This window comes from Curtobacterium sp. PhB172 (genome assembly GCF_003752545.1).
Lineage (GTDB): Bacteria > Actinomycetota > Actinomycetes > Actinomycetales > Microbacteriaceae > Curtobacterium.
This window is the reverse complement of sequence record NZ_RKIF01000001.1, coordinates 1-112420: the sequence shown is the minus strand read 5'-3', so window position 1 is coordinate 112420 and position 112420 is coordinate 1. Positions and strand designations below refer to the sequence as shown.

General features: G+C 71.4%; 115 protein-coding genes (1 of these 115 cut by a window edge). 69 read left to right on the top strand and 46 right to left on the bottom strand.

What is annotated here, in order from left to right:
* Positions 1-39, top strand: the final stretch of a protein-coding gene (locus EDF42_RS00560) for an ATP-binding cassette domain-containing protein (RefSeq protein ID WP_260234916.1). The gene continues 594 nt to the left of window position 1, outside the view; only the last 39 of its 633 coding nucleotides appear in the window; the start codon falls outside the window, past its left edge; its stop codon occupies positions 37-39.
* Positions 40-54: 15 nt separating this feature from the next.
* Here EDF42_RS00560 and EDF42_RS00555 read toward each other — a convergent pair whose 3' ends face one another.
* From EDF42_RS00555 to EDF42_RS00540, 4 genes are all read right to left on the bottom strand, one after another.
* Positions 55-1296, bottom strand: coding sequence for an MFS transporter (locus tag EDF42_RS00555; RefSeq protein ID WP_123671167.1), 1242 nt, complete (start codon positions 1294-1296; stop codon positions 55-57).
* 49 nt (positions 1297-1345) lie between these two features.
* Positions 1346-2374: a Gfo/Idh/MocA family protein gene (locus tag EDF42_RS00550; RefSeq protein ID WP_260234915.1), complete on the bottom strand. Its 1029-nt coding sequence runs from the start codon at positions 2372-2374 to the stop codon at positions 1346-1348.
* A complete protein-coding gene (locus tag EDF42_RS00545) occupies positions 2371-3390 on the bottom strand; it encodes a Gfo/Idh/MocA family protein (protein ID WP_123671166.1) in 1020 nt (339 codons plus the stop codon). The genes EDF42_RS00550 and EDF42_RS00545 overlap by 4 nt, the downstream gene beginning before the upstream one ends.
* An 81-nt stretch (positions 3391-3471) precedes the next feature.
* Positions 3472-4494 (bottom strand): LacI family DNA-binding transcriptional regulator, encoded by a 1023-nt coding sequence (locus EDF42_RS00540; RefSeq protein WP_123339168.1) that lies wholly within the window; start codon positions 4492-4494, stop codon positions 3472-3474.
* Between the two features lie 216 nt (positions 4495-4710).
* On the opposite strand from EDF42_RS00540, the gene EDF42_RS00535 reads away from it, so the two are divergent.
* From EDF42_RS00535 to EDF42_RS18590, 7 genes are all read left to right on the top strand, one after another.
* The gene (locus EDF42_RS00535; protein ID WP_123671165.1) at positions 4711-6744 is read left to right on the top strand and encodes a beta-galactosidase; all 2034 of its coding nucleotides are present in this window, start codon (positions 4711-4713) and stop codon (positions 6742-6744) included.
* On the top strand, positions 6741-7652 hold the full coding sequence (locus tag EDF42_RS00530) for a carbohydrate ABC transporter permease (protein ID WP_123294575.1): 912 nt from the start codon (positions 6741-6743) through the stop codon (positions 7650-7652). The genes EDF42_RS00535 and EDF42_RS00530 overlap by 4 nt, the downstream gene beginning before the upstream one ends.
* A complete protein-coding gene (locus EDF42_RS00525) occupies positions 7649-8599 on the top strand; it encodes a carbohydrate ABC transporter permease (RefSeq protein ID WP_243648935.1) in 951 nt (316 codons plus the stop codon). Before EDF42_RS00530 ends, EDF42_RS00525 begins: the two co-directional genes overlap by 4 nt.
* 64 nt (positions 8600-8663) lie before the next feature.
* Entirely contained in the window at positions 8664-10001 is a 1338-nt protein-coding gene (locus EDF42_RS00520) for an ABC transporter substrate-binding protein (RefSeq protein WP_123671164.1), read from the top strand.
* A 135-nt stretch (positions 10002-10136) separates the two neighbouring features.
* Positions 10137-11264 carry an XRE family transcriptional regulator gene (locus tag EDF42_RS00515; protein WP_123671163.1) on the top strand — a complete coding sequence of 376 codons (1128 nt, stop codon included), beginning with the start codon at positions 10137-10139 and terminating at the stop codon, positions 11262-11264.
* Positions 11265-11266: 2 nt separating this feature from the next.
* Positions 11267-11614, top strand: coding sequence for a hypothetical protein (locus EDF42_RS00510; protein ID WP_123671162.1), 348 nt, complete (start codon positions 11267-11269; stop codon positions 11612-11614).
* Complete coding sequence (locus tag EDF42_RS18590) at positions 11611-11805, top strand: hypothetical protein (protein WP_148067579.1); 195 nt, start codon at positions 11611-11613, stop codon at positions 11803-11805. Before EDF42_RS00510 ends, EDF42_RS18590 begins: the two co-directional genes overlap by 4 nt.
* Before the next feature lie 11 nt (positions 11806-11816).
* Here EDF42_RS18590 and EDF42_RS00505 read toward each other — a convergent pair whose 3' ends face one another.
* Genes EDF42_RS00505 through EDF42_RS00495 form a run of 3 tightly spaced genes read right to left on the bottom strand, consistent with a single transcriptional unit; the run spans position 11817 to position 15287 of the window.
* The gene (locus EDF42_RS00505; protein ID WP_123671161.1) at positions 11817-12557 is read right to left on the bottom strand and encodes a copper homeostasis protein CutC; all 741 of its coding nucleotides are present in this window, start codon (positions 12555-12557) and stop codon (positions 11817-11819) included.
* On the bottom strand, positions 12554-14110 hold the full coding sequence (locus EDF42_RS00500) for a M81 family metallopeptidase (protein WP_260234910.1): 1557 nt from the start codon (positions 14108-14110) through the stop codon (positions 12554-12556). Before EDF42_RS00500 ends, EDF42_RS00505 begins: the two co-directional genes overlap by 4 nt.
* The gene (locus EDF42_RS00495) at positions 14103-15287 is read right to left on the bottom strand and encodes an ROK family protein (protein ID WP_111085915.1); all 1185 of its coding nucleotides are present in this window, start codon (positions 15285-15287) and stop codon (positions 14103-14105) included. Before EDF42_RS00495 ends, EDF42_RS00500 begins: the two co-directional genes overlap by 8 nt.
* Positions 15288-15503: 216 nt before the next feature.
* Between EDF42_RS00495 and EDF42_RS00490 the strand changes: the two genes are divergently transcribed.
* The 9 genes from EDF42_RS00490 (at position 15504) to EDF42_RS00450 (ending at position 24372) form a co-directional block, all read left to right on the top strand.
* Positions 15504-17300 (top strand): peptide ABC transporter substrate-binding protein, encoded by a 1797-nt coding sequence (locus tag EDF42_RS00490; RefSeq protein ID WP_123671160.1) that lies wholly within the window; start codon positions 15504-15506, stop codon positions 17298-17300.
* A 93-nt stretch (positions 17301-17393) separates the two neighbouring features.
* Positions 17394-18353: an ABC transporter permease gene (locus EDF42_RS00485; RefSeq protein WP_123671159.1), complete on the top strand. Its 960-nt coding sequence runs from the start codon at positions 17394-17396 to the stop codon at positions 18351-18353.
* On the top strand, positions 18350-19243 hold the full coding sequence (locus tag EDF42_RS00480; protein WP_123671158.1) for an ABC transporter permease: 894 nt from the start codon (positions 18350-18352) through the stop codon (positions 19241-19243). The genes EDF42_RS00485 and EDF42_RS00480 overlap by 4 nt, the downstream gene beginning before the upstream one ends.
* Positions 19243-20985: an ABC transporter ATP-binding protein gene (locus EDF42_RS00475; protein ID WP_123671157.1), complete on the top strand. Its 1743-nt coding sequence runs from the start codon at positions 19243-19245 to the stop codon at positions 20983-20985. The genes EDF42_RS00480 and EDF42_RS00475 overlap by 1 nt, the downstream gene beginning before the upstream one ends.
* Entirely contained in the window at positions 20982-21905 is a 924-nt protein-coding gene (locus EDF42_RS00470) for an ROK family protein (protein ID WP_221180988.1), read from the top strand. Before EDF42_RS00475 ends, EDF42_RS00470 begins: the two co-directional genes overlap by 4 nt.
* A 167-nt stretch (positions 21906-22072) precedes the next feature.
* On the top strand, positions 22073-22294 hold the full coding sequence (locus tag EDF42_RS18765) for a helix-turn-helix domain-containing protein (RefSeq protein ID WP_185002910.1): 222 nt from the start codon (positions 22073-22075) through the stop codon (positions 22292-22294).
* Entirely contained in the window at positions 22287-23549 is a 1263-nt protein-coding gene (locus EDF42_RS00460) for a type II toxin-antitoxin system HipA family toxin (protein WP_185002908.1), read from the top strand. The genes EDF42_RS18765 and EDF42_RS00460 overlap by 8 nt, the downstream gene beginning before the upstream one ends.
* 98 nt (positions 23550-23647) lie before the next feature.
* Entirely contained in the window at positions 23648-24157 is a 510-nt protein-coding gene (locus EDF42_RS00455) for a carboxypeptidase-like regulatory domain-containing protein (RefSeq protein WP_185040691.1), read from the top strand.
* A 38-nt stretch (positions 24158-24195) separates the two neighbouring features.
* Positions 24196-24372 carry a hypothetical protein gene (locus EDF42_RS00450; protein ID WP_185002906.1) on the top strand — a complete coding sequence of 59 codons (177 nt, stop codon included), beginning with the start codon at positions 24196-24198 and terminating at the stop codon, positions 24370-24372.
* A 16-nt stretch (positions 24373-24388) separates the two neighbouring features.
* On the opposite strand, the gene EDF42_RS00445 is transcribed toward EDF42_RS00450, so the two are convergent.
* Positions 24389-24871 carry a hypothetical protein gene (locus tag EDF42_RS00445; protein ID WP_123671153.1) on the bottom strand — a complete coding sequence of 161 codons (483 nt, stop codon included), beginning with the start codon at positions 24869-24871 and terminating at the stop codon, positions 24389-24391.
* Between the two features lie 147 nt (positions 24872-25018).
* Here EDF42_RS00445 and EDF42_RS00440 point away from each other — a divergent pair, with 147 nt between their 5' ends.
* The 3 genes from EDF42_RS00440 (at position 25019) to EDF42_RS00430 (ending at position 27088) form a co-directional block, all read left to right on the top strand.
* On the top strand, positions 25019-25750 hold the full coding sequence (locus EDF42_RS00440; RefSeq protein WP_123671152.1) for a trypsin-like serine protease: 732 nt from the start codon (positions 25019-25021) through the stop codon (positions 25748-25750).
* A 121-nt stretch (positions 25751-25871) separates the two neighbouring features.
* Complete coding sequence (locus EDF42_RS00435; RefSeq protein WP_123671151.1) at positions 25872-26759, top strand: SDR family oxidoreductase; 888 nt, start codon at positions 25872-25874, stop codon at positions 26757-26759.
* Between the two features lie 29 nt (positions 26760-26788).
* Positions 26789-27088, top strand: a complete 300-nt coding sequence (locus EDF42_RS00430) for a Dabb family protein (protein WP_185002904.1) — start codon at positions 26789-26791, stop codon at positions 27086-27088.
* Between the two features lie 10 nt (positions 27089-27098).
* On the opposite strand, the gene EDF42_RS00425 is transcribed toward EDF42_RS00430, so the two are convergent.
* A complete protein-coding gene (locus EDF42_RS00425; RefSeq protein WP_123671150.1) occupies positions 27099-27941 on the bottom strand; it encodes a helix-turn-helix transcriptional regulator in 843 nt (280 codons plus the stop codon).
* A gap of 101 nt (positions 27942-28042) precedes the next feature.
* Between EDF42_RS00425 and EDF42_RS00420 the strand changes: the two genes are divergently transcribed.
* Positions 28043-28726, top strand: a complete 684-nt coding sequence (locus tag EDF42_RS00420) for an SDR family NAD(P)-dependent oxidoreductase (RefSeq protein ID WP_123339147.1) — start codon at positions 28043-28045, stop codon at positions 28724-28726.
* A 66-nt stretch (positions 28727-28792) separates the two neighbouring features.
* Here the strand turns inward: EDF42_RS00420 and poxB are convergent, their stop codons facing one another.
* Positions 28793-30517, bottom strand: coding sequence for a ubiquinone-dependent pyruvate dehydrogenase (poxB, locus tag EDF42_RS00415; RefSeq protein WP_123671149.1), 1725 nt, complete (start codon positions 30515-30517; stop codon positions 28793-28795).
* A gap of 89 nt (positions 30518-30606) precedes the next feature.
* Between poxB and EDF42_RS00410 the strand changes: the two genes are divergently transcribed.
* Positions 30607-31305 (top strand): phosphatase PAP2 family protein, encoded by a 699-nt coding sequence (locus EDF42_RS00410; protein ID WP_123671148.1) that lies wholly within the window; start codon positions 30607-30609, stop codon positions 31303-31305.
* Positions 31306-31426: 121 nt separating this feature from the next.
* Here EDF42_RS00410 and EDF42_RS00405 read toward each other — a convergent pair whose 3' ends face one another.
* Positions 31427-32668: a multidrug effflux MFS transporter gene (locus EDF42_RS00405; protein WP_123671147.1), complete on the bottom strand. Its 1242-nt coding sequence runs from the start codon at positions 32666-32668 to the stop codon at positions 31427-31429.
* Between the two features lie 46 nt (positions 32669-32714).
* Here EDF42_RS00405 and EDF42_RS00400 point away from each other — a divergent pair, with 46 nt between their 5' ends.
* Complete coding sequence (locus EDF42_RS00400; protein ID WP_260234900.1) at positions 32715-33155, top strand: MarR family winged helix-turn-helix transcriptional regulator; 441 nt, start codon at positions 32715-32717, stop codon at positions 33153-33155.
* Here EDF42_RS00400 and soxR read toward each other — a convergent pair.
* The 3 genes from soxR to EDF42_RS00385 all read right to left on the bottom strand — a co-directional run bounded on the left by soxR (position 33152) and on the right by EDF42_RS00385 (position 35299).
* On the bottom strand, positions 33152-33634 hold the full coding sequence (soxR, locus tag EDF42_RS00395) for a redox-sensitive transcriptional activator SoxR (RefSeq protein WP_111085894.1): 483 nt from the start codon (positions 33632-33634) through the stop codon (positions 33152-33154). The two genes, EDF42_RS00400 and soxR, sit on opposite strands and share 4 nt — an antisense overlap.
* 79 nt (positions 33635-33713) lie before the next feature.
* The gene (locus EDF42_RS00390) at positions 33714-34760 is read right to left on the bottom strand and encodes a YdcF family protein (protein WP_123339143.1); all 1047 of its coding nucleotides are present in this window, start codon (positions 34758-34760) and stop codon (positions 33714-33716) included.
* Between the two features lie 50 nt (positions 34761-34810).
* Positions 34811-35299: an iron chaperone gene (locus EDF42_RS00385; RefSeq protein WP_260234898.1), complete on the bottom strand. Its 489-nt coding sequence runs from the start codon at positions 35297-35299 to the stop codon at positions 34811-34813.
* 55 nt (positions 35300-35354) lie between these two features.
* On the opposite strand from EDF42_RS00385, the gene mgrA reads away from it, so the two are divergent.
* On the top strand, positions 35355-36398 hold the full coding sequence (mgrA, locus tag EDF42_RS00380; protein ID WP_123294639.1) for an L-glyceraldehyde 3-phosphate reductase: 1044 nt from the start codon (positions 35355-35357) through the stop codon (positions 36396-36398).
* Between the two features lie 8 nt (positions 36399-36406).
* Here the strand turns inward: mgrA and EDF42_RS00375 are convergent, their stop codons facing one another.
* The gene (locus tag EDF42_RS00375; RefSeq protein ID WP_123671145.1) at positions 36407-37453 is read right to left on the bottom strand and encodes an aldo/keto reductase; all 1047 of its coding nucleotides are present in this window, start codon (positions 37451-37453) and stop codon (positions 36407-36409) included.
* A gap of 207 nt (positions 37454-37660) precedes the next feature.
* On the opposite strand from EDF42_RS00375, the gene EDF42_RS00370 reads away from it, so the two are divergent.
* On the top strand, positions 37661-38926 hold the full coding sequence (locus tag EDF42_RS00370; protein ID WP_123339139.1) for an MFS transporter: 1266 nt from the start codon (positions 37661-37663) through the stop codon (positions 38924-38926).
* 3 nt (positions 38927-38929) lie between these two features.
* Here EDF42_RS00370 and EDF42_RS00365 read toward each other — a convergent pair whose 3' ends face one another.
* The 7 genes from EDF42_RS00365 to EDF42_RS00335 form a co-directional block, all read right to left on the bottom strand.
* Positions 38930-39277, bottom strand: coding sequence for a monovalent cation/H(+) antiporter subunit G (locus EDF42_RS00365; protein WP_243648940.1), 348 nt, complete (start codon positions 39275-39277; stop codon positions 38930-38932).
* Positions 39278-39282: 5 nt separating this feature from the next.
* Positions 39283-39627 (bottom strand): sodium:proton antiporter, encoded by a 345-nt coding sequence (locus tag EDF42_RS00360; RefSeq protein WP_123671144.1) that lies wholly within the window; start codon positions 39625-39627, stop codon positions 39283-39285.
* The gene (locus EDF42_RS00355) at positions 39624-40208 is read right to left on the bottom strand and encodes a Na+/H+ antiporter subunit E (RefSeq protein WP_123294606.1); all 585 of its coding nucleotides are present in this window, start codon (positions 40206-40208) and stop codon (positions 39624-39626) included. The genes EDF42_RS00360 and EDF42_RS00355 overlap by 4 nt, the downstream gene beginning before the upstream one ends.
* Positions 40205-41896 carry a Na+/H+ antiporter subunit D gene (locus EDF42_RS00350; protein ID WP_123671143.1) on the bottom strand — a complete coding sequence of 564 codons (1692 nt, stop codon included), beginning with the start codon at positions 41894-41896 and terminating at the stop codon, positions 40205-40207. The genes EDF42_RS00355 and EDF42_RS00350 overlap by 4 nt, the downstream gene beginning before the upstream one ends.
* Positions 41893-42345: a Na(+)/H(+) antiporter subunit C gene (locus tag EDF42_RS00345; protein WP_111085885.1), complete on the bottom strand. Its 453-nt coding sequence runs from the start codon at positions 42343-42345 to the stop codon at positions 41893-41895. The genes EDF42_RS00350 and EDF42_RS00345 overlap by 4 nt, the downstream gene beginning before the upstream one ends.
* Complete coding sequence (locus tag EDF42_RS00340; protein ID WP_123671142.1) at positions 42342-45254, bottom strand: Na+/H+ antiporter subunit A; 2913 nt, start codon at positions 45252-45254, stop codon at positions 42342-42344. The genes EDF42_RS00345 and EDF42_RS00340 overlap by 4 nt, the downstream gene beginning before the upstream one ends.
* Before the next feature lie 109 nt (positions 45255-45363).
* A complete protein-coding gene (locus EDF42_RS00335) occupies positions 45364-46308 on the bottom strand; it encodes a zinc-binding alcohol dehydrogenase family protein (protein WP_123671176.1) in 945 nt (314 codons plus the stop codon).
* An 81-nt stretch (positions 46309-46389) separates the two neighbouring features.
* Here EDF42_RS00335 and EDF42_RS00330 point away from each other — a divergent pair, with 81 nt between their 5' ends.
* Complete coding sequence (locus tag EDF42_RS00330; protein ID WP_123339512.1) at positions 46390-46797, top strand: MarR family winged helix-turn-helix transcriptional regulator; 408 nt, start codon at positions 46390-46392, stop codon at positions 46795-46797.
* 4 nt (positions 46798-46801) lie between these two features.
* On the opposite strand, the gene EDF42_RS00325 is transcribed toward EDF42_RS00330, so the two are convergent.
* Entirely contained in the window at positions 46802-47551 is a 750-nt protein-coding gene (locus tag EDF42_RS00325; protein ID WP_123671141.1) for an SDR family NAD(P)-dependent oxidoreductase, read from the bottom strand.
* Positions 47552-47609: 58 nt separating this feature from the next.
* Between EDF42_RS00325 and EDF42_RS00320 the strand changes: the two genes are divergently transcribed.
* The 6 genes from EDF42_RS00320 (at position 47610) to EDF42_RS19320 (ending at position 52745) form a co-directional block, all read left to right on the top strand.
* Complete coding sequence (locus tag EDF42_RS00320; RefSeq protein ID WP_123671140.1) at positions 47610-48332, top strand: SDR family oxidoreductase; 723 nt, start codon at positions 47610-47612, stop codon at positions 48330-48332.
* Positions 48329-48988 carry a FadR/GntR family transcriptional regulator gene (locus EDF42_RS00315; RefSeq protein WP_123339132.1) on the top strand — a complete coding sequence of 220 codons (660 nt, stop codon included), beginning with the start codon at positions 48329-48331 and terminating at the stop codon, positions 48986-48988. Before EDF42_RS00320 ends, EDF42_RS00315 begins: the two co-directional genes overlap by 4 nt.
* A gap of 66 nt (positions 48989-49054) precedes the next feature.
* Complete coding sequence (locus EDF42_RS00310) at positions 49055-49675, top strand: DedA family protein (protein WP_185002901.1); 621 nt, start codon at positions 49055-49057, stop codon at positions 49673-49675.
* Positions 49676-49715: 40 nt separating this feature from the next.
* Positions 49716-50591 (top strand): SMP-30/gluconolactonase/LRE family protein, encoded by an 876-nt coding sequence (locus EDF42_RS00305; RefSeq protein ID WP_395864874.1) that lies wholly within the window; start codon positions 49716-49718, stop codon positions 50589-50591.
* Between the two features lie 7 nt (positions 50592-50598).
* Entirely contained in the window at positions 50599-51750 is a 1152-nt protein-coding gene (rlmC, locus tag EDF42_RS00300; protein ID WP_123671138.1) for a 23S rRNA (uracil(747)-C(5))-methyltransferase RlmC, read from the top strand.
* A gap of 302 nt (positions 51751-52052) precedes the next feature.
* On the top strand, positions 52053-52745 hold the full coding sequence (locus EDF42_RS19320) for a transglycosylase family protein (protein WP_123339128.1): 693 nt from the start codon (positions 52053-52055) through the stop codon (positions 52743-52745).
* A gap of 84 nt (positions 52746-52829) precedes the next feature.
* Here the strand turns inward: EDF42_RS19320 and EDF42_RS00290 are convergent, their stop codons facing one another.
* Together EDF42_RS00290 and EDF42_RS00285 are read right to left on the bottom strand one after the other, a co-directional pair.
* Positions 52830-53870, bottom strand: coding sequence for an LCP family protein (locus EDF42_RS00290; protein ID WP_123339127.1), 1041 nt, complete (start codon positions 53868-53870; stop codon positions 52830-52832).
* Between the two features lie 78 nt (positions 53871-53948).
* On the bottom strand, positions 53949-54362 hold the full coding sequence (locus EDF42_RS00285; RefSeq protein WP_123339126.1) for a MarR family winged helix-turn-helix transcriptional regulator: 414 nt from the start codon (positions 54360-54362) through the stop codon (positions 53949-53951).
* Positions 54363-54450: 88 nt separating this feature from the next.
* Between EDF42_RS00285 and EDF42_RS00280 the strand changes: the two genes are divergently transcribed.
* Complete coding sequence (locus tag EDF42_RS00280) at positions 54451-56574, top strand: efflux RND transporter permease subunit (RefSeq protein ID WP_123339125.1); 2124 nt, start codon at positions 54451-54453, stop codon at positions 56572-56574.
* Between the two features lie 12 nt (positions 56575-56586).
* Positions 56587-57237 carry a GntR family transcriptional regulator gene (locus tag EDF42_RS00275; RefSeq protein WP_123339124.1) on the top strand — a complete coding sequence of 217 codons (651 nt, stop codon included), beginning with the start codon at positions 56587-56589 and terminating at the stop codon, positions 57235-57237.
* 126 nt (positions 57238-57363) lie between these two features.
* On the opposite strand, the gene EDF42_RS00270 is transcribed toward EDF42_RS00275, so the two are convergent.
* A complete protein-coding gene (locus EDF42_RS00270) occupies positions 57364-58140 on the bottom strand; it encodes an IclR family transcriptional regulator (protein WP_123294849.1) in 777 nt (258 codons plus the stop codon).
* A gap of 29 nt (positions 58141-58169) precedes the next feature.
* Positions 58170-60416 (bottom strand): FAD-dependent oxidoreductase, encoded by a 2247-nt coding sequence (locus tag EDF42_RS00265; protein WP_123671137.1) that lies wholly within the window; start codon positions 60414-60416, stop codon positions 58170-58172.
* Between the two features lie 108 nt (positions 60417-60524).
* Here EDF42_RS00265 and EDF42_RS00260 point away from each other — a divergent pair, with 108 nt between their 5' ends.
* From EDF42_RS00260 to EDF42_RS00250, 3 genes are all read left to right on the top strand, one after another.
* The gene (locus EDF42_RS00260) at positions 60525-61877 is read left to right on the top strand and encodes an MFS transporter (RefSeq protein WP_123671136.1); all 1353 of its coding nucleotides are present in this window, start codon (positions 60525-60527) and stop codon (positions 61875-61877) included.
* Between the two features lie 89 nt (positions 61878-61966).
* The gene (locus tag EDF42_RS00255) at positions 61967-63460 is read left to right on the top strand and encodes an LCP family protein (protein ID WP_123671135.1); all 1494 of its coding nucleotides are present in this window, start codon (positions 61967-61969) and stop codon (positions 63458-63460) included.
* 35 nt (positions 63461-63495) lie between these two features.
* Positions 63496-64278 (top strand): endonuclease/exonuclease/phosphatase family protein, encoded by a 783-nt coding sequence (locus EDF42_RS00250; protein ID WP_123671134.1) that lies wholly within the window; start codon positions 63496-63498, stop codon positions 64276-64278.
* A 1-nt stretch (position 64279) separates the two neighbouring features.
* On the opposite strand, the gene EDF42_RS00245 is transcribed toward EDF42_RS00250, so the two are convergent.
* Positions 64280-64996 carry a hypothetical protein gene (locus EDF42_RS00245; RefSeq protein ID WP_123671133.1) on the bottom strand — a complete coding sequence of 239 codons (717 nt, stop codon included), beginning with the start codon at positions 64994-64996 and terminating at the stop codon, positions 64280-64282.
* Between the two features lie 198 nt (positions 64997-65194).
* Here EDF42_RS00245 and EDF42_RS00240 point away from each other — a divergent pair, with 198 nt between their 5' ends.
* A complete protein-coding gene (locus EDF42_RS00240; protein ID WP_123671132.1) occupies positions 65195-66121 on the top strand; it encodes an SDR family oxidoreductase in 927 nt (308 codons plus the stop codon).
* 115 nt (positions 66122-66236) lie between these two features.
* Here EDF42_RS00240 and EDF42_RS00235 read toward each other — a convergent pair whose 3' ends face one another.
* Positions 66237-66554: a hypothetical protein gene (locus EDF42_RS00235; RefSeq protein ID WP_148067575.1), complete on the bottom strand. Its 318-nt coding sequence runs from the start codon at positions 66552-66554 to the stop codon at positions 66237-66239.
* 178 nt (positions 66555-66732) lie between these two features.
* On the opposite strand from EDF42_RS00235, the gene EDF42_RS00230 reads away from it, so the two are divergent.
* Entirely contained in the window at positions 66733-67416 is a 684-nt protein-coding gene (locus EDF42_RS00230; RefSeq protein ID WP_123671130.1) for a TetR/AcrR family transcriptional regulator, read from the top strand.
* A gap of 37 nt (positions 67417-67453) precedes the next feature.
* Here EDF42_RS00230 and EDF42_RS00225 read toward each other — a convergent pair whose 3' ends face one another.
* Positions 67454-68983, bottom strand: a complete 1530-nt coding sequence (locus tag EDF42_RS00225) for a threonine/serine exporter ThrE family protein (RefSeq protein WP_123671129.1) — start codon at positions 68981-68983, stop codon at positions 67454-67456.
* A gap of 113 nt (positions 68984-69096) precedes the next feature.
* Entirely contained in the window at positions 69097-69537 is a 441-nt protein-coding gene (locus EDF42_RS00220; protein ID WP_123339114.1) for an OsmC family protein, read from the bottom strand.
* A gap of 298 nt (positions 69538-69835) precedes the next feature.
* Here EDF42_RS00220 and EDF42_RS00215 point away from each other — a divergent pair, with 298 nt between their 5' ends.
* The gene (locus EDF42_RS00215) at positions 69836-70879 is read left to right on the top strand and encodes an NAD(P)-dependent alcohol dehydrogenase (RefSeq protein WP_123671128.1); all 1044 of its coding nucleotides are present in this window, start codon (positions 69836-69838) and stop codon (positions 70877-70879) included.
* 116 nt (positions 70880-70995) lie between these two features.
* Here EDF42_RS00215 and EDF42_RS00210 read toward each other — a convergent pair whose 3' ends face one another.
* Positions 70996-72909, bottom strand: coding sequence for a gamma-glutamyltransferase family protein (locus EDF42_RS00210; RefSeq protein WP_123671127.1), 1914 nt, complete (start codon positions 72907-72909; stop codon positions 70996-70998).
* Positions 72910-72938: 29 nt separating this feature from the next.
* The gene (locus EDF42_RS00205) at positions 72939-73757 is read right to left on the bottom strand and encodes a TSUP family transporter (RefSeq protein WP_123671175.1); all 819 of its coding nucleotides are present in this window, start codon (positions 73755-73757) and stop codon (positions 72939-72941) included.
* A 77-nt stretch (positions 73758-73834) separates the two neighbouring features.
* On the opposite strand from EDF42_RS00205, the gene EDF42_RS00200 reads away from it, so the two are divergent.
* From EDF42_RS00200 to EDF42_RS00180, 5 genes are all read left to right on the top strand, one after another.
* Positions 73835-74590, top strand: a complete 756-nt coding sequence (locus tag EDF42_RS00200; protein WP_123671126.1) for a helix-turn-helix domain-containing protein — start codon at positions 73835-73837, stop codon at positions 74588-74590.
* Between the two features lie 341 nt (positions 74591-74931).
* Positions 74932-76113 carry a peptidoglycan DD-metalloendopeptidase family protein gene (locus tag EDF42_RS00195; RefSeq protein WP_123671125.1) on the top strand — a complete coding sequence of 394 codons (1182 nt, stop codon included), beginning with the start codon at positions 74932-74934 and terminating at the stop codon, positions 76111-76113.
* A 397-nt stretch (positions 76114-76510) separates the two neighbouring features.
* Positions 76511-77110: a DNA alkylation repair protein gene (locus EDF42_RS00190; protein WP_221180987.1), complete on the top strand. Its 600-nt coding sequence runs from the start codon at positions 76511-76513 to the stop codon at positions 77108-77110.
* Positions 77111-77179: 69 nt separating this feature from the next.
* Positions 77180-78712, top strand: coding sequence for an MFS transporter (locus EDF42_RS00185; protein WP_221180986.1), 1533 nt, complete (start codon positions 77180-77182; stop codon positions 78710-78712).
* Between the two features lie 8 nt (positions 78713-78720).
* Positions 78721-79278: a TetR/AcrR family transcriptional regulator gene (locus EDF42_RS00180; RefSeq protein ID WP_123671123.1), complete on the top strand. Its 558-nt coding sequence runs from the start codon at positions 78721-78723 to the stop codon at positions 79276-79278.
* Here EDF42_RS00180 and EDF42_RS00175 read toward each other — a convergent pair.
* Positions 79275-80099, bottom strand: a complete 825-nt coding sequence (locus EDF42_RS00175; RefSeq protein WP_221180985.1) for a polysaccharide deacetylase family protein — start codon at positions 80097-80099, stop codon at positions 79275-79277. The two genes, EDF42_RS00180 and EDF42_RS00175, sit on opposite strands and share 4 nt — an antisense overlap.
* Positions 80100-80203: 104 nt before the next feature.
* Here EDF42_RS00175 and EDF42_RS00170 point away from each other — a divergent pair, with 104 nt between their 5' ends.
* From EDF42_RS00170 to EDF42_RS00150, 5 genes are all read left to right on the top strand, one after another.
* Positions 80204-81091, top strand: a complete 888-nt coding sequence (locus EDF42_RS00170) for an aminoglycoside phosphotransferase family protein (protein ID WP_123671122.1) — start codon at positions 80204-80206, stop codon at positions 81089-81091.
* Positions 81092-81215: 124 nt separating this feature from the next.
* Positions 81216-82409: a zinc-dependent alcohol dehydrogenase gene (locus tag EDF42_RS00165; protein WP_123339102.1), complete on the top strand. Its 1194-nt coding sequence runs from the start codon at positions 81216-81218 to the stop codon at positions 82407-82409.
* Positions 82409-83464 carry an NAD-dependent epimerase/dehydratase family protein gene (locus EDF42_RS00160; protein ID WP_123671121.1) on the top strand — a complete coding sequence of 352 codons (1056 nt, stop codon included), beginning with the start codon at positions 82409-82411 and terminating at the stop codon, positions 83462-83464. Before EDF42_RS00165 ends, EDF42_RS00160 begins: the two co-directional genes overlap by 1 nt.
* A gap of 157 nt (positions 83465-83621) precedes the next feature.
* Positions 83622-84050: a DUF6314 family protein gene (locus EDF42_RS00155; protein WP_123339100.1), complete on the top strand. Its 429-nt coding sequence runs from the start codon at positions 83622-83624 to the stop codon at positions 84048-84050.
* Positions 84051-84054: 4 nt separating this feature from the next.
* Positions 84055-84720, top strand: a complete 666-nt coding sequence (locus EDF42_RS00150) for a pentapeptide repeat-containing protein (RefSeq protein WP_123339099.1) — start codon at positions 84055-84057, stop codon at positions 84718-84720.
* Positions 84721-84757: 37 nt separating this feature from the next.
* Here EDF42_RS00150 and EDF42_RS00145 read toward each other — a convergent pair whose 3' ends face one another.
* Entirely contained in the window at positions 84758-85738 is a 981-nt protein-coding gene (locus tag EDF42_RS00145) for an NAD(P)/FAD-dependent oxidoreductase (RefSeq protein ID WP_123671120.1), read from the bottom strand.
* Positions 85739-85805: 67 nt separating this feature from the next.
* Between EDF42_RS00145 and EDF42_RS00140 the strand changes: the two genes are divergently transcribed.
* Entirely contained in the window at positions 85806-86414 is a 609-nt protein-coding gene (locus EDF42_RS00140) for a helix-turn-helix domain-containing protein (protein WP_123671119.1), read from the top strand.
* Between the two features lie 9 nt (positions 86415-86423).
* Here the strand turns inward: EDF42_RS00140 and EDF42_RS00135 are convergent, their stop codons facing one another.
* Together EDF42_RS00135 and EDF42_RS00130 are read right to left on the bottom strand one after the other, a co-directional pair.
* Entirely contained in the window at positions 86424-87080 is a 657-nt protein-coding gene (locus tag EDF42_RS00135) for a hypothetical protein (protein ID WP_123671118.1), read from the bottom strand.
* Between the two features lie 95 nt (positions 87081-87175).
* Positions 87176-87931 carry a glycosyltransferase family 2 protein gene (locus EDF42_RS00130; protein WP_123671117.1) on the bottom strand — a complete coding sequence of 252 codons (756 nt, stop codon included), beginning with the start codon at positions 87929-87931 and terminating at the stop codon, positions 87176-87178.
* Between the two features lie 52 nt (positions 87932-87983).
* On the opposite strand from EDF42_RS00130, the gene EDF42_RS00125 reads away from it, so the two are divergent.
* Genes EDF42_RS00125 through EDF42_RS00100 form a run of 6 tightly spaced genes read left to right on the top strand, consistent with a single transcriptional unit; the run spans position 87984 to position 92738 of the window.
* Positions 87984-88409, top strand: a complete 426-nt coding sequence (locus tag EDF42_RS00125) for a MarR family winged helix-turn-helix transcriptional regulator (protein ID WP_123671116.1) — start codon at positions 87984-87986, stop codon at positions 88407-88409.
* A 57-nt stretch (positions 88410-88466) separates the two neighbouring features.
* Entirely contained in the window at positions 88467-89108 is a 642-nt protein-coding gene (locus EDF42_RS00120; protein WP_123671115.1) for an MBL fold metallo-hydrolase, read from the top strand.
* Positions 89109-89163: 55 nt separating this feature from the next.
* Positions 89164-89853: an HAD family hydrolase gene (locus EDF42_RS00115; protein ID WP_123671114.1), complete on the top strand. Its 690-nt coding sequence runs from the start codon at positions 89164-89166 to the stop codon at positions 89851-89853.
* Between the two features lie 40 nt (positions 89854-89893).
* The gene (locus EDF42_RS00110) at positions 89894-90376 is read left to right on the top strand and encodes a GNAT family N-acetyltransferase (protein ID WP_260234886.1); all 483 of its coding nucleotides are present in this window, start codon (positions 89894-89896) and stop codon (positions 90374-90376) included.
* A 50-nt stretch (positions 90377-90426) separates the two neighbouring features.
* The gene (locus tag EDF42_RS00105; RefSeq protein ID WP_260234884.1) at positions 90427-91047 is read left to right on the top strand and encodes a TetR/AcrR family transcriptional regulator; all 621 of its coding nucleotides are present in this window, start codon (positions 90427-90429) and stop codon (positions 91045-91047) included.
* Positions 91044-92738, top strand: a complete 1695-nt coding sequence (locus EDF42_RS00100) for an MDR family MFS transporter (protein ID WP_123671112.1) — start codon at positions 91044-91046, stop codon at positions 92736-92738. The genes EDF42_RS00105 and EDF42_RS00100 overlap by 4 nt, the downstream gene beginning before the upstream one ends.
* 321 nt (positions 92739-93059) lie before the next feature.
* On the opposite strand, the gene EDF42_RS00095 is transcribed toward EDF42_RS00100, so the two are convergent.
* Complete coding sequence (locus EDF42_RS00095; RefSeq protein ID WP_260234882.1) at positions 93060-94058, bottom strand: LacI family DNA-binding transcriptional regulator; 999 nt, start codon at positions 94056-94058, stop codon at positions 93060-93062.
* 163 nt (positions 94059-94221) lie between these two features.
* Here EDF42_RS00095 and EDF42_RS00090 point away from each other — a divergent pair, with 163 nt between their 5' ends.
* From EDF42_RS00090 to EDF42_RS00065, 6 genes are read left to right on the top strand one after another with little or no spacing between them, the layout of a single operon-like run.
* Positions 94222-95250: a nucleoside hydrolase gene (locus EDF42_RS00090; RefSeq protein ID WP_123339089.1), complete on the top strand. Its 1029-nt coding sequence runs from the start codon at positions 94222-94224 to the stop codon at positions 95248-95250.
* Positions 95251-95255: 5 nt separating this feature from the next.
* On the top strand, positions 95256-96686 hold the full coding sequence (locus EDF42_RS00085; protein WP_123671111.1) for an MFS transporter: 1431 nt from the start codon (positions 95256-95258) through the stop codon (positions 96684-96686).
* On the top strand, positions 96683-97564 hold the full coding sequence (locus tag EDF42_RS00080) for a ribokinase (RefSeq protein WP_123671110.1): 882 nt from the start codon (positions 96683-96685) through the stop codon (positions 97562-97564). Before EDF42_RS00085 ends, EDF42_RS00080 begins: the two co-directional genes overlap by 4 nt.
* A 28-nt stretch (positions 97565-97592) precedes the next feature.
* The gene (locus EDF42_RS00075) at positions 97593-98537 is read left to right on the top strand and encodes a Ppx/GppA phosphatase family protein (protein ID WP_123671109.1); all 945 of its coding nucleotides are present in this window, start codon (positions 97593-97595) and stop codon (positions 98535-98537) included.
* A 19-nt stretch (positions 98538-98556) separates the two neighbouring features.
* Complete coding sequence (locus EDF42_RS00070) at positions 98557-99267, top strand: DUF998 domain-containing protein (protein ID WP_123671108.1); 711 nt, start codon at positions 98557-98559, stop codon at positions 99265-99267.
* Complete coding sequence (locus tag EDF42_RS00065; RefSeq protein ID WP_123671107.1) at positions 99264-99875, top strand: TetR/AcrR family transcriptional regulator; 612 nt, start codon at positions 99264-99266, stop codon at positions 99873-99875. The genes EDF42_RS00070 and EDF42_RS00065 overlap by 4 nt, the downstream gene beginning before the upstream one ends.
* On the opposite strand, the gene EDF42_RS00060 is transcribed toward EDF42_RS00065, so the two are convergent.
* Together EDF42_RS00060 and EDF42_RS00055 are read right to left on the bottom strand one after the other, a co-directional pair.
* A complete protein-coding gene (locus EDF42_RS00060) occupies positions 99872-100483 on the bottom strand; it encodes an antibiotic biosynthesis monooxygenase (protein WP_123671106.1) in 612 nt (203 codons plus the stop codon). The genes EDF42_RS00065 and EDF42_RS00060 overlap by 4 nt on opposite strands.
* Positions 100484-100529: 46 nt before the next feature.
* A complete protein-coding gene (locus EDF42_RS00055; RefSeq protein WP_123671105.1) occupies positions 100530-101537 on the bottom strand; it encodes a Ku protein in 1008 nt (335 codons plus the stop codon).
* Between the two features lie 106 nt (positions 101538-101643).
* Here EDF42_RS00055 and EDF42_RS00050 point away from each other — a divergent pair, with 106 nt between their 5' ends.
* From EDF42_RS00050 to EDF42_RS00030, 6 genes are all read left to right on the top strand, one after another.
* Positions 101644-102534: an SDR family oxidoreductase gene (locus EDF42_RS00050; RefSeq protein ID WP_123339083.1), complete on the top strand. Its 891-nt coding sequence runs from the start codon at positions 101644-101646 to the stop codon at positions 102532-102534.
* Complete coding sequence (locus EDF42_RS00045) at positions 102531-105047, top strand: ATP-dependent DNA ligase (RefSeq protein ID WP_123671104.1); 2517 nt, start codon at positions 102531-102533, stop codon at positions 105045-105047. The genes EDF42_RS00050 and EDF42_RS00045 overlap by 4 nt, the downstream gene beginning before the upstream one ends.
* 178 nt (positions 105048-105225) lie before the next feature.
* The gene (locus EDF42_RS18760; protein ID WP_185002898.1) at positions 105226-105381 is read left to right on the top strand and encodes a hypothetical protein; all 156 of its coding nucleotides are present in this window, start codon (positions 105226-105228) and stop codon (positions 105379-105381) included.
* A 147-nt stretch (positions 105382-105528) separates the two neighbouring features.
* On the top strand, positions 105529-106143 hold the full coding sequence (locus EDF42_RS00040) for an RNA polymerase sigma factor (RefSeq protein ID WP_235035797.1): 615 nt from the start codon (positions 105529-105531) through the stop codon (positions 106141-106143).
* Complete coding sequence (locus tag EDF42_RS00035; protein ID WP_148067573.1) at positions 106140-106709, top strand: hypothetical protein; 570 nt, start codon at positions 106140-106142, stop codon at positions 106707-106709. Before EDF42_RS00040 ends, EDF42_RS00035 begins: the two co-directional genes overlap by 4 nt.
* Complete coding sequence (locus EDF42_RS00030; protein ID WP_123671102.1) at positions 106706-107035, top strand: hypothetical protein; 330 nt, start codon at positions 106706-106708, stop codon at positions 107033-107035. The genes EDF42_RS00035 and EDF42_RS00030 overlap by 4 nt, the downstream gene beginning before the upstream one ends.
* Positions 107036-107038: 3 nt before the next feature.
* Here the strand turns inward: EDF42_RS00030 and EDF42_RS00025 are convergent, their stop codons facing one another.
* The 6 genes from EDF42_RS00025 to EDF42_RS00005 form a co-directional block, all read right to left on the bottom strand.
* A complete protein-coding gene (locus EDF42_RS00025; RefSeq protein WP_123339079.1) occupies positions 107039-107218 on the bottom strand; it encodes a hypothetical protein in 180 nt (59 codons plus the stop codon).
* 11 nt (positions 107219-107229) lie between these two features.
* Entirely contained in the window at positions 107230-108222 is a 993-nt protein-coding gene (locus EDF42_RS00020; RefSeq protein ID WP_123671101.1) for a sugar phosphate isomerase/epimerase, read from the bottom strand.
* A 159-nt stretch (positions 108223-108381) separates the two neighbouring features.
* A complete protein-coding gene (locus tag EDF42_RS00015; protein ID WP_123671100.1) occupies positions 108382-109065 on the bottom strand; it encodes a fumarylacetoacetate hydrolase family protein in 684 nt (227 codons plus the stop codon).
* A 33-nt stretch (positions 109066-109098) separates the two neighbouring features.
* On the bottom strand, positions 109099-109314 hold the full coding sequence (locus EDF42_RS00010; protein ID WP_123339076.1) for a hypothetical protein: 216 nt from the start codon (positions 109312-109314) through the stop codon (positions 109099-109101).
* Positions 109295-109645: a hypothetical protein gene (locus EDF42_RS18585; protein WP_148067571.1), complete on the bottom strand. Its 351-nt coding sequence runs from the start codon at positions 109643-109645 to the stop codon at positions 109295-109297. The genes EDF42_RS00010 and EDF42_RS18585 overlap by 20 nt, the downstream gene beginning before the upstream one ends.
* A gap of 93 nt (positions 109646-109738) precedes the next feature.
* Positions 109739-112135: a phosphoketolase gene (locus EDF42_RS00005; RefSeq protein WP_123671099.1), complete on the bottom strand. Its 2397-nt coding sequence runs from the start codon at positions 112133-112135 to the stop codon at positions 109739-109741.
* Positions 112136-112420: the final 285 nt, after the last annotated feature.

The window sequence follows — 112420 nt, the reverse complement described above, 5'->3', positions numbered from 1 at the left end:
ACCGCAGCCGACGCCGTGGTCACGCTCCCCGCGCCCTGACGGCGCGGGTGGCGGTCAGGGGCAGGCGACGGCGACGGAACCCGTCGAGGTCGGCACCGGCACCGGTGCCGGAGCCTCGTCGGCGACCGGCGCTGCGCTCGAGCGGCGCAGCCCGAGGGAGACGAGCACGATCGCACCCACGACGGCGACCCCTCCCGACAACCAGAAGTCCGCAGCGAGACCGAACGACGACACCGCTGCGCCGCCGAGCACCGACCCCGCGGCGATCGCGAGCTGGATGGTCGTGACGAACAGCGCGAGCCCGGTCTCGGACCCGGCGGGCGAGGCCGTGGACATCCACGTCTGCATGCCGAGCGGCAACGCGCCCCAGACCAGCCCCCACACCACGAGCAGCACGAACACCCCGACGACGGAGTGCGCGAGCAGGGGGAGCAGGACCACTGCGACCGCGAGGGCGACCTTGGACACGCTGATGGTCCCGAGCACGCTCCGTCCCAGGGTGAAGCCGGCGGCGAAGTTCCCGACGATCCCCGCGACGCCGAACACCAGGAGCGCGAGCGTGACGGTGTCCGGTCCGACCCCGACCAGGTCCTGCAGGTACGGCGCGATGTACGTGTACGCGGCGAACTGTGCGGCGAACAGGAACGCCGCGGCGATCAGACCGACACGGGCGCGGGGGACGCGGAGCAGCGAGCCGAGCGTCGCGAACCGGACCTGCTGCTGCGCGGGGATGCGCGGCAGCATCGCGAGCTGCAGGACGAGCGCGACCAGACCGAGCACACCGCCGATGACGAACGCGAGCCGCCAGGTGGCGAGCGACGAGACGAGGGCGCCGAGCGGCAGGCTCACGACCGTCGCGACCGAGACGCCGGCGGTGATGAGCGAGGTCGCCCGGATCGTGGCGGCCGGCCGGACCAGTCGACCGGCGATGCCGGCGCCGATCGCCCAGAACCCGCCGATGCCGACGCCCAGGAGCATCCGGGCCACGAGCAGCACACCGAACGAGGGCGCGATCGCCGCGAGCCCGTCCGCCACCACGAGCAGCACGGTCAGCGAGACGAGCACGACACGGCGGTCCACCCGCGAGGTCAGGACCGTGACGACCGGCGCCGCGACGGCACCGACCAGCCCGGTGGCGACGACCATGAGTCCGGCCGTGCCGATCCCGACGTCGAGGTCGGCGGCGATGGCGGGCAGGAGTCCGATCGGCAGGAACTCGGAGAGCACGAGGACGAAGGATCCGAGTGCGACGGACGTGACACCGAGCCACCCGCGGCGCTCTGCTGACGAGGTCATGGGTTCGTCAAGCAGCGCCGGTCGCGGGCCATTCCCGCGTGTCGTGTCGCTACTCGCTGGCTACCGACACGGTGCGGCCCGACGCCACCGACTCCTGCGCGGCGAGCACGATCGACAGGGTCCGCAGCCCGACGTGCACGTCCGGCTGCGGCTGCACGCCCGATCGGACGGCGTCGACGAACGTCCGGAGCATCGCCGCGTCGGGGTCGGCGCCGTAACGGGACTCGATCGGCAGTCCGGTCTCCGCGACGATCCCGCGTGCAGCCGCCCCGAAGAAGTCGAGCGACACCGTGCCGCCCGTCCCGGCGACGTCGAGCGTCAGCCCACCCCACACCGCCGAGGTGTCCGGCTTGCTCCACGAGCAGTCGATCGCCGCGACGACGCCGTTCGCGTACGTGATCGTGACGAGTCCGGCGGTCTCCGCCTGCGCCCGGGCCGCGTGCAGCGTGCGGTTCGCCACCGCGGTCACGGTGACGGGCGCCGACCCCATCAGGCCCTCGAGCAGGTCCGCGATGTGCACGACGTGGTCGACGATCGCGCCGCCGCCGGACAGCTCCGGCTCGGTGAACCACGACCGGGTCAGGGGGAGCATGCCGTTGTTCGCGCCGCGGACCGAGAACAGCTGCCCGAGCGCTCCGGAGTCGTGCGCCGCGCGGAGCTTGTCGAACGCCGAGGTGAACCGCACCGGGAACGCCACCATGAGCATGACGCCCGCGGCCTCGACGGCGTCGCGGATCGCGAGGCCGTCCTCCCACGTGGTGGCGAGCGGCTTCTCGCACAGGACGTGCGCTTCGGCGGCGGCCGCGGCCTCGACGAGTTCGCGGTGCCGGGCGTTCTCGCTCGTGACGACGACGGCGTCCGGGCCCCAGGCGAGCAGCTCGTCGTAGGTGTCCGCGTAGTCGACCCCGAGCTCGTCGGCCAGGTCGCGGCCACGCAGCTCGATGACCGTCTCGCCCGTGCTGACGCCGCCCGGGTCGGCACCGCGGACCTCGACCCCGGGCATCGCGGCGAGGGCGGTGAGGTAGCCGATCGCATGGGTGTGGGCGAACGACATCACGGCGATCTTCAGGGCGGTCACGCGCGAGCCCCCGTCGTCAGGGACACCGGCTGCCCGGTGTCCATCGACTCGAGCGCCGCGTTCGCGATCCGGACCGCCTCGGCGCCGTCCGCCGCCGTCACCCGTGGAGCGGCACCGCCGGTGAACGCCCCGAGGAACTCGGCGAGCTCGAGTCCGTACGGGTCGTCGGCGGGGTCGACCTCGGGCAGGAAGCCGTCCGCGGCGTCGGGCACCGCGAGGTCGGCGACGTAGTCCTGTTCGTCGAGCGACCGGTGCGCCAGGCTGCCGCGCGTGCCCGTCACCGAGTACTCGGTCGAGAACGCGAGGTGCTGCGGTCCCCAGATCCCGGCGACGTGGCTGATCGCCCCGGACTCGTGCGTGAGCAGGACGTGTGCTGCCTCCACCGGCTCGGCCTCGGTGCCGGCACGGACGCCGACCGCCGACACCGTGGTGACGGGTCCGGCGACCCACCGTGCGATGTCGAGGTCGTGGATCATCTGGTCCATCACGATGCCGCCGGACAGTGCCCGGTCGGCGAACCACGCGGTGCGGATCGGGAAGGCCCCGGAGCGCACGAACCGCAGGACAGCCAGGTCGCCCAGGAGGCCCGTGGTGACGGCGTCGTGCAGGCGCACGTACGCGGGGAAGAAGCGCACCACGTGGGCCGGGAAGAGCTGCCGGCCGGCGTCCTGCGCACGGGCCACCAGGTCCGCAGCGTCGGCGTCGGTCCGGGCGAGGGGCTTCTCCGACACGACGTCCTTGCCGGCGGCGAGTGCGGCCCGCACGACCTCGGCGTGGGCGAAGGTCGGCGTCACCACGTCCACGACGTCGACTTCCGCGAACAGGTCGTCGAGCGAGTCGACGACGGTGATCGACGACCCCGCGGCGGCTGCTGCCGGGGCGAACGCGGCCGCGAGCTCTTGCGCACCGTCCTGCGCGTACACGACGACCGGGCCGAGCCGGAGCAGGCCGGGCATGTGCGCGTGGGCGATGCCGCCGGCGCCGACGAGGCCGATCCGGGGAGGGGTCGGGGGCATCGGGGCTCCTTCGCGGGGTGGACCGGTCGACGGTGACGGGGACCGGTCCATGCTACCGAGACGGCGGTCGGAGGGTGGTGCTCAGGCGGAGCCGCGCCAGACCACCTCGGTCGGCAGGATGAGTCCGTGCGGGCCCTCGTCGGCGCCGGCGATCTGCGCGAGTACCTGCTGCGCCGCGCTCTCGCCGAGGGTGTGCGCGGGTTGCCGGACCGTCGACAGCGGCGGATCGCAACGCAGTGCCCAGGCGCTGTCGTCGAAGCCGACCACGCCGACGTCACCGGGGACCGACCGGCCGCTGCGCTGCAGGACGTCCATCGCGCCGGCAGCCACGGCGTCCGAGGCGGCGAACACCCCGTCGAGGTCGGGGGCCCGGTCAAGGAGCTCACGCATGCCCTCGGTACCTGCGGTGTAGCTGAACAGCGGGTTCCGGGCCACCAGCTCGGGGTCGAAGCGGTCGCCGAGGGCTGCGGTGAAGCCGGCCAGTCGGTCCTGCCCCGAGTCGCGGTCGAGCCCGGACGCGAGCATGCCGATCCGCTTCCGGCCGGTGGCGACCAGGCGCCGGGTGATCTGCTCGGCGGCCGCGCGGTTGTCGATGCCGATGTACGAGATGTTCGCGGCGTCGGACGGGTGGCCGACGAAGCACGCCGGCATGCCGATCTCCTCGATCGCCCGGGTGATCGGGTCGCCGTCGCGGGCGGACAGCACGATGGCACCGTCGACGAACCCGCCGCGCAGGTACTCGACGACGCGCTCGTTGTCGCGGGCCGAGTCGACCATGATCGTGACGAGCTGCTGGTCGGCCTGCGACAACACCGTGTTGGTGCCGATCAGGATGTTGCCGATGTTCGGGTCGTCGAGTACCTGGACCGACGGCTCGTGCACGATCAGGGCGATCGCTCCGGAGCGTCGGGTGACCAGGCTCCGGGCCGCCGCGCTGCGCACGTAGCCGACGCGCCGGACGGCTGCCTGCACGGCTTCGCGGGCCTCGGGCGACACGTACGGTTCGTCGTTCAAGACCCGTGAGACGGTGCCCCGGGAGAGTCCTGATTCGTCGGCGACGTCCTGGATCGTGGCGCGCTGGCGTGCGGTTCGGACCTCGGACATGCGGCAACCATATCCGTCCCGCGACGGGCTCCAGCACGCGTCTTGTTGACAGCGGTCCGCTTCTGGTGTTCACTCTGGGAGCGCTCCCAGAACGATCCGAACCCGTTCGATCCGGCTGGACTGGGAGCGCTCCCAGAACCTGAGTGACCTTCGCCGTCGAAGGGGTCGTCAACGACCGGAGCGGCAGCGGTCGCCCCGATCAGCGAGGACCCTGACGTGACCACGACCACCCTGCCGACGCCCGCCACCGGGGCGCTCGGGCTCGGCTCGACCGGGCTCGCCTTCGGGTGCGACTACAACCCCGAGCAGTGGGACCCTGCGGTCTGGGTCGAGGACGTCCGGCTGATGCGCGAGGCCGGGGTGAACCTGGTCGCGATCAACGTCTTCGGCTGGTCGCACGTCGAGCCGCGTCAGGGCGAGTACGACTTCACCGCGCTCGACACCGTCATCGAGCTGCTGCACGGCGCGGGCATCGGCGTCGACCTCGGCACCGGCACCGCCTCGACCCCGCCGTGGCTCACCACGCTGCACCCCGAGGTGCTGCCCGTCGTGGCGGACGGCACCACGCGCTGGCCCGGCGGGCGGCAGGCGTTCTGCCCGAGCTCCCCGGTGTACCGCGAGCACGCACTGGCTCTGGTCCGCGCCACGGCGGAGCGCTACGGCGACCACCCCGCGGTCAAGCTCTGGCACGTGTCGAACGAGCTCGGCTGCCACAACGCGCACTGCTTCTGCGACGTCTCGGCCGAGGCGTTCCGTGGCTGGCTCCGTGCCCGCTACGGCACCGTCGACGAACTGAACGCCGCGTGGGGCACCTCGTTCTGGAGCCAGCGTTACTCAGCGTGGGAGCAGGTGCTGCCGCCCCGCGCGACGCTGTCGTTCACGAACCCCGCGCAGACCATCGACTTCGACCGGTTCTCGTCCGACGAACTCCTCGGCCACCACCGTGCCGAGGCCGCCGTGCTGCGCGAACTGAGCGACAAGCCCGTCACCACGAACTTCATGGTCGCCGCGCACATCACCGCGCTCGACTACTGGTCGTGGACGGCCGACATGGACGTCATCGCGAACGACCACTACCTCGACCACCGCCTGCCCCGCCCGCACGCAGAGCTCGCCTTCACCGCGGACACCACCCGCGGACTCGCCGGCGGAGCCCCGTGGCTGCTGATGGAGCACTCGACCGGCGCCGTGAACTGGCAGCCGCACAACGTCGCGAAGGCACCGGGCCAGATGCTGCAGGACACCGTCGCGCACATCGCCCGGGGCGCGGACGGCGTCTGCTTCTTCCAGTGGCGCGCGTCGGTGCAGGGCTCCGAGAAGTTCCACTCCGCCCTGCTGCCGCACGCCGGCATCGACTCGCGCACCTGGCGCGAGGTCGTCGCCCTCGGGTCGCTCGTCGAGCGGCTCGGCGAACTGCGCGGATCCCGGGTCGTCGCCGAGGTCGCGCTCGTCTTCAGCTGGGAGAACCAGTGGGCCGCCGACCTGGAGGCCCACCCCACCACTGCGCTCCGGTACCTGGAGCAGGTGCACGCGTTCCACGCCGCGCTCCGGGACCTCGGGGTCACGGTCGACGTCGTCGCGCCGGGCGCCCCACTCGACGGCTACGCCGCGGTCGTCGTCCCCGAGCTGTACCTGGTGCGCGACGAGCACGCCGCCGTGATCGCCGACCACGTCGCCGCCGGTGGCCACGCGGTCGTCACCTTCTTCAGCGGGATCGTCGACGAGCGCGACCGGGTCCGCACCGGCGGGTACCCCGGCGCCTTCCGCGACCTGCTCGGCATCCGCGTCGACGAGTTCCTGCCGCTCGCCGCGGACCAGGCGATCGCGTTGTCCGATGGCACCACCGGCACCGTGTGGTCGGAGCCCGTCGCGCTGCGCGGCGCCACGAGCGTCGTCGAGTACGCCGAGGGGCCGCTCGCCGGCTCCGCCGCGGTCACCCGCAACGACCACGGCGCTGGATCCGCCTGGTACACGTCCACCGTGCTCGAGGCCGACGCGCTGCGCGACCTGCTCCGCCGCGTGCTCGCCGAGGCCGGCGTCTCCCCGGATCCCGCGACCGCACCGGGTGTCGAGGTCGTCCGGCGCCGCGACGACCAGCACGAGTGGGTGTTCCTGCTCAACCACTCCGACCAGCCCGCCTCGCACACCGTCACGGGCCACGAGCTCGTCACCGACCGACCCGTCGACGGCGTCACCGTCCTCGACGCCGGCAGCACCCAGATCATCCGCACCGACAGGAACCGATCATGACCACCACCACCCAGCGGCCCCGCGCCGTCCGTCGTCGGGGCGGGGGCTCCCGCTACCGCCTGGCGATCGCGATCTTCGTGGTCCCGTTCGCCCTGCTGTTCACCGCGTTCTACCTCGTCCCGATCCTGTACGCCGTGTGGCAGTCGCTGCAGAAGATCGAGCGCCAGGGCACGTTCGGCGCCCCGACACAGGTGTTCGGCGGGCTGAGCCAGTACGCGCTCGTGTTCCAGAACAGCGCGTTCTGGGACTCGGTGCTCCGCGTGCTGCTGTTCGGTGTCGTGCAGGTCCCCGTGATGCTCGGGCTCGCGCTCCTATTCGCGCTGCTGCTCGACTCCCCGCTGCTGCGTGGCAAGCGGTTCTTCCGCCTGGCCTTCTTCGCGCCGTACGCGGTCCCCGGTGTCATCGCGGCGATCATGTGGGGCTACCTCTACGCCCCGGACCTGTCGCCGTTCTCCGCCGTCACCTCGAAGGTCGACTTCCTGGGGTCCGGCACCGTGCTCTGGGCCGTCGCGAACGTCGTGACCTGGGTCTTCGTCGGCTACAACATGCTCATCATCTACTCGTCGCTGTTGGCGATCCCGGCCGAGATCTACGAGGCCGCCAAGCTCGACGGCGCCTCGCAGCTCCGGATCGCGCTGTCGATCAAGATCCCCCTGGTCGTGCCGGCGATCGTCCTGACCGCGGTGTTCTCGGTGATCGGGACGCTGCAGCTGCTGACCGAACCGACCGTCTTCCGGCAGTTCACCTCGACGATCTCGTCGACGTTCACGCCCAACATGCTCGTCTACTCGACCTCGTCGGTGCCGAACTTCAACCTGGCGGCCGCGTTCTCGGTCGTCCTCGCCCTCGCCACGTTCATCCTGTCGATCGGGTTCCTCCGACTGACCCAGCGGAAGGCCGCCCAGTGACCGTCCACGCACCGACCCCGGGCGACACCGTGCGCGACGCGGGCCGACCGCTCGAGCCGAACCGGGCCTCCCGTCCGCACCAGCACGGTGCGCGCGGGCCGCGGGAGAGCGTCATCTCGCGCAGCGCCGCGATGATCGTGATGGGTGTCTTCACCCTGTACTTCCTGCTGCCGATCTTCTGGCTGTTGGTCTCGTCGACCAAGACGGCCGCGAACTTCAACACCACGTTCTCGCTGTGGTTCAGCGCGACCTCGGTGCAGGACTTCTTCGCGAACCTCGCCGAGCTGTTCACGCGGCAGGACGGCATCTACCTGCGCTGGCTGCTCAACAGCATCGCCTACGCCGGTGTCGCCGGGCTGCTCGGCACCGTGCTGTCGGCGATGTGCGGGTACGCCCTGGCCAAGTACCGGTTCCGTGGACGCGAGGCACTGTTCAACACGTTCCTCGGCGGCGTCCTCGTGCCGGCCACGGCGCTCGCCCTGCCGCTGTTCCTCATCTTCAGCCAGGTCGACCTGACCGACACGTTCTGGTCGGTGTTCCTGCCGAGCATCGTCAGCCCGTTCGGCGTCTACCTGTCGCGGTTGTTCGCGGCGTCGAGCGTGCCCGACGAGATCATCGAGGCCGCGCGCATCGACGGCTCCGGCGAGGTCCGCACGTTCTTCACCGTCGCCGTCCGGCTCATGTCGCCGGCGCTCGTGACGATCTTCCTGTTCCAGTTCGTCGCCGTCTGGAACAACTTCTTCCTGCCGCTCGTGATGCTCCGCGACTCGTCGCTGTTCCCCGTCACGCTCGGCCTCTACACGTGGAACTCGAGCGTGAACCAGTACCCCGACCTGCGCACCCTCGTGCTCATCGGGTCGTTCGTCTCGATCATCCCGCTGCTCATCGCGTTCCTGAGCCTGCAGCGCTTCTGGCGCTCCGGCCTCGGGTCTGGCGGTCTGAAGTAGCCACCCGACCAGCACTCCCTCCGCACACCAGCCCTCCCCACACCACATCCCGAACGGAAACAGCATGAAGACAACGAAGTTCCTCAGCGTCGCCGCCCTGGCGGTCGCCGCGACCGTCGCCCTCGCCGGCTGCAGCGCCGGCGGCAGCGGCGGCGGCGGTTCCTCCGACACCGCAGCCGCGAGCTGCAAGCCCTCGAGCGGCAAGGTCACGCTCGACTTCACGACCTGGGTGCCGAACATGGACAAGGTCGTCGCCATCTGGAACAAGGCGAACCCGGACATCCAGGTGAAGACCTCGATCGTCGCGAACGGCAACAGCGGGACGTACCAGAACTTCTTCAACCAGCTCAAGGCGAAGCAGGCGCCCGACATCGGCCAGGTCGAGTACGACACCCTGCCGGCCTTCCGGGTGCAGGGCGGCCTCGAGGACATCGGTGCGTGCTCCGGCATCTCGGCGGCGAAGAAGGACTTCTCCGACGGCCTCTGGAACCAGGTCACCTTCGGCGAGTCGAAGTCCGTCTACGCCGTGCCGCAGGACTCCGGTCCGATGGCGCTGTACTACCGCAAGGACCTGTTCGATAAGGCCGGGCTCGACGCCCCGAAGACGTGGGAGGAGTACGCCGAGGACGCCGTCAAGATCAAGGCGCTCGGCGGCAACATCACGAACTTCGCCAAGGGTGACGTCAACCAGTTCGCCGGGCTCGTGTCACAGGCCGGCGGCCAGTGGTTCGCGAACTCGGGTGACTCGTGGAAGGTCGACCTGACCGACGCGAAGTCGAAGAAGGTCGCCGACTACTGGCAGGACCTGATCGACAAGAAGCTCGTGAACACCCTGCCGAGCTTCACCGACCAGTGGAACGCCGCGTACGACAGCGGCCAGGACTGGACCTGGGTCTCTGCCGTCTGGGGTGCGAACACCATCTCGAGCGGTGCGCCGTCGACCTCCGGAAAGTGGGCCGTCGCGCCGATGCCGCAGTGGAGCGACGGCGAGTCGAAGTCGGCCGCGTGGGGCGGTTCGTCGAACGTCGTCTTCGCGGGCAGCGAGCACCCCGCCGAGGCATCGAAGTTCCTGGTCTGGCTGAACACCTCGACCGAGGCGCTCTCCGCACTGAACAAGGAGGCCAACCTCTACCCGGCGTCCTCCACCGGCGCCGAGCTCCCCGCGCTGACCGAGGGACTCCCGTTCTACGGCAACCAGAAGATCTACGAGGAGTTCGCGACCGCGGCGAAGGACATCCAGCCCTTCACCTGGGGTCCGACGATGACGCAGACCTACTCGGACGTCTCCGACGGTTTCGGCTCGGCGGCGTCCGGTGACGGCACGCTGCTCGAGGCACTCGAGTCCGGGCAGTCCAAGACGGTGGCGGCGCTCAAGGCGCAGTCGATCCCGGTCAAGGGCTGACGTGCTGACGCGCTGACGGCGGACGGGAGGCACGGTGCCAGCTGGCACTGTGCCTCCCGTCCGTTGCTCGGTCACGCTGGCAAGCGCTGCATGTGATGTGTTGCCGTTTGCGATAATCGCAAGTAGGCTAGCAACATGGCCGAATCCCTGGAACAACGTGTCGAAGCCGTCATCACATCGGTCGACCTCGGGCGAGCGGACTTCGCGGCCTCCATCGGCATCGACGCGAGCAAACTCTCGAAGTCGCTCTCGGGTCGGCGACGGTTCTCCTCCCTTGAACTGGCCAGGATCGCCGACGTGGGCCGTCGCAGCGTCGATTGGCTGATCACTGGACGTGAGCCGTTCCGACCGGTGTTCGCCCAGCGTGCCCGGCTCGTTGGTGTCGATGACGAGGTGGGCGCGAGGACGGTCGAACTCCTCGCCGCGGGTGTTCGTGGCCTCGCATCGGTCGACCGCCCGTTGGTCCTGCCTGAGCTCCCGCAGCTCGCCCAACGGTCGAGCTGGTACACGGTCGAGGCGGCTGAGCTCGCGCGTCGCTTCGTCGCGGCGATCGGTCGACCGCTCGGCGGCCTGTCGACGCACGATCTCATCTCGGCCATCGAACGAGTCTTCGGCGTGATGGTCGTCGTCACCGACCTGCCGGAGGGGATCGACGGTCTCTCGTACGAGGATGCGCAATGTCGGGTGATCCTCCTCGCGACCACCGACCGACCCCTGCGTCAGCGATTCACGCTCGCGCACGAACTCGCGCACATCGCCTTCGGTGATGCTCGTCAGGGCATGCTCGAGGAACAGATGGGGACGGCGCGCTCGAACGTCGAGCGGCGCGCGAACAGCTTCGCCGCGGCCTTCCTCGCCCCCGCGGACGAGCTCAGCGCGGCGATCGGCGGGCGCTCGACGGCAGCGGCGTTCCCGGAGCTGGTCGGGCACTTCCAGCTCCCGCCCGAGTCGATGGCATGGCGGCTCTTCAATGGGAAGCACATCGACGAGACCGTCCGAGCAGGTCTGATCGGCCTGCGCGCTCGCTCGATCTACATGCAGCTCGGGAAAGCGGCCGAGTACGTCGACCTGTCGCACGCTGCGGGGGAGCCACGTCCGAGTTGGCTGCTCGTCAACGCTGCCCTCGATGCCTACCGCGACGGTGACACGACGGTGAAGCCCGTCGCGACGATCCTCGGGTGGGCACCGCAGGATGCCGAGGAGTTCTTTGCGCTGGACGACGGATCGACACCGGTCCCAGAAGCCGGCGTGACCGAGAACTGATCGTGGCGCTCCACTGGTTTCCGGACAACTCGCTGATCTGCAACTTCGCTGCCGTCGACGAACTCGACCTCCTGCGTGCCAGCCTCCACGGTGCAGGGAGGGTCGTAGAAGCCGTTGCGTTCGAGATCGAGCGCTCCACATCCCGTGTTCCGAACCTTGCCCGGCTGGACCTCCATGACTGGTTCGGTCCGGCGATCGAATTCCGCGATGCAGTCGATCAGCTGCAGATCGAGGCGGTGCGCACGGGCCGCTTCGGCGGTGGCGACGAGAAGCCCCTGGAACACCTCGGTGAGAGTCAGACGCTCCACCTGTCCGGACCCGCGCGGAGTTCGCGAGAAGCGTCTGGATGAGTGAGGACGGCGGGTCGCTCAGAGTGGCCGGGCGCATGGGCATCGTCACTCGAGACACGCGTGCTGTCCTCGAGGAACTCGTCGCGTTCGGTGAGGTGACGGCGCAGCGGGCTTACACGATCGCCGTCGCGATCGAGCAGGCCGATCGGCCGATCCTCAGGATGCCGACGTCCTCCCGCGACCTGTCGTGATCGGACCAGTGTCAGGTGTCGAGGGCGCGTCGCGCGGCCGCCACGACCTCGGCATCGGTCACGAAGTGCGCGGAACCGTCGTCGGCCCCGCCCATCGGGACCCCGGCGTGCGCGCTGTCCGGCGCGGCACGCTTTGCCGACAGGTGCACGGCGGCGGCACCCGTCGCGACCAACGCCCGGATGTCGGCCGGGGTGACACCGGCACCGGCCATGACCTGCACCGGCCCGGCGGCGTCGACCATCCGGGCGATCGTGGCAGCGCCGGCTCCCGCGGTGGGGGCGCCGCCGGAGGTCAGCACGCGCGTGAAGCCGAGCACCGCGAGCGTGGCTGCTGCCGCGACGGGGTCCACCGCGTGGTCGATCGCCCGGTGCAGGGTGATCTCGGCGGTCGTGCTGACCGAGCGGGCGGCGTCGACGAAGCGGCGCAGGGCGTCCTCGTCGAGGGTCCGGTCCGGGCGCAGCGCACCGACGACGACGCCGGCGGCACCGGAGCGCAGGACCGTCCGGACCTCGCGCACCATGAGCTCGACCTCGTCGGGGGTGTGCACGAACCCGCCGGGGCGGCACCGGACCAGCGCGTGCGCCGGGATCCCGGTCTCGTGGGTCGTCTCGACCAGGGCCTGCGACGGCGTCAGCCCACCGAGTTCGAGCCCGACGCAGAGCTCGACCCGGTCGGCCCCGCCGTCCCGTGCGACGACCGCACCCTGCGGCGAGGTGACCGCGATCTCGAGTGCAACGGGCGAAGGGGTCATGCAGAGGCTCCGAGTGGCTGGTCCGAGGCCGGGATGATCCTGGCGGTCAGGTCCGGGGCCTCGGGGAACACTCGATCGTAGGGGAACATCGGCCGCTCGATCCTGTGGTGCCCGAGGCGCAGCAGGTCCTGGTCGACACCACCGGGGGTGAGCGCGAGCATCCAGTCGGCGGCCATGTCGAACAGCTCCGGCTCGAGGTACCCGATCTTCACGACGACGACGTCGGCCTGCCGTGGTGCCAGGTCGAGGTCGGTGAAGTCGTGCTCGTGGTGGTACGGCTTGCGCAGCTTCGTCAGGATCGCGAAGACGCTGCCGACCTGCAGCACGACCTCGGTCTCGGCGTCGCGGTCGCCGTGCTTGATCGCGTGGACCCGGCCGGTCATGGTGATCGGTCCGGCGTGCACGGCATCGACCGACGCACCCGCGGTCACCGTGACGGTCGCACCCACACCGGCCTCGACCGCGGTCGCCACGGCAGCGGCGCCGGGGACGCTCGCGTAGATCAGGGTGGGGCCGTCGGCGCTCGCGAAGGCCGGGTTCGCGAGCACCTGCGTCAGTCCCCAGGTCATGTCGCCGGAGCCGCCCGCGGTGGGGTTGTCGCCGGAGTCGGACACGAAGTAGGGGTGTGCAGCTCCGGGTGCGAGCGCGGCGGCGAGGCACTCCTCGAACGTGCCGGTCGGTGCGACGAAGACGAAGTCCTCGCGGACGTCCCAGAAGGCACGGGCGAGGCGCTCGGCCCCGGCGGCCACGGCGGCCTCGTCCCACCCGGTGACGACGGTGACGGCCTGGTCGCGGGGCTGGTCCGCCCAGGCGTAGCCGACCCAGATCGCGGCGTCGAGCACGCCGTCGGTCTGCTCGACGAGCGGCACCTGGGCGTACAGCGAGGCAGCGGGTTCCAGGCGGGTCGAGGTCTGCTCCCCGGGCAGCAGGACGGGGATCGGGATCCAGGCCTTCACGGGGCGCTGCGCTCCGGCAGGACGCGTGGTGAGCACGTCGACCAGGTTCCGGACGGCACGTTCCTTGGTCTCCATGGCGTCCTCGTGCGGGGCCATCCGGTAGCAGGTGACGAGGTCGACCTGGTGGGCGAGCTCGCGCGTGACGTTGCCGTGCAGGTCCATCGACGCCGACACGATGACGTCCGGGCCGATCACCGCACGGATCCGGCCGAGCAGGTCCGCCTCGGCGTCGTCGAGGCCCTCGACGACCATCGCGCCGTGGATGTCGTACCAGAGGCCGTCCACGTGCTCGGCGTCGACGATCGCGCGCAGCCGCGTGACGATCTCGGCCGCGAGCTCCTCGTACGACGCCCGGTCCACGATGCCGCCGGGCAGCGCGTGCCCGATGAGCGCCCCGCGGAAGTCCGCCGCGTCCGACATCGCGGACAGGAACGGGTACCGTGCCACGACCTCGTCGCCACGGTCCGGGTGGAACGCCGGCGCGTGGGTGCGGGTGGGGGTGAAGGTCGACGTCTCGATCGCCAGCCCGGCGATGGCGACGACCGGACGACGGGCACCGGCGGGGACGGCGGGGGTGGCGGACACGGTCTCAGACACGGACGCTCCTGTTCCTGGTGGTGGACTGCGGGATGGGGGTGGACAGCTCCTCGAGCGAGGCGGCGAGGCCCCGCTGCAGTGCGAACTGGCCGGCACCGACGAGCCCGGCATCGGCACCGAGCGACACCGGCTCGATGGCCAGGTGCTGCGTCATGAGCGGGTGGCAGCTCTCGTAGAGCTGACTGCGCACGGCCGCGATGAACGGGTCGAGGGTCGAGAGGATGCCGCCCAGGTAGACGGCGTCCGGGTTGAAGAAGTTCACGTTGGCCGCGAGCACCTCGCCGAGGTACCGACCGGCCAAGCGCACGGCACGGGTGGCCTCGGGGTGGGCGTCCGAGGCGAGTCGGACGACGTCGGCGGTCGAGGAGACGTCGACCCCGGCGCCCGACAGGATCCGCACCAGGGCAGCTCCGGACGCGACGGTCTCGAGGCACCCGGTGTTCCCGCACGAGCACGGGGTGTCGCCGGCGGCGTCGATCCGCACGTGGGTGATGTCCCCGGCCGAGCCCGTGGACCCGCGGTACAGGCGGCCGTCGATGACGATGCCCGCGCCGATCGCCGACCCGGCCTTGATCGTGATGGTCTGCCGGCGCCCTGGAGGCTGCACGCTCTGCTCGCCGGCGGCCATGCAGTTCGCGTCGTTGTCGACGATCGCCGGCAGGCCGAAGCGGTCGGACAACCAGGCGGCCACCGGGAACCCGTTCCAGCCCGGCATCCGGCTCGGCAGGTCGACGACACCGGCCTCGACGTCGACGGGTCCGGGCAGGCTGAGCCCGACCCCGCGCAGACCGGCGCGGCCACGGTCGTCGGCGAGCCGCTCGAGCAGGCCGGCCAACCGTTGCAGGCCGGCGGTCGGACCGTCGGAGAGCGCGAACGGGACGTTCGCGACCGACTCGAGCGCGCCTCCCGGCAGCACGATCCCGACCCGCGCGTGCCCACCGCCGACGTCGGCGGCGACCGCGTACTCGTCGACGCCGCCGATGCGGAGCACCTTGCGGGGACGGCCGCCGGTCGAGACGTCGGTGCCCTCTTCCGCGAGCAGCCCGTGCGACAGCAGCTGGGTGACCACGTGCGACACCGTCGACGGAGCGGCGCCGAGCAGTGTGGCGATCTCGGTGCGACTCGCGGCCTGACCCGACGCGACGAGTTCGAGGACGCGAGCAGAGAGGTCCGTCACGACTTTCTCCAATCCGGGGGAAACGACGGCCGAACCGACCGAACACCCGGAGCCTAACCGGCGGAACGGCCCGTTCACCCTTTCGTCCAAACGGCAGAAACGCAGTTTTTACACGAAGATGTTTGTTTTTCCAACGGCTTTGGCCATTGACTGTGTCCGTGCCGCTCGGCACGCGTGCTCCACCTCCCCAGAACTCCCACGCACCAGGAGACACACATGACCAAGCCCCGCCGCTGGGCGCTCCTCACCGGAGCAGCGATCGCCGTGAGCGCCCTGCTCGCCGGATGTTCCGGGGGTGGTTCCGCCACCTCGAACGCGAATCCGGACGAGATCGACTACGCCCTTCCTGCGAACTTCACGCCCAACTGGATCCTGCCGATCGGCACCGCCGCGCACCTCAACACGAACAACGGCTCCATCGCGCAGTCGTTGTACGAGCCGCTCGTCGCGTACGACGGCTCCACCGGCAAGATCGCGTGGAACAAGGACGGGTCCGTCGCCACGGACGCGGAGTTCGCCGACGACGGCAAGAGCGTCGAGATCACCCTCGGTGACCGGCACTGGTCCGACGGCGAGGCGATCACGAGCCGCGACGTCGAGTTCTGGTTCAACCTGATCAAGGCCAACAAGGACCAGTGGGGCTCGTACTCGGAGGGCAAGGCGCCGGACAACTGGACGTCGTTCAAGGCCGTCGACGACACCCACTTCACGATCACGTTCGACAAGGCGTACAACTCGGACTGGATGCTCGCCAACCAGCTGAGCCACATCATCCCGCTGCCGCAGCACGCCTGGGACAAGACGAGCGCGAGCGCGAAGGTCACCGACGCCGACGAGACCACCGCCGGCGCGAAGCAGGTCTGGAAGTACCTGAACACCGCGGCCGGCAAGATCTCGGACTACGCCACCGACGACCTGTGGAAGACCATCTCCGGTCCGTACGGCGTCAAGGCGTTCACCACCGCCGGCAAGGTCACCCTCACCGCGAACACGAAGTACGACGGTGGCGAGAAGCCCTCGATCACGACCGTCAACCTGCTGCCGTTCACGACGGCCGACGCCGAGGTGAACGCGGTCCGCTCCGGCGAGGTCGACTACGGCTACATCAACGCCACGGACATGGACCAGGAGTCCTCGTTCACGGCGAAGGGCTACGAGGTCGAGCCGTGGACCGGCTGGGCCATCACCTACATGCCGTACAACTTCAACAACCCGGACATGGGCGCCGTCTTCAAGCAGCTGTACGCCCGCCAGGCCGTGCAGATGTCGATCGACCAGAAGTCCCTGTCGAAGGTCGTCTTCAACGGCACCGCCACCTCGACCTACGGCCCGATCCCGCAGGCGCAGGAGTCCGACTACGTCTCCGACGTGCAGAAGGACAACCCGTACCCGTTCAGCACGTCGAAGGCCAAGGACCTGCTGACCAGCCACGGCTGGGAGGAGCAGGGCGGCACGATGGTCTGCACCGACCCCGGCACGTCGGCCAGCCAGTGCGGCGAGGGCGTGAAGGACGGCACGAAGTTCACCATGGGCGTGCTGTCGCAGTCCGGCTCGACCGTGACCGACAACATGATGAGCGCGATCCAGTCCTCGCTCGCGAAGACCGGCATCGGCTTCACGATCAAGACCGCGCCGGTGTCGAGCGTGCTCTCGCAGACCCCGACCTGCACGAGCGACGAGGCCAGCTGTGACTGGGACCTGTCGTTCTTCGGCACCGCGGGCAGCTGGTACTTCCCGGCCTACCCGACCGGTGAGTCGCTCTTCTCGACCGGTGGTTCGGCGAACTTCGGCAGCTACTCGAACAAGCAGGTCGACGACCTCATCGACGCGACCACCACCTCGACCGACGCCACCGCCGTGCAGGACTACAGCGCAGCGGTCGCGAAGGACCTGCCGGTGATCTGGCTGCCGAGCCCCGACTACCAGATCTCGGTCGTCAAGAAGGGCCTGTCCGGCTTCGACCAGGACTCGCTCGCCAACTTCCACCCGGCCCAGTGGAAGTGGAACAAGTAAGACCGTGACCACGGACGGGAGGCGCGGTGCGCGTCCGACGCGCACCGCGCCTCCCGTCCCTCGCACGTCTCCAATCCGACCATCGGAAGCCGCATGACCACAGCTCTCTACCTCACCAGGCGCGTCCTGCAGGCGCTCGCGGTGATCCTCATCGTCACGATCGTGGTGTTCTGCCTGCTGCACGCGCTGCCCGGCGGACCCGCCCGCGGTGTCCTCGGCGTCTCCGCGACGCCCGCGCAGATCACCGCCTTCAACCAGGCGCAGGGACTCGACCAGGCGCTGCCGGTGCAGTACCTGCGGTTCCTCGGCCGTCTGCTCAGCGGTGACCTCGGCACCTCGTACACGCTCAACGAACCGGTGTCGCAGCTCATCGCCGAACGCCTGCCGAAGACCCTCGTCCTCACCGGCATCTCCGCCGTCCTCGGCCTCGTCGTCGCGATCCCGGTCGGCATGCTCCAGGCCGCCCGCCGCAACGGCGCGGTCGACTACGCCGCCACCGCGCTGGCCTTCGTCTTCTACTCGACGCCGGCCTTCTTCCTCGGCCTCATCCTGATCATCGTGTTCAGCCAGCAACTGCCGTGGCTGCCGTCGCAGGCGCCGAGCGGCACCACGCTCGCCGAGGTGTTCCAGGACCCGGCCGGGCTCGTCCTGCCGGTCGTCACCGGAGCGCTCGCGATGATCGCCGTGTTCAGTCGCTACATGCGGGCCTCGACCCTCGAGAACCTGCAGGAGGACTACGTCCGCACCGCCCGCGCCGGTGGTGCCTCGACGATGACGATCCTGCGCCGACACGTGTTCCGGAACTCGCTGACGCCCGTCGTCGCGATGCTCGGCTACTACCTGCCCGTGCTGTTCGGCGGCGCCCTCGTCACGGAGCAGCTGTTCAACTACCCCGGCATGGGGCTTCTGTTCTGGAACGCGGCGCAGTCGTCGGACTACCCGACACTGCTCGGCTGCGTCCTCGTCATCTCCATCGCGACCGTCATCGGCACCCTGCTCGCCGACGTCGCCCAGTCCCTCATCGATCCGCGAGTGAAGGCGAGCCGCGCATGAGCGCCGTACAACTGGCACCCGAAGCACCGGGCGCTCCCGTCACCGTCGCGGCCACCGGGTTCCGGCTCGCCGCCCGCCGGTTCCGCGGCAACACGCTCGCTGTGATCGGCCTGGCCGTGATCGTCGTCATCGTCCTGTTCTGCTTCGTCGGGCCGTTCCTGTACCCGACCGACCAGACCCACACCCTGCTCGAGCAGGCCAACCAGGGTCCGAGCGCGGCGCACTGGCTCGGTACCGACGCCGTCGGCCACGACGTGCTCGGCCGGCTGATGTACGGCGGCAAGGTCTCGCTCATGGTCGGCATCGCCGCCGGGGTCCTGGCCACCGTCGTCGGCACCCTGTGGGGTTCCGTCGCGGGCTACGTCGGCGGCTGGGTCGACGCGCTGATGATGCGCGTCGTCGACGCGGGCATCGCGATCCCGGCGCTGTTCATCCTGCTCGTCATCTCGGCCATCACGACCCCCGGTGTCGCCGGGCTCATCCTGATCCTCGGGCTGGTGTCGTGGCTGGTGCCGTCCCGCCTGATCCGCGCCGAGACCCTGACGCTGAAGAACCGCGACTACGTGCTCACCCTGCGTGCGATCGGCGGCTCGCATGCCCGCGCCATCGGCAAGCACCTGCTGCCGAACTCGGTGTCCACGATCGTCGTCGCCGCGACCTTCCAGGTCGCCGACGCGATCCTGCTCGTCGCCTACGTCTCGTACCTCGGGCTCGGCGTGCAGCCGCCCGCGACGGACTGGGGCGGCATGCTCTCGGCGGGGCTCACCGCCGCGTACTCCGGACACTGGTGGCTCATCGTGCCGCCGGGTCTGGCCGTGATCCTGATCGTCTGCGCGTTCAACGCCGTGGGCGACGGACTCCGGGACGCCTTCGACGTGAGGGGCCGCTGATGACCACCGAACCGATCTTGCGGACGACCGACCTCGGCGTCTCGTTCAGCACCGAGTCCGGCACCGTGTCGGCCGTCCGGGGTGTGTCCCTGTCGGTCGCGCCGGGCGAGACGCTCGCCCTGGTCGGCGAGTCCGGCTCCGGCAAGTCCACGGTGGCGCTCGCCGCGATGGGGCTGCTCTCCGGCAACGCGACGGCGACGGGCAGCGCGCTCGTCGCCGGGCACCAGGTGGTGGGCGCTCCCGAACCGTCACTGCGTGCGCTGCGGGGCTCGACGGTGTCGATGGTCTTCCAGGAGCCCGCGACGGCCCTCGACCCGCTCACCCGGGTCGGCGCGCAGATCGCCGAGGTGATCCGGAACCACCGAACGGTCACCGCCGCGCAGGCCGCGGCCGAGGCCGTCGACCTGCTCCGTCGCGTCGGGATCCCGTCGCCGGAGCAGCGGGCCCGGTCGTTCCCGTTCCAGCTGTCGGGTGGGCAACGCCAGCGCGTGGTGATCGCGATGGCGATCGCGAACTCGCCGGAGCTGCTCATCGCGGACGAGCCGACGACCGCCCTCGACGTGACCGTGCAGGCCGAGATCCTCGAACTGCTCCGGAAGCTCGCCGTCGACACCGGCACGGGCGTGCTGCTCGTGACGCACAACATGGGCGTCGTCGCGGACTTCGCAGACCGCGTCGCGGTCATGCTGCAGGGGGAGATCGTCGAGACCGGCAGCGTCGAGGACGTCCTGCTCCGTCCGGAGCACGAGTACACGAAGCGGCTGCTCGCCGCGGTGCCGCGGCTCGAGACGCCGGCGTCGTCATCCGACGCCGCCGAGTCGGCGAGACGCCTCCGGATTCGGGGGCGTGATGCGCAGACGCCGGCGTCTTCCGAGCTGGGGACGTCGGGTGCGGCGGCCGGGAGGCCCGGTGCGGCCCCGGTGGTCGACCTGCGGGACGTCACGGTGACGTTCGGGCGCGGGGCGCGCGCCGTCCACGCGTTGCAGGGGATCGACATCGCCGTGCACGCGGGCGAGACGGTCGGCCTGGTCGGCGAGTCCGGCTCCGGCAAGTCCACCGCGGCCCGGGTGGCGCTCGGACTCATCACGCCGACGTCCGGCACGGTGTCGCTGTTCGGGCAGGACCTGCGCAGCGCCCGTGGCCGTGATCGTCGGGCGCTCCGGTCCGGCATCGGCGTCGTGCTGCAGGACCCGGTGGCCTCGCTCGACGCCCGGATGTCCGTGGCGGAGTGCATCGCCGAACCGCTCGCCGTGCACCGCCGCGGGATGTCGTCGGCGGACCGTCGTCGGCGGATCGACGAGGTGCTCGACGCCGTCCGGTTGCCGCGGTCGCTCGCATCGCGTGCACCCCGCGAGCTCTCCGGCGGCCAGCGCCAGCGGGTCTCGCTCGCCCGTGCCCTGGTGCTCGAGCCGCGGTTGCTCGTCGCCGACGAACCGACCTCGGCGCTCGACGTGAGCGTGCAGGAGACCGTGCTCGAGGTCCTCGGTGAACTGCAGGACGACCTGGGGTTCGCGTGCCTGTTCGTCTCGCACGACCTGGCCGTGGTGCAGCACTTCGCCGAGCGCGTCGTGGTGATGCGCCAGGGCGTCGTCGAGGAGCAGGGCACCACCGGCACGACGTTGCTCCACCCCACCACCGACTACACCCGACGCCTGCTCGCCGCCGTACCCGTGCCGGACCCCGTCCTGCAACGGCAGCGTCGGACGGAGCGTCTCGCCTCGCTCGCGGCGGTGACCGCGTGACCCGGGTGATCGCCGGCGTCGACGTCGGCGGCACGAACACCAAGGTCGTCCTGACGACCCCGGACCTCGAGGTCATCGACCGCGTCGACCTGCCGACGCCCGCCCACGCGGGCGGGGCGGCGATCGTGACGGCCGCCGTCGGGGCGGTGACGGGCCTGCTCGTCCGGCACCGGGCCTCCTTGACGGGTGTCGGGGTGGGCGCGGCCGGCGTGGTCGACGCGGCCACGGGCACCGTCCTGGTGACGGGTAACTCGTTCACCGGCTGGGCAGGTTACGGCGTGACGAGCGCGGTCAACGACGCCCTCGGCGTGCCGGCGACGCTCGACAACGACGTGAACGCGTTCCTGCTCGGCGAGATCGCCACGGGTGCCGTCGCGGGGGAGTCCGACGTGCTCGGGATGACCCTCGGCACCGGGGTCGGCGGGGCGTTCGTGCTCGGTGGGCGGCTGTTCGCGGGGCCGCGCGGGGCCGCCGGTGAGATCGGCCACGTGCCGGGCTTCGGCGACGCGACCTGCACCTGCGGACAGATCGGGCACCTCGAGACCATCGCGGGCGCGCGGGGCATCGCCGACCGGTACGCCGAACGGTCCGGCCGGCGGCTGTCGGCGCGCGACGTCGCGGTCGCCGCGCGTGCCGGTGACACGGACGCCGCTGCCGTCTTCGAGGCCGCGGGCTGGGGACTGGCGCGCGCCGCCCTGCTCACCGCGGGGATCCTCGACGTCACGACGATCGTGATCGGCGGCGGCATCGCGCGGTCGTGGGACCTGCTCGAACCGGCCATCACCGCGGCGATCGCGGCCGAGCCCCCGGTGAGCGGCGCGACGATCCGGCTGGCGCAGTCGACCCTCGGGTCGGACGCCGTGGCGCTCGGTGCCGCGTCGCAGGTGCGGGCGTTGGTGCCGGAGGCCGAGTCGGTCTAGGGCTTCGCGCGAGCGATCTCCGAGTGGAGGCTGTCATCGATCGGTTACATCAGTCAGGTGTAAGCGATCGGTTACAGTGCGACTGTGTAATCGATCGATTACAGTACGACTGTGTAATCGATCGGTTACAGTTGAGCTGCCGCGATCAGTTACTCCGGAGGTGTCCCGTGCGTGTAGACAGTGTCCTGGCGCTGGGCGATGCCGTCCACGAGCGCCGGGTGGAGCTCGGGTGGTCCCAGGGGGAGCTGGCGCAGCGCATGGGTGTGAGTCGCCGGTGGGTGAACGAGTTCGAGAACGGCAAGGGCACCGCGCAGCTCCGACTCGCTCTCGATGCGCTCACCGTGCTCGGCTTGGTCCTCGACGCAGAGGCTGCGGCTGCGGATGAGTGAGCTCCGCGCGTTCCTCGACGGCGAGCCGGTCGGTGCCTTCGAGATGAACGCCACCGGCAACACCACCTTCACGTACGACGAGGCCTACCGTTCCCGCCCGTCCGCCACCCCGCTGTCGCTGTCGATGCGAACCGGACGGCGCACGTGGGCAGCGAAGTCCGCCGGCCCCTTCCTCGCCGGGCTCCTGCCCGACAGCCCGGAACGGCTTCACGAACTCGCTTCCGAGAACCGCGTCTCGGAGAACCCGTTCCGGCTGCTCGAGCGCGTCGGTCGGGACGCCGCCGGCGCGGTCCAGCTCCTTCCACCGGACGTGGCATCGACGGACGCCGCCGTTCGGCGGGGGGATGTGCAGCGGCTCACCGACGACGACTTCTCCACGTTGCTGGATGCGCTCGCGCGCAACCCCGGTTCCTGGGGCGGAACGAAGAACGCCGGGCGATGGTCGCTCGCCGGCGCGCAGAGCAAGGCTGCCCTCTTCCGCTTCGACGACGGCACGTGGGGAGTGCCGCAGGACTCGACCCCGACGACGCACATCCTCAAGCCGGTGATCGCGGCGCTACCTGATCACGACGTGAACGAGTTCGTGTCGATGGAAGCCGCACGGCTGCTCGGGCTGCACGTTGCGGACCACGAGCTCCTGCGCACCTCGGCCGGGACACGGGTCTTCGTCAGCAGACGGTACGACCGTGCCCGCGACGCCAGTGGGCACTGGCGACGGCTCCACCAAGAAGACATGTGCCAGGCGCTGTCGGTCTACCCGGTCCGCAAGTACCAGGAGGAGGGCGGCCCGTCGGTGAAGCAGATCGCTGCGCTCCTCCGGAGTGCCATCACGAAGCCGGCGGAACGAAGCGCAGCGCAACGACAGTTCTTCGACGCGCTGGTGCTGAACGTCGCGATGCTCGGCACTGACGCGCACGCGAAGAACTACTCGTTGCTCCTCGACGGGTCCTCCGTCCGACTGGCGCCCCTCTACGACCTCGGATCGCATGCCGCGTACCCGTCGGCGGACGGGAGCGCGTTGCGCGCTGCGATGTCCATCGGCAACGAGTACCGATTCGACGGGATCGGGAGCGCGCAGTTCCGCGAGCTCGGGAAGGCGCTCGACCTCGCACCGGACGAGACGTCCGAGCGGTACCGTCACATCACGTCGAACGTGGCTGCTGCCTTCGCACAGGCCGCGAGCGCTGTGGACGAGCCGTTCGCACAGGAGCTCGCCGACGCAGTGGCGAAGAACGCTGCGCAGCGCGGCTGGTGATGGCTGCGGGCCCCGTCCGTGCGCCCGCGGCCACACGCCGCTACGCTCCACTGCACCGGGGCCAGGGGCGACCCCGCACAGGGGGTCAGGGGCACACCATGACGGTACGACGACGACGCACGTCGGTCGGGATCACGACCGCACTGACACTGATCGGTGTGCTGGTCGCGCCGGTCACCGCGGCGGTGGCCGCTCCGGACGACGGCGCGCTCACCGTCATGCTGACCGACTTCGACGACGTCATCCCGGCGGAGCGCACCGGTGTCGTGGTCAGTGCCGGCAGGCAGGAGACCGTCGTGCTGGTGGTGCGACGGGGTGCCTCGATCGGCGGCACGGCCCACAACCCGTACGGCGCGGACCTGTCCGGTGCAGCGGTCGTGGTCCGCGGCTGGAACACCGGCACCGTGCGGCGGACCGTCACCTCGCCCGACGGCCACTACTGGGTGCATGGCCTGCCGAGCGACGACTACAGCGTGCAGGTCAACGCGCACCACGAGACGCTCGACTCGTGGCCGGCGCTCCGCGGCGAGTCGTGGGCACCGACTTCACCGGGGCAACGGTCCACGTGTACGGCGAGTCGATCGGCAGCACGTTCGACACGCACCTGAGCTACTGGTCACCCGGTCGAGGCGGGACCTTCGGCGTGGTGCTGAGCCCCGGACGCTACAAGGTCGAGGTCGTCGGCTGGTCGCCGAGCCAGCGCCGGTACGTCTCGTACTGGTACGGCGGCGAGGGCAACCGGCCCGTCGCGGACCGTGCGGCGTCGCACACGATCGTCATCCGCGACGAGAGTCGGTCGATCTCGTTCTGGAGCACCCGCTGACGGGGCCGTTGATCCGTCAGCCGGCGCGTCCGTCGGTGGGTGCCGGCTCGGTGATCCGCTCACCGGTCGTCGGGTCCCACCCGATCGTGCGGGGTTCGGCGGGGCGATCGCGGCGCTCGGTCTTCGGGAAGAACCCTCGCGTGGACGGGAGGTAGCTCAGGACCGTCGCGGCGACGAGGGCGATCGGGTAGAGGAAGCCTGCGGCCCCCGCGCCGAGCACGAGCCCGACCACGGTGTTCACCACGGCGAAGCCGGCGACGATCGCGAGCCAGAGCCGTGCGGACGCCGATCCGCGGGCCATCCGGATCGCCAGCCAGACGAACAGGGCCGCGAAGGCGAGGCCGATGAAGGAGCCGACCAGTGCGACGGCGAGCCCACCGTCGGTGTGCACCACCGCGACGACCAGGAACCCGAGGCGGACGAGCACCACGGCGCACCAGATGCCGGACGCGATGGTGACGACGTTCGGGCGCGTCCTCCGCGCGGTGTTCGTGCTCATGTCGCTCCTTCGGTTTCCCGGTCGACACGATCCTAGGGCGGCCGGGTCCGTCGAAGTGCGGACTGGCGCGGCCCCCGAACGAGGGTCAGGATGCTGCCTAGTTGCACAGCGCAACGGGTCAGGTGCTTCCCCGACAGAGGAGTCGTCATGAAGAAGTCCATCGCAGCCGCGTTCGCCGCCGCGGCCGTCATCACCGCGGGTGTGTTCGCCGCGTCACCCGCTTCGGCACTGCCGGCCAGCACGAAGGTCGTCGGTGGCGAGAAGGCCCCCACCACCTCGTGGGCGGTCCAGCTCGAAGCGTCGGGCGGCTCCATCCCGTCGGGCTACGTCAGCAACTGCACCGGCGAGCAGATCAACGCCTCGTGGATCCTCACCGCCCGTCACTGCATCGACGGCATCGGTGCGATGAACGTCTACCACTCCAACTCCACGACCAACCGGGGCACCGCCGTCGCCGTCGACCGCGTCAGCGCCTCGCCCGCGGGCGACATCGCACTCGTGCACCTGCGGACCGCCTACTCGCTGTCCACCTACGCCCCGCTCGACCTCACCGCGACCGCCAAGTCGAGCGGGACCGGCACCATCCAGGGCTACGGCCTGCGCGCGAACGCGACCCAGTCCGACGGCCTCTACCAGGCCACCGTCTCGCTCACCGGTGCGAGCACCGATGCGTACAGCGGTCGTGCTCAGCACCTCACCGGCGTGACCGGTGCCTCGAACCACGGCGACTCCGGCGGCCCGCTGCTCGTGAACGGCAAGGTCGTCGCCGTCTGCTCCACCGGTGACAGCGCCGACCCCGGCGCCGACACCAAGGCCGGCTCGAACTACGCCCTGCTGTCGCAGGCCTCGTCCTGGATCCGGACCACGGCCGGCGTCTGAACCACGTGACGGACGGGAGGCCCGTGGCGACGCCGCCACGGGCCTCCCGTCCGTCACCAGCCGTGTCCCAGGACCGCAGCGGCTGAACGCGCGTCCACGCGCGACGACGACAGTGGAACGCATGAGCCAGTACGACAAGCGCGATCCGAACACCCTCTACCCGGCCCCGCCGTACCCGAAGCAGGAGCAGTCGCTGCCCGGTGCCGCGTGGAAGATGGACCCGAAGCCCGACCACGGCGAGGAGAGCTACGTCGGCCGGGAACGCCTCACCGGCTACCGCGGCATCATCACCGGCGCCGACTCCGGCATCGGTCGCGCCGCCGCCATCGCCCTCTCGCGTGAGGGCGCCGACCTGGTGCTGTCCTACCTGCCGGACGAGCAGGAGGACGCCGAACAGGTCCGCGACGTGCTCGAGTCGGAGGGACGTCGCGCCGTGCTCTTCCCCGGGGACATCTCCGACGAGCAGTACTGCATCGACCTGGTGCAGAAGGGCGTCGACGAGTTCGGCGGTCTCGACACCCTGGTCATGGTCGCCGGCCGCATGGACAGCAACGAGGACATCCTGACCCTCGACACGTCGATGTTCGACTCGACGTTCAAGACCAACATCTACTCGCTGTTCTGGCTGACCAAGGCAGCGGTGCCGCACCTCGAGCCGGGCTCCACCATCGTGACGACCGGTTCGATCCAGGCGTCGACGCCCTCGGCCGACAAGATCGACTACGCCGTGTCGAAGGGCGCGATCAAGCTCTTCACCGAGGCCGTCGCCCAGCAGCTCGCACCCAAGGGCATCCGCGTGAACTCCGTCGCCCCCGGGCCGGTGTGGACGCCGCTGCAGCCGGGCTCCGACGACGCCGAGACGGTGTCGCACTTCGGCGAGACCTCGCCGTTCGGCCGCCCCGGACAGCCCGCTGAGCTCGGTGCCGCGTACGTGCACCTGGTGAGCCCGGAGTCGAGCTACCAGTCGGGGTCCACGATCACGATCGCCGGCGGAACGCCCGCGTTCTGATCGGCGTCGTGACAGACGAAGGAGACCACGTGTCAGGAGTGACGCACACCGTGCTGGTCGAGTGGGACGGAGCGGACCGGTCGTCCGAGGCAGACGCCCTGTCGCGCGAGCACCTGCCGCGGATCGACGGTGTCGAGTCCGTGCAGTCGGGGACGAGCGTGAGCACCGAGGGGCTCGAGGGCGGGTTCCACTGGATGCTCGTGGTGCGGTTCCGCGATCGGGCAGCACTCGCCGGGTACCTGCCGCACCCGGAGCACCGGCCGGTGGCGGAGTTCATCGGTGGTGCGAGTGCCCGGGTCGTGGTGTTCGACGTCGAGGACGCCGCGTAGCCGGACGAGCTCACTCCACCAACGACTGCGTCCCGAGCACGATCGCCAGCGCCAACCGCTCGGCGTCCACCGACCCCGGCACCGCCGTGTACGCCAGGATCCGCAGGTCCTCCGGCCCGACCACCAGGGTGTCGCAGTCGAGCGTGATGAGCCCGACGTCGGGGTGGTCGATCACCTTGCGACGGGCCGTCTCGCCCAGGGTCGTCGCACCCGAGTCCCAAAGCTCGACGAACCGCGGGCTCGCCGCCCGCAGGTCCCGCACGAGCTGCTGCAACTGCCGGTCGAGCGGGTAGCGGGCCGCGGTCATGCGGAGTCCGGCGACCAGGTTCTCCTCGAACGCCGCCTGTTCCGCGGGCGTGTGCACGGCACGGCTCCCCGCGCCGACCAGGTGCCGCCAGGCGGTGTTGCGTTCGTTCCCGCGCATCCCGCCGATCGGTCCCATCAGGGCTTCGTGCGGAGCGTTGGTCACGAGCAGGTTCCCGGCGGCGTCGAGCACCGCGACCGGGGTGTCCGCCAGCCGGTCGAGCAGCCGTTGCACGCTCGGCGGGATCCGCGACGGCACGACGTCCGCGCCCGGGGCCGCGTGCCCGGCGAGCCGGTACAACAGCTCGCGTTCGGCGTCCGAGACCCGGAGGGCACGCGTCAGCGCCTCGACCACCTGGGCGGACGGCGACGTCGCGCGACCCTGTTCCAAGCGCGTCAGGTAATCGGCGGAGATCCCCGCGAGGCCCGCGAGTTCCTCACGCCGCAGTCCCGCCGCGCGACGCCGCGGCCCGACGGCCATGCCGGCGGCCGCGGGGGTGACGTGGTCGCGGAGCCGTCGCAGGGTGTGCCCGAAGTCCGTGTCCGCCATGCCCCCAGTCTGCGCGCACGTCGCGGCCCCGTCCTGGCCCCACCAGTCCTACGACAACCGGGCGACTCCCTGCGACGGACGACCGGCGCGACGCTGGACCCATGACAACGACACTCATCACCGGCGCCACCCGTGGCCTCGGCAAGGAAACCGCCCGCCAGCTCGTCGCAGCCGGCCACACCGTCTGGATCGGCGCTCGCGACGCCGACCAGGGAGCGGCCGTCGCCGCCGAGATCGGCGCACGCTCCGTCCAGCTCGACGTCCGCGACGACGACTCGGTCGCCGCAGCCTTCGCGCACATCGACGCGAACGGCGGCCTGGACGTCCTGGTCAACAACGCCGGCATCGCGATGTGGGGTCTGAACGGGCCGGACGCGCTCGCCGTCTTCGACACGAACGCCGTCGGCATCGTCCGCACGACCGAGGCCGCGTTGCCGATCCTGCGCCGATCGGCCAGCCCCCTCGTCGTCAACGTCGGGAGCGCGCTCGGCTCGTTCACGGCGGTCCACGACCCGGACAGCGCGGCGTCGACCGTGCAGGCCGCGGTCTACGGCGCGAGCAAGTCGGCCGTCTCGATGCTCACGGTGCAGTACGCCCGCATCGCACCCGAGGTGCGCTTCGTCGTCCTCGAGCCCGGCTACACGGCGACCGAGCTCGGCGGGGTGCCGAACCCGCACGGTCGCCCCGTCGAGGTGAGCGCGGCGACCGTCGCAGCCGCCGCGAGCGTGGGCCCGGAGGGCCCGACCGGCGTGTTCCTGGAGGACGGCCAGCCGCTCGGGTGGTGACGTCGTGACGGACGGGAGGCACGGTGCCAGCTGGCACCGTGCCTCCCGTCCGCCGTGCGGTCGCGTCTACAGCAGCTGTCGCGCGTTGGTCGACGCGAGGTCCAGCAGCTCGTCGCCGCGACCGGACAGCACCGTGCGGATGGCGTAGAGCGTGAAGCCCTTCGCCTGCTCGAGCGTGACCGCCGGGGGCATCGACAGCTCCTGCCGGTTCGCGCGGACGGACACGAGCGCGGGGCCGTCGTGCGCGAGCGCGGCGGCCATCGCGTCCTCGAAGTCGTCGGACACGTCGACCTTGAAGCCCTTGATGCCGATCGCCTCGGCGACCGCGGCGAAGTCCGGGTTCTGCAGCTCGGTGCCGTAGTTCACGAACCCGGCGGCCTTCATCTCGAGCTCGACGAAGTTCAGCGACGAGTTGTCGAACACGACGATCTTCACCGGCAGCTTGTTCTGCACGATCGTGATGAGCTCGCCGAGCAGCATCGTCAGCCCGCCGTCACCCGCGAGCGCGATCACCTGGCGGTCCGGGAACGCCGTCTGCGCACCGATCGCCTGCGGGACGGCGTTCGCCATCGTGCCGTGCACGAACGAGCCGATGAGGCGACGCTTGCCGTTCATCGTGAGGTAGCGCGACGCCCACACCACGGGGGAGCCGACGTCCGGGATGAACACGGCGTCCTGCGTGGCGATCCGGTCGAGCACCCGGGCGACGTACTGCGGGTGCAGCGGCTTCTTCTTGCCGGCGGGGACGGCCAGGTCGTCGAGCTTCTCGCGGGTCTTCCGGTAGCGCTTCAGCGATTCCTCGAGGTGCTTCGTCGGGTGCGAACCGGTCAGCAGCGGGATGAGCGCGAGGGCGGTGTCCTTGACGGTGCCGACCAGGCCGATGTCGACGGGGTGTCGTCGGCCGAGCTGCGACCCGCGGATGTCGACCTGCACGTGCTTCGCCTTGGCGGGGAAGAACTGCTGGTACGGGAAGTCGGTGCCGAGCATGAGCACGACGTCGGCGTCCTCCATCGCGCGGTACCCGGACGCGAAGCCGAGCAGGCCCGTCATGCCGACGTCGTAGGGGTTGTCCCACTCGATGTGCTCCTTGCCCCGCAGGGCGTGCACGATCGGGGCCTGCAGCCGTTCGGCCAGCGCGATGACCTCGTCGTGGGCCCCGGCGACACCGGCGCCGGCCAGGATCGTGACCTTGTCGGCGCCGTTCAGCAGCTCGGCGGTGCGGAGCAGCTCGGCCTCACTCGGCACGATGCGCGGCGTCGTGCGCTCGATGCGGGTGGTGCGGTCGTCCTTCGCCTCGGCGAGCAGGACGTCGCCGGGGATCACGAGCACCGCGACCCCACGCTTCTCGACGGCTTCGCGCATCGCGATCTCGAGCAGGCGGGGCATCTGGGTCGGGTCGGCGACGTACTCGACGTAGACCGAGCACTCGCGGAACAGCTCCTGCGGGTGGGTCTCCTGGAAGTAGCCCGAGCCGATCTCGGCGGTGGGGATGTGCGCGGCGATCGCGAGGACCGGGACGCGCGACCGGTTGGCGTCGAACAGGCCGTTGATGAGGTGCAGGTTGCCGGGACCGCAGCTGCCGGCGCAGACCGCGAGCTCGCCGGTCAGTTCGGCCTCGGCGCTCGCGGCGAACGCAGCGGCCTCCTCGTGGCGGACGTGCTCCCACCGGATCGTGCCGTCCTTGCGCAGGGCGTCGGTGAAGCCGTTGAGGGAGTCCCCCGGCAGGCCGTAGACGCGGGCGACGTCGTTCTTGCGGAGGGTGGCGACGATGTTCTCGGCAACGGTTGGCATGCCTCCTGTCTACTCGCGGGCGGCTGCGCTGAGTGCTTTCAGAGGCTCGCCGGACCCGTGGTCGGAGTCCGGGCTGGGACGATGGTCGGATGACCGATGCGCCGCTGCTCCGCCCCCGCCGACCGGAGTCCGACGGCGCCGGGATCCTCGAGCCGTCGCCCTACCCGCTCGTCTCCGTCGCGATCGCGGTCATCGCCGTGGTCGTCATCACGCTCGTCGGGTTCGCCCTCGGCACGGTCGACCTCGGACTGTCGAAGGCCCTGAACGCCCTGCACACCGGCGCGATCGGGGCGTTCACCACCGCCGTCTACCACGTCATCAGTCCCGGTCCGGCGATCGGGATCACCGTCGTCGTCGTGGCCGTGATCTGGTGGCGCACCCGGAGTCTCCGCCCGGCCCTGGCCTTCGGCGGCACGATCGCCATCACGTGGGTGCCGTCCGCGGTCGTGAAGGAGATCGTCCACCGCGCCAGGCCCGACGTCGCCGTGCTGCCGCACCCGTTCCCGGTGCAGCCCGACCCCGGGTACCCGAGCGGGCACACCGTCTACATCACGGCGTTCGTGATCGCGCTGATCTGGCTGCTGCGCGAGACCCGGTGGCACCGACTCGCACTGACGCTCGGGGTCGTCGCGATCGTGGTGGTGTTCTTCTCGGTGTCGATCGACGCGGTGCACTACCCGACCGACGCGGTGGCCTCGATCCTGTGGGCGCTCGCCGTGGCCCCGGGGGTGCGGGTGGTGTGGGTCGACTGGCTCATGCCGCGGATCCCGTTCCTGCGGGCGCGGTAGTCGACGGGGCTGCCGACTCGGGCCGACTCGGAACGACGTCCTGGTTGTCGTGCGACGTCGATGATGTCGTTCCGGGTCGGCCCCGACCGGGTCGGCCCCGACCGGGTCGGCCCCGACCGAGTCAGGCCAGGCGGGTGCGACCCCGGGCGACGAGCAGTGCCACGACGGCCACCACGGCTGCCGCGAGCATCACGATCGCCAGCGGTGCCGCCGTCACCGAGCCGCCGATGCTGACGAGCGGGGACACCAGCGCCGCGAGCCCGAACTGCAGCGCACCGAGTACGGCCGACGCGCTGCCGGCAGCGGCGGGGACCGCGCCGAGGGCCAGTGCCGTGGCGTTGCCGAGCACCAGTCCGAGCGACCCGACCGCGGTGAACAGCGGGACCGCGAGCCAGAACACGGGCGCCGCGAAGACGACGAGCAGCGCGAACGCGACCGTCGAGGCGAACACCAGGGCGATGCCGAGCGACAGCACGCCGGTGACCGAACGGGTCTCGGTGAGCTTGGCGGAGACGATGCTCACGCCCATCAGGGCCAGCGCGTTCAGCCCGAACGCCAGACCGTAGCCGACGGTGCCGAGCCCGATCATGTCCTGGTACAGGAACGGCGAGGCCGAGATGTACGCCATCATCACGGCGAACGCGAAGCCGAACACGGCGATGTAGCCGAGGAAGGTGCGGGAGCGCAGTGCACGGAGCGGCGAACCGGAGCCCTTCCGCTCCTCGCGCAGCACGTCGCGGTGCGCCTTCAGGTGGGTCTCACGGATGACGGCGAGCACCGCGACGAGCATGACCACGGACAGGCCGAGGACGATCGACAGCAGGCCGCGCCAGCCGATCGGACCGGTGAGCAGGCCACCGAGCAGCGGAGCGACGACGGGGGCGACCCCGCCGACGATCATCATGAGCGAGAACGCGCGGGCTGCGGGCTTGCCGGTCGCCAGGTCGGAGATGACCGCACGGCTGATCACCATGCCGGCCGCTCCGCCCAGGCCCTGCAGGAGTCGAGCTGCGATGAGCACGCCGATGTTCGGTGCGAACACGGCGGCGACGCTCGCGAGGACGCACAGTGCCGCGCCGGCGATGAGCGGCGGCACGCGGCCGAACCGGTCGGACAGCGGGCCGAAGACGAGCTGGCCGGCCGTGACACCGACCAGGAACGCGGTCAGCGTGAGCTGCACGGTGGTGGCGCTCGCACCGAGCTCGGTGGTCATCTGCGGGAACGCCGGCAGGTACAGGTCGGTGGCGAAGGGGGCGACGGCGCTGAGCAGGCCGAGCACCAGCAGCAGCGGCGTCGTGATGCCCTGCTGCCTGGTCGTGGGTGTCGCGGCGTGCGCGCGGATGGTTCCGGTGTCCGTGGTCATTGTTATGAAAGCATAACTCATTGCCGATCCTCGGTACAGTACGGACATGCACTCCGCCGTGTCCGACCACGTCCTCGCCGACCTCGCCGACGTCGTGCTGCGGATCTCGCGGGAGATCGACCCGCACGGTGCCGGGGCGCTCGACATCGTGCCGCTCACCGGCACCGAAGCGCTCGTGATGCGTTGGGTCGACCGCAACCCCGGCACCTCGCCGAGCGCGACGGCCGAGGCGACGGCACTCAAGCGCAGCAACCTCAGCGTCGCGCTGCGGTCCCTGGTGGAGAAGGGGATGGTCGAACGTCGGCAGGACCCGGACGATGCGCGGACTGTGCAGCTGCACTCGACCGACGTGGCGCGGGAGAGCATCGGACGCCTCCGCGCGCACTGGGCCGGCAAGCTCCGCGACGCGCTCGGCGGCGACGACGCCGGGTTGCCCGGGGCGCTCGCGCTGCTCGACCGGATCGACGAGGGGCTCCGCGGGGTCTAGTCCTGCGGGGCGTCGTCCTCGATCGGCAGCAGCCGCCGAGCGCCGTGGCCTTCGTCGCCGAGCGTGTCGCCCGGGTTCACGACCGAGCACGCCCCGAGCGAGACGCAGCCGCACCCGATGCACTGCGTCATCTCCTGCTGCAGCCGCTCGAGTTCCAGCTGGCGGGCCCGGAGTCGTGCACGCCACCGCTCGTTCAGCCGGTTCCAGTCGCGCAGGGACGGCATCCGGTCGGCCGGCAGCGTGCCGAACTGCTCGGCGACCTCGCTGAGCGGGATGCCGAGGCGCTTCGCCACCTGGATGATCGCGATCCGTCGTTCGACGTGCCGCGGGTACATCCGGGTACCGCCGTCGGTGCGCTCGGGGCGGATCAGGCCCTTGCGCTCGTAGAAGTGCAGGGCCGACGCGGCGACGCCGGTGCGTCGGACGATCTCGCCGATCGGGAGCAGGTCGGTCGGACGCGGCGGCTGGATCTCGACCATGGTCGAGATCTTACGGCGGGTCGGACTGGAGGCGCGGGGCGGGCCCGCCACGGGCCTCCCGGCCGACCGTTGGTCACGTCTACCGCTGCTGGAACGACTCCCAGAGCAGGAACGCGGTGAACAGGACGAACGGCGTGCACGCCACCACGTTGAGCCAGCGGTGTTCGACGACCACCGCGACGAACTCGCGCAGGAACGCACTCGGCACGTAGTACGGCGCCGTCGGCGAGCCGACCACCTGTGCCGGCAGGCCGAGCCGGCGGGCCAGGGTGGCGGCGCGGAGCACGTGGTAGTCGTTCGTGACCACGACGACCTGACCGTCGCGCCCGGCCTCGGCCTGCACGGCGCGGGAGAACCGCAGGTTCTCGCGGGTGTTGCGGGACTCGGTCTCGGGCCGGACGTCGTCGGGGTCCGCCCCGTTCGCCAGCAGGTACTCCGCCATCGCGGTGCCCTCGGCGCGCGGTTCGTCGTCGCCCTGCCCGCCGGAGGGGATCAGCAGCGGCCGACGCCCGGCGGCCCGTTCGGCGCGGTACACGACGAGTGCGCGGTCGAGGCGGCTGCGGAGCAGGGGCGGCACCTCACCGCGGATCAGCCCGGAACCGAGGACGACGATCGTGTCCGGCACGGTGCCGTGACGCATCCGGCCGTAGACGACGGAGTACACGGCGAACGCGACGAGTGACACGGCGAAGTACCCGCACACGAACACCATCAGCACGGCGACCGCGATCCGGGTGCCGTCCCAGAGCGTGAAGCCCTCGCCGCTGGCGGACACGAACAGCGCGATCGCCACCGCCGGCAGCACGAACACGAGCACCCCGGCGACCAGTGACAGCGTGTTGCCGAGACTGCGTCCCTCGGATCGGAGCATCCGGAACCCGTTCGCGATGAGCGCCACACCGAGGACGGCCACCGCGAGCGGGACGAGCAGCAGCACGGTGCCGACGACCAGGCTGAACCCGGGGACCACGAGCGTCAGTGCGGTCACGGCCGTCGCGAGCGCGAAGAACGCGGCGGCCGTCAGGAACACGCCGTTCCGGAGCATCCGCGGGTCACGGCGCCGTCCCAGGGCGTACAGCAGGACGAAGACCAGCGCGAAGCAGGCCGGCACCCCCACGGCGGTCATCGGTCGGCCGAACAGAGCACGGTCATGCGCTCACGGTACCGGCCGCGGGGTCAGGCGACCGCGCGGCCGATCAGGTCGGCGACGGTCGCCTCGTCCGCCTCGGAGAACTCCGGCGTGATCGCCCACGACGTCGGCCAGAACGTCCCGTCGTCGAGCGCGGCAGAGTCCTGGAACCCGAGCGTCGCGTAGCGGGCCTTGAACTTCGCGGCGTCCTGGAAGAAGAACGCCGCCTTGCCGTCCTTGTAGTACGCGGGCATGCCGTACCAGAGCTTCGGCGCGAGGTCGGGCGCGACCTCGAGCGCGATGCGGTGGATGCGTTCCGCGAGCCCGCGATCCGGCTGGGGCATCTCCGCGATCTTCGCCTCGACGGCGGCGGCGTCCGCTGCCGCCTTCTCCGCCTTGGTGCCCTTCGTGCCGCGGGTGCGTTTGACCTCGGCGGCGTGCTCCTGCATCGCCGCGCGTTCCTCGTCGGTGAAGGTGCCCTCGGTCTTCGTCGTCCGTGCCATGGTGGTGCCCTTCCGTGTCGGTGCGTCGATCATGCACCCGATCGCGCGTGCTGCGCTCGTCCGATGGTGCCGGTGGCAGGCTCGGTCCATGACCTACATCGCCAGCGACGACCGCTACGACTCGATGACGTACCGCCGCACCGGCCGCTCGGGCCTCGACCTGCCGTTGCTCTCCCTGGGGTACTGGCACAACTTCGGTGACGACGTGCCGTTCGAGACGCAGCGCGCGATCAGCCGTCGCGCCTTCGACCTCGGGATCACGCACCACGACCTCGCGAACAACTACGGCCCGCCGTACGGAGCCGCCGAGGTGAACTTCGGGCGCCTGATGCGTGAGGACTTCCGGCCGTACCGCGACGAGATGGTCGTGTCGACCAAGGCCGGGTGGGACATGTGGCCGGGGCCGTACGGTCAGGGTGGCGGTTCGCGGAAGTACGTGCTGGCCTCGCTCGACCAGTCCCTGCAGCGGACGGGTCTCGACTACGTCGACGTCTTCTACTCGCACCGACTCGACGCCTCGACCCCGCTCGAGGAGACGATGGGCGCGCTGCACACCGCGGTCCAGCAGGGCAAGGCGCTCTACGTCGGCATCTCGTCGTACGACGCGGAACGCAGCCGCCAGGCCGCCGCGATCCTGCGCGACCTCGGCACCCCGCTCCTCATCCACCAGCCGTCGTACTCGATGCTCAACCGCTGGATCGAGACCGAGGGACTGCTCGACGCCGCCGGCGAGCTCGGCTTCGGCGTGATCGGGTTCACCGCGCTCGCGCAGGGCCTGCTCACCGGCAAGTACCTGGACGGGGTGCCGTCCGATTCCCGAGCCGCCGCCGGCAAGTCGCTCGACGCCTCGAGCATCACCCCAGAGGTCGTCGGGCACCTCCGAGCTCTGAACGACGTCGCCGCCGCTCGTGGACAGTCCCTGGCGCAGCTCGCCCTGGCTTGGGCGCTCCGTGACGAGCGGGTGACCTCGCTCGTGATCGGGGCGTCGAAGGTGTCGCAGCTCGAGGACAACGTCGCGGCGCTGGCGAACACCTCGTTCACCGACGAGGAGCTCCGCACCATCGACGAGCACTCGGTCGGCATCACCGACGTCGACCTGTGGGCGGGAGCGCGTGCCGGCGAGGTCTCCTGACCGCGGCCCTACGAGCGGTTCGGTCCGGCGCCCACCGGGGTGCGACCGCGCAGTCGCTCGCGGCTGAGCGCCGGCAGGGCGAACCCGGTGTCCCGTTCGAGCACGTGGGTGCCCGGCGCGACGATCGCGTCGATCGCGTCGAGCAGCCCGTCGTCGAGGACGATCTCGGACGCCTGCACGTAGGCGTCGACGTGCGACACGGTGCGCGGCCCGATCACCACCGAGGACACGTCCGGGTGGGTCAGGGCGAAGGCGACCGCGAGCTCCGACACCGTGAAGCCGGAGTCGTCGGCCAGGCGTCCGAGCCGGTCGGCGACCTCGAGCTTCCGACGGTTCCGCGGGGCGCCGATGTCGTACGCGTCCGGCTGTTCGTCGACGTGCGGTGAACGAGGTTGGACGGTGCCGTTGCGGTAGGTGCCCGCGAGCCAGCCGCCGGCGAGGGGCGCTCCGGCCAGGACCCCGAGGCCGAACCGACGGGCGACGGGGAACACCGTGCGCTCCGCCGTGCGGGTGAGGATCGAGTAGGGCACGTGCGTCGCGGTGGCGCTCTTCGACCCGGACCGGAGCCACTGCGCCTCGACGAGTTCCTCGGCCGGGAACCCGGGGAGGCCGAACGCGCGGATCTTGCCCTGGGCCACCAGGTCGGCGAGGGCGTCGAGCGTCTCGTCGAGCGACGTCGCCGGGTCCGGCAGCGCCGGCTGGTACAGGTCGATGACGTCGGTGCCGAGTCGCTGCAGGCTCCGTTCCACGGCTCGGAACATCCACCGCCGCCCGTTGCCACGGTGCGCCGGGTCCTGGTCGACCGGGGCGCCGAACCGCACCGACAGGAACACGTCCTCGCGCCGTCCGGCGATCGCCGCGCCCACAGCCGTCTCGGCCAGGCCCGCGCCGTCGGCGTCCGAGACGTCGACCGACGTCACGCCGCGGGTGAGCGCCTCGAGCACGAGGGTCACACCGGCCGACGGGTCGTGGGCCGCGACGCCGGCGACGGCACGCGTCCCGAGCGTCAGCGAGCTGACGGGCGCCCCCGTGCGCCCCATGCGTCGCTGTTCCATGCGCGCCACGATATGGGCCGTGCGGGCCGCAGGACGGTCCGGTGACGAAGCGTTACCCCTGGCCCTGACCGGAACGGTTGGTACGATGGGCGCAGTTCTGAAACACGCAGTGTGTATCTACCGGCCGCCGGCTCCCCGGCGGACAACGGCGGCACCCGATGGGTCCGCCCCCCACCGAACCGGGCCGGGCCGAGAAGGCACACCCCCATGCTCCACACCAGTCCCACCCCGTCGGCGCCCGCTCCGGAGCGAACGGACCCCGCGGCCGGCGCAGACGCCTCGCTCGTCTCCCTCGCCGGACGCTGGTACTTCCCGGTGGCGTTCATCGCCCGCCTGCCGTTCGCCATGATGGTCGTCGGGGTCCTCACCCTCGTCGTGGCCGCGCGTGACTCCGTCGCCCTCGGTGGCGTCAACTCCGCCTCGGTCGGCATCGGTGCCGCGGTGTTCGGACCGATGGTCGGCGCCGCCGCGGACCGGTTCGGCCAGCGTGCCGTGCTCGTCCCCGTCGGCCTCGTCAACGCGGCGCTGCTCGGCGCGTTCCCCTTCGTCGTCAGCGGCAGCGCGCCGGACCTGGCCGTGCTCGCGATGGCGTTCTGCATCGGGGCGTCCGCTCCCCAGGTCGCGCCGATGTCCCGTACCCGGCTCGTCGCCATCATCGCGCAGCGCATGCGGCCGGCCCGCCGCGAGAAGACCCTCAGCGGCACGATGGCGTACGAGTCCGCCGCCGACGAGACCGTCTTCATCATCGGCCCGTTCCTGGTCGGCATCCTCGCCAGCGCGATCGCCCCCTGGGTCGCCGTGGCCGGTGCCTCGGCCCTGACCTTCGTGTTCGTGACCGCCTTCGCGCTGCACCCCACCGGCAAGCTCGTGCTCGGGCAGCACGAGGAACTGACCCAGGCCCCGGCGCGCCAACTCCTGCGTCCGCGGCTCGTCGTCGTGGTCGTCGGGATCCTCGGCATCGGCCTGTTCTTCGGCTCGACGCTGACGTCGCTGACGGCGTTCATGGAGACCCACGGCGAGGCGTCCCAGGCCGGCCTGCTCTACGGCCTGATGGGCATCGGTTCGGCCGGACTCGCCCTCGGGTCCGCAGCGTTCCCGCGGTCGTTCGGTCTCGGCTGGCGCTGGCTCGTGTTCGGTGTGGTCCTGCTCGGCGGCGCGATCGCGTTCTCGCAGGCCGACTCCGTCGTGGCGGTCGGCATCGTCCTGGCGATCATGGGCGTCGGCATCGGTCCGACCCTCGTCGCGCAGTACAGCCTCGGTTCGGACCGTTCACCGGTCGGCCGGTCCGCGACCACGATGACGATCCTCGGGTCCGCCGTGATCGTCGGGCAGTCGATCGCCTCCGCCATCACGGGCGACCTGGCGGAGCAGCACGGCACGTCCGTCGCAATGGCGCTCCCCGCGGCCTCGGCAGCGGTCGTCGTGCTGGCGGCCGTCGTCAACCTGCTGCTGCGGCGCCGTACCGCCGCCTGACGATCAGGACTCGGTGTCGTCGACCAACAGGTCCTCGTGCCGGTAGTCGTCGGCACGCAGCCCCGCGCGGGCGATCATGTGCGTCGAGACGGGCACCAGGAACAGCTGGAACACCATGATGGGCAGGACGACCCAGAACGCCGTCCAGGTCCCCACCGCGACGACGATCGCGGCCAGCCCGAACGCCAGCCCGAGCACCTGCGGCTTCGCCATGGCGTGCAGGCGGACGAGCGGGTCCGGGAACCGCACGATGCCGACCCCGGCGCCGAGGGACAGCAGCGAGCCGATCAGCAGGAGGGCGAGTGCGATCCACGCCCGCACGCCGGCGCCGTCGAGGAACGCCTGGATCATCTCGGTCACGACTGCTCCTCTGCTTCGGCGGCGTGCTCGGGGGTGGTGACGCTCAGGCCCTCGTCCGACGGGTCCGACGACGGCGTGACCGCTCGGGCCACGGCGACGGTGGCGAACACGCTGGTCGCCGCGATCACCACGAGTACGGGGATCCCGGTCAGGTCGCGCCGGACCACCATCGACGCCGCGATCACCACGAGCACGGTCGTCAGGACCATGTCCGATCCGATCATGCGGTCGAGGATCGTCGGGCCGCGCACGATCCGGAACACCGCGAGCGCGAGGGTGGCACCGAGCAGGGCCAGGACCAGGACGATGCCGATCCCCATGACGACGACGGCGGCGCTCATCGGGTGACCTCCGGCAGCGGTTCGGACAGTTCGGAGACGTCTTGCTTCGACCCCAAGGCACGGATCACCATGGCCTCGATGCCGAGGGCCTCGCGACGAGCGGCCTCGACCTGCTCGACCCGCTCGGTGTCGAGCACGTGCAGCAGCAGGCGCCGGCGCCGCAGGTCGACGTCGGCGACGTACGAGCCGGGCACCAGCGAGATCGCGAGGGTCGCCAGCGTGAAGGTCATCTCGGCGGTGGAGTGCAGCTGCACGAGCGTGATGGAGCTGCGGCGGACACCCCGCGGGCGGAACGCGACCCAGGCGACCCGGAACGACGCCGTGATGACGAGTCCGGACCACACCACGAGGAACCGGACGGCGTGCACGATCGAGAACCGGGCCGACAGCGGGACCGGCGGGAGCGGCAGCGCTTGGGTGACCAGGAGCGCCACCACGATGCCGCAGAGCAGGGTCAGTGGTGTCCACGAGCCCCAGAGCAGGGCCCACAGGACGGTCAGCCCGGCGACGAGCGGGACGTCGTACCGCCACGCCACCGCGATGCGGCGGGCGTTCGCGACGTGTCGGGTGTCGGTGTTCACCGGTCACCCCCGAGGACGGCCTGCACGTACCGGTCCGGCGACTCGAGCGACTCCGCTGCGCGGCTCGCGTACCCGTAGAGCGGGCCGGCGACCACCGTGAGGGCGACGGATCCGAGGACCGCGACCGTCGTCACGCCGACGAGCATGCGCGGCAGTCGGACCTTGGTCGGCGCTTCGCCGACCGTCTCGGTCGACCCGGCGGTCGGACGGGAGGCACTGCTCGCGTGGGGTGCGTCGGTGACCGTCACCGAGCCTCCTGGGTGGAAGGCCTCACCCGTCTCCTCGGAGACGGTCAAGGGGGCGGGTTCCGGCGACCGCAGGGCTGCGTGCGGTTCGGCGGTCGTCGCGTGCGGCGCCGCGGCCTCGGCCGCGGGCTTCGGCCGCCAGAAGGCGGCGTCCCACACGCGCATCAGCGCGTACAGCGTGAGGAGCGACGTGACCACGCCGGCGGCGATCGTGACGTACGCCAGCGGCGAGCCGTCCTCGGCGGCGGCGCGGAACAGCCCGAGCTTGCCGATGAAGCCGGAGAACGGCGGGATGCCGCCCAGGTTGAACGCCGGGATCAGGTACAGCGCGGCCAACAGCGGCGCGGCCTTCAACAACCCGCCGAGCGACCGGGTCGACGTGGTCCCCCCGACGCGTTCCATCAGGCCGGACACCAGGAACAACGTGGTCTGCACGACGATGTGGTGCACCGTGTAGAACACCGCGGCCGCCGTCCCCGCGACCGTCCCGAGCCCGACACCCATCACCATGAAGCCGATGTGGCTGATGAGCGTGAAGGACAGCAGGCGCTTGACGTCGGTCTGGGACACCGCACCGAGCACCCCGACGACCATCGTCAACACCGCCACCACGAGCAGCACGTTGTTCAACTGCGGCCCGGGGAAGATCACCGTCTCGAGGCGGATGATCGCGTAGATGCCGACCTTCGTCAGCAGACCGGCGAAGACGGCCGTGACCGGGGCCGGGGCCGTCGGGTACGAGTCCGGCAGCCAGAACGCCAGCGGGAAGACCGCCGCCTTGATGCCGAAGCCGATGAGCAGCATCGTGTGCAGGAGCAGCTGCACGTGCTCGGGCAGCTCGGCGACGCGCTCGCTGATCTGGGCGATGTTGACCGTGCCGGTCGCGCCGTACACCAGGCCGATCGCGGCGAGGAAGATCGCCGACGCGATCAGGCTCGTGACGATGTACGTGGTGCCGGCCCGGACCCGCTGCTCGCTGCCGCCCAGGGTGATGAGCACGTAGCTCGCCACGAGCAGCATCTCGAACGCGACGTACAGGTTGAACAGGTCGCCGGCGATGAACGAGTCGAGCACGCCCGCGGCCAGGACGAGGTAGGTCGGGTAGAAGATCGTGACCGGGGCCTCGCCGTCGTCGGCTGCGAGCCCCTGACCGATCGAGAACAGCAGGACGATGAGCAGCACGCTGGCGCTCACCGTGAGGAGCAGGGCGCTGAGGCGGTCGACCACCAGTGAGATGCCGTACGGGGCGTCCCACCCGCCGACCTGCACGACGATGGTGCCGTGGTGGTCGACGAGCACCATGAGGGTCGCGGCGACGGCGAGTGCGACGACGAGCACCACGACGGTGATCGCTCGCTGGAGCTTCTGGTGCCGCAGGAGGCCGAGTGCGACGGCTGCGCCGAGCAGCGGGACGAGGACGAGGAGCGGGACGAGCCAGGTCATCGGTTCACTCCGTCCTGGTGCGGTTGGTGTTCGTGTGGATCGTCGGCGTCCTCGGGGGACTTCGGGTCGAAGTCGGCTTCCGGGTCGTCGTCGGGGTCGTCGCGCGTGCGGCCGATGGCGACGTCGGCTTCGTCGACCTCGACCTCGTCGGCACGGGACAGCTGCCACGAGCGGTGGATGAGGGCGAGCAGGAACGCGCTGACGGCGAAGGTGATGACGATCGCGGTCAGGGCGAAGGCCTGGGGGAGCGGGTCGGTGATGCCCTCGGAGGACTTGCCGATCGGCGGGTTGCCGGCGGCGCCTGACATCACCAGCAGGAGCAGGTTCAGGGCGTTGCCGAGCAGCAGGAAGCCGAGCAGCATCCGGGTCAGGGACCGTTCGAGCAGCAGGTAGACGCCGCAGGAGAACAGCACGGCCATCGCGATCACGAGGACGAGGGTGACGGTCATGTGGCGCTCCCTTCCGGGGTGGGGGCCTCGAGGGCGTCGCGGACCGACCCCTCGGTGGTGTCGCGGGTGGGCGCCCCGGCGTCTTCGAGGCGTTGCCGGTCCACCTCGGCGCCGAGGCTGCGGAGGACGTCGAGCACCAGGCCGACGACGACCAGGTACACACCGATGTCGAAGAACGTGGCGGTGACGAACTCGACGTGGCCGAGGATCGGGACGGTCGCCTCGAAGAACTCGGAGTACAGGGCTTCGCGACCGAAGAACAGCGGCACGATCGCGGTGATCGCTGCCGTCGCGACACCGAGTCCGAGCAGTCGACCGGCACGGACCGGGGCGGCGGCGCCGAGTTCGGCCGGGCCACCCGCCAGGTAGCGGGCCGCCAGCGCGATGCCGGCGACGAGGCCACCGGCGAAGCCGCCGCCGGCCGCGTTGTGCCCCGCGAACAGCAGGTAGACCGACAGGACGATGAGCCCGTGGAACAGCAGTCGGACCACGACGTCGAGGAGTGCCGAGCGGCCGGTCGGGATGGCGGCGCTCGTCGGCAGCCAGGCGCGCGGCTCGCCGTCGGTGCGCTGGCCGTCGGCTGTGAGCTTCTCCGGCAGGTCACGGAGCCGGGGCAGCGTGTCCTCGCGGGAGTTCACGAAGATGAGGCTCGCGACGCCCGTGGCCGCGGCGACGACGACGGTGAGTTCACCGAGGGTGTCCCAGCCGCGCAGGTCGACGAGGGCGACGTTCACGACGTTCAGGCCGTGCCCGAACGAGCTCGTGAGAGCCGGCAGGTCCGGCCAGATCGGGTCGGCGGTGCGCGCCGAGGCGGCGACGATGACGACGATCGCCAGCGTGAGTCCGGCGAGCCCCGCGAAGAGCGCACGGACGATGCGGAACCGGCTCGGGTTCGTCGTCGCGATGCGCGGGGGGAGCCGCCGGAGCACCAGGACGAACGCGATGAGGGTGACGGTCTCGACCACGAGCTGCGTGAGGGCGAGGTCGACCGCGCCGTGCAGGACGAACAGGACGGACATGCCGTAGCCGGTCACGCCCACCAGGACGGCGGCGGCGAACCGGGTCTTCGCGGTGAGGACGGCGATGGCGCCGACGGACATCACGATGACGACCGGGATCTGCCCCCACGAGTCGGAGAACCGGACGTGGAACTCCCACGGCCCGCCGAGCACGAGGTTCGCGAGCGCACCCGCGACGAACACCGACAGGATCACCGTCAGGTAGTAGGGGAGCGAACCCCGCTGCACACCGGCGGTCAGGCCCGTCGCGAACCGGTCGAGGCCGCGCATGAGGTGCCGGTAGGTGCCCGAGGCACTCGGGAACCCGGCGAGCTGGTGCTGCAGTGCCTCGACCGGACGTCGGAGGGCGAACAGTGCGAGACCGCCGACCAGCGTGACGGCCGAGATGCCGAGCGCCGGTTCGAGGCCGTGCCAGAGCGCGAGGTGCGGGACTTCCTCGCCGGGGAGCGCTGCCACCGTCGCGGCGGGCTCGATGCCGTGCGCGACGACCGGGGTCAGCAGGCCGAGAGCGAGACCGGTCAGCGCCAGGATCGACGGCACCACACCCAGACCGTGCAGGGCGTGCGGTTCCGTCTGGGCGACGTCGGGCTTGCGGGCGAACGCTCCCCAGAAGAAGCGGAGCGAGTACGCCACGGTGAGCACCGAGCCGAGCGTCACGCCGACGAGGGCGAACCAGGCCCAGCCGGCGTCGGGACCGTGCAGCGACTCGGTGAACCCGGTCAGCACGGCTTCCTTGGCGACGAAGCCGATCGTCGGCGGGATGCCGGCCATGGACACGAGCGCGAGGGCGGCCACGACGGCCAGCCACGGTGCCTTCCGGCCGAGGCCGCTCAGGCGCCCGAGGTCGCGGGTGCCGGTGGTGTGGTCGATCGCACCGACCACCAGGAAGAGCGTGGACTTGAACGCGGCGTGCGCCACGAGCAGGGCGACCCCGCCGAGCGCCACCGCGGGCGCGCCCCACCCGGCGGTGAGCACGAGGAACCCGAGCTGCGCGACGGTGCCGTAGGCGAGCAGGAGCTTGAGGTCGGTCTGGCGGAGCGCCCGGTAGCCACCGATGAGCATGCCGAGGACACCGAGCACGGTGATCGTCTCGCGCCAGCCGTCGAGCAGTGCGAACGCCGGGGCGAGCCGGGCCACGAGGTAGATGCCGGCCTTCACCATCGCTGCGGCGTGCAGGTACGCGCTGACCGGGGTCGGAGCGGCCATCGCCGCCGGCAACCAGAAGTGGAACGGCACGATCGCCGACTTCGTCAGTGCGCCGAGCAGGACGAGGACCACCGAGACGGTGACGATCGGTCCGGTCGGCGGTGCAGCGATGATGCCGGAGAGCGAGGTCGTGCCCGCCGCGACCGACAGCATGACCAGACCGGCGAGCATCGCCAGACCGCCGGCGGTGGTGACGACGAGGGCCTGCATCGCGGCCGCACGGCTCGCACGCTTGTCGGCGTCGTGCCCGATGAGCAGGTACGAGAAGACCGTGGTGGCTTCCCACAGGACGAAGAGCACGATGACGTCGTCGGCGAGGACGAGGCCGAACATCGACCCGGCGAACGCGGTCAGCACGCCCGCGAACCGGCCGATCCCCGGTTCGTCGCGGCCGAAGTACGAGGCGCAGTAGACGAGCACGAGGGCCCCGACGATCGACACGACGAGCGCGAGGACCCACGACAGGGCGTCCATCCGCAGCGTGATCTCGAGGTCGAGCTGCGGGACCCACCGGTGCCGTTCGACGACGCTGCCGTGCAGGGCCGCGTCCGTCTGCAGCACCGTCAGCACGGCGGCGGCTGCGGGCGCGAGGGCGGCCACGGTGAACACGCGGCGGCCGAGGACGGGGGTCAGGGCGGGGACGATCAGGGCGACGATCGCGAACGCGACGAGGACGAGGACCATCGGGCACCTCCTCGGGGTCGGGCTGCAGTCCGGCTCACTGGGCCCTCACAGCCTACGAAGAGTGGGATGTGGAGAACCTGTGCGACCGGACAGCATGCTCGCGCTCGGTTCACACTGTGAACACCACTCTGCCCGCGCTCCCGGCGGGCTGTCCGGCCCACGTCGCCTCGACGTCCGCCAACCGCACGGCTGTCGCGTCCACCCGGACGGTGCCGTCCGCGATCGCACCGACGATGCCCGGCAGCTCGGCGACGAAACCGGCACGACCGACCGATCCCTGCCCGCTGCCGACGATCGTCAGGCCCGAGGCCCGCAGTGCCGCGGACGGGATCGTCGCCTCGTGGCCCGCGGTGGAACCGATCGCGATCCAGTCGAGTCGGCGTCCGCGGTCGGCGCGCGCGGTGACGACGGCGCGCATGACGTCGGCGGCGGGCTGGCCCCAGACGTAGTCGATGACCACGTCGACGTCGGCTGCCGCTGCGCCGAGTGTGTCGACGTCGCTCAACGGCAGCACGACGTCGGCGCCGAGGGCGGTGAGCGCCGCCAGTCGCTCCGGGTTGCGACCGCTCGCGACGACGTGTGCGGCACCGAGGTGCTTCGCCACCTGCACCGCCGCGGTGCCCGAGGCCCCGGTCGCGCCGAGCACGAGGACGCGGCTGCCCGGGGCGAAGTCGATCCGCCGGCGCAGGGCCACCCACGACGACAGCACCGGGTTCACGCCGGCGGCCACGGTGACCGGGTCGGCGCCATCGGGCAGGACGACGCTCGCCCGCGGGTCGACCGCGACGCGCTCGGCCATGGTGCCGCGGGTGTCGCTCGCGACGGCGACGTAGCGGAGCGTGCCGTCGGGGAACCGGGCGACGCCGTCGACGCCGGGGACCAGGGGGAGCGCGCCCTCGCTGGTGTAGTGCGAACCGTCGGCCTGCGACCGGACCCGCGGGTGGAGCCCGGCCGCGACGACGTCGACGACGACCTCGCCGGGTCCGGGAGCCGGTTCGCCGAACTCCTGCCAGGTCGGGGCGTGGCCGAACTCGGTGACGACTGCTGCGTGCATGGTGTCCTCCATTTGCTTCGCGTTACGAACAAAGTAGTTCGCATCACGAAGTTCGTCAACTAGGCTGGAGCGGTGCAGGAGATGACCGAGGACGAGCAGCTCGTCGATGCCCTGGGCGAGGCCGCCTTCCGGACGATGGGTCCGCTGACCGGGCTCGCGGCCGATGCGGGGCTGTCACTGACGCAGCTGCGGGTCCTCGCGATCCTGCGTGACCGTCGTCTGCGGATCGGTGACCTGGCGCAGTACCTGGGGCTCGAGAAGTCGACGATGACCGGGTTGGTGGCGCGCGCGGAGAAGAAGGGGTTGCTCGCACGGCAGCCGAACGCGGACGACGCACGCGCGGTGGACGTCGTGATCACCGACGCCGGTCTCGAGGTGGCGCGCTCGCTCGAGGGTGCGATCCGCGATGCACTGCTGCCGCTCACTGCTCGGTTGCCGGAGCGGGACCGGCGGCAGCTGCGCGTGCTCCTGGAGCAGATGCTGCGCTGAGTCCTCAGCGGCCGTGGGCGCGTGCCGGGATCTGCGTCGCGAGCTTGCCGCCGGAGACGTCGAGCAGGGTGCCGGTGATGTAGCCCGAGGCGTCGCTCGCCACGAAGACGAGCAGGTCGGCGACGTCGTCCGCGGTCTCCCACCGGCGCAGCGACAGGGTGTCGAGCAGGCGGTCCTGGGCCTCGGCCGGCATGGTCGCGAATCCGTTCATCGCCGTCGGGACCATGCCCGGCGCGTACGCGTTGACGGTGATGCCCCACGGGCCGAGCTCCGACGCCAGCACCCGGGTGAACGAGACGACCGCAGCCTTGGACGCCGCGTAGGCAGCGCTGCCGACACTCGGCACGATGGCGGCGAACGAGGCGGCGTTGATGATCCGCCCCCGGCCCGCGGCCTGCATCACCGGCGCGACGGCCTGGCTCATCAGGAAGGTGCCGCCGAGGTTGACGTCCATGCACCGGCGCCAGGCATCCCACTGCAGCCCGGCGACGGTGCCCTCGACGTTGATGCCGGCGTTGTTCACGAGCACGTCGATCGTGCCGTGCCGGGTGACGACCTCGTCGACGGCGGCCCGGACCGACTCGGGGTCGGCGACGTTGCACACGACGTGGTCGAGCGGGAAGTCGGGCTCGAAGGCCAGGTCGAGGGCGACGACGCGACACCCCTCGGCGACGAAGCGGTCGGCGAGCGTGCGTCCGATCCCGCGTGCTGCGCCGGTCACGACCACCACACGGTCGGTCAGGTCGAGGTGCATCGTTGCTCCTGTCGTCGGTGCGGATCATCGGCGACCGCAATAGGCATACTATTCGAGCATGACGGATCAGCGTGTGCTCTGGGTCACCGGCGGCGGCAGCGGCATGGGTGCCGCGAGTGCCGAGGCCGCTGCGCGCGACGGGTGGACGGTGGTCCTGAGCGGGCGGCGCGTGGACCGGCTCGAGCAGGTCGCTGCGACGATCACGGCCGCCGGCGGCACGGCGGAGGTCCTGCCCCTCGACGCTGCCGATCCCGCTGCCGTCGCGTCTGCGCGGGACGCCGTGCTCGAGCGGTTCGGACGACTCGACGCGGTCGTGCTCGCCGCCGGGCTGAACGCACCGCGGCGCCGGTGGGACGACCAGTCGTTGCCGGACTTCCGCGCGATCGTCGACACGAACCTCACCGCGGTGGTCACGGTCGTCGACGCCGCACTGCCTGCGCTCCGCGAGTCCGGCGGCGTGGTCGTCGTGGTGTCGTCCTACGCCGGGTGGTCCTTCCAGCCCGGTGCCGGTGTCGCGTACTCCGCCTCGAAGACCGCGCTCGGTTCGGTCGTCCGGAGCCTCAACCAGCAGGAGGCACACCACGGGGTCCGGGCGACGCACCTGTGCCCCGGTGACGTCGCGACCGACTTCCTCGACCAGCGGCCGTCGGTGCCCGACGCCGCCGCACGATCGGTGATGCTGCAGCCGGAGGACATCGCCCGTGCGGTGTCGTTCGTGCTCGAGGCGCCGTCGTACATGCGCATCGACGAGCTCGTGGTCAGCCCGGTGTCCCAACGGTGACCAGCACGTTCGACCGCGTCGTCGACGAACTCGGCGGAGCGATCGTCACCAGCGTCCTGCCCGCCGGACACCGGGACAGCATCGACGGGTTCGCCGTCCGCACGGGCGCCAGTCGCAGCATCGTCCGTGAGGCCGTCCGCGTCCTCGTCGCCCTCGGCCTGCTCACCGCGCGGCGCCGCGTCGGCGTCACCGTCCTCGGTGTGAGCGAATGGGACGTCCTGGATCCGCGGGTCGTGCGGTGGCGCCTCCGGGGCCCGGACGGTGACCGCGTGGCGGTCGAGCTCCGCGAGCTCCGCGCGGCGGTCGAACCCGCCGCAGCCGCCGCAGCAGCCCGGCGGGCGCCGCTCGACGAGTGCGCGGACCGACGGGAGGCGCTCCGCACCACCGCGGACGAGCTCGCCGCCGCAGCGGCCCGAGATGACCGCCTCGACTTCGTGGCCGCCGACGTGCGGCTCCACGCGCTCGTGCTCGACCTGTCCGACAACGCGCTGTACCGACGGCTGCACCGCGTCGTGGGCCAGGTGCTGCGCGAACGCGGGAGCCTCCGTCCGGACCGGCACGACGTCGGCCTGCACATCGCGCTCGCCGATGCCGTCCTCGACGGTCACCCGGACGCCGCGGCCGCAGCGATGCGGGCGATCGTCGAGCGCACGTGAGCGGTGCCCCGCCGACCTGGGAAGATGGAGTCCGGTGCGCTCCTCCGGCGCCCGTGGAGGGTGAGCGTGGACGCAGCACAGGACCTGGTCGTCCAGCTCATCGGCACCCCGTGGACGTTCGTCGTGGTCGGCCTCGTGCTCGCCGTCGGAAGTGTCGCGGTCTTCCTCCCCAGCCAGGCGCTCGTCGTCGCGGTCGGCACGCTCCTGGTGGGCGGTGACGGCGGCCTCCTGCCGGTCCTCGTCCTGGTCGTGGCGGCCTCGATCGGCATGGTCCTCGGTGACCTCGGGCTGTACCACCTGGCGCGCTCGGTCGACCTCGGCTCGAGGTCGTGGTTCGCGCGTCCGAAGGTCCGCAAGGCCCGGGACGCCATCGACGGCCGCTACCGTGCCGCTCCCGGGCGCATCGCGGTCCTCGGACGCTTCATCCCGATGGGCCGGCTGACGACGAACCTGGTCGGCGCGGACAGCGGGCTCGACGTTCGGCGGTTCCTGGTCAGCTGCGTGCTCGCCGACGTCGTGTGGGCCGCGTACTGCGTCGGCATCGCGGCGGCCACCGGGCGCTGGAGCCGCGAGCAGCCCTTCCTCGTCACGACCCTTGCGGTCGTGGCGTCGATCCTGCTCGGCCTCGCGATCACGGCGATCGAGAAGGCCGTGCGACGACGCGGCGAGGCGGCGGCTGCGGCCTGACGAACGTAGGGTGGGGACACCGTTCGAAGGAGAACCCGTGCTGCTCGACGACCTCGTACCGGACCCTGACGCGCTCGAGCGCATCGCCACCGGCAGCACGTGGGCCGAGGGACCCTGCTGGATCCCGGCGTCCCGCACCCTGCGCTGGTCGGACATCCCCGGCGATCGGATCCTGCAGTGGCACGCCGACTCCGGCGAGACCTCCGCGTACGCCGAGGGCGTCGAGTTCACCAACGGCCGGACCCTCGACCGCGACGGCAGCGTCGTCCAGTGCTCGCACGGGCTCCGGCGGGTGGAGCGGGACCGCGACGGCGTCGTCACGCCGATCGTCGACGCCTGGGCCGGCGGGCGGTTCAACTCGCCGAACGACGTCGTCGTCGCCCGGGACGGCAGCGTGTGGTTCACCGACCCGGCCTACGGCATCACCCAGCCGCGCGAAGGCCACCCCGGCGTGCGCGAGTACGGCGACCACTGGGCGTTCCGCTGCGGACCGTCCGGCGAGGACCTGCGCCCCGTCGCGACCGACGTCGACGAGCCGAACGGCCTGGCCTTCGACCCGTCCGAGCAGGTCCTCTACATCGCGAGCTCATCGGGGGACGAACCCGTGATCCGCGCCTACGACCGCGGCGGTGACGGCGGCGACCTGCTCAAGAACGGCCGGGTGTTCGTGCGACTCGAGCCGGGCGAGGGCGCACCGGACGGCATCCGGGTCGACGTGCACGGCAACGTGTGGTCGTCGTCGCACCGTGGCGTCGTCGTGTTCGACCCCTCGGGCGAGCGGATCGGCGAGGTGGCCGTCCCCGAGGTGACGTCGAACCTGTGCTTCGGCGGCGACGACGGCACGACGCTGTTCTTGACGGCGACGACGTCGGTCTACCGGATCGCCACGACGACGCGGGACGCTGCCGTATCCTGACTCGGCCATGCAGTGCGACTACTTCGACCGCGGGGTGTGCCGGTCCTGCACGCTCATGGGGCAGCCCTACGCCGACCAGCTCCTCGACAAGGAGCTCCGCACCCGCGAACTCCTGCACGACGCCGTCGAGGCAGCTGGTGGCCCCGGAGCCGTCACGTGGTCACCGGCGATCACGAGCCCCGAGTCCGGGTACCGGAACAAGGCGAAGATGGTGGTCGGCGGCTCGACCGAGCACCCGACCGTCGGCATCCTCGACCACCGGCAGCGTGGCGTCGACCTGCGGCACTGCGGGATCTGCACGCCCGGCATCCGACACGCGCTGCCCCTGCTCGCCGACTTCGTCCAGACCGCGGGGCTGATCCCGTACGACGTCGCTGCCCGACGCGGCGAGCTGAAGTACGTCCTGGTCACCGAGTCGCCCGACGGCGAACTGATGGTGCGGTTCGTCCTGCGGTCCGAGGGGCAGGTGGCTCGGATCCGGCAGTACCTCGATGTGCTGCGCGACGCCCTGCCGAACGTGGTGGTCGTCACGGTGAACCTGCTTCCCGAGCACAAGGCCGTGACCGAGGGGGACCGGGAGATCGTGCTCACCGAGCAGGAGACGCTGCCGATGCGCCTCGGCGGGATCACGATGCACCTGCGGCCGCAGAGCTTCTTCCAGACCAACACCGTCGTCGCCACCGAGCTGTACGCGCAGGCCTCGGCGTGGATCGACGAGCTCGACCCGGCGTCGATGTGGGACCTGTACTGCGGCGTGGGCGGGTTCGCCCTGCACGCTGCGCGACCGGGACGAGCGGTGACGGGCATCGAGACGAGTGCCGAGGCGATCCGTTCGGCGAAGCAGTCCGCGCGCGAGGCCGGGCTCGAGGGGCTCCGGTTCGCCGCCGACGACGCCACCGAGCACGCACTCCGCGCCCGACCCGACACGGTGCCCGAGCTCGTCCTGGTGAACCCGCCACGACGCGGGATCGGCGAGGCGCTGTCGACCTGGCTCGAGGAATCCGACGTGCAGCACGTCGTCTACTCGAGCTGCAACCCCGTGACCCTGGCGAAGGACCTCGCGCGCATGCCCTCGTTCCGGCTGCGCCGCGCGCGTGTGCTCGACATGTTCCCCCAGACCGGCCATCTCGAGGCCGTCACGCTGCTGTCGCGGGCGTGATCCGGGCCTCCCGACCGTCATTGCCAGGGAATTGCCAAGGTGACGTACCCGGGTACGGGTCGATGACCATGGCCATGGGCATCGAGGCGTACAGGTTCGGGTGCGGGGTACGTAGCACCAATGGGTAGAACCGTTTGTCTCGGTTTGATAACGGTGAAGAGTTTCCTATGGTTGCCGACCGAGGTGCCGCCGGCCCGATGACCACTGCCCCCGGTGGCGCACCCCACAACTGACCGCGATCGGTCGGGGTGGGCAGTGGATTCCGCGTTCGAAGCGGCTCGTGACCCCGGTGGAGCAATCACATGAAGAAGCTTTCCCGTACCCGCACCATCGTCGGCGGCCTCGCGTTCGCCGGCATCGCCGCGACCGGTGTCGGCCTCGCGGCAACCCCCGCGAACGCTGCGTCCGGCTCGACCTGGGACGCCCTCGCGCAGTGCGAGTCCGGCGGCAACTGGGCCATCAACACCGGCAACGGCTACTACGGCGGCCTGCAGTTCAACCTCGGCACCTGGCAGGCGAACGGTGGCGTCGGCAGCCCCGCCGGCGCGAGCCGCGAGGCCCAGATCGCCGTCGCCGAGCGTGTCCTCGCCACGCAGGGCTGGGGCGCCTGGCCGGCCTGCTCGGCCCAGCTCGGACTGAGCGGCACGAGCGGTGCCGCACCGGCCGCCGCTGCTCCGGCTCCGGCAGCCCCCGCTGCTCCGGCCCCGACGCAGCAGGCCGCACCGGCTCCCGCTGCCCCGGAGCAGGCCGCACCGAGTACCCCGGCGCCGGCACCCGCGCAGGAGGCCGCCCCGGCAGCCACCACGCCGAGCAAGCCCGCCGCCGTGAAGACGAGCGGCAAGACCTACACCATCGCGTCGGGCGACACGCTCGACACCATCGCCACCAAGCTCAAGATCGACGGTGGCTGGAACAAGCTGTGGGCCGCGAACACGTCGACCATCGACGACGCGAACCTCATCTACTCGGGCCAGGTGCTGCAGCTCCCCGCCTGATCGTTCCACCGAACACGACGACGCCCCGCGACCTCGGTCGCGGGGCGTCGTCGTGCGTGGTGCGTGTCGAGAGGGTCGGGAGCGCTACTGCTGGTTGTCGGCCAACCAGGCCGCGACGTCGTCGGACCGCAGCGCCTGTGACAGCGAGCCGACCGCCAGGTCGTTGAGTGTCACGTAGGACTGCCCGTCCGGAGACGTCCCGGACCCCGCAGTCGGCACCGTGAACGTCTTGAGGTCGTCGGTCCGGACGTCGCGCAGTGACCACCCGAGGCCGACGAGGGTCGGGAAGGTCAGTCCGGCATCGACCGCCAGGTGCTCGCTCGTGGCGGTCACGAAGTCCTGGATGCGCCCGGGGTTCGTGATCGTGCCGCGGGAGAGCAACTCGCCGACGACCCCGCGCATGAACGCCTGTTGGTTCCGCACACGGGTGTGGTCGGCGTCGGCGAACGAGTACCGCTCGCGCACGAAGGCGAGTGCGGCGTCGCCGTCGAGCCGGTTCGCGCCGGCGACGAACTCGTGCTTCCCTGCGGCGAACGCCTGCCCGGAGTCGACCGTGACACCGCCGAGGGCGTCGGTCATGTCCTTGAACCCGGTGAAGTCGATCTCGGCGACGTGGTCGATGCGGACGTCGAGCAGCTGCTCGACGGTCTGCACGGTGAGCGGGATGCCGCCCCACGCGTACGCGGCGTTGATCTTGGCGCTCCCGTGACCCGGCACGTCGACCCACGAGTCACGCATGATCGACATCAGGTACACGGCCTGCCGGTCGGCCGGGACGTGCGCGAGCATCAGGGTGTCCGAACGGCCACCGGCCTCGGATGGCTTGCCGTCCGGTCCGCGTGCAGCTCGTGAGTCGGACCCGATGAGCAGGATGTTCTCGCCGCCGGACGCAGCCGGTCGGGTCCCGCTCGGGAACGGGTTCGCGATCGTGTCGTGGCGGGCGTCGAAGCTGCGCGCCAGGCCGCCGACGAAGATGCTCGCGACGACGGCGATCACGGTGGCGATGCCGATCAGCGAGCCGACCGTCGCGAGCAGTGCGACGAGGAACGGGCGTCGGCGCCGCGGGTGGCGTCCGCTTCGGGTGGCGGTGTCGGCGGCCAGGCGGGCCGCCCGTCGTTCGGACATGGGGGACTCCAACGGGTTCGCGTCGGCGTGCCACCGACCGACCCATCGTACCTCATGTGGTATTTCAGGTACAGCGTGTCAGTGTCCCGGTTGCCGTGCCTTCTCGAGCAGTTCCGTGAGGGCCGTCCGCAGTGCCGGATCGTCCGGCAGGACCTCGCGCTCGATGTGCCGAGCGGTCTCCCATGCTCGGCGTCCGTGATCGGTCACGGTCACGAGGCGCCGGCGTCGGTCGTCGGGGTGTGGGGTGCGCTCGACCAGGCCGTCCCGCTCCATGCGCTCGAGGGTCCGTGACATCGTCTGCGGCTGCACCCGTGCCGTGCGGGCGATCGTGTCGGCGCCGGTGGGGCCCGTGCGGATCAGGATGTCGACCGCGATGAGGGCTGCGTGCGGAAGCCCGATGGCGCGGAGGCGTTCATCCCAGTCCCGCTCGACCGAGCGTGCCGCGGCCGACAGCAGCCGGCCGAGGGGCCACTGCTCGGTCGTGTCGTCCATGCGCGCAGTCTACGGTCGACACCGATCGTGATCCGCGTCGCGACCGTCTAGTAATCAGCATGCTGACGACCGGTGTACGCTCACCGTCGTGTCCCGCTTCCTCCGCATCGTCCTCCCTGCGCTCGTCATCGTGGTCTGGCTCGCGATCGCCTCCGTCGGTGGTCCGTACTTCGGCAAGATCTCCGAGGTGTCGACGAACGACCAGACCTCGTTCCTGCCAGCATCGGCCGACGCCACCAAGGTGCAGGAGCGGTCGTCGGAGTTCCGACAGGAGTCGGGCGCACCCGCGATCATCGTGCTCGAGCGCGACGGCGGCATGTCCTCGTCCGACCTGACCGCGGCGAAGGGCCTCGCGACCCAGCTCGGTGACCGCGACGACGTCGAAGCCGTCAGCCCGGTGATCCCGAGCGAGGACGGCGACGCGGTGGAGATCGTCGCGACCCTCACCACGGCAGCCGACACCGGTGACGCGGTCGAGGCGATCCGCGCCGACGTCGACGACGCCCTGCCAGCCGGCATCAGCGGGTACGTCACCGGGCCCGCCGGGTTCACCGCCGACCTGACCGAGGCGTTCGCCGGCATCGACGGCCTGCTGCTCGGGGTGGCGCTCGCCGCGGTCTTCGTGATCCTGATCATCGTCTACCGGTCACCGCTGCTGCCGATCCTCGTGCTCGGCACCGCGACGTTCGCCCTGTGCGCCTCGATCCTCGTGGTGTGGTGGCTCGCGAAGGCAGACATCGTCACCGTGAACGGCCAGGTGCAGGGGATCCTGTCGATCCTGGTGATCGGCGCCGCGACGGACTACGCACTGCTCTACACGGCGCGCTTCCGCGAGGCGCTGCGCGACCACCGCACCGGCTGGGGTGCGACGAAGGCGGCCCTGCGGGGGAGCCTCGAGCCGATCCTGGCCTCGGGCGGCACCGTCATCGTGGGCGTGCTCTGCCTGCTGCTCTCCGACCTCAACTCGAACAAGGCGCTCGGTCCCGTCGCCGCGATCGGCATCGCGTTCAGCCTGTTGGCCGCCCTGTCGCTGCTGCCCGCTCTGCTGCTCGCGTTCCGTCGCGCTGCGTTCTGGCCGCTCCGTCCCGCGTACGGCAGCGCCCACCCGGTGCTCACCGGACCGGACGCGCGCGGCATCTGGGCCCGCGTCGGTCGGCTCGTCGCCAAGCGTTCCCGGGTGGTGTGGATCGTCTGCACGGTCGGGCTGCTCGCGATGGGCACGGGCCTGGTCGGGCTCAAGGCCGACGGGGTCCCGCAGAGCGACCTGGTCATCGGGGCCTCGCAGGCACGCGACGGGCAGGACGTCCTGGCCGACCACTTCCCCGGCGGCTCGGGCAGCCCGGCGCAGGTCATCGGGTCGGAGCGCGACCTCGACGCACTCGTCGACGCCGTCACGGGGGTCGACGGGGTCGACGGGGTCGTCGCGGCCGCGAAGGACGCACCGTCCGGCACGGTGCCCGTGACGGGCGACTCGACCTCGAGCGGCGGCGCCGCCGCTCCGACGGTGTCGCGGGGCGACGTGCTGCTCGAGGCCACGCTGTCCGACCCCGCCGACTCCGACGCCGCGGAACAGACGGTCCGCGACCTCCGCACCGCTGTCGAACGGGTCGATCCCGGCGCGGTCGTCGGCGGCGTCACCGCGACGGCCGTCGACACGAACGACACCGGGATCCGCGACCGCACGCTGATCATCCCCGTGGTGCTGGTCGTCATCCTGCTCATCCTGATGCTCCTGCTCCGCAGCGTCGTCGCCCCGCTCGTGCTCATCGGCAGCGTGATCGTGTCGTTCGCCGCAGCCCTCGGCGTCGGAGCGCTCGTGTTCGACCACGTGTTCCACTTCCCCGGCGCGGACCCGAGCGTGCCGCTGTACTCGTTCGTGTTCCTCGTCGCGCTCGGGGTGGACTACAACATCTTCCTCATGACGCGGGTGCGGGAAGAGGCGCTGCGGCACGGTCCGCACGAGGGGGTCCTGCGCGGACTCGGGGTCACCGGCGGGGTGATCACCTCGGCGGGCGTGGTGCTCGCGGCGACGTTCGCGGCCCTCGGCGTCATCCCGATCCTGTTCCTCGTGCAGATCGCGTTCGTCGTGGCGTTCGGCGTCCTGCTCGACACGATCGTCGTCCGTTCGCTGCTCGTGCCGGCGATCGCGTACGACCTCGGTCGGCGGGCCTGGTGGCCGTCGCGCCTCTCGCGCGCGAACCATCACATGTGACACGCTGGGTGCATGCCAGTTCCTTCGACGCAGCCCGCCGCCGAGCGCAAGCTCCTCCGTGACACCGTGCAGGACAAGATCCGCGACGCGATCATGGACGGCACGCTGGAGCCCGGCGAGCGGCTCAACGACGACGACCTGATCGCGTGGCTCGGGGTCTCCCGCACCCCGATCCGCGAGGCACTGGCGGAACTCGCCCGCGCCGGCCTGATCGAGATGGCACCGAACCGCTACACCCGTGTGGCGGCCCCGACGAAGGACGAGCTCCTCGACGCCTACCGCACGCTCGGCGTCATCTACGGGGGCGTCGTGCGCCTGGCGGTGCCCAACTTCACCGAGCCGCAGCGCAAGAAGATCGTGAAGATGCTCGACGACGTCATCGCGCGGGTCGGCGCCGACGAGCAGGACCAGGTCGCCCGCAACGGCGCCGACATCTACTCGCAGTGGGCGGACGCCTGCGGCAACCCGTCGCTCGTGCAGCTCTGCCGGTCGACCACCGACGGGCTGTCCTTCAAGCTCCGGGTCCCCGAACTCGCCGAGCTGATCCCGGCCGCGGTGATCCTGCCCGAGCTCGCCAACCTCAAGGCAGCCGTCCTGGCGAAGGACCCGATCGCGGCCGAGCTCGCGATGGAGGCCATCCACCTGCTGCCGTCGCGCGCGTAGCGCCCCGCGCTCACGCGCGTCTCGGGCGCGAAAGCGACAGATGTCCGCGAACATTCCGCGGCAGACTGTCGCTTTCGCGGGAATCCCGTCCCGTCGGGCGGCGGGCGACGGGCCGCGACGCCCGCGTCAGTGCGCGACGGCGCTGATCATCCCGAGACCGACGCTGATGCGGTCGGCGACCTCGATGAGGTCCTCGGCGAGGGAGTCCAGGTCGCGGTCACGCAACTGCGTCAGGCGCCCCGAGATCGACAGCGCCGCCGCGATCCGCCCCGAGGCGTTGCGGATCGGTGCCGCGATGCAGAACCGGCCGAGCGCGAGCTCCTGGTTCTCCTCGCACCAGCCGCGCTTCGCCGAGGCGGCGAGATCGGCCGTCAGGGCGTCGTGCGTGGTGATCGTGTGGTCGGTGTACCGGGCCAGGTCGTCCCCGAGCAGCGAGCGCCGTTCGTCCGGCGACAGGTCGAGCATCAGCGCCTTGCCGAGTGCGGACGCGTGCATCGGCTGCCGCATCCCGATCATCGTGTGCGACTTCGGCGCGAGCGACCCCTCGAAGTGGCAGAGGTAGATGCACGACGCGGCGTCCTGCACGCCGACGTTGGCAGTCAGCCCGACGCGGTGCGCGAGTTCCTGCGCCGCCGAGCGGCTCTCGCGGTGCACCGGGTTGTGGTTGAGCCCCTGGCTGGCGAGCTCGAGCACGGCCCGGCCGACCGAGTACGCCTGGGTCTCCGGGTCGCGTCGGACGTACTCGAGCGACTCGAGCGTCGCCAGGAGCCGGCCCGTGGTCGAGGTCCCCAGCCCGATCGCCCGCGCGATGTCGGAGGCGCGCACCGCGCCGTCGGACGCGCCGAGCGCACCGAGGACCGCTGCGGCTCGCTCGATGCTCTGGTTCGGAGGGGTGGTCGCCATCCCCTCATTCTGGCCCGTCCCGGCGCGTGTCAGGAGACCTTCACGGCGCTCGCGGTGACGAACGGGGATCCGTTCGTCGCGGTCACGACGACCCGCAGGGCCGCCGTGCGCACCGGATCGACGTCGTGGATGCGGTGGCGGTGCCGGTTCGCGTCGACCGCGGCGAGCGTCCGCCAGGTCCCGTCGACGCACGCCTCGATCCGGTAGTCGCGGGCGAGGGTGGGCACGGCGTCCCAGGGGGTGCGGTGGTGGTGCAGGTTGATGAGGTCGGCGTCGACGTCGTCGTTCCAGACGATGCGCACCTGGCGGACGTCGACGGGCTCCGCCCAGTCGAGCGCGAGCACGGCTGCGCCGGCACCCGCACCGGACGACCACATGTGCGGTCCGCCGAACGGGCGCTGGTGGCCGTCGCTGACCCGGGAGGCCCGCCACGCGTCCGTCTCGCCGGCTGCGGTGAACGCGAACGCGTGTCCGCGCAGGGCGCGCGCCTCCCAGTCCGTCACGGGCTGTCCGGACTCCTCGGGGATGTGGTCGTCGAACTGCTCGTCGTCGGCGGCGCGGGCGCGCAGGGCCATCACGCCGTAGGGGTGTCCGTCGGTCAGGACCAGGCGGACGCCGGGCTGCCGACGGACCACGACGACCGCGTTGCAGGGTGCGTCCGGGTGGAAGTCCAGATCGACGACCGCTTCGCCCGGTCCGGCGGCGACGGGTGCGGAGTGCGTGCTGACGTGGTCGATCGGGGCGTAGTTCTGGGGCTTGCCGGTGGTCCAGAGCTCGACGGTGAGGTCGGTGTCCTCGTCCGTCTCGGTGCGGAGCCGGAACTCGCCGAGCGCGGGGTCGGCGGGCAGGAGGACCGCGACGTCTCGGTCGAGGTCGAAGCGGTCGGCGGTCGCGAACGGCGTCGTGTCGATCGTGGTCAGCTCGCTGCTCGCGGTGATCCGGGCGGTGCGGGCCAGATCGGCGGGGTCGTCGGCGCGGACCCCGATGACCGGTGCGTCCTCGCGCAGCAGGGTCTGCTGCAGCAGGGCGATCTGCTCGGTGCCGAGGGAGCGTGGTGTCGTGCCGTGCCGGGCGACCAGGTGTGCGGCGGTGCCCGCTGCCTGCCCCTGGGCTGCGCAGGTGGCCATCACCCGGGTGGATCCGAACGCCACGTGCGACGCGGAGATGTCGCGGCCGGCGAACAGCAGGTTCGACACGTTCGCCGAGTACAGCGACCGGAACGGGATGTCGTAGGTGCCGTCGGTGTACCGCTGCTGGGCGCCGGCGGTCTCGGCGTAGACGCCCTCGACGGGGTGCAGGTCGATCGACCAACCGCCGAACGCCACCGTGTCGGGGAACGAGCGCTGCTCGAGCAGGTCCTGCTGCGTCAGGGTGTGGTCGCCGACGAACCGGCGGTACTCGCGCTTGCCGGGGATCGCGCCCACCCAGTCGAGCGTCAGGGTGTCCGCGTCGAACGCCCCCGAGTTCTTGATGTGGTCCCAGATGCCGTAGACGACACTCCAGAGTTCGTCGCGGATGCGTTCGTTCTCGGCGACGGTGTCGAGTGCGCCGCCCCACTCGATCCACCAGTAGTTGCAGCCGTTGTCGCCGGTCCGGATCGCCCGGTTCGCCAGGATCGGCGTCGTGGACAGGTCGACGGCGATCGACGGCGGGACGAACCGGTCGTACCGGCCGGTGTCGTGCGTCGAGAAGAAGACCGAGCTGCCCAGCAGTTCGTCGTCCGCCTGCTCGGGTGCCCAGGCTTCGCCGTGTTCGTCGCGGCCCTCGCGCCCGATGCGGTACTCGGCGCCGGCGAGGGCTCCGACGAGGCCGTCGCCCGTGCAGTCGAGGAACACCGGTGCCGTGAACGTCGTCTCGATCTCCGACCCCATGGTCCAGCCCGTGACGGCGGTGATGCGCGGTGGGCCGCCGGCGTCGTCCGTCGTCTGCACGGTCCGGACGTCGGTGTTGAGGTGGAGGTGCACGTTCGGCTCGGCCCGGACCAGGTCGAGCACCACCTGGTCCCAGTAGACCGCGTTGCCCTGCGGGTTCCGGTACTGGTTCTCGAGGAAGAGTTCGCCCATGATCCCGGTCTCGCGGGCGAACCGCTGCGTGCCGTGCGCCGTCGCGCCGACCACCCACACCCGGATCTCGCTCGAGGCGTTGCCGCCGAGGACCGGGCGGTTGGTGACGAGGGCGACGCTCGAGCCGAGGCGGGCGGCGGCGACGGCCGCGCTGACACCGGCGAGACCGCCGCCGACGACCACGACGTCGTGGTGCTGTTCACGGGATTGCATGCTCGGAACGGTATCACTCGGTGGCGCGTCTTTCCCACTGTGTGGCAATGCGTGCCCGACGAGTGCTATCGTCAACGAATTCTCGACAACGAAGTGTGAGGCCCACCCATGAGCGACGGAACCCGGACGCAACCCAGCGTCGATGCCGCCACCGCCCCCGACGTCCAGGTGGCCCTGGGCGACGACGCACGCCGCCAGGGCATGCGGAAGGTGATCGTCGCCGCGGGCGTCGGCCACTTCGTCGAGTGGTTCGACTTCGGCCTCTACGGCACGTTGGCGACCGTCATCTCGCTGTACTTCTTCAAGCAGGGCGACCCGCAGGTCGCACTGCTGTCGGCCTTCGCCGTGTTCGGTGCCGGCTTCGTGATGCGTCCGCTCGGCGGGTTGTTCTGGGGGTCGCTCGGTGACCGGGTCGGCCGGAAGACCACGCTGGCGACGGTCATCCTGATCACGAGCGGCGCGACCGCCGTGATGGGCATCCTGCCGACGTACCAGAGTGTCGGGATGCTCGCGCCGATCCTGCTCGTCGTGGTGCGGCTGGTGCAGGGCTTTGCCGCCGGTGGCGAGGGCGCCGGGGCGACGACGCTCCTGGCCGAGTACGCCCCGTCGAACCGGCGCGGCTTCGTGACGAGCTTCATCGACGTCTTCGGCTTCGCGGCGTTCATCGTCGGTGGCGGCCTGGTCTTCCTGTTCACGGCGCTCGCCGGCGACGGGGCACTCGAGTCGTGGGGCTGGCGTGTCCTGTTCCTGATCGCCGTGCCGCTCGGCCTGGTCGGGCTGTACCTGCGCACGAAGCTCGAGGACACCCCGGAGTTCCGCGCGCTCAAGGCCAAGGGGGAACTCGCGAAGAACCCGCTCCGCCGCTCGCTCCGGACCGGCTGGAAGGCCCTGCTCTTCTGCGTCGGGTTCGTCGTCCTCAAGGCCGTCGGCCACTGGATCCTGCAGACCTTCATGCCCTCGTACCTGCAGGTCGACCTCGGGTACTCGCCACTCGTGTCCTACGGCGTCGTCGTCATCGGGTTCCTGGTGATCGCCGGGCTCGTGCCGTTCTTCGGGCTGCTGTCGGACAAGATCGGTCGGAAGCCCGTCATGCTCGCCGGCTGCGCGGGGTTCCTGGTGCTGACCTACCCGACGCTCATGCTCATGGACGCCGGCAACTTCTGGGCCGCCGCAGCCGCGATGGTGCTGCTCGGACTGTTCATGGCGGCGTTCGACGGGGCGGTGAGCGCCGCGATGGCCGAACTGTTCCCGACCGCCATCCGCTACGGGTCGATGGGCATCGCCTACAACATCAGCGTCGCGGTCTTCGGCGGCATCACGCCGTACTTCGCCACGTGGCTGATCAGCGCGACGGGCAACACCTTCGCGCCGGCCTTCTACGTGATGGCGGCCGCCGCGATCACCGGCGTGACGGTGCTCCGGGCGCGCGAGACGAACAAGCAGGGGCTCGCTGCCGAGTGAGCTGCACGTGAGGGGTGTCGCAGGGGCTGTGGGGTGACCTTCCAGGCGGATTCCATGTCCCCTGCGCGCGCTCCGGTTATGGTTTCCCGGTGAGCAACGAACCCGAGCAGACGACGGAACCCGCGCGCCGCGGTGCCGTGACGCCGCGCCACGGGCGCCAGAAGCGACGAGCGGGCGTGGTGTTCCCGGCGATCGCGGGCGTGCTCACGATGGCGGTCCTGCTGAGTGGCGGGTACGCGGCCTACGCCTACAACCAGCTGTCCGGCGGCGTCACGATCGTCAACGCCATCACCGGCAAGAAGGACGACAAGAACGACGTCGACGGCCAGGCGCAGAACATCCTGCTCGTCGGGGACGACCACCGTCCGGACAACGCCACCCCCGAGCAGCTCGCCGAACTGAGCACCGAGTCGGACGGCGGGGCGACGAACACCGACACGATGATCGTCCTGCACATCAGCGCAGACGGTTCGCAGGCGACGATGATCTCGTTCCCCCGCGATTCGTACGTCGACATCCCCGACGTCGGCAAGGGCAAGCTCAACAGCGCCTTCTACTACGGCACGCTCAACGGTGGCGGCGACACCGGTGGGGCGAAGCTCCTCATCAAGACCATCGAGAACCTGAGCGGCCTGCAGATCGACCACTACGTGCGGGTCTCGCTGCTCGGCTTCTACCAGGTGGTCAAGGAGCTCGGTCCGATCGACGTCTGCCTGAACCAGGCCACCAACGATCCGTACTCCGGGGTCAACCTGCCCGCGGGCAAGTCCACGCTGGACGCCAAGCAGGCCCTGTCGTTCGTCCGCCAGCGCCACGGGCTGCCGAACGGGGACCTCGACCGCAACGTCCGGCAGCAGTACTTCCTGTCGCAGGAGGCACGGAAGGTCACCTCGGCGGGCACGCTGCTCAACCCGGTCAAGATGGGCAACATCCTGAAGGCCGTCGGGGGGGCGATCCAGACCGACACCAACCTGCTCGACCTCGCCTCGCAGATGAGCAACCTGCGGCCGGCCAACATCCAGTCCGCCACGATCCCGACGCTCGGGACGCCGACGATCTACGTCAACGGTTCCGCGCTGTCGATCGTCGAGATCGACACCGTCGGGCTGCCCGCCTTCGTGCAGGGACTGGTCGGCGAACCCGAGGCCTACACGAAGGCCGCGGCTGCGCAGCCGGCGAGCACCTCCGTCACGGTGCTGAACGGCAGCGGTGTCACGGGCGCGGCCGGCGCTGCCGGACAGGTCCTGACGAGTCGTGGGTTCCAGGTCGCACCGGCCGGTTCGTCCGCCACGACGACGACGACGCAGGTGCAGTACCCCGCCGGGCAGGAGTCGCAGGCGAAGGCCATAGCGGCGGTCGTGCCTGGTGCCGTCGCAGTCCGCACCGGTGCCGTGACCGGCGTCACGCTCGTCCTCGGTACCGACGGCAAGGCCCCGAAGGCCGCCAGCGAGCCGAGCGCGCCCGCCTCGACGCCTGCCGACACCGGCTCGGGGTCGAAGCCGTCCGAGCAGGCGAGCAAGGAGCCGGCGCCGAAGTCGACCGCGGTGCACAACTACGGCACCGAGGGCGCCTGCATCAACTGACGCCACCACGGAGCACGGGTCGCTAGGTTCGAGGGGTGAGCAGCGCAGCGCGTTCGATCGTCCTGATGACCTACAACATCAAGAACCCTGACCCGGAGCACGACTGGCCGGCACGGCTCCCCGTCCTCCTCGAGGTCATCCGCCGGCACGATCCGGACCTGGTGTGCGTGCAGGAGGCCTTCGCGCACCAGCTGGACGATCTGCGCGCCGGTCTGCCGGACCACGCGGACGTCGGGCAGGGGCGCGAGGGCGGCACCGCTGGGGAACACCCGGCGGTGTTCTACCGACGCGACCGGTTCCGACCGACGGACGAGGGTTCGTTCTGGCTGTCGGACACCCCGGACGAGCCGGTCTCGAACACGTGGGGCAGTCTGTTCCCCCGGATCGCGAACCACGCAGTGTTCCTGGACACCGACGGCCCGGCGGTCACGGTGCTCACCACGCACCTGGACCACGAAGCCGGCGAGCACGGCGACGAGGTGCGTGGGAGGAGTGCGGCGCTCATCGTCGAACGGCTCGCGCGGGAGACCGGTCCGGTCGTCGTCGCCGGGGACTGCAACGAGCCGGCCGGCGCCGGTACCGCGTCACGGGTGTTCGCGGACGCCGGGTTCGACGACACCTGGCTGCTCGCGGGCGACCCGGGGGACCGGACCGCGACGTTCAACGACTGGCAGCCGCCGGTGGACACCGGGGAGCGCATCGACTGGGTGCTGACCCGCGGGGTCGCCGGCGTCGACCGGGTCGTCATCGACCACGGGGGACCGGAGACGTGGTTCGCAAGCGATCACTTCCCGGTGATCGCGACGATCCGCGTGTGAGTCAGCAGCTCCGCTGCGCGTGCACGGGCATCGGGGAGCCGAGCACCGTGACGGTGGTCTCGTCCGTCAGCGCCGAGACGCCGTTCGTGCCGGAGGTGGCTTCGTCGTCCGAGGGGCCCCAGCCGGCGCCCAGCAGCAACTGCCAGGCGCGGAAGTCGTCCGAGCCGAAGGACACCCGTTCCGAGCGCGGGGCGTCCGCGATCTCGTCGGCGATGTCGTCACCGACCTGCACGCCGCCGGGACCGGTCAGCTCGATCCGTGCTCCGAGCCGACTGCGGACCTGGTCGCGCAGCACCCGGATCTCGACGGCGTTGCCCGCCTGCGCATCGGTGGTCAGGGCTGCGACGCGGATGGCACCGCCCCACGTGTAGGTGGTGCCGGCCGGGAAGCACGCGCCGCCGTCGCCCTCGGCGGTCTGGGTGCGCGACGGGGTGCCGAGCAGGCGTTCGAGCAGGCTCACGGTCAACCGGGAGTCGCGCATCGACGACTCGACCACGGTCTTCCCGCCGTTGCGGAGCACCAGGGACTCGGCGTCGAGCTCGATCGAGTCGACCCGCCGGAGCTTCGCGTTCGACACGTGCAGCGGAGCGGCGTCGTGGGACGTCTCCGCTGCCACTGCGGCGCCGGCACCGAGCCCGGTGGTGCCGTCGAGCGCGAGCGCACCGGCCGAGAAGGCGAGCACGGCAGCGCCGAGCGCCAGCAGGGTCCGAGGGGTCACCGTTCGACGGTACGACCCCGATCCCTCCAGAACGACAGGTGTTACCGAATCGGGTCCTGGCCGTCACCGGACCGTGACAAACGAGGAAGACGCAGTTGCGGCCCTGGACCGGTGCGGCCGGCGGACGCTGGCCGCACCGCGCGCCGGGGGACAGCCTCCTGGACGGCCCGTGGTGCGCCCCTGCGTACCGTCGGCGGCATGACGGACCAGCAGAACGACCAGGCAGGGCTCGACCAATACGCCATGCAGGACCCGGCGAAGATGTACGCCGACAAGAAGCCCGACGAGCAGTACCTCGAGGGCGCCGGCACCGACGCCGAGATGGCGGAGAACGTCCCCGCCGACCACGGCGAGGACACCTACCGCGGCTCCGGACGGCTGACGGGCCGCAAGGCCCTCGTCACCGGCGGCGACTCCGGCATCGGCGCAGCGGTCGCCATCGCCTACGCACGCGAGGGCGCCGACGTCGCGATCTCGTACCTGCCCGAGGAGCAGGAGGACGCCGACCGCATCGTCGCGCTCATCGAGGCAGCCGGCCGCAAGGCCGTCGCGCTGCCCGGCGACATCACCTCGCTCGCGGTCTGCGAGCAGATCGTCGCCGACACCGTCGCGCAGCTCGGCGGGATCGACATCCTGGTGAACAACGCGGGCAAGCAGCAGAACGTCTCCTCGATCGAGGACATCTCGGACGAGGAGTTCGACGAGACCTTCAAGACGAACGCCTACGCGACGTTCCGGATCACGAAGGCCGCCGTGCCGCACCTGCAGCCGGGCTCCACGATCATCAACACGACGTCGATCCAGGCCTACGCGCCGTCGCCGCACCTGGTGCACTACGCGGCCACGAAGGCCACCGTGAACAACCTCGCGAAGGGCCTGGCCGCGCAGCTCGCACCGAAGGGCATCCGCGTCAACGCCGTCGCACCGGGGCCGATCTGGACGCCGCTGCAGCCGGCCGGCGGGCAGCCGCCCGAGGCGCTGCCGTCCGCGGGCGAGCAGACCTACCTGGGCCGCTGGGGGCAGCCGGCCGAGCTGGCGCCGGCGTACGTGTTCCTGGCGAGCGGTGAGTCGTCGTACGTCGTGGGCGAGACGCTGCACGTCGACGGCGGGATGCCGACGCCGTAGCGCGTCGCCGACGGGCTGACGGGCCGACGGGCCGACGGGCTGACGGGAGGCGCGGTGCCGGTGGGTACCGCGCCTCCCGTCGTCCGGGTGGTCCCGTCTGCGGGCCGTGGTGACGTCAGCAGGTGACGGCGCGCGCCAGCCGTTCGAGGAGCTCCCGCGCCGACAGTGCTGCCGCGAGCTCGACCTCGACCGGGTTGATGCCGATCGCGTGCTCGAACGCGCGGCGACGTGCCTGGTCGACGATCGGCACCTCGGGGCGCTGCGGCAGCACCGCGATGGCCCGGGCTGCGGCGTCGAACGCTCCCGCGGGTCGGCCGAGTTGCTCCCACATCGCGCGGACGTCGTGCGCGACCTGCTCCGGGGCGCCGCCGAACTCGAAGCCGGCCGAGGCCATCGTCGCGAGTCCCTGTGCGGTGGGGTCGTTCGGGGTCATGCCCGGCATCGTCACACGGATCCGTGCGAACGCGCTGGGCGTGGTGTCGGTGTCCGTGTCCCCCCATGTGCTGACACCCGTACCGGGGATTCTGTTGTCCCCCGTTCTGCGTTTGGATGGACGTGCCCCGGGTCGGGGCGACCTCGGACAGGACGTCCGTGGAACGACGGAGGGCACGATGCTCGAGAACACCAGCGCCGACACGCAGGCCGCAGCGGCCGCGGCGGCGACCCTGCACCTCCGGATCACGATCGTGGGGGCCACCGTCGACCTGCTCCGTGACGTCCCGTTCCACGAAGCACGCTCCGTGCACGTCGCCGAGCGGATGGGCATCTCCGTCGAGGAGCTCGAGCAGCACTTCCCGTCCTGGGACGGCCTGGTGCTCGCAGCCGTCGACCGCTGGAACGGCGGTCGGATGGACGAGGTCACCCGCGAGGTCGGCGACGGCTCGACCGTCGAGCTCCTGCGCGCGATCGTCGCGTCGAACGCCGAGGACCCCGCGCTCATGCGCCTGCTCGTCGCCCTGCTGTCCGTCGCGGGCAACCCCGAGCACCCGATGGCGACGTACCTGCGGTCGCGCTACCAGCTCTTCTACGCACAGGTGAGGCGTGGCCTCGAGCACGACATCGCCGTCGGCCGCGCCCCGCACACCATGGAGCCCCGTCGCGGCGCCGAACAGCTCATCGCGCTGTACGAGGGGCTGCAGCTGCAGGCCCTGCTCCGCTCGGACCTCGACCTGGTGCCGGCGTTCGACCGTGCGGTGGCCCGACTCGAGCGCGGCTGGATGGAGCGCTACGAGCCGCAGGCCGCCCGCCGGCACGCGACGTGGAGCGACGGCGACGACGGCAGCTGGGACATCTGAGCCCGGACCGGCAGCGCCCGTCCGGAGCGCCGCACCGTCAGCGTCCGTCCGGCGCCGACCGTGACCCGCGGGGCACCGATCCGTCACCGGGGTCGTACCCGGTGTCGCGGATGACCCGGAGCGCGGTGGTGTCGTTGTGGACCGAGTGCACGACGACCCGACGGGTCCGCCGGAGTGCCCGGCGCGCGCCCGGTGTCGCGAACAGGCCGCCGAGCACGAGCCCGGCACCGATCCCGAGCGCCACGGAGACCGCAGCCACGAAGTCGAGGGCCGCGCTCGACGAGCCCGACATGAAGTTCAGCAGTGCGTTCGACACGGCCACACCGGGCAGCAGCGCTCCACAGAACGCCGGCACCGCGATCGCCGCGACCGCGGTCCGCATCCGCGCGGCCGCGTAGGTGGACAGCACGCCGAGCAGCACCGCGGCCAGGAACGTCGCGCCGAGCAGCGGCAGGCCGAGCTGCCGCAGCCCCCACAGCGAAGCACCCGCGGCCACCGAGAACACCACGGCGACGGGGATCACCCGCGCACTGGCCTGCTGCACGAAGCAGTTCGCCCCGGCCGACACCACCGTGAGCGAGAGTGACGCCCACAACGGCAGCGCCTGGGTGACGATGCCCGACGGGTCGACCTCGAGGTGCAGCCACTTCGTCATCGCGATCCCCGCGGGCACCCCCACGACGATCGCGGCGATGACCAGGCCGATGTAGAACGCCCGAGCGACCGCCATCGCACGGAAGCCGGAGATCGCGTCCTGGGCCCAGGTCACGAGCGAGACGTGCGGCAGGAGCAGCACCACCAGGGCGGCGACCATCGTGGCGGCGCCCGCCGGGTGCAGGACGCCCGCACCGATGGCCAGGGTGCCGATCACCGACGCGACCGCTCCCTGCGCTCCGGACACGAAGAACTGCGGGTAGCCACGACCCGTCAGCCAGCGCCCGGACAGGATGATCCCGAACATCAGCACGAAGGCACCGATGCCCGCTCGCCACCCACCACCGGCCTGCATCGCGATCGAGGTGCCCAGGATCGAGAGCCCGACGTCGGCGAGCCACGTGGGCCAGCGCGGTGGCATCCGCAGCACCGCCACGAGGGCGCTCACGCCCGAGGTCATGTCCCGTTGGTCGTGGATCAGGTCGTCCACGATCTGGTTCGCGCGCGCGAGCCGGTCGAGGTCGGAGCCGTCGGAACTCACTGTCCGGACCTTCACGAGCGGCGGGATGTCGGCCGGCGCGTACTGGATCGTCACCGAGCTGCCGGAGAAGTCGAGGTCGAGCGGGGCCAGGTTCCACTTCGTCGACACCGCGACGACGGCGGTCTCGACGCTGCGGGTGTCGGCACCGGACGCGAGCATCACCTCGGCCAGGTCGAGGCAGAAGTCGACGATCTGGGCGGCGGTGTACTGGTCGCGCCCCTTGGCGTCGGGTTCGACGTGCTCGTAGATCGTGCCGCGCAGTCGGGCACGTGCGTCGCGCAGGTCGTGCTGCGCCAGGCTGCGGCGTCGGGGGCGGGGCGGCCGGTGTGGGCGCCCCGGCTTGGGTTCGCCGGGGAAGTGCTGCTCGGCCATCCGACCATGGTGCCAGTCGCGATCTGGACGCGACCAGAGCGGACGGGAGGCCCGGTGCCAGCTGGCACCGGGCCTCCCGTCAGGTGGTCGGTCGCGTCTCGGACGCGACCCGACTACTGCTCGAACGTCGCGTCGAGCGTGATCTCGACGCCGGTGAGTGCCTTGCTGACCGGGCAGGTCGCCTTGGCGTCCTCGGCGGCCTTCAGGAAGGTCGCCTCGTCGATGCCGGTGACCTCACCGTGCACGGTCAGGGCGATGCCGGTGAGCTTGAAGCCGCCGGCGGAGTCCGGGCCGAGCGAGACGTCGGCCTTGACGTCGAGGGCCTCGACCGTGCCGCCGGCCTCGCCGAGGACGGCGGAGAACTGCATGGCGTAGCAGGCTGAGTGTGCGGCGGCGATGAGCTCCTCGGGGCTGGTGCTGCCACCGGCCTCGTCAGCGGCGCGCTTCGGGAACGAGACGTCGTAGGTGCCGACCTTCGAGCTGGAGAGTTCGACCTGGCCGGAACCGTCGTTGAGGCCGCCGTTCCAGGCGGTGCGTGCGGTGCGCGTGGGCATGGCCGCTCCTTTCGTGTGGGGGATCGGACCCGAGCGGGACCGTCGCAGCCGAGTCAAGCGGAGAACGCGCGTTCTCGCAACCGGCTCACGGCGAAGACGCAGGCTTTGCGGGTGCTCCGCTCGCACGTGGTCGCGCACTTGGTGAAGTCGGGCGTACCTGGTCGGAACTTCCCACCAGGTACGCCCGATCCTTCGTGCCATCGCGAGTGCTCTGGGAAGAACCGAACGCGGGAGGCTGGGCGACAGGTGTTGCCCACAACAACAGGTGTAGCGTGAGGGTGTTCTGAGGAGACCCACCATGCGCGCCGTCGTGTTCGAGCAGTACCAGGCCTTCCCGTCCCTGACGGAGGTCCCCAAGCCCACCCCGGGTCCGGGGGAGGTGCTCCTCAAGGTCGCAGGTGCCGGCGCGTGCCACTCGGACGTCGCGGTGTACCGCGAGTTCGCCGCCGGGGCTCCGGGGTCGCAGCAGCCCCCGTTCGTCCTCGGGCACGAGAACTCCGGCTGGGTCGAGTCCGTCGGTGACGGCGTGACCGGGTTCACCGAGGGCGACGCCTACCTGGTCTACGGGCCGGTCGGCTGCGGGCACTGCTCGTACTGCTCGAAGGGGCAGGACACCTACTGCGAGAACGCCGCGACCAACCCGTACATGGGCATCGGTCTCGGGCGCGACGGAGGCATGGCCGAGTACGTCAGCGTCCCCGCTCGCAACCTCGTGCCGCTCGGTGACGCCGACCCGATCGCCGCCGCACCGCTCAGCGACGCCGCGCTCACGCCGTACCACGCGATCAAGAACGCGCTGCCGAACCTGGCAGGCGGCGGCAAGTACGCGCTGGTCGTCGGCCTGGGCGGCCTCGGGCAGATCGCCGTGCAGATCCTCACCGCGCTCACCGGCGCCACGGTCATCGCGACCGACGTGAAGCAGGACGCCATGGACCGCGCTGCCGCCCGTGGCGCGATCACGGTGCCCGGCGGGCCGGACCAGGCCGCTGCGATCCGCGAGGTCACCGGCGGCCGCGGGGTCGATGCCGCGTTCGACTTCGTCGGAGCGACGCCCACCATCAAGGTCGCGCAGGCCTCGATGGCGGTCGGCGGCCGGTTCACCGTCGTCGGGATCGCCGGCGGTACCACCGAGTGGAACTTCTTCCGGACGCCGTACGAGTCGACCATCACGAACACCTACTGGGGCACCATCGAGGACCTGCACGAGGTCGTCGCCATGTACCGCGCCGGGCAGATCGTCCCCGACGTCGAGCGCTACGCGCTGTCGGACGCGCTCGAGGCCTACCGGAAGCTCGAGGCCGGCGAGCTGTCGGGTCGCGCGGTGGTCGTCCCGACGCTCTGACGCGGGGCGCCTCGCGGTGTCCCTGGTCGAATCGGGCGTACCTGGTCGGAAGTTCGGACCAGGTACGCCCGATTCCGCTTTCCAGCGCGAGTGTCCTGGGAAGGAACGGCCCCGGGTCAGCGGCCCGCGGCGTAGCCCTGGGCACCGCGGGGGTTCGCCGCGGCGCCGAGCACCCCGGTGGCCGGGTCCCGCGTCACGCAGGACAGCCGTCCGAGCGACCAGTCGCCAGCGCGGGTGACGACGTGACCACGGGCCTCGAGTTCCGCGATGACGTCGTCGCCGAGCCGGTCCTCGACCACGAGGCCCGCCGGCTCCCACGTGCGCGGCCAGAACGACCCCGGGAACGACGTCGTGTGCAGCGCCGGGGCGTCGATCGCCTGCTGCGGGGTGTACCCACCGACGATCCACCGCAGCAGGAACAGCAGCTGCCACTGGTCCTGCTGGTCACCGCCGGGTGAGCCGACCGCGGCCACGGGGACGCCGTCACGCAGCACCAGGGTCGGCGTCAGGGTCGTGCGGGGGCGCTCGCCGGGGCGCAGCGTCGACGCCATGCTCGGTTCGAGCCAGGTCATCTGCAGCCGGGTGCCCAGGCAGAACCCGAGCTCCGGGATCGTCGGCGACGACTGCAGCCAGCCGCCGGACGGTGTCGCGCTCACGATGTTGCCCCAGCGGTCCACGACGTCGATGTGGCAGGTGTCGCCCCGGGTCTCGCCGTCCGGCGCCACGAACGGCTCGCCGCGGTCCTCGACCGGGGCGACCGGGGCGACCGGCGCGACGGGAGCGACCGGCGCGACCTGAGCGATCGGCGCGCGCTCGGTTTCGCGCGCGACCTGCACGGTGGGTTCACCGAGACCAGCGCCGTCGCCCGCTGAGTACGACGTCCGGGCCGGCGGCATCGCCCGCTCGACGCCCGCGATCGCGCCCGGTCGCAGCTCGGCCGAGGCCCGCTCCCCGATCAGCGCGCGCCGCTCGTCGGTGTAGGCATCGGACAGCAGCACGTCGAGGGGGACGTCGCCGTCGCCGTAGAACGCCTCGCGGTCGGCCATGGCGAGCTTCTGCGCCTCGACGATGGTGTGTGCGCCGACCGACGTCGACGGGTCGAGCAGTGCGTCGTCGAGCGGTTCGAGCAGCCGCAGGGTCTGCAGGAGTGCCGGACCCTGGCCCCACGGCCCGGTCTTCGCGATCGTGCAGCCGCGGAACTCCGCCGTCGCCGCGGGCTCGTACGACGCCCGGAACGCCGCCAGGTCCGATGCCCGGACGACCCCGGCGTGGTCGGTCCCCGACGCGTGTCGGTGGGGCTCCCGCACGAAGCGGTCGATCGCCTCGGCGACGAAGCCCTCGGCCCACTCGCTCCGTGCGGCGTCGATGCGGGCGGTCCGACTGCCGGAGCCGTCACCGGCGTCGAGGAGCCGGTCGAGCACTGCGGCCAGCGCCTCGTTGCGCACCAGGTCCCCGGGGACCGGCACCGTGCCTCCTGGCAGCCACTGCGTGGCGGACGTGGGCCAGTGGTCACGGAACAGGCACTGCACGGCGGTGATCGTCCGGACCACCCCGGCTGTGACCGGGTGGCCGTCGCGGGCGTAGCCGATCGCCGGCGCGAGGACGTCCGCGAGCTCCCACGTGCCGTGGTCGCGGAGCAGCAGCAGCCACGCGTCGACGGCACCCGGGACGGTTGCGGCGAGCGCGCCGGAACCGGGGACGAGGTCGAGCCCCTCGGCGCGGTAGTGCTCGGGCGTCGCACCGGCCGGTGCCGGCCCCTGGCCGACGAGCACGACCGGCGTCGGGTCCGCCGCCGTCGCGAACACCGCCGTCAGGTCGCCGCCCGGGCCGTTCAGGTGCGGCTCGACCACGTGCAGGACGAACGCGCCCGCGACGGCTGCGTCGAAGGCGTTGCCGCCGCGTTCGAGCACCGACTGCGCGGTGGCGGTCGCGATCCAGTGCGTCGCGGCCGCCATGCCGAACGTGCCCTGCAGGTCCGGACGCGAGGTCTGCGTGGCGGGCGGGACGAAGGCGTGGTTCGGAGTCGGCATGCTCCCATCCTGTCCCCGGGGCTCGTCGCTCAGCCCAGGGCCACGACGATCCCCGCTGCGACGAGCAGTGCGACGTAGCCCCAGGCGTGCACGAGCTCGGGCAGGTGCGGCGGGCGTCGTCGGAGCAGCACGATGACGGGCATGGCACCGATCAGCAGGGCCGCGGCTGCCCGGACGTCGACCGCGCCGACGAGTCCGGCGGCGGGCGGGACGGCGGCGGGCAGGAGCATCGTCACCGCGGCGGCGGGCGTCGTGATCGCCAGCGTGAGGGGGTTCGCCAGCGTGGTCGCCGCGGTCATGGTGGCACCGGACCGGCGCAGCATCGGGACCGTCATCACGCTGCCGCCGACGCCGAGGAACGCCGCGACCGCACCGATCGGGAGGCCCGTGGCAGTCGGCACGCCGGTGCGGGTCGGTCCCTGGTCGCGTCCACCGCCGCGGGTCGCGACTGCGCGATCCGTCGCCGCGCTGCGCAGGAAGCCCGGGCGCAGCAGCAGGTCGGCGACCGTGACCCCGAGGTAGACGACGAAGCCCCAGCGCAGGAGCGCGTCCGGAGCCTCTCGTGCGGCGAGCACCCCGACGGCGCCGCCGACCCCGAGCAGGACGAACAGCGACGAACGGCCCCGGAGCGGTGCGAGTGCGCCGCGCCGGGCCGAGACGGTGGCCACGGCGGCGTTCACGAGCATCACGAGGGCCGAGGTCGCCGTCGCCACCCGGACGGCGTCGCCACCGAGGCCTGCGTCGGCGACGGTGATGATCGGCACGGTGACGAACCCACCGCCGAACCCGAACAGGACGGTGGTGACCCCGACGAGGACCCCGATGACCACGAGCACGATGAACGACATGCCCTCCATCCCAGCGGGGATCGCCACGGCGGACGATCGGGTGTGCGGCAGCTTCCTTCGAGACCTAGCCTCGTCGTGTGCGCAACGTCCCCGTGTCTGAGTTCGACCACCAGCCGTTCGACGTCCTGCCGATCGGCACCGACTACCCGCCGGACCACCTGCTCGCCCGGCACGAGCACCGACGGGCGCAGCTGCTGTACGGCGCGAGCGGCGTGATGCTCGTCGAGACCGACGACGGCTCGTGGACCGTGCCGACCGACCGGGCCGTGCTCATCCCGCCCGGGGTGCCCCACGAGGTCCGGATGCTCGACGTCAGCACCTGGAGCCTGTACGTCGAGCCGGACGCCGTGCCCTGGTGGCCGACACGGTGCACCGTCGTCGAGGTCGGGCCCCTGCTGCGCGAGGTGCTGCGCGCCGCCAACGCGCTCGACGTGCCGTACGACGACGGCGGCCGGGACGGCGCCCTCGTCCGGCTCGCCCTGCACGAGCTGCAGCGCGTCGCACCGATCCCGCTGAGCGTCTCGCTGCCGCCACGGGGTGTCCTGCGCGACCTGTGTCGGGCGTACCTGGCCGAGCCCGACGTCCACGTGACGAACGCCGACTGGGCGCGTGCGGCGGCCGTCTCGGAACGCACCCTCGACCGCCACTTCCGTGCGGCCACGGGGATGGGTCCCGCGAGCTGGCGGGTGCGTGCACGACTGTTGTCGAGCCTCCCGGCCCTGCGACGCGGCACCGTGACGGAGGTGGCGGGCTGGCTCGGCTACGCGACCCCCGCGGCGTTCACCGCCGCCTTCTCGAAGGCGTTCGGGGCCCCGCCGTCCCGGTTCCGCTGAGGTCTTGCGCTCCGGTTCGACCGTCTGGAGGCCCTGCTCGCCGCCCAGCGCACGCCCGCCCCCGGTGGGTGGCCCGTCCACCGTCCCACCCGCCGGTTCGCCCGCCCCGTCGCCACGGACGGCGACGGCACGATCGTCACCCTGACCCGGGGACCCTTCCCCGAGTCGACCGCGTACCCCCGGAACTGGGGTTCTGCACGTCATGTCAAGGGGGTTGTGCAGGCTTCCCGGAAAAGCGACCATCGTTCGGTGGCGCGTAACCGGCGTGTCGCTCACGGTCGCGCAGGGGCGGGGCCGGCACACCGGATCGTCTCCCTGGGCGGTCCCGAGTCAGGGGAACCATGCGCACCACCACGTCCACGGCACGTCCGGCGCGCGGGCGACTCCTCGCCTCGGTCGTCGCGATCGCCGCACTCGCCGCCGGCCTCGTCGCCACCGCCACACCGGCCGTCGCGGCCACGGCCGTCCACGTCGGCACGGTCGCTGCGGGTTCGACGCTCTGGCCCGGGGACTCCGTCACCTCGAACAACGGGCAGTTCCAACTCGTCATGCAGGGCGACGGGAACCTGGTCGAGTACGGCATCGGCCGCAAGGTCCTGTGGGCGTCGAACACCTCGGGCAAGGCCGGGGCCTTCACGCAGGTCCGGGCGAACGGCACGCTCGCCATCGTGCACAACAACGTGCGCATCGCCCTGTGGGGTGGCGCGGGGAACGTCGGCCGGAACTTCGGGGTCCGCCCCGACGGCACCATGCGCATGATCAACACCGCGAACAAGAGCGTCGTGGAGTTCCCGAACTACCAGGACAGCGTCGCCGCGGGCAACGTCATCCTGCCCGGCACCGTGCTGCGGTCCGACCGCACCGGGTCGCGCACCCTCACCATGCGCGGCGACGGCGTCCTCGCGCAGGTCGTCGACGGCAAGCAGGTCTGGGCCACGAAGACGGCCGGGAACGCCGGCGCCTACGCCTCCGTCCAGTCCGACGGCAACTTCGCCGTGTACTCCGCAGCGAAGAAGTGGCTCTGGTCGAGCGCCACGAGCAAGGCCGGTGGCGGCAAGCTCATGGTGCAGGTCGACGGCAACGTCGTGCTGTACGGCAAGGCCGACACCCGAGCGTGGTCGACCCGTCCGGTCACCGGCTTGCTCTGGCCCGTCGCGAGCACCAAGATCACCGGCAGGTACGGGGACGACCGCGGTGCCGGACACGTTCCGCGCTACCACCAGGGCACCGACTCCCCGGCGGCCGTCGGCACGCCCGTGTACGCCTCCGGCACCGGGACGGTCACGACCACCGTGTCGAACAACGCGTCCTACGGCAACTACGTCGTCGTGACCTACGGCAACACGACGGTGCTCACCGCGCACCTCAGCAAGATCGGCGTGAAGCAGGGGCAGATCGTGACGAAGGGCAACGAGGTCGGGAAGTCCGGCAACACCGGGCAGTCCACCGGGCCCCATGTGCACGTCGAGGTCCGGCAGGGCGGCACGCTCGTCGACCCGCTGGGGGTCCTGCACTTCCGGTGAGCCCAGCCTCGGGTCGAGATCGTTGGGCCGTGACCAGATCTGTCAGGATCGCGGAGCCGACGACACTGCTCAGGTGGAAGGGAACCCGTGACTGACGACGATGTGTCCCTCGTGCGCCGTGTGTGTCCGGGGACGAGGCCGCACTGGCGACCGCGTTCGACCGGTTCGCACCGGCGCTGACGCGGTACGCCTGGGCGGTGTCCGCGACCCCCGACGACGTCGAACACGCGGCACCCGCGTCGCCTCGGTGACCGTCAGCAGCACGGCCGAGCCGCCGTACGACTACTGCTCCTGACGCGGGCGTCGGCGCAACTACGCTGGCCGGGATGGACGAGGCGACGGACGGGGCGAGCGAGTGAAGGGCCTCCGGGCTGGGGACGGGACCGACGCAGAGGCCGTGCTCGTGGCCTTCGCGCGCACGAACGGCGACGTCGCGGCGGCACGGCGGGTCGCGCGGCGGTTCGAGGGCCTGGACGACGGCGAGCGCTCCGCGCTGCTGTGGAGCGAGGACGCCGGCGCGAAGCTCGTCGCCGTGCTGCTGCTGGTGCAGGCCATGCGGGCACACCCGGACCCGGAGCTGACCGACGAGTACCTGTCGGCGGCGAAGGCCGAGCGGTTCGACGACCCGGCGCTCGTCAACCTCGCAGCCGAGGAACTCGTCGGTGCGCCGCTCGTCGGCCGCTCGACGGGGCCGTTGTTCGCACTCGTGAAGTCCGACGTCGCGATGGTGCGGCGGATCGCGATCGTGGCGACGCTGGCGTTCGCGAAGCAGGGCGACGCCGAGGTGCCGCTCGGGATCGCCGGGCGCCTGGTGCGGGAGCGGAGCGACACCGTGCAGTCGGCGCTCGGGTGGGTGCTGCGTGAGACGGGCAAGCGGGCGTCGGAGGCGGCGCTCGTGGCGTTCCTCGAGAAGAGCGGACGGTTCCTGACGCCTGCGGCGCGCCACACGGCGACCGAGCACCTGCCGCCGGCGGATCGCGACCGCCTGCGCGGCTGAGCACGAACGACACTGACAACCAACTGTGCAGTCGGTTTTACCGACCATGTGGTCGGTTAGGGTCTCCGGGTGACCGAAACCACCCCGAGCACCAGCACCGCCCCGATCCACCGCGCCTCCGTCCGTGAATGGGCGTCCCTCGGCGTCCTCACGCTGGCCGTGGTGCTGCTCGCGATCGACGGCACCGTGCTGGCCCTCGCCGTCCCGTCGCTGACAGCGGACCTCGACCCGACCGCGACGCAGGTGCTCTGGATCGGCGACGTCTACTCGTTCGCGCTCGCGGGGCTGCTCGTGACGATGGGCAACGTCGCCGACCGGATCGGCCGGAAGCGCCTGCTGCTCATCGGCGCGGTCGCGTTCGGCCTGGCCTCGGCCGCCGCGGCGTTCGCACAGACGCCCGAACTCCTCATCGCCGCGCGGGCACTGCTCGGCATCGCCGGAGCGACCCTGATGCCGTCGACCCTGTCGCTGGTGCGCACGATCTTCCGCGACGCCCGGCAGCGCACCACCGCGATCGCCGTGTGGTCGGCGGGTGCGACGGGTGGTGCCGCCGCCGGACCGCTCGTCGGCGGTGCGCTGCTCGAGCACTTCTGGTGGGGCTCGGTCTTCCTCATCAACATCCCCGTCATCGTCGTGATCGTCATCGCCGGAGCCATCCTGCTGCCCGAGTCGAAGGGCGGCGCGCGCACCCCGATCGACCTGCTGTCCGCCGTCCTCTCGGTGCTGGCGATCGTGCCGCTCGTGTACGCCGTGAAGCACGTCGCCGGGCACGGGTTCGACTGGACGGTGCCCCTGACGGCGCTCCTCGGCATCGGCGCCGGCTGGTGGTTCGTCCGCCGCCAGAAGCGCCTCGCGACGCCGCTCATCGACCTGCAGCTGTTCCGGATCCCGGCGTTCTCGGGCGCCGTCGTCGCGAACTCGCTGTCGGTCTTCGCGCTGAGCGGACTGCTGTTCTTCTTCTCGCAGTACCTGCAGCTGGTCCGCGGGTTCACGCCGCTGCTCGCCGGAGCGGCCGAGCTGCCGGCGACCCTGGCCTCGATCGCGGTGATCGCGATCATCGGGCTGCTGTCCCGGCGGGTCGGACCGGGTCGGTCGATCGGCCTCGGCCTGGCGGTCGCCGCCGTGGGCATGGCCGGCCTCGCGTTCGCCGAGGGGCTGCCGACGTACTGGGGCATCGCGATCTCGCTCGCCGTGGTCGGCCTGGGTGTCGGGGTCTCGATGACCCTGGCCACCGACGCTGTCGTCGCCGCGGCACCTCGGGAGCGTGCTGGTGCGGCCTCGGCCATCTCGGAGACCGGGTACGAACTGGGCGTCGCGCTCGGCATCGCGGTGCTCGGCTCGCTGCAGACCGCGTTCTACCGGTCGAACCTCGACGTCACGAGTGGCGCGGTCAGCGGCGGTGTCGGCGACCGGATCCGTGAGTCCCTGGCGTCGGCGTCCCAGGTCCTGCAAGACGGCGACCCGATCCTCGAACACGCTCGGCACGCCTTCACCGGCGGCATGCAGCTCGCCTCGATCTGCGCGGCCGTGGCGCTCGCCGTCGCCGCCGCGGTCGCCCTCCGAGTGATCCCGAACCGGCAGGATGGACCGCATGAGCACTGAAGGTCGTCATGGGCATTGACGGCACCCGCGATCGTGAGCGCACCCGCCAGGCGGTCATCGAGTCCGCCGAGCGGCTGCTCGCCGAGCGCGGCACCCGGGTGAGCGTCGCCGAGATCGCGGCGGACGCCGGCGTCTCGAAGAGCGGACTGCTGCACCACTTCCCGTCGAAGGACGCGCTGCTGCTCGCGGTCGTCGAGCAGGGCCTCACCACGTTCACGGACGAGGTCATGCGACACGTCGACCTGGCCGAGAACCGCCCCGGCAAGGTCCTCCGCGCCTACGTCCGGACGCTCAGCGGGGGCAGCGAGCGGGCGATGGAGGTCTTCTCACCGTCGTCGCACTGGACCGGCCTGATGGCCGTGCCGGGAGTCGAGGTCCTCGTCGCCGCCGACGCGCAGGACTGGCGCACGATCTTCGCGCGCGACGGCCTGCCGGAGGACCGAACACTCGTGGTCCGGAACGCCGCAGAGGGCCTGGCGGCGGCCATCGCGATGCCGCCCTACCTGGACGAGCGGGAGGTCGCGGTCACCCGCGACGCGCTGCTCGCCCTGGCCGAGCCCGGCTAGCGACCGAACACGTCGTCGAGCGTGAACGTCGCGAGGCGCCGCTCTTCGAGCAGCTTCCCCAGCCGTGGCAGCGCGCCGATCGTCCCCGGGAAGTTCGCGTGCCCGATGACGATGTGCGCCGGCAGGAACCACTGCTCGGCGAACCCGACGATCTGGTCGGACGAGATGTTCCCGGAATCGGCGAGCGTGCCGTACCAGAGCAGTGGTGTGGAGTACCCCACCCGAGCCGCGGCGGCGTCGACGCGGGCATCGTGGTAGCCGAAGGGCGGCCGGAAGTACGGCCGTGCATCGACGCCGAAGGTCTGCTCGATGAAGTCGTGGTTCCGGACGAGCTCGTCCTCGATGCCCTGGTCCGACAGCTTCGTCAGCGCCGGATGGTCCCAGGTGTGGTTGGCGAGTTGCACCTGCCCCGACGCGACCAGGGGGCGCAGGAGATCGGCGTGGTCGGTCCAGGACGGCCGGACGCCGTTCACGAAGAAGGTCAGACGCGTCCCGGTGTCGGCCGCGAACCGGGCGTAGGCCTCGACCACGTCCGAACTCGCACCGTCGTCGACCGTCCACGCGATGCCGGGGGTCCCCTCCGGTAATGCGGTCACCGTTCCGGCCGGCAGGGGCCGTCGTGCGATCGGCGTCGCGGTCTGCGTCGGCGTCGGCGTCGCCGTCGGTGTCGACGACGACCCCGGTGTCGTCGTCGGGCGAGCGGTCGCGGACGGTGCGGTCGCCGGCCTCCGTCCCGTCGCCGCGCACGCGGCGACGGTCGTGGCCGTGAGCAGGCCGGCGGCGCTGGCGAGCAGCGCGCGGCGGGTGGTTCGGTGGTCCATCGGTCGTATCGTCCGGGATCGTCGCCGGGGTCCGCATCGGCTCGACGAATGATCCGTGGTGGCCGATCGGCCACCACGGCCCGGGCCGTGGGTACCGTGGGGCCATGCACACCGAAGTGCCCCGGATCGACGCCGCACTCGTGGAACGACTCGTCGCGACGCAGTTCCCCGAGTGGAGCGGGCTGCCCGTGCGCGAGGTCGACCACCAGGGCTGGGACAACCGCACGTACCGACTCGGCGACGCGCTGTCCGTCCGGCTGCCGAGTGCCGCCGGCTACGTGCCCGGGGTCGAGAAGGAGCAGGACGTCCTGCCGTACCTGGCGCGCCGGTTGGACGTCGCGGTCCCCGAGCCGGTCGGCCTGGGCGGACCGGGCGAGGGGTACCCGTTCCCGTGGTCGGTCCGGCGGTGGCTCGACGGCACGGTGGCAGCGCGTGCGAGCGCCTTCGACCACGAGCGCTTCGCCACCGACCTGGGCGCGGTCCTCCGGCAGCTCCGGAGCCTCCCCGCCACCGGGGGGCCGACCGCCGGCGCGCACTCGTTCCACCGCGGCGAGCACCCGTCGGTGTACGGCGCCCAGGTCGTCGCGGCACTCGACACCCTGGGGCCGGAGGTCGACCGAGCGGCGTGCGAGCATGTCTGGTCCGCGGCGACGGCGACCAGTTGGGCGCGTCCCGGCGTCTGGTTCCACGGCGACGTTGCGCCCGGCAACCTGCTCGTCGACGGCGGGGAACGGCTCAGCGCGCTGATCGACTTCGGCACCTGCGGCGTCGGGGACCCGGCGTGCGACCTGGTGCTCGCGTGGACGTTCCTCGACCCGACGGCGCGACCGGTGTTCCGCGAGGCCGTGGGGCTCGACGCCGACACCTGGGCGCGCGGGCGGGGCTGGGCGCTGTGGAAGGCGCTCATCATGCTCGCCGGCAGCGCCGGCCCGGGCGACCGCGCGGAACACGAGCGCGTGCTCGACACGGTGCTCGCGGATCCCGTCGTCTGACCGGGCGGCGGAGCCCCGAACCGAGGCGGGGCTGTGAACGCACCACGGGGCGGGCGCGTAGCGAGGAGGGAGAAGCGAGCCGCGCCTCCCGGCCGGCCCGAAGCGACCACGAGAGGAACGCGACGTGCGCGCACTGACCTGGCAGGGCACCGAGAAGGTGTCCGTCGAGACCGTCCCCGACCCGACCATCCAGGAACCGACCGACGCGATCGTGCGGATCACGTCCACGGCGATCTGCGGCTCCGACCTGCACCTGTACCGGGTCCTCGGCCCGTACATCGACAAGGGCGACGTCCTCGGCCACGAGCCCATGGGCATCGTGGAGGAGGTCGGCAGCGCCGTCACGAACCTCAAGGTCGGTGACCGGGTCGTCGTCCCCTTCAACATCTCGTGCGGCCACTGCTGGATGTGCAAGAACGGTCTGCAGTCGCAGTGCGAGACAACCCAGGTCACCGAGTACGGCTCGGGAGCGGCGCTCTTCGGCTACACGAAGATGTACGGCCAGGTCCCCGGCGGCCAGGCCGAGTACCTCCGGGTCCCGCACGCGGACTACGGGCCCATCGTGATCCCGGACGACGGCACGCCCGACGACCGGTGGCTGTTCCTCAGCGACATCCTGCCCACCGCGTGGCAGGCCGTGCAGTACGCGAACGTGCCCGAGGGCGGCACGCTCGCCGTGCTCGGACTCGGCCCCGTCGGCCAGTTCGCCGCTCGCATCGGCAAGCACCTGGGGTACCGCGTTCTCGCCGTCGACCCCGAACAGGTCCGACGCGACCTGGGGGCGAAGCACGGCGCCGAGGTCTTCGACCTGTCGAAGGACACCGTGCCGGAGCTCGTCGACCTGACGGGCGGCCGCGGCCCGGACGGGGTCGTCGACGCCGTCGGCATGGAGGCGCACGGCAACCCCGTCGCCGGCTTCGCCCAGCGTGCGGCCGGGCTGCTGCCCGACGCCCTGGCGCAGAAGGCGATCGAGGTCGCCGGCATCGACCGACTCGCAGCCGTGCACGCCGCGATCGACCTGGTCCGTCGCGGCGGCACCGTCTCCCTGAGCGGCGTCTACGGCGGCATGGCCGACCCGATGCCGATGATGACGCTCTTCGACAAGCAGATCACCATCCGCGAGGGACAGTGCAACGTGAAGCACTGGATCGACGACATCATGCCGCTCGTGCAGGACCCGTCGGACCCGCTCGGCACGCTCGACCTGACCACGCACCGGGTGTCGCTCGAGGACGCCCCGCACATGTACGAGGTGTTCCAGAAGAAGCAGGACGGCTGCGTGAAGGTCGTGCTCGACCCCGCCCTGGCCGCCGCCTGATGCGGATCGTCGTCGTCGGCGGGACCGGCAACGTCGGGACGGCGGTGCTCCGTCGGCTCGCGCAGGCGCGGGTCGCCGCGCGGGCGGACGGGGGCGACGACAGCGTCGAGATCGTCGGTGTGGCGCGGCGGCTGCCGGACGTGCACGCGGAGCCGTACGGTTCCGCGGTCTGGCACGCCGTCGACATCGGCGCGTCCGACGCGGTCGGCCAGCTCACCGCGGTCTTCACCGGTGCCGACGCCGTGATCCACCTGGCCTGGGCGCTGCAGCCGACGCACGACATCCCGCTGCAGTACCGGACGAACGTCACCGGCACCGCGAACGTGCTGTCGGCCGTCGCTCGAGCGGGGGTCCCGCAGGTCGTCGTCGCGTCGTCGGTCGGGGCCTACCGGGGCGTCGACGCCGCGGGCAAGCGCACCCCGGTCGACGAGAGCTGGCCGACCGACGGCATCCCCACCGCGACGTACTCGATCCACAAGGCCGCGAACGAAGCGGCGATGGACGCGTTCGAGGCAGACCATCCGTCCCTGGTCGTCACGCGGCTGCGCCCCGGCCTGATCTTCCAGCGGGACGCCGCCGCCGAGATCCGCGGGCTGTTCCTCGGGCACCTCGTGCCGATGTCGATCGTGCGGTGGATCCGGTGGCTCGTGCTGCCCCTGCCGTACCCGTTCGTGTTCCAGGCGGTGCACGCCGACGACGTCGCCGACGCCTACTGGCGGACCGTCGACCAGCGGGCCGGCGGAGCGTTCAACATCGCTGCGTCGCCCGTGCTCAACCCGCCGCGGTTGGCCAGGGCCTTCGGCATGCTCGGTGCCGTCCGGATCCCGCTCGGGCTGCTGCGCGGGATCGTGACGCTGACGTGGCGGCTGCGGTTGCAGCCGACGGACGCCGGCTGGATCGACATCGCGGCCGGGGTGCCGATCATGCGGACCGACCGTGCCCGGTCGGTGCTCGGATGGGAGGCCCGGCACACCTCCGAAGACGCGTTGCGTGCGCTCGTGGCCGGGTTCGCGGACGGTGCGCACGTGGCCGCGTCGGATCCGCTGCGGGGGTAGTTGGGGCTGGGCGGGGGCTGGCGGGGCGTACCGGGTGCTTTCGGGCGTACCGGGTCGGAAGTTTCGACCAGGTACGCCCGATTCCGCTTTCCATCGCGCGTGTGATGGGAAGGAACGCGCGGCGCGAGCCGAGGCCCTGCGCGGTTAGCCTGGGGCGGTGCTGCTGCCGACGGACCTGCTGGGGGAGTGGGTACTCCGCCGGACCCTGGACGACCGGCGTGCCGGCGTGCGGGGCGTCGTCGCCGGTACCACCACGTTGACCGCGGTCGGTGCGGACGAGGTGCGCTGGGACGAAGCGGGCGTGATGACCTTCGACGGCCGGACCACCCCGGTGTCGCGGACGCTCGTCGCGCGTCGCCGCAGCACGGGGGACCCCGACGACTGGACCGTGCACTTCGCCGACGGCCGGGTGTTCCACGACTGGGTGTGGGGAGCGAGCGTCGCCCACGCCTGTGCTCCGGACGACTACACCGGGGCACTGGACGGCGACGAGCAGCGGTGGACCGTGCGCTGGGAAGCCCGGGGCCCGGCGAAGGACTACCGGCTCGACAGCGTGCTGGAGCGTCACCGGCACGCGCCAGACTGAGTCCATGGCACGTTCCTCCGGCACCGAAGCCCCGCGCATCACCCTGACCGAGCCCGTCGACCTGCAGGACTGGGTCCCCGGACCCGGCGACGTCCTGACCGGCGACCGCATCGAGGGGAAGCGCATCGGCGTGTTCGACCTGGCCGGTGAGCGGCTGCCCGATCTCGAGATCGAGGAGTGCGTCATCGACACGCTCCGGGGCGACGGCGCCGACTTCCGTGGTCTGCGGGTGCACGACTCGATCATCGACACGCTCGACGCCCCTGTGCTGCGGGCGTCGAGCAGTTCGTGGCGCGAGGTCCGGGTGTCCGGCGGTCGCATCGGCTCGGGTGAGCTGTACGACTCCGGGTTGAACGGCGTCGAGTTCGTCGGGATGAAGTTCGGGTTCGTGAACCTGCGCGGGTCGACGCTCACCGACGTGGTGTTCCGCGACTGCGTCATCGACGAGCTCGACATCGCGGACGCGAAGCTGCTCCGGGTGTCGTTCGAGGGCAGCAGCATCCGCGACGCCGAGGGGTCCAACACCCGGATCGACCACGTGGACCTGCGGGGTGCTGACCTCGACCGGGTCGAGCGGCTCGAGGGGTTCCGCGGTGCGACGATCGGCGCCGACCAGCTGTACACGCTCGCCCCGCTGCTGGCGGCGCAGGCGGGCTACCGCGTCGACTGACCGTCGGCCAGCGCGAAACTGCGCAGCAGCCCGGCGGTCAGGCGCCCGCGCGGGCACCCGCCGCGGCCAACGCCGCCGCGAGGTCCGCCTGCACCAGGTCGCCGTGGGCGGCCGCTCCCGCCTGGACCCCGGCGGCTGCGGACGCGATGACCGTCGCCATCGGGGCCGCCACGTTGCCGGCCGCGTACACACCGCGCACCGACGTCTGCCCGGCCGGGTCCACCGTCAGCGCACTCGCGTACCGGAAGTCGCCCATGAACTGGTCGGTGGCGACCAGGCCGAGCCCGGACAGGAAGTCCACGCGCGCCTCAGCGGTGCTCGCCGCGGCCAGGGCGTCGAGTTCGACGACCTCGCCGGAGCCGAGCGTGACCCCGGTCAGCGTGCCCTCTGACGACAGGACCTGCGTGACCGTGTCGTCCACGACCTCGATCCCGCGGGCCTGCAAACCGGCCAGGGCGGTGTCGTCGACGAGGGCCGGATCGGTGACGAACGCGGTCACGTGCTCGCTCAACGCCCGGAACATCAGCGCGTGGTGCACGCCGTTCGGTGTCGTCACGAGCACGCCGATGCGCTGGTCGCGGATCTCCCAGCCGTGGCAGAACGGGCAGTGCACGACCCCGCGCCCCCACTGCTCGGCGAGGCCCGGCACCTGCGGCAGGACGTCCACGGCGCCGGAGGCGACGACGAGCCTGCGGGCGGTGACGACCGTGCCGGAGTCCAGCGTGACCGAGAAGCCGACCGGGTCGGTGCCGTCACCCGTCGTGGCGGACGCGGCCACGATCCTCCCGGCCGTCACCTCGACGCCGTAGGCGGCAACCTCGTCGCGCCCGATCGCGGACAGCTCGGCGGGGGCGATGCCCTCGCGTCCGAGGTAGTTGTGGGCGCCGGCCGACGGCGCGTTGCGGGGCTCGCCCGCGTCGACGACGAGGACGGAGCGGCGGGAGCGCCCGAGGACGAGGGCGGCGGAGAGGCCGGCGGCTGCTCCGCCGATGACGATGACGTCGTAGTGATCACGCATGCAAGGAGCATGCGGCCGATGGGTCACGGACAGCAAGGAACCTTGCTGATGTGGCAACCTGGGCAGCATGTCCCACGGCCCGCAGGAACCAGTCGCCCCCCGCACGACCGCCCAGGTCGTCGACGGGGTGGGGCCGCGGTTGCGCGCGCTCCGTGCCCACCGGGACGTCACGCTCGCCGCACTCTCCGAGCAGACCGGGGTGTCGGTGAGCACGCTCTCGCGGCTCGAGTCGGGGCAGCGCAAGCCGACCCTCGAACTGCTGCTCCCGCTGGCACGGGCGTACCAGGTGCCGCTCGACGACCTGGTCGGAGCACCGCAGACGGGAGACCCCCGGGTGCACATGAAGCCCGAGGTGCACGGCGGACGTGTGGTGGTGCCGCTGACGAAGCGCACCGGCGGCGTGCGGTCGTTCAAGCAGCTGTTCCCACCGAACACACCGGGCGGTGAACCGTCGCTCAAGACGCACGAGGGCTACGAGTGGCTCTACGTGCTGTCCGGCCGCCTGCGCCTCGTGCTCGGCGAGCACGACCTCGACCTCGGGCCGGGTGAGGTCGCGGAGTTCGACACCCACACCCCGCACTGGATGGGCAACGTCACCGACTCGGTGACCGAGGTGCTGTGCCTGTACGGACCCCAGGGCGAGCGGGCGCACGTGCGGTCGAGACCGACGCGCTGACCGCCCGGTCTACGCCGCGAAGACGTGGTCCACGACGTCGTCGAGGAGCCCAGAGGTCTCGATGTTCGACTGCTGGATGTGGATGCCGATGTCACCCCGCGTGAAGTAGGTGTCCCCGTCGGTCACGGGGTACTGCTCGTTCTTCGACACCTTCTGGCACTGGTAGCCGTCGGCCTGGTCAGCGCAGTCGTAGCCATCCGCCGAGAGTTTCTCCAGCTCCGTGCTCGCCGTCGCCGCGTCGACCGTGTCGACCGCGATCGACAGGTACGAGATGTCGGCCTGCGGTTCCCGCCACACGCAGTACAGAGGCTTGCCGTCGGCCTGCAGGACGGGGGTGAGGGCGCTCTTCGGGATCGCGATCGGGTCGCCGACGACCGACGGGTCGTTCAGCGGGGCCGAGGCGAAGGCCTCGTCCCACTCGCCAGGGGTGATGAGGTCCGTGCAAGCGGCCGGCACCGTGCCGGCGTCGTCGGTCACGGGGGCGGTGGTACCGGTGCCACTCGGGCTGGCGCTCGGTGTGCCGGTGCTCTCCGCCATCGTCGCGGACGGCGTGCTCGGCCCCGCTGGTGCGCTCTGGGCGCAGCCCGACAGGGCGAGTCCGATCGCCAGTGCCGCCGTCAGCGTCGCCGTGATCCCGGATGTCGTCGTGCGCGCTGACCGCCGCATCGTTCCCCCTCGTTCGTCGTGCGGACGTGCCCGCGCGATCGAACGTAGGCGGACGTGCTGACGGCGTCCGCAAGCGTCACCGTTCCGTGACCCCGTCAGCGTGTGCGCCACCCGCGCCGAACCCGCAGCCCCGCGCGCACCCGCCGCGCCCACCGGCGCACCGGGTTCGCCCGCCGGCCGTTCACGTGGAACGTGTGGAAGGCGCGTCGCGTCCGCAGCAGGGCGGACGGGAGGCCCGACAACGGTCGCGCGGACACCTGCACCGTGAGCACGGGGTCGGCCACCACCCGCCAGGCCGGGTCGAGCTGCATGCTCAGGTCGACGTCGTCGTGCACCTCGGGGTCCTCGCGGTGCGCTCGGGTGCGGACCGCGTCCCAGGTCCAGCGCCGCATCGCCATCGCGGACCCGAACAGCGGTGGGCGACCGAGCGCGGCCCACATGAGCGCGAAGTACGGCCGCATGTAGACGGCGTCCCACAGCCGGCCGATCAGTGGCCCGCCGTCGCGCGGACACCCGGGCCCGGTCACCGCGACGACCGTCGGATCGGCCAACAGCCGCACCGCGTCGGCGATCCACCCCGGCGGCGGGACGGAGTCGGCGTCGAGCCGGACGAGGACGTCCCCGGAGGCCCGGTCGTAGCCGCGCGCCGAGGCCCGGGCGATGCCACGGATGCGTTCGGTGAGCACGATCGCCCCCGCTGCCTGGGCGACCTCGGCGCTGTCGTCCCGGCTGCCGTTGTCGACCACGACGACCTCGTCGGCGAGCAGTGTCTGCACCGCGAGGGCGTCGAGGCAGCGTCGCAGGTGCGCAGCGTCGTCGCGCACGGGGATGACGACGGAGACGCGGACCATCCTCCGATCCAACCGGAGGTCCGCTGTGCGGCCACGCGGTAGCGTTCCGGGCATGGACCGGACCGACGAACTCGCCGTGGAGCTCCGGCACGCGATCGGTCGCGTCGTGCGTGCTGCGAAGCGGGAGGCGGACTCGCTGCCGACCGCCCACGCGACGACCCTCGGGTTCCTCGAGCGCGAGGGGCCGATGCCGATCGCCGAGCTGGCACGTCGCCGGGCGGTGAAGCACCAGGGTCAGTCGCGCACGGTGGGGGAGCTCGCCGACCTCGGGTACGTCGAGCGGACGGCGTCGGACACCGACCGTCGCGTGTCGGTCATCCGCATCTCCGACACCGGCAGCGAGGTCCTCCGCCGGGACATGACGGCGCGCGCCGACTGGTTGGCGACGGCGATCCGCGAGGAACTGGACGACGAGGAACGCGCGGCCCTCGAACGCCTGCCCGGCATCTTCGAACGGTTGGCCCGGCGCGCCGACTGAGTGCTCCCTCACCCGGATCGGACACCAGAAATACAACACAGTTGTAGTGTTGTCGGCATGGAGCTGACGAAGTACACCCACGCCACCGTCGTCCTCGAGCAGGACGGCACCACCCTCGTCATCGACCCGGGTACCTTCACGCCCGAGGCTGCTGATCTTGCCGGCGCTGCCGCCGCGGTCCTCATCACCCACGAGCACGCCGACCACTTCGACGTCGACGCCGTCCGTGCCGGGCTCGACACGAACCCGTCGCTCGTGGTCCGCGGGCCGGCGACGATCGTCGAGCAGCTGGGTGACCACGACGGCCGTGTCGCTGCGGTCGGTGCCGGTGATGCGTTCGAGGTCGGGCCGTTCTCCGTGCAGGTCTTCGGCGAGGAGCACGCCGTCATCCACCGCGACATCCCGACGATCGCGAACGTCGGGTACCTGGTCAACGGTGCCGTCTTCCACCCGGGCGACGCCTACCTCGAGCCGGGTGTCCCCGTGCAGACGCTGCTCCTGCCGACCAGCGGTCCGTGGACGAGCACCGCTGCCGCGGTCGACTACGTCCGGTCGGTGGCGCCGGAGCGTGCCGTGCAGATCCACGAGGTGATGCTGAGCGACCTCGGCCAGCAGTCCACCGCGCGGTTCCTCGGCTCGGACGGTCTCGGACCGGTGCCGGTCCTGATCCTGCCCGCGGGGGGATCGATCACCGTCTGACGGACGCGACCGTGCTCCTGGGAGGCGATCCGCGCCTCCCGGGCAGCATGGAGGGATGTCCGACGCTCCCTCGACCGCAGTCCTCTTCGACATCGACGGCACGCTCGTCGACTCGAACTACGCCCACATCGATGCCTGGTGGCGCGCTGCCCGCGCAGCGGGTGAGTCCGTGGACGCCTGGCGGATCCACCGCGCGATCGGCATGGACTCCGCGAAGCTGCTCGAGACGCTGCTGCCGGACGCGTCCGACGAGACGCGCGAGACCGTCAAGCAGTTCCACACCGCCTACTTCGCCGAGCACATGCCGCAGCTGCGGCTGCTGCCGGGTGCCCGTGACCTGCTCCGTGCGGTCGCCGAGGCCGGGCACGCCGTCGTCCTGGCGACGAGTGCGCCGGAGCACGAACTGACGCGGCTGCGTGAACTGCTCGACGCCGAGGAGTGGCTCACCGCCGTGACGAGCTCCGAGGACGTCGAGCAGGCGAAGCCGGACCCCGGGATCATCCAGGTGGCGCTCGACCGGGCCGGTGTTCGTGCGGACGCTGCCGTGATGGTCGGTGATGCGATGTGGGACGTCGAATCGGCCGGACGCGTCGGGGTGACGTGTGTCGCGGTGATGACCGGCGGCATCGGCGGCGACGAACTCCGCGGCGCCGGCGCTGCCGAGGTCCACGACGACGCCGCTGCCCTGCTCGCCGCGCTGCGGTCCGGGGACGGCGCGATCGCGGCGCTGGACGGGCGCGCGTGAACGTGCGTCGCCGCCGGCATCCGTGACAGGATCGTCGACCGTGATCACGATCGAACGCGTGTCCTGGGACGACCCCCGATCCGTGCTGCTCCGCGCCCGCATGGACGACGAGATGCACGAACGCTACGGCTCGTCGAACGGCGACGAGGACCCGGCGATCACGGCCGAGCGGAGCCGCGCGCTGTCCGTCGACCCGTCGACCGTCGTCGCCTCGGTCCTCGCCCTCGACGAGGCCGGGCAGGCCGTCGGGCACATCGCGATCCGGCGTCTCGGCGACGAGGTCGAGCTCAAGCGGCTGATCGTGCTGACGTCGGCCCGTGGCAAGGGTGCCGCCACCGCACTGCTCGACGAGTGCGAGCGCATCGGCCGCGAGCTCGGCGCGCCCCGGCTCATCCTGCAGACCGGTGACAAGCAGCCTGACGCGGTCGCCCTGTACGAGAAGACCGGGTGGAGCCTGATCCCGGTCTACGCGCCGTACGCGGCGACGATGCCGTGGTCGTTCTGCTTCGAGAAAGCGCTCTGAGCGTTCCGACCCGTATTGCACTCTCAGTCAGATAGTGCAATTCTTGCTCGGTGAACACCACCGAACGCACCCGCGAGCTGCGCCGACGCATGATCGTCGAAGCGCGCCGGGCGACGGTCGAGCACGGGTTGAGCGGCTTCACGATCGAGCAGCTCTGCGAGATCGTCGGGGTGTCACGGCGCACGTTCTTCAACCACTTCGCGTCGAAGGACGACGCCGTGCTCGGCATCGAGCTGCACGCGGACGTCGAGGCGATCGACGAGTACGCCGCGGGCGGCGTCGTCCCGACCGACCTCGATCCGCTCGACTCGATCGTCGCCCTGGCGATCGACCAGCTCCGCCGCTACGGCATCGACCGGTCGGACGAGGCCCTGGTGCGCCGGGTCTTCGAGCGGGAGCCGGCGCTCGTCGCGCGGTTCCTGTCGGCGACCGACGTGCAGCTCGCCCGGATCACCGCGGCGCTGCGACAGCGGTTCGGCTGGTCGGATCCGTCCGACCGCCGTGCGCGCTTGGTCACCGAAGCGGCCGCGGCGCTGGCGAAGGTCACCGCCGAGACCTACTTCGACGACGCCTTCGACGAGACCACCGGCCCGCCGTTCGACGAGCTGCTCACCCAGAACCTCCGCCTGATGAGGGCGGCCATCACCACCGGACAGGACTCCACACCATGAGCGCAACCGCGCCGGGCACCACCAAGCGTGCCCGCCCCGGCACCGACGGACCGCTGCTGCTGACACAGCGCCGGATCTGGATCATCTTCTCCGCGCTCATCGCGGGGATGCTGCTCTCCAGCCTCGACCAGACCATCGTCTCGACGGCGATGCCCACCATCGTCGGCGAACTCGGCGGCGTCGCGCACCAGGCATGGCTGACGACCGGGTACCTGCTCGCCTCGACCATCGTGATGCCCGTCTACGGCAAGTTCGGTGACGTCCTCGGCCGCCGCAACCTGTTCCTCATCGCGATCGCCCTGTTCACCATCGCGTCGGCCGGGTGTGCCTTCGCCGGCGACTTCACGCAGCTCGTGGTGTTCCGCGCGATGCAGGGGCTCGGCGGTGGCGGTCTGATGATCCTGTCGCAGGCGATCATCGCCGACATCGTGCCCGCCTCGCAGCGTGGCAAGTACCTCGGCCCGCTCGGTGCGATCTTCGGCCTGTCCGCGATCGGCGGCCCGCTGCTCGGTGGCTTCTTCGTCGACCACCTCACCTGGAACTGGGCGTTCTACATCAACATCCCGGTCGGCATCGCGGCGTTCTTCGTGGCGTGGTTCGCGCTGACCCTGCCGAACAAGAAGGCGACGAAGCGCATCGACGTGCTCGGCGTGCTCTTCATGTCCGCCGCGACCACCTGCCTGGTGTTCTTCTCGGAGTTCGGCGGCAGCAAGGACCACGGCTGGGACGCACCCGAGACCTGGGCCTGGTTCGCCGGGCTCGTCGTCTCCGCCGCGCTCCTCGTGCTCGTCGAGTCGCGTGCGCAGGACCCGGTCCTGCCGCTGTCGTTCTTCAAGAACCGCACCTTCCTGCTCGCGACCGGCATCGGCCTGGTGCTCGGCATCGGCATGTTCGCCGCGATCGGCTTCGTGCCGACGTTCCTGCAGATGGCATCAGGCACCTCGGCCGCGGTGTCGGGTCTGCTGATGCTGCCGATGATGGTCGGCCTGATCGGGACCTCGATCGCGTCCGGCAACCTGATCACGAAGACCGGTCGCTACCGGATGTTCCCGATCATCGGCACGGTCCTGGTCGCCATCGCGATGCTCGCGATGACCCAGCTCGCCGCGGCCACCCCGATCTGGCTGATCTGCGCCTACCTGTTCGTCTTCGGCGCAGGGCTCGGACTGATCATGCAGGTGGTCGTCCTGGTCGCGCAGAACGCCGTGCCGGCCGAACAGGTGGGCACCGCGACCTCGACGAACAACTACTTCCGCGAGGTCGGCGCCTCCCTCGGGACCGCCGTGTTCGGTGCGCTGTTCACGGCCCGGCTCACGACGTCGCTCACCGACGTGTTCACCGGTGCCGGCGGCTCGGCGACCGATGCGGCGTCGTCGGCGGGCAGCATCGACCCGGCGACCGTGGCGAAGCTGCCCGAGGCGGTGCAGGACGGCATCGTGAACGCGTACGCCGACTCGCTGGCGCCCGTGTTCTGGTACCTGCTGCCCTTCATCGCGGTGGCGTTCCTGCTCGCCCTGTTCCTGCCGCAGATCACGCTCTCCGACACGGCCGGCATGGTCGCCCGTGGCGAGGCCGTCGGTGGCGACGAGGCCGACGAGCTCGAGCGTGCGCAGCGTTCGGGCCGGGCGGAGTCCGTGTCGTCGGAGTCCGGGTCGTCGGGTGGTGAGACGCCGGACCGCGCGCAGCAGTAGTCCGGTCCCGGCAAAGCGACAGATCTCCGTGGAACATCCGTGGAGATCTGTCGCTTTCGCGGGATGGACGGTGGCGCGTCGGCGCGGTCCGTCGCTTTGGCGGAGTGGTCGCGACCGCGTGCTGACGGGAGGCGCGGTGCCAGCTGGTGCCGCGCCTCCCGTCCGTCGTCCGGTCGCGTCCACTGCCGCTGCCCGCACTCGACGCGACCCTGCTCGCGAAAGCGACAGTGTGCCGCCGACCATCGGCGGCACACTGTCGCTTTCGCGGGGGTGAGGGGGCTGCCTCAGCGAGGAGTGTCGCTTCCGCGGGCAGGAGCGGCGCTACGCGCCGGTGCTCGCGCGGCGGACCAGGCGCGTGGGGAGCGCTGCCGGCTCGGCCGCGGTGCCGTCGAGCGTCGCGAGCAGCCGTTCCGCGGCCGCGCGCCCGAGGTCGGCACCGGGCAGGGCGACGCTCGTCAGGGCGGGGGCCGTGACCGACGACGACGGCAGGTCGTCGAAGCCGGCGACCGCGAGCTCCTCGGGAACCGCGATGCCCAGTGACCCGGCGACGCGCAGGACGCCGTAGGCCAGGGTGTCCGCCGCGGCGACGACCGCGGTGACGTCGTCGTCCTGCCAGGCCTCGATGACGTGCTCGGTGGCCGAGGCGGCGGCGTCCACGGTGAGGTCGGCGCGGGCGGTGACCTCGGACACGGTGATGCCTGCGGCGGCGCACTCCTGCTCGAAGAGGTCGCGCCGGACCCCGAACGTCGTCGCGCGGGAGGTCCCGTCGAGGTACCCGACGCGGCGGTGCCCCCGTTCGTGCAGGTGTGCGACGAGGTCGTGGACGCCGGGGGAGAGGTCGTAGTTGACCGCTTCGGAACCACCGGGGGCGTCGAGGAGGACCACGGGCACGCTCGCCGACATCGACTCGCCCGCGGCCGGGGCGTCGACGAGGATGCCCGCCGGCCGGAGGCGTTCGAAGCGGCGGACGTCGGCTGCCAGGGGCTGCGCGCCGCGCTCGGTGACCGACAGCACGAGCTGGAACCGGTCGCCGATGGTGTCGCGCACGCCGCGGATGACCTCGGCGAAGAAGGGGTTCGACAGGTCGGGGGCGATGAGGACGACCAGGTCGCCGCTCCCGCGTGCCAGCGAGCTCGCGGCGTGGTCGACGACGTAGCCGAGCTCGTCGACGGCGTCGCGCACCCGCGTGGCGATGGGGGCGGACACCCGGCCGCGGTCCTTGCCGTTGACGACCAGGGAGACCGTGGCGATGCTCGTGCCGGCGCGCTCGGCCACCATGGCAGCGGTCACACGGCGGCCCGGAGCGACGGATGAAGGCACGGGTCGATGCTACCGAGGACGCCTCGACGACTTGACGTCAAGCGCTTGACGTGTTTCGATGTCAAACGCTTGACGCGCTGCGTGACGACGCTCTGTCGGACCGCGGATCCCCACCGCATCGAGCTCAGACCCCTCGATTCCCCGAAGAAGTGGAGCGCCCAGCGTGCCCAGTGCGACCCAGCCCTCGAAGATCATCCTCGACTGCGACCCCGGCCACGACGACGCCGTCGCCATCCTGCTGGCTCACGGCAACCCGGACATCGAGCTCCTGGCCGTCACCACCGTCGTCGGCAACCAGACGCTGCCGAAGGTCACCCGCAACGCCCTCGCCGTCGCGCGCATCGCCGGCATCACCGGGGTGCCGTTCGCCGCGGGCGCCGACCGTCCGCTCCTGCGCCAGATCGAGGTCGCCCCGGACATCCACGGCGAGAGCGGCCTCGACGGACCGATGCTGCCCGAGCCCTCGTTCGAGCTCGACCAGCGGCACGCCGTCGACCTGATCATCGAGACGGTCATGGCGCACGAGCCCGGCACCGTCACGCTGGTGCCGACCGGCGGCCTGACGAACATCGCCCTCGCCGCCCGCAAGGAACCCCGCATCGTCGAGCGCGTCAAGCAGGTCGTGCTCATGGGCGGTGGCGTGCACGTCGGCAACTGGAGCCCCGTCGCCGAGTTCAACATCGTCATCGACCCCGAGGCCGCCTCGATCGTCTTCGACGCCGGCTGGGACGTCGTCATGGTCGGACTCGACCTGACGCACCAGGCCCTCGCCACCCCCGAGGTGGCCGCACGCATCGCCGCCGTCGGCACCGCCCCGGCCGCGTTCGTCGGCGAGCTGCTCGACTTCTTCGGCCAGACCTACAAGGACGCGCAGGGCTTCGACGCCCCGCCGGTGCACGACCCCTGCGCCGTCGCCTACGTCATCGACCCGACCATCGTCCGCGCCGTGAAGGTCCCGATCCACATCGAGACCCAGGGCAGCCTGACGCTGGGCATGACCGTCGCCGACTTCCGTGCGCCCGCGCCGGAGGACTGCCGGACGAGCGCCGCCATGGAGCTCGACCACGAACGGTTCTGGGACCTGGTCGTCGACGCCCTCGAGCGCATCGGCGAGACCACCGACACCGGCTGGACCCCGCGCGCCGCAGCCGACGCCGTCGAAGCCGGCATCACCACCACCCCGGAGATCTGAACACCATGACCACCACCTCGACGAAGAAGTCGATCGGCGCCCTCACCGCGGCGCTCCTCGCCGCGTGCATCGCGTTCCAGCTCAACGCGAGCATGCTCAGCCCCGCGCTGGTCACGATGGCGCGCGAGCTCAAGACCGACGACGCCACGATCGGGCTCTCGCAGACCCTGTACTTCACGCTGGCGGCACTGTTCTCGTTGTTCCTGCCGCGCCTGTCCGACATCGTCGGCCGCAAGCGCGTCCTGATCGGCATGCTCGCCGTGATGCTCGTCGGCAGCATCGTCGCCGCACTCGCCGTGAACCTGCCGATGCTGTTCGCCGGCCGGATCATCCAGGGCGTCACCGGCCCGGTCGTCCCGATCTGCCTGCTCGTCCTGCGCAACGAGATCGCCGACCCGAAGCGCTACGGCGCCGCACTCGGTCTGCTCACCGCCGTGAACGGCGGCATCGCCGGCGTGGACGCGCTGGCCGGTGGCTGGATCGCCACGAACTTCGGGTTCCGCGGGATCTTCTGGGTCATCGCCGTCGTCACCGTCATCGCGCTGGCGCTCGTCGCCGTGTGGGGTGTGGAGTCGAAGCCGTCCGCCGGGACCCGGATGGACTGGATCGGCGTCGTGCCCCTCGTCGTCTCGGTCGGGGCCCTGCTCACCGCGTTCAACGAGGCCGGCAAGCTCGGCGCCGCCAACCCGGCACTGGTGATCGGCGGCGTCGTCGTCGCGCTCGCCGCCTTCGCGGTCTTCTGGGCGGTCGAGTCCCGCGTGAAGGAGCCGCTCGTCGAGACCCGGTTCCTGAAGCGCCGTGCCACGTGGGCGCTCCTCGCGACGACGTTCCTGACCATGACCGGCGTCTTCGCGGTCGTGAACGGGCTGGTCACGTCGCTCGCGCAGAACGGCGACGCCGGCTTCGGCATGGAACCCGACCTCGCCTCGCTGGTGTTCCTCACCCCGTACGCGTTGGTCGGTTGGATCGTCGGTCCGTTCGCCGGGCGCCTCGCGCCGACCATCGGCTACCGCGCCGTGCTCCGCTTCGGCCTGATCGGCAGCATCGTCTCGACGGTCCTGATGGCACTGGTGGGCGTGCACTCGCTGCCGGTCCTGGTCACCGCGACCGTCCTGATCGGCATCACGTACGCGGGCATCGCGAACATCATCCTGAACGGCCTGGGCATCGTGCTCTCGCCGGAGTCGAACCCCGGCTTCCTGCCGGGCCTGAACGCCGGTGCGTTCAACCTCGGCGCCGGGGTCAGCTTCGCCGTCCTGCCGGCGCTGCAGATCGCGCTCGGGGTCGGCGGGTCCGCGGGCACCGCCGGGTACTCCGGTGGCATGCTGCTCGGTGCCGTGATCACGACCGCCGCGCTCGCGATCTCGTTCCTCATCCCCCGCCCGGAGAGTGCCGAGACCACGTCCGTCGCGCCGCAGAAGGAGACCGTCCGTTGACCCAGACCATCGTGATCGTCGGATCGCTCAACGCGGACCTGGTGGTCCGGACCGAGCGGTTCCCGAAGCCCGGTGAGACCCTGCACGGGTCCGACCTGGCGATCCTGCCGGGTGGCAAGTCCGCCAACCAGGCGGTGGCTGCCGGGAGGCTCGGGGGCACGGTCCGCATGATCGGTGCGGTCGGCGACGACGGGAACGGTGCGCTGCTCCGCGACTCCGTCGCGGCTGCGGGTGCGGACACCACGCACGTCGCCGTCCGGGAGGGCGTGGCCACCGGCACTGCCGTCATCACGGTCGACGCCGCGGGGGAGAACACCATCGTGATCTCCGCCGGCGCCAACGGCACGCTGACGCCGGACGACGTGCCCGCCGACGCCTTCGACGACGCCGGCGTGCTCGGCCTCTGCCTCGAGGTCTCGATCGACGTCGTCCTCGCCGCGGCCCGGGCAGCGCACGCCGCCGGGGTCACGGTGCTGACGAACCTGTCGCCCTTCGGGGACGTCCCCGCCGAGCTGCTCGAGCTGACCGACGTGTTGTTGGTCAACGAACACGAGGCCGCGTCGCTCGGCGAGCACGGCGTCGCGCGCTCGATCGTCACCCGCGGCGGCTCGGGTTGCGTCGTGCACGACGGCGACGCGGACCCGGTGTCGATCGACGCCGTCCGGGTCGAGCCGGTGGACACCACGGGCTGCGGCGACGCCTTCATGGGCTCGGTGGCCCTGCGGCTGGCGGCGGGGGACTCCCTCGTCGACGCCGCACGCTTCGCGGTGGGGGTCGGGGCGTACGCCGCGACCAAGGCGGGCGCGCAGGCCTCGTACCCGACCACGGCAGAACTCGAGGCGTTCCTGCGGGCGGAGGACGGGCCTCCCGGTCGTTGACCGCCGGCCCGGCCGCTAGCGTTGTGGCATGCGCGTGGGAGTCCTCGACATCGGGTCCAACACCGGCCACCTGCTCGTGGTGGACGCCCACGGCGGTGCCGCGCCGCTGCCGGCGTCCTCGTTCAAGCAGCCGCTCCGACTGGCCGAGCACCTCGATGACGCCGGCGCGGTGACGCCCGAGGGCGTCGACGCGCTGACGCGGTTCGTCGCGGACGCCGTCCGCGTCGCCGAGGAACGCGGCTGCGAGGACATGCTCGCGTTCGCGACCTCGGCCGTGCGCGACGCGGTGAACTCCGACGCGGTGCTCGCCCACGTCGAGGCCTCGACCGGCGTGGAGCTGGCCGTGCTGTCCGGTGGGGACGAGGCGCGACTCACGTTCCTGGCCGTCCGGCGGTGGTTCGGGTGGTCGGCCGGACGGCTCGCGGTGTTCGACATCGGCGGTGGCTCGCTCGAGATCGCCGGGGGCGCCGACGAGGCTCCGGACGTCGCGTGGTCGATGCCGATCGGTGCTGCACGGCTCGCCCGCTCGTACTTCGCCGCGGGCACCCCGACCGAGGACGACGTCCGCCGCATCCGTCACGAGATCCGCGTGGAGATCGCCCGCGACGCCGGCAAGTTGCTCCGCGCCGGGCGTCCGGATCGTGCCGTGGCGACCTCGAAGACCTTCCGGTCGATCGCGCGGATCTGCGGGGCGGCGCCGTCGGCTGCCGGTCCGCTCGTGCCGCGGGCGCTCGACGGCGACGTGCTCCGGTCGAAGCTGCCCGCGCTGCTGACGATGTCGGTCGACGAACTCGCGACGCTGCCCGGGGTGTCGGCGAGCCGGGCGCACCAGGTGGTGCCGGGTGCGCTCGTCGCCGAGGCCTGCCTCGACATCTTCGACCTGCCGGCGCTGGAGATCTGCCCGTGGGCGCTCCGCGAGGGCGTGATCCTCGAGCGGCTCGACCAGCTGTCGGTGCTGGGCAGCTCCCGGTAGTGACCGTTATGGTCAGTACATGACCAAATCGGACACACCCCGTGCACTCGTCCCCGGCGCACTCTGGGCGGTCGCGGGAGTCGGATGGCTCGTCGGCGAAGCCGTCTCGGCGTCGGCGTTCCCCGGCTACAGCTACGCGACGAACTACATCTCCGACCTCGGGGTCCCCGACGTCGGCGCGTTCCAGGGGCGGGGGATCGACTCACCGCTGCACGTGCTCATGAACACGACGTTCATCGGGCAGGGCGTCCTGTTCGGGATCGCAGCGGTGCTGGCCGTCGTGGTGTTCCGTGCCGCGTCCCGCCGTGCGCGGGTGGCGACCGCGGTCCTCGCCGTGGTCCACCTCGTCGGGATGGTCCTGGTCGGCTCGTTCCACGGCAGCCAGACGAGTACGGACGGCGGCACCATCGTGTTCCACGTGCTCGGCGCCGCAGCAGCGATCACGACCGGCAACCTCGTGGCGATCACCGCCGGCATCGGGTCCCGAGCGCTGCGGGCACCGGCGGCGTACCGGATCGCGAGCGTCGTGCTCGGGATCCTCGGCCTCGTCTCCCTCGTGATGCTCGTCGTGGACTCGTCGTCGACGGTGATCGACGTGCTCCCCGACGGCGTGTGGGAGCGTGCGTCGGTGTACACGATCGTCGCGTGGGAGCTCATGACCGGGATCACCCTGCTGGTCGCGAGGGCCCGGCGCCGGCGGGCGGCGCGAGCCGCGGCGGTCCGCGCATGACCCGCCCCGTGCGCCGTGCTCGGCCCTCTGCCGAGGAGATCAACGGGGACGTCCTGGACATCACCGCCGGACTCATCGCCCGCCGCGGCATCAAGGACACCGCCGTGCAGGCCGTCGCCGACCAGGCCGGCTACTCGAAGGCGGGCATCCTCGCCCGGTTCACGAGCAAGGAGCTGCTCGTCGAGGCCGCGCTCGGGCAGTGCGCCGTGCAGACCGAGGCGATCCGGGCAGCTGCCGCCGCCGCCCCCGCGGGGGAGTCCCGTGACGCCGCAGCGCTCGCGGGGATCGCCGACCTCGCACTCGCCCGGCCGGGGTGGGCGGAACTCGCCCTCGCGGCGTTCACCCTGCGGCGCGGGGACGACGTCGGCGTCCGGCTCGAACCGGTCGCCGCGACGCTCCTCGACGTGTTCGGCATCGACATGGCCGACGCCACGGCCACCCCGCTCGAGCGGCGGGCGCGGGTCTCCGGCGCGTTCGGTGCGATCGTGATGCTCGCACTGACGTACGAGACCGAGGCTTCCGCCGCCGAGGCCCGGCCGCACGTGCTGCAGGTCGGGTGGGACGCTCTCGGCCACGGTGGGCCCGTGCCGCTCGGGGTGGTCGGTTAAGCCCGCTCGGACCTCGGCGGCGCCAGCAGCCACGGACGGATCAGCTTCGTCACGAAGGGCAGCACCCAGAACGTCATGATCGGCGTGAGGACGAGGGTCGTGACCAGCACACGGGGCAGGATCGCGACGTGTGCGAACGCTGGGACGAGCCATGCCATCAAGTACGTGAAAGCCAGGTTCACGGGGAAGAAGCCGAGCCAGATGCTCACCGCCTGCTTCCACCGCGGGGGAGCGCTCGATGCCGGGGCGTCCTGCGGGACGTCGAACCAGCCCTCGATGCCCGTGCGCTTCTCGACGCGGGACTCCACGACCAGGTCGCGGCCGAGGTCGAGCCAGCGCAGGCGGTCGTCGGAGTTCTCCCACGTGGCGAGCGAGTCGTGGTCGGCGAAGCGGTAGAGCATGTGCCACTCGCGGGACTGCGCCCGGGAGCGCACCCACCCGGAGCCGAGGAACCCCGGGTACCGGTTGGCGAGGTTCACGCCGGACTGCACCCAGTGGGTGACCTCGGGGATGCGGTCGGGTTCGACCAGGCGGGTGATGGACACGGTGACGGGCGGGCCGGCGGTCTCGGGTGACGACTGCAGGCTCCCAGGCTCTTGTGGAGTCATGGGTCCAGTCTCGCGGAAGCGTGTTACCGGCTCGTGTCGGACGGTCCTAGCTCGCCTGCTTCTTCTCGGCGGGCGCCTTCTTGGCCGCGGGTTTCTTCGCGGGTGCCTTCTTCGCCGGAGCCTTCTTCGCGGGGGCCTTCTCGGTGGTCGCCTGCTTTGCCGGGGCCTTCCGGGCCGGCGCCTTCTTCGTCGAGCCGGACGTGCTCGAGTCGGTACCCGACGACGAACGCGAGCTGGACGACGAACGCGACCCCGAGCCTCCTGTCCGCTTCTTGTCCACGGACGCACGCAGGGCGGCCATCAGGTCGAGGACGTCACCGCCCTCGCCCTCGTCGTCCTCGTCCTCCTTCGTGCCGAACGTCTTCTCGGTGTCGATGTCGTCACCGGCGTCGAGCTTGGCGTCGATGAGCTGCTGCAGTTCCTCTTGGTAGGAGTCGGTGTAGCGGTCGGGATCGAAGTCCGTCGACATGCTCTCGACGAGCGACGAGGACATCTTCAGCTCGTTCGCGCTGACCTTCACCGACGAGTCCAGCGCCGTGAAGTCGGCGGCTCGGACCTCGTCGCCCCAGAGCAGCCCCTGCAGCAGGATGACGTCGTCGTGGACGCGCAGCACGCCGAGCCGGGTCTTCTGGCGCAGCGTGAACTGCACGATCGCGAGCCGGTCGGTCTTCGCCAGGGTCTCGCGCAGCAGCACGTAGGCCTTCGGCGAGCGCGAGTCCGGCTCGAGGTAGTACGTCTTCTCGAACATCATCGGGTCGACCTGCTCGACGGGGACGAACTCGAGCACCTCGACCTCGTGCGACTGCTCCTCGGGGAGCTGCTTGAAGTCGTCCGCGGTCAGGACCACGGTCTTGTCACCGTCGTCGTAGGCACGCTGGATGTCGGCGTACTCGACCTCGTGGCCGAACTCGCAGACGCGTTTGTAGCGGATGCGGCCCTTGTCCTCGTCGTGGACCTGGTGCAGGGACACGTCGTGGGTCTCGGTGGCCGCGTACACCTTGATGGGCACGTTGACGAGCCCGAACGCGATGGAACCCTTCCAGATCGACCTCATGGGCACATGATGCCCGTGTCCGCACGGGAGTGCCCGCAGCCGACGGGTTCTCCACAGATCCGGGTTCGCTGGACCGTCGACCGGTCGACGCGAGCACGATGGGCGCATGAGCCAGCTCGACAAGCAGGACCCGCGTGAGCAGTTCCCACGCCCGCCCTTCCCCGCGCAGACGCAGCAGGGGTCCGGGCTGGCCAGTGCGATGGACCCGCCGCCCGACCACGGCGAGGTCTCCTACCTCGGCACAGGGCGCATGCGGGGGTACCGCGTGCTCGTCACGGGTGCCGACTCCGGCATCGGCCGAGCCGCGGCGATCGCGATGGCGAAGGAAGGGGCCGACGTCGCTCTGAACTCCCTGCCCGAGGAGATCGACGACCTGACCGAGGTCCGTGACGTCATCGCCGACCTCGGGCGCAACGCCGTGATGCTGCCCGGCGACCTGACGGACGAGGGCTTCTGCGACGAACTCGTCCGGACGGCGGTGCGCGACCTCGGTGGGCTGGACGCCCTCGTCCTGGTCGCCGGACACCAGCTGGTGCACGAGGACGTGACCGAGCAGTCGACCGAGGACTTCGACCGCACGATGAAGGTCAACCTCTACTCGCTGTTCTGGCTGGTCCGGGCAGCCGTGCCGCACATGGCGCCGGGCAGCGCGATCGTGACGACGAGCTCGGTGTCCGCGTACCAACCGCAGGACCGCATGATCGACTACGCGGCGACGAAGGCCGCGATCATCACCTACACCAACGGCCTCGCGCGGCAGCTCGCGGCGAAGGGCATCCGGGCGAACACCGTGGTGCCCGGGCCGGTGTGGACGCCACTGCAGCCGATCAGCTACCCGGGCGACGAGATCGCACGGTACGGCCAGGACACCCCCTTCGGCCGGCCGGCGCAGCCCGTCGAGCTCGGCAGCGCCTACGTGTACCTGGCGGGGCCCGAGTCGTCGTACACCTCGGGCACGACCCTGACGGTGGCGGGAGCGACCGGGGTGGCGCTGTGAGTCCGGCGGCCCGCAAGACCGTCGTCCTGATCGGCGATCGGCGACTGGCGCTGACGAACACGGACAAGGTGCTCTACCCCGAGACCGGCACGACCAAGGGGCGGGTGATCGAGTACTACGAGCGTGTGGCGCCGTGGATGATCCCGCACGTCAAGGACCGCCCGGTGACCCGGAAGCGGTGGGCGAACGGCGTCGACGGCAAGGTCTTCTTCGAGAAGAACCTGCCGGACTCCGCCCCCGACTGGGTCCGCCACCACACCATCCACCACTCCGAGCACGACAACGAGTACCCGATCGTCGACGACCTGCCGACCCTCGTGTGGATGGCGCAGCAGGCCGCGCTGGAACTGCACGTGCCGCAGTGGCGGTTCGGCCCGCGCGGTGGGCAGCAGAACCCGGACCGGCTCGTGCTCGACCTGGATCCCGGCGAGGGCGTCGGCCTGCCCGAGTGCGTCGAGGTGGCGGTCGCGGCACGCGAGATCCTGCACGGCATGGGGCTCGACCCGTACCCGGTGACCTCCGGTTCGAAGGGGATCCACCTCTACGCCGCCCTCGAAGGCCGGTCGACCACGGCGAACGTCTCCGACGTCGCGCACGAACTCGCGAAGGCGCTCGAGCACGACCTGCCCGACCTGGTGCTGTCGTCGATGAGCCGAGCCGAGCGGACGGGCAAGGTGTTCGTCGACTGGTCGCAGAACAACGGCAACAAGACGACGATCGCGCCGTACTCGCTGCGCGGCCGCGAGCGGCCGACGGTCGCAGCACCCCGCACCTGGAAGGAGCTCGAGGAACGCGGGCTCGCGCAGCTCACGTTGGACGAGGTCCTCGAACGCCTGCAGGCGCACGGCGACCACCTGCATCCGGTCGCCTCCGCCTCGCTGGCCGTCGGGCGCGACGACCACGGTCACTGGGACAGCGACCGGACCGAGCGTGCGAACGAGGCCGAGCAGCCGGCTCGCGACCGGCTCACCGCCTACCGCGCGAAGCGCGACGCCTCGAAGACGCCGGAACCGGTGCCCGAAGGAGCCCCCACGGTCCGGAAGGACGGCACCCCGACGTTCGTGATCCAGGAGCACCACGCCACCCGCGACCACTACGACTTCCGGCTCGAGCACGACGGCGTGCTCGTGAGCTGGGCCCTGCCGAAGGGCGAACCGAACGACCCGGGCAAGAACCACCTGGCCGTGCAGACCGAAGACCACCCGCTCGAGTACGGCGCGTTCGAGGGCACGATCCCGAAGGACGAGTACGGCGGCGGCACGGTCACGCTCTGGGACGACGGCACCTACGAGCTCGAGAAGTGGCGCGAGGGCGAAGAGGTCATCGTCACCCTGCACGGTCGGACCGGCGGCGCTCGCCGACTGGCGCTCCTGCACACCCGCGGCCGGGGCGGAGCGGGCGACGAGAAGAACTGGCTCATCCACCGCACGAAGGAGCAACCCGACCGGCTGGCGGACGCCGGCGGCGCGACGGACGCGGGGCGGGCCTCCCGTCCCGCTGCCGCGCACCGAGACGGACAGCGGCGCATCAGCGGCGCCAGCCCCGCGGACACCGCTCCGGGGGACCGACGGACCATGCAGGCCACCCTGGCGAAGGACGCACCCCGGCTGGACCCGGCCGACTGGGCGTTCGAGATGAAGTGGGACGGCGTCCGTGCGCTCGCCACCGTCCGGGACGGCTCGGTCACGCTGCGGAGCCGGAACGACAACGACTTGACGGAGCAGTACCCGGAACTGCAGGAACTCGGCGACCGTGCCGGGGTCGACGGCGTCTTCGACGGCGAGATCGTCGCGTTCGACGACCGGGGGCGCCCGAGCTTCCAGCTCCTGCAGAACCGGATGGGCCTGACGAAGGCGCGTGAGGTGCGGGCGGCGCAGCAGGCGACCCCCGTGCGGTTCCTGGTCTTCGACGTGCTCGAGGCCGACGGGCACGAACTCACCCGCCTGGCGTACGACGCCCGGCGGCAAGCGCTCGAGACGGTCGTCGAGCCCGGCGGGGCGATCGACGTGCCGCCGGCCTCGACGGGTGACCTCGACGGCGTCATGGCGTCGTCGCAGGAGCAGGGCCTCGAGGGGGTCGTCGCGAAGAAGCGCAGTTCGAAGTACGCCGAGGGCAGGCGGTCCGAGGCCTGGCTGAAGCTGAAGCACCACGCCACGCAGGAAGTCGTGGTCGGAGGGTGGAAGCCGGGCAGCGGTCGTCGAGCGGGCGGGATCGGCTCGTTGCTGCTCGGCGTGCCCGGTCCGGACGGCCTCGAGTACGTCGGCAAGGTCGGCACCGGGTTCCGTGACCGCGACCTCGACGAGATCGCCGCAGCGCTGCGACCGCTCGACCGGAAGACCTCGCCGTTCGTCGACGTGCCGCGGATCGACGCACGGGACGCGCACTGGGTGACGCCGAAGCGCGTGGGCGAGGTCGAGTTCGCCGAGTGGACCGGTGACGGACGCCTGCGGCAGCCGTCCTGGCGGGGCTGGCGTCCGGACAAGGACCCCGAGGACGTGGCGCGCGAGCACTGACCTGCTCGCCGGACCGGCCGCCCTGTGCCAGCTCGCGAACGCGCTGATGCGTGCGCATGGGGTCCGCCCGTGGCGAAATTCCGTCCCCCGTCCGGCGCCCGGGCGGGGGACGTTTCCACCCGTCCGGCCGCCGGTCCGCCGCCGACTGTTACGTTCGCCGGGACGAAAGGGCCTGGGGATGAGCTCGAGCAAGTACCTGCCGCCGTACACGGCCGAGGAACGCGTCGCGATCAACGGAGATCGTGCCGCACGGATCCCGGTCGATCCGGGGGCCGTGGTGACCGACATCGACGCGACCTACGCGGACTTCCTCGCCGACGAGACCGACGAGTAGCCACCAGGGAGAAGACGGCCCGTGCACCGGATCAGGGAGCGCACGGGCCGCCGTCGAAGCACCGTGACCGACCCTTCAGGGATGGCCGGCCACGGCGCGCTCGCACCAGGCGCGCGGAGGCGTACCTGGTAGGCACGTACTAAGGACGTGACGAACACCCGATTCGTCACACGAGAATCCGAGATCCGCGAAGAGGAGCTGCTCCTGTCCAGCGACGAAGCCCTCGCGGCGTTGTCCGACGCCTCGCTCGTCGAGCGCAGCGCCGACGGCGACACGGCCGCGTTCGGGGTGCTGATCCGTCGGTACGGACCGCACATGCGGGCCTACGCGGCTCGGATCCTCGGGTACGGTGACGGCGAGGCCGACGACGCCGTTCAGGAAGCCGCACTGCAGGCCTGGCAGCGCATCGACCGGGTCGAGGACCCGGAACGGGTGCGCAACTGGCTCTTCCGGATCGCGGCCAACAAGGCCCTCGACCGGCTCCGCGGGCGGCACCCGCACGCCGACCTCGAAGCGATGGTCGACGCCCCGGACGAACGACCCGTCGACGAGGTGGTCGCCACCCGGATGCAGGTGCGGGAACTCGCGCGTATCGTGCAGGCACTCCCGGATGCACAGCGCGCCGTCTGGGTGATGCGCGAGGTGGGTGGGGCGCCCTACGCCGAGATCGCCGAGGCGACCGGGTTGCCCGCGCCGACCGTCCGCGGGCTGCTCGCACGTGCACGGCGACACGTGCTCGAACAGATGGAGGGGTGGCGATGACCGACGACGTCGACGACCGTCACGGTGCCTTCACGCTGGACGAACTCTCCGACTACCTCGACGCCGACCGGACGCCTGTCCGGGCGGACATCGAGGGTGATCCCGAAGCCGTCGCCGCACTCGAGCGGCTGCAGGCCCTGCGGGTGGCATCACGGGACCTGCTCGACACCGAGGCATCGGCGGACGGCGACGAGCGCTGGATCAGCTCGGTGCTCGCGTCCATCCGGACGACCGCCCACGCCGGACGGGACATCCCGGTCCCCGACGGCGACCCGGCTGCGCACCTGGTCGTGACCGAGGGGGCTCTGCGCGGACTCGTCCGCACCCTCGGTGACGACGTGCCCGGTGTCGTCGTCCGGCGGACCCGGTTCAGCGGGGACGTCGGGGTCCCCGGCGGTGCCGTGGACGTCGACGTCACCATCGTGGCCACGCTCGAGGCATCGGTGTCGGACCGTGCCGAGGCACTCCGGGCGCACATCACGTCGGTGCTCGGCGCGCACGCACCGTTCCGCATCCGCAGTGTCGTCGTCCGCGTCGCAGACGTCGTGGTCGGGGTCACACCGTGACCGCGGACGTCCGGGTGCTCTCCCGCGAACTCACCTCCGTCGTCCTCGCGGTGCCGGGCGTCCGGTCGGTCCTGCCGCCCGGACCCGGGCTCGCCACGCTCGTCCGCGACGTCCGCTCCGTGCTCGAGATCCCCCGGGACGGTGGGGCCGTGCTCGTGCAGGACCGCCCGGACGGGGCGCGGATCCGCGTGGTCGTCACGACCGACCGGGCCGTGCCGACGACCACGGTCATCCGGGCCGTGCGTGACGCCGTCGTGACCGCAGCGCGCCACGCCCTCGGGGCAGCGCCCTCCGACGTCACGGTCCGCGTCGTCGAGATCGACTGAGCGTCAGGCGGCCGGTGCCGGTCCGTCCGACGGCTCGGCGTCGTCCGCGACGGGGAGGTCCTCGTCGACGAGCTCGTCCTCGCCGGGTTCGGACACCTCGGCCGCAGCGGCCTTGGCCTCGTCGATGGACTCCTGCGAGCGGCGGAGGAGGTCGTCGTCGTCGTGTGCAGTCTGGTCGCTCATGCTCCAGGAGGCTACGCGGGCGTGCCTGTGTCGGCGTCCCGGCGTCCGGCCGGGCGGTGCGATCCCCAGTGTGTTCTGCCCCGCGGATCGGACCTCGGGTGGGGCGGTTCGAAGTCGACCGCTGAAGTCGGAGCTGGAGACGAGGGCATCGCCGGTGCGGCCGGTGCGCCGTACGCGTCTGCCGCATCGAGCACGGCGCGCGTCGCCGCCGCGGCCGTCCGCAGGGCGTCGCCGGTCGGCATCGCCCGGTGGCCGGGGGTCCGGACCTCGACGCCCCACGGCTCGTCGAAGCCGAGCTCCCGGACGGTGCGCACGAGCCCTGGCAGGTCCCACGCGCCCGCTCCGGGCAGGTACCGTGCCTCGCGGGCCTCTTCGGACAGGGTCATGCCGGCCGGGGTGTGCAGGAGCCCGTCGCTCAGTTCGACCGCCGCGAGCGTCGCGGGCGCGACCGCCTGGCGGATCGACGCCAAGGTGGACCCGCCCCGCAGGGTGTGCATCGCGTCGAGCAGCAGCCCGCCGTTCGGGTGACCCGCCGCCGCGACGAACCGCGAGGCCCGTTCGATCGTCGGCAGGTTCGACCACGGCTCGGGTTCGAGCACGAGCTGCGCGCCGACGGCCGCGGCCTGGTCGGCCAGCACGGTCCAGTCGTCGGCCATGGTGATCGGTGAAGCGCCGGGCAACGTCGTGTCGGCACGAGCGATCACCTGCCAGGCCCGGAGCGCCGCGGCGGCCTCGAGGACCACCCCGCGGTCGGCGGCGGCGTCGTCGGTCCGGCTCGTGCACGTCCACCAGCGGTCGAGCGGCCCCAGCTGGACCCAGACGATCCCCGCACCGTCGAGCATGCGGCGGAGTTCGGCGAAGCCCGTCGTCGCACGCACCTCGTGCAGGTCGTCGAGTGACAACGAGAGTCCGGCGAAGCCGGCGGCACTGACCGCGTGGACGCGTTCGCTGATGGGCTCGTCGCCCGCCCACGTCCACGACGTCGCCAGCAGATCGTGTTCCATCACGGCCGTACCTCCGTCATCCCGGAGCAGCTGCAGACGCCCGTCGCGATGGTCCTGCCCCGTGTGTGTGACGCCGCGATCCCCACCTGGCGTCGCACCAGGGGTACCCGGCGTGTCTGCGAGCCCTCCCAGCGGCGCGTCACACTGCGGAAACGCCGGTCAGACGATGCGGGTGCGGACCGTGCCGATGCCGGCGATCGTGCCGACGACGAGTTGTCCGCGTTGCAGGGCCCCGACCCCCTCGGGTGTCCCCGTCATGAGCAGGTCCCCGGGGGCGAGCGTCACCGACCGCGACAGCGCCGCGATCGTCTCTGCCACCGACCAGATCTGCTCGGCCAGGTCACCGACCTGCCGTCGTTCGCCGTCGACGACGAGCTCGATCGCACCAGCCGCCGGGTCGATGCCCTGCGCCGGGACGATCGCGCCGATCGGTGCCGAGGCGTCGAACCCCTTCGCCGTGTCCCAGGGCCGACCGAGACGCTTGGCCTCGGCCTGGAGATCGCGTCGGGTGAGGTCGATGCCCACGGCGTAGCCCCAGACGTGGGTGAGCGCGTCGTCGACGCCGATGTCCGCGCCGCCGGTGCCGATCGCGACGACCAGTTCGACCTCGTGCTCGAGCTGTACCGTCAGCGGCGGGTACGGGGTGTCTGCGTCGTCGACGACGACGGCGTCCGCCGGCTTGGTGAAGAAGAACGGCGGCTCGCGATCTGGGTCGTGACCCATCTCGCGTGCGTGCGCCGCGTAGTTCCGACCGACGCAGAAGACGCGTCGGACGGGGAAGCGTGCGCCCGTGGTCGTGGGGACGGTCGGGAGGCTCGGGGCCGGGATGACGAGGTCGGTCACGGTCTCAGCGTGGCAGGCTCGCAGGGAGTCGGTTCAGCTCTCACCGAAGGATGCCTCGTACTTGAGCTTCCGCGCGCGGGCGCGCTCCTGCCGTTCGCGCCACTCGATCCGCATCTGCGCGAGCTCTTCTTCGGCACCCTTGGCGCGCATGAGCGGACCGTAGTGGGGGCTCGCGAGGAGCCGTGGCGTCGTCATCTCGCGGTTGTCGAGCCATCGTTTGAACTCTTCATCAGTCAGCGTCGAGATCATCTGCGAGCACTCCTTCCTGTTGTCTCCGGGCTTCCGCTCGTGCTGCCTCGAAGTCAGCGAGCGCCGTGGACGTCCATGTGTCGTCATCAGTCGTCCAGCTCCGGGTCACCAGTGCCGCGGACATCACGGCAGCTGCCGCGCGCCTGTCCTCGTCATCCGAGGTTGCTCGGTCAGCGACCCACGACCAACGCTGCCACCAGAGGTCGCGATGCCCCAAGAACTCCGTATCTCGCCGACCGGCGCGCCCGTCGAGCACCGAGGCGACGAGTGCGCCCACTGCGACGGACGCGCTCGTGACCGACACGAGTGCACTGATCCAGCCGATGTCCATGACCGCCACCCTGACGCCACAGGACCGGCCACGCGGCGAGCGTGACCGGTCCTGTGGACGGTGATCCGGGCCTCCCGGCCTGTGCAGGAGGGATCAGGCAGACGGGTCCTGCGGCCACCCCGAGAACTCCCACCCGTCGACGGACGGGTGGTCCTCGCCCCGTGAGTAGGCGTACTCGCGGGCCGCGTCTCGTGCGGCGGACAGCCGGTCGAGCAACTCGGCGTGTGCACCCGCATCGACCCGCGTCAGGGCGTCGTGCGCCAGCGCGAAGCGGTCCATCTCGTTCCGCATGAGCATGTCGAACGGCGACGTCGTCGTGCCCTGCTCCAGGAACCCGTGCACGTGCAGGTCGTCGTGGCCGTTGCGCCGGTAGGTCAGCTGGTGCACGAGCGACGGGTACCCGTGGAACGCGAACACCGTGGGGGTCCCGGGCAGGAAGAGCTCGTCGTACCGCTCGTCGGCGATCGGGTGCTCGTGCTTCCGGGGGTCGCCGAGGGCGAGCAGGTCGACGACGTTGACGACCCGGACGCCGACCTCGGGAGCGTGCTGCCGGATGATGTCCGCGGCGGCGACCGCCTCGACCGTGGGAACGTCCCCGGCGCAGGCGAGGACGACGTCGACCCGACCGACGGTCTGCTCGGTACCGGCCCAGTCCCAGACCCCGAGACCTGCGTCCGCGTGGGCGACGGCGTCCTCGAGGGACAGGAAGACGGGCTCGGGGTGCTTCCCGGCGACGATCACCTCGATGCGGTCGGTGGTCTCGAAGGCGTGTGCCGCGACGGCGAGCAGCGTGTTGGCGTCGGCGGGCAGCTTGATCCGGACCAGGTCCTGCTGTTTGGACGCGACGACGTCGAGGAACCCGGGGTCCTGGTGGGAGAACCCGTTGTGGTCCTGCCGCCAGACGTGCGACGACAGCAGGATCGACAGGTTCGACACGGGCGCACGCCAGTCGATGTCGGTCGAGGACTCGAGCCACTTGGCGTACTGGCCGACCATCGAGTCGATGATGTGGGCGAACGCCTCGTAGGTGTTCAGGAGCCCGTGCCGGCCGGAGAGGACGTAGCCCTCGAGCATGCCCTCCAGCAGGTGCTCGGACAGCACCTCGGTCACGCGTCCACGGGCCGCGAGGTGCTCGTCGCCGACCGCGCGTTGTGCCCGCCACACGCGCGAGGTGACGTCGAAGACCGCGTCGAGCTTGTTCGAGATCGTCTCGTCCGGGCCGAAGAGCCGGAAGGTCGACGGGTTCTTCGTGATCAGCGCTGCGAGCCACGGGCCGAGCGTGCCGGTGGCCGAGGCCGTCGAGCCGGCGGGGACCCCGTACGCGTCGAGCGCTGGTCGGTCGAGGGCCGTCCGGATGCGCCCGCCGTTGGCGTGGGGAGTCGCGCTCATCCGGTCGTCGCCGGTGGGACGGATCGTCGTCATGATCCCGACGGGGTTCCCGTCCGCGTCGAAGAGCTCCTCGGGTCGGTAGGACCGCATCCACTCCTCGAGCTGGGCGCGGTGTGCGGAGTTCTCGCGGACCTCGGACAGCGGCACCTGGTGGGCGCGGAACGTCCCCTCGATCTGCTGGCCGTCGACCTCCTTCGGCCCGGTCCACCCCTTCGGGCTGCGGAGGATGATCATCGGCCAGCGCGGGCGCAGGTCGGCGGCGCCGGCAGCCTGCCCGGCAGCCGCACGTTCGGCCTGCGCGCGAGCTGCCGCCTGGATGTCGTCGATCGATGCGAGCGCTCGACGCAGAGCGCCGTCGAACAGGGCGTGCACGGCGTACGGGTCGTCGTCGACCCGCTTCGAGTCCACCACGATCGGGTCGTACCCGAGGCCACGGAAGTAGGCGGTCAGGTCCTCACCGGGGATGCGGGCGAGGACGGTGGGGTTCGCGATCTTCCACCCGTTGAGGTTGAGGATCGGGAGCACGGCACCGTCGGACACCGGGTCGAGGAAGGTGTGTGCCTGCCACGACCCCGCGAGCGGGCCGGTCTCCGCCTCGCCGTCGCCGACGACGCACGCGACCACCAGGTCGGGGTTGTCCAGGGCCGCTCCGTACGCGTGGGCGAGGGAGTAGCCGAGTTCGCCGCCCTCGTTGATGGACCCGGGTGTCTCCGGTGCCGCGTGCGACGGGATCCCCCCGGGGAACGAGAACTGCCGGAAGAAGCGCTGCAGGTCGTCGTCCGCGTACAGCTCGCCCCACGTGCCGTCGAGCCAGGCGTTCGCGTTCATCGCCGGGCCGCCGTGGCCCGGGCCGCAGACGTAGAGGAACTCACGTCCGGTCTCGGCGATCAGCGCGTTGCAGTGCGCGTACACGAGGTTGAGGGCGGGCGAGGTGCCCCAGTGTCCGAGCAGCCGGGGCTTGATGTCGTCGGGCTCGATCGGCCGCCCCAACAGCGGGTTGTCCAGCAGGTAGATCTGCCCGACCGTCAGGTAGTTGGCGGCACGCCACCAGGCGTCGACCGCCCGGAGTCGGTCGGTGGTGGAGAGCTGTGCAGGAGCCATGCCCCCACGCTACGAAATGCCGGCCCCGTGAACCTCAGGAAACCCGTTCCAAACCGATCGCGGGGGTGCACCGAATGAGTTGCACAGGGCAAAAGCCCAGGGCGCTCTCCGGTCAGACATGGCCGTTGTTCAGCGTACGCACAGGAGCATACGTCGGCCGTCGGCCGGGGTGCCCACACAGCAAAGGACAGATCACCATGCGCAAGAGCCTGAAGACCTCCATCACCCTCGCCACGACCGGCGCCCTCGTGCTCGGCGGTGCCGCGTTCGGCATCTCCTCCGCCC

Coding starts and splice junctions, on each gene's coding strand:
- EDF42_RS00555 (WP_123671167.1), bottom strand. CDS start 1,296: ATGACCTCGTCAGCAGAGCGCCGCGGGTGGCTCGGTGTCACGTCCGTC.
- EDF42_RS00545 (WP_123671166.1), bottom strand. CDS start 3,390: ATGCCCCCGACCCCTCCCCGGATCGGCCTCGTCGGCGCCGGCGGCATC.
- EDF42_RS00540 (WP_123339168.1), bottom strand. CDS start 4,494: ATGTCCGAGGTCCGAACCGCACGCCAGCGCGCCACGATCCAGGACGTC.
- EDF42_RS00530 (WP_123294575.1), top strand. CDS start 6,741: ATGACCACCACCACCCAGCGGCCCCGCGCCGTCCGTCGTCGGGGCGGG.
- EDF42_RS00520 (WP_123671164.1), top strand. CDS start 8,664: ATGAAGACAACGAAGTTCCTCAGCGTCGCCGCCCTGGCGGTCGCCGCG.
- EDF42_RS00515 (WP_123671163.1), top strand. CDS start 10,137: ATGGCCGAATCCCTGGAACAACGTGTCGAAGCCGTCATCACATCGGTC.
- EDF42_RS18590 (WP_148067579.1), top strand. CDS start 11,611: ATGAGTGAGGACGGCGGGTCGCTCAGAGTGGCCGGGCGCATGGGCATC.
- EDF42_RS00505 (WP_123671161.1), bottom strand. CDS start 12,557: ATGACCCCTTCGCCCGTTGCACTCGAGATCGCGGTCACCTCGCCGCAG.
- EDF42_RS00490 (WP_123671160.1), top strand. CDS start 15,504: ATGACCAAGCCCCGCCGCTGGGCGCTCCTCACCGGAGCAGCGATCGCC.
- EDF42_RS00485 (WP_123671159.1), top strand. CDS start 17,394: ATGACCACAGCTCTCTACCTCACCAGGCGCGTCCTGCAGGCGCTCGCG.
- EDF42_RS00480 (WP_123671158.1), top strand. CDS start 18,350: ATGAGCGCCGTACAACTGGCACCCGAAGCACCGGGCGCTCCCGTCACC.
- EDF42_RS00475 (WP_123671157.1), top strand. CDS start 19,243: ATGACCACCGAACCGATCTTGCGGACGACCGACCTCGGCGTCTCGTTC.
- EDF42_RS00460 (WP_185002908.1), top strand. CDS start 22,287: ATGAGTGAGCTCCGCGCGTTCCTCGACGGCGAGCCGGTCGGTGCCTTC.
- EDF42_RS00455 (WP_185040691.1), top strand. CDS start 23,648: ATGACGGTACGACGACGACGCACGTCGGTCGGGATCACGACCGCACTG.
- EDF42_RS00445 (WP_123671153.1), bottom strand. CDS start 24,871: ATGAGCACGAACACCGCGCGGAGGACGCGCCCGAACGTCGTCACCATC.
- EDF42_RS00440 (WP_123671152.1), top strand. CDS start 25,019: ATGAAGAAGTCCATCGCAGCCGCGTTCGCCGCCGCGGCCGTCATCACC.
- EDF42_RS00435 (WP_123671151.1), top strand. CDS start 25,872: ATGAGCCAGTACGACAAGCGCGATCCGAACACCCTCTACCCGGCCCCG.
- EDF42_RS00425 (WP_123671150.1), bottom strand. CDS start 27,941: ATGGCGGACACGGACTTCGGGCACACCCTGCGACGGCTCCGCGACCAC.
- EDF42_RS00420 (WP_123339147.1), top strand. CDS start 28,043: ATGACAACGACACTCATCACCGGCGCCACCCGTGGCCTCGGCAAGGAA.
- poxB (WP_123671149.1), bottom strand. CDS start 30,517: ATGCCAACCGTTGCCGAGAACATCGTCGCCACCCTCCGCAAGAACGAC.
- EDF42_RS00410 (WP_123671148.1), top strand. CDS start 30,607: ATGACCGATGCGCCGCTGCTCCGCCCCCGCCGACCGGAGTCCGACGGC.
- EDF42_RS00405 (WP_123671147.1), bottom strand. CDS start 32,668: ATGACCACGGACACCGGAACCATCCGCGCGCACGCCGCGACACCCACG.
- EDF42_RS00400 (WP_260234900.1), top strand. CDS start 32,715: ATGCACTCCGCCGTGTCCGACCACGTCCTCGCCGACCTCGCCGACGTC.
- soxR (WP_111085894.1), bottom strand. CDS start 33,634: ATGGTCGAGATCCAGCCGCCGCGTCCGACCGACCTGCTCCCGATCGGC.
- EDF42_RS00390 (WP_123339143.1), bottom strand. CDS start 34,760: ATGACCGCCGTGGGGGTGCCGGCCTGCTTCGCGCTGGTCTTCGTCCTG.
- EDF42_RS00385 (WP_260234898.1), bottom strand. CDS start 35,299: ATGATCGACGCACCGACACGGAAGGGCACCACCATGGCACGGACGACG.
- mgrA (WP_123294639.1), top strand. CDS start 35,355: ATGACCTACATCGCCAGCGACGACCGCTACGACTCGATGACGTACCGC.
- EDF42_RS00375 (WP_123671145.1), bottom strand. CDS start 37,453: ATGGAACAGCGACGCATGGGGCGCACGGGGGCGCCCGTCAGCTCGCTG.
- EDF42_RS00370 (WP_123339139.1), top strand. CDS start 37,661: ATGCTCCACACCAGTCCCACCCCGTCGGCGCCCGCTCCGGAGCGAACG.
- EDF42_RS00365 (WP_243648940.1), bottom strand. CDS start 39,277: ATGATCCAGGCGTTCCTCGACGGCGCCGGCGTGCGGGCGTGGATCGCA.
- EDF42_RS00360 (WP_123671144.1), bottom strand. CDS start 39,627: ATGAGCGCCGCCGTCGTCGTCATGGGGATCGGCATCGTCCTGGTCCTG.
- EDF42_RS00350 (WP_123671143.1), bottom strand. CDS start 41,896: ATGACCTGGCTCGTCCCGCTCCTCGTCCTCGTCCCGCTGCTCGGCGCA.
- EDF42_RS00345 (WP_111085885.1), bottom strand. CDS start 42,345: ATGACCGTCACCCTCGTCCTCGTGATCGCGATGGCCGTGCTGTTCTCC.
- EDF42_RS00340 (WP_123671142.1), bottom strand. CDS start 45,254: ATGGTCCTCGTCCTCGTCGCGTTCGCGATCGTCGCCCTGATCGTCCCC.
- EDF42_RS00335 (WP_123671176.1), bottom strand. CDS start 46,308: ATGCACGCAGCAGTCGTCACCGAGTTCGGCCACGCCCCGACCTGGCAG.
- EDF42_RS00330 (WP_123339512.1), top strand. CDS start 46,390: ATGACCGAGGACGAGCAGCTCGTCGATGCCCTGGGCGAGGCCGCCTTC.
- EDF42_RS00325 (WP_123671141.1), bottom strand. CDS start 47,551: ATGCACCTCGACCTGACCGACCGTGTGGTGGTCGTGACCGGCGCAGCA.
- EDF42_RS00320 (WP_123671140.1), top strand. CDS start 47,610: ATGACGGATCAGCGTGTGCTCTGGGTCACCGGCGGCGGCAGCGGCATG.
- rlmC (WP_123671138.1), top strand. CDS start 50,599: ATGCAGTGCGACTACTTCGACCGCGGGGTGTGCCGGTCCTGCACGCTC.
- EDF42_RS19320 (WP_123339128.1), top strand. CDS start 52,053: ATGAAGAAGCTTTCCCGTACCCGCACCATCGTCGGCGGCCTCGCGTTC.
- EDF42_RS00290 (WP_123339127.1), bottom strand. CDS start 53,870: ATGTCCGAACGACGGGCGGCCCGCCTGGCCGCCGACACCGCCACCCGA.
- EDF42_RS00285 (WP_123339126.1), bottom strand. CDS start 54,362: ATGGACGACACGACCGAGCAGTGGCCCCTCGGCCGGCTGCTGTCGGCC.
- EDF42_RS00275 (WP_123339124.1), top strand. CDS start 56,587: ATGCCAGTTCCTTCGACGCAGCCCGCCGCCGAGCGCAAGCTCCTCCGT.
- EDF42_RS00270 (WP_123294849.1), bottom strand. CDS start 58,140: ATGGCGACCACCCCTCCGAACCAGAGCATCGAGCGAGCCGCAGCGGTC.
- EDF42_RS00265 (WP_123671137.1), bottom strand. CDS start 60,416: ATGCAATCCCGTGAACAGCACCACGACGTCGTGGTCGTCGGCGGCGGT.
- EDF42_RS00260 (WP_123671136.1), top strand. CDS start 60,525: ATGAGCGACGGAACCCGGACGCAACCCAGCGTCGATGCCGCCACCGCC.
- EDF42_RS00240 (WP_123671132.1), top strand. CDS start 65,195: ATGACGGACCAGCAGAACGACCAGGCAGGGCTCGACCAATACGCCATG.
- EDF42_RS00235 (WP_148067575.1), bottom strand. CDS start 66,554: ATGACCCCGAACGACCCCACCGCACAGGGACTCGCGACGATGGCCTCG.
- EDF42_RS00230 (WP_123671130.1), top strand. CDS start 66,733: ATGCTCGAGAACACCAGCGCCGACACGCAGGCCGCAGCGGCCGCGGCG.
- EDF42_RS00225 (WP_123671129.1), bottom strand. CDS start 68,983: ATGGCCGAGCAGCACTTCCCCGGCGAACCCAAGCCGGGGCGCCCACAC.
- EDF42_RS00220 (WP_123339114.1), bottom strand. CDS start 69,537: ATGCCCACGCGCACCGCACGCACCGCCTGGAACGGCGGCCTCAACGAC.
- EDF42_RS00215 (WP_123671128.1), top strand. CDS start 69,836: ATGCGCGCCGTCGTGTTCGAGCAGTACCAGGCCTTCCCGTCCCTGACG.
- EDF42_RS00210 (WP_123671127.1), bottom strand. CDS start 72,909: ATGCCGACTCCGAACCACGCCTTCGTCCCGCCCGCCACGCAGACCTCG.
- EDF42_RS00205 (WP_123671175.1), bottom strand. CDS start 73,757: ATGTCGTTCATCGTGCTCGTGGTCATCGGGGTCCTCGTCGGGGTCACC.
- EDF42_RS00195 (WP_123671125.1), top strand. CDS start 74,932: ATGCGCACCACCACGTCCACGGCACGTCCGGCGCGCGGGCGACTCCTC.
- EDF42_RS00180 (WP_123671123.1), top strand. CDS start 78,721: ATGGGCATTGACGGCACCCGCGATCGTGAGCGCACCCGCCAGGCGGTC.
- EDF42_RS00175 (WP_221180985.1), bottom strand. CDS start 80,099: ATGGACCACCGAACCACCCGCCGCGCGCTGCTCGCCAGCGCCGCCGGC.
- EDF42_RS00170 (WP_123671122.1), top strand. CDS start 80,204: ATGCACACCGAAGTGCCCCGGATCGACGCCGCACTCGTGGAACGACTC.
- EDF42_RS00160 (WP_123671121.1), top strand. CDS start 82,409: ATGCGGATCGTCGTCGTCGGCGGGACCGGCAACGTCGGGACGGCGGTG.
- EDF42_RS00150 (WP_123339099.1), top strand. CDS start 84,055: ATGGCACGTTCCTCCGGCACCGAAGCCCCGCGCATCACCCTGACCGAG.
- EDF42_RS00145 (WP_123671120.1), bottom strand. CDS start 85,738: ATGCGTGATCACTACGACGTCATCGTCATCGGCGGAGCAGCCGCCGGC.
- EDF42_RS00140 (WP_123671119.1), top strand. CDS start 85,806: ATGTCCCACGGCCCGCAGGAACCAGTCGCCCCCCGCACGACCGCCCAG.
- EDF42_RS00135 (WP_123671118.1), bottom strand. CDS start 87,080: ATGCGGCGGTCAGCGCGCACGACGACATCCGGGATCACGGCGACGCTG.
- EDF42_RS00130 (WP_123671117.1), bottom strand. CDS start 87,931: ATGGTCCGCGTCTCCGTCGTCATCCCCGTGCGCGACGACGCTGCGCAC.
- EDF42_RS00125 (WP_123671116.1), top strand. CDS start 87,984: ATGGACCGGACCGACGAACTCGCCGTGGAGCTCCGGCACGCGATCGGT.
- EDF42_RS00120 (WP_123671115.1), top strand. CDS start 88,467: ATGGAGCTGACGAAGTACACCCACGCCACCGTCGTCCTCGAGCAGGAC.
- EDF42_RS00115 (WP_123671114.1), top strand. CDS start 89,164: ATGTCCGACGCTCCCTCGACCGCAGTCCTCTTCGACATCGACGGCACG.
- EDF42_RS00100 (WP_123671112.1), top strand. CDS start 91,044: ATGAGCGCAACCGCGCCGGGCACCACCAAGCGTGCCCGCCCCGGCACC.
- EDF42_RS00085 (WP_123671111.1), top strand. CDS start 95,256: ATGACCACCACCTCGACGAAGAAGTCGATCGGCGCCCTCACCGCGGCG.
- EDF42_RS00075 (WP_123671109.1), top strand. CDS start 97,593: ATGCGCGTGGGAGTCCTCGACATCGGGTCCAACACCGGCCACCTGCTC.
- EDF42_RS00070 (WP_123671108.1), top strand. CDS start 98,557: ATGACCAAATCGGACACACCCCGTGCACTCGTCCCCGGCGCACTCTGG.
- EDF42_RS00065 (WP_123671107.1), top strand. CDS start 99,264: ATGACCCGCCCCGTGCGCCGTGCTCGGCCCTCTGCCGAGGAGATCAAC.
- EDF42_RS00060 (WP_123671106.1), bottom strand. CDS start 100,483: ATGACTCCACAAGAGCCTGGGAGCCTGCAGTCGTCACCCGAGACCGCC.
- EDF42_RS00055 (WP_123671105.1), bottom strand. CDS start 101,537: ATGAGGTCGATCTGGAAGGGTTCCATCGCGTTCGGGCTCGTCAACGTG.
- EDF42_RS00050 (WP_123339083.1), top strand. CDS start 101,644: ATGAGCCAGCTCGACAAGCAGGACCCGCGTGAGCAGTTCCCACGCCCG.
- EDF42_RS18760 (WP_185002898.1), top strand. CDS start 105,226: ATGAGCTCGAGCAAGTACCTGCCGCCGTACACGGCCGAGGAACGCGTC.
- EDF42_RS00035 (WP_148067573.1), top strand. CDS start 106,140: ATGACCGACGACGTCGACGACCGTCACGGTGCCTTCACGCTGGACGAA.
- EDF42_RS00025 (WP_123339079.1), bottom strand. CDS start 107,218: ATGAGCGACCAGACTGCACACGACGACGACGACCTCCTCCGCCGCTCG.
- EDF42_RS00020 (WP_123671101.1), bottom strand. CDS start 108,222: ATGGAACACGATCTGCTGGCGACGTCGTGGACGTGGGCGGGCGACGAG.
- EDF42_RS00010 (WP_123339076.1), bottom strand. CDS start 109,314: ATGATCTCGACGCTGACTGATGAAGAGTTCAAACGATGGCTCGACAAC.
- EDF42_RS18585 (WP_148067571.1), bottom strand. CDS start 109,645: ATGGACATCGGCTGGATCAGTGCACTCGTGTCGGTCACGAGCGCGTCC.
- EDF42_RS00005 (WP_123671099.1), bottom strand. CDS start 112,135: ATGGCTCCTGCACAGCTCTCCACCACCGACCGACTCCGGGCGGTCGAC.